At 62.8% G+C, this 113,686-nt stretch carries 103 protein-coding genes, 1 tRNA gene and 3 pseudogenes (2 of these 107 only partly in view); 51 read left to right on the top strand and 56 right to left on the bottom strand.

Annotated features, from left to right (window positions below; genetic code table 11):
* Positions 1-404, bottom strand: partial view of a murein biosynthesis integral membrane protein MurJ gene (gene murJ, locus BJ6T_RS03950; RefSeq protein ID WP_014490986.1) — the beginning only. It extends 1,147 nt beyond the left edge of the window; the window shows 404 of its 1,551 coding nt (coding positions 1-404); its start codon is at positions 402-404; its stop codon lies beyond the left edge, outside the window.
* A 125-nt stretch (positions 405-529) separates the two neighbouring features.
* Between murJ and BJ6T_RS03955 the strand changes: the two genes are divergently transcribed.
* Positions 530-1,531: an adenosine kinase gene (locus BJ6T_RS03955; RefSeq protein ID WP_014490987.1), complete on the top strand. Its 1,002-nt coding sequence runs from the start codon at positions 530-532 to the stop codon at positions 1,529-1,531.
* A 208-nt stretch (positions 1,532-1,739) separates the two neighbouring features.
* Here BJ6T_RS03955 and BJ6T_RS03960 read toward each other — a convergent pair whose 3' ends face one another.
* Positions 1,740-3,434: an AMP-binding protein gene (locus BJ6T_RS03960; RefSeq protein ID WP_014490988.1), complete on the bottom strand. Its 1,695-nt coding sequence runs from the start codon at positions 3,432-3,434 to the stop codon at positions 1,740-1,742.
* A 99-nt stretch (positions 3,435-3,533) separates the two neighbouring features.
* Entirely contained in the window at positions 3,534-4,727 is a 1,194-nt protein-coding gene (locus BJ6T_RS03965) for a serine hydrolase domain-containing protein (protein WP_014490989.1), read from the bottom strand.
* Positions 4,728-5,072: 345 nt separating this feature from the next.
* Here BJ6T_RS03965 and BJ6T_RS03970 point away from each other — a divergent pair, with 345 nt between their 5' ends.
* Both BJ6T_RS03970 and BJ6T_RS03975 read left to right on the top strand, forming a co-directional pair.
* Positions 5,073-5,393, top strand: coding sequence for a hypothetical protein (locus BJ6T_RS03970; RefSeq protein ID WP_014490990.1), 321 nt, complete (start codon positions 5,073-5,075; stop codon positions 5,391-5,393).
* A gap of 112 nt (positions 5,394-5,505) precedes the next feature.
* Entirely contained in the window at positions 5,506-6,999 is a 1,494-nt protein-coding gene (locus BJ6T_RS03975) for an NAD-dependent succinate-semialdehyde dehydrogenase (protein WP_014490991.1), read from the top strand.
* A gap of 126 nt (positions 7,000-7,125) precedes the next feature.
* Here BJ6T_RS03975 and BJ6T_RS03980 read toward each other — a convergent pair whose 3' ends face one another.
* The gene (locus tag BJ6T_RS03980) at positions 7,126-8,043 is read right to left on the bottom strand and encodes a LysR family transcriptional regulator (protein ID WP_014490992.1); all 918 of its coding nucleotides are present in this window, start codon (positions 8,041-8,043) and stop codon (positions 7,126-7,128) included.
* A 141-nt stretch (positions 8,044-8,184) separates the two neighbouring features.
* Between BJ6T_RS03980 and BJ6T_RS03985 the strand changes: the two genes are divergently transcribed.
* On the top strand, positions 8,185-9,174 hold the full coding sequence (locus BJ6T_RS03985) for a zinc-dependent alcohol dehydrogenase family protein (RefSeq protein ID WP_014490993.1): 990 nt from the start codon (positions 8,185-8,187) through the stop codon (positions 9,172-9,174).
* 29 nt (positions 9,175-9,203) lie between these two features.
* Complete coding sequence (locus BJ6T_RS03990) at positions 9,204-10,082, top strand: MBL fold metallo-hydrolase (RefSeq protein WP_014490994.1); 879 nt, start codon at positions 9,204-9,206, stop codon at positions 10,080-10,082.
* Between the two features lie 341 nt (positions 10,083-10,423).
* On the opposite strand, the gene BJ6T_RS03995 is transcribed toward BJ6T_RS03990, so the two are convergent.
* Together BJ6T_RS03995 and BJ6T_RS04000 are read right to left on the bottom strand one after the other, a co-directional pair.
* Complete coding sequence (locus tag BJ6T_RS03995; protein ID WP_014490995.1) at positions 10,424-11,338, bottom strand: phosphoribosylaminoimidazolesuccinocarboxamide synthase; 915 nt, start codon at positions 11,336-11,338, stop codon at positions 10,424-10,426.
* Positions 11,339-11,416: 78 nt separating this feature from the next.
* Positions 11,417-12,334, bottom strand: coding sequence for a pirin family protein (locus BJ6T_RS04000; protein ID WP_014490996.1), 918 nt, complete (start codon positions 12,332-12,334; stop codon positions 11,417-11,419).
* 64 nt (positions 12,335-12,398) lie between these two features.
* Here BJ6T_RS04000 and BJ6T_RS04005 point away from each other — a divergent pair, with 64 nt between their 5' ends.
* The 3 genes from BJ6T_RS04005 to BJ6T_RS04015 all read left to right on the top strand — a co-directional run bounded on the left by BJ6T_RS04005 (position 12,399) and on the right by BJ6T_RS04015 (position 15,670).
* Positions 12,399-12,971 carry a GNAT family N-acetyltransferase gene (locus tag BJ6T_RS04005; RefSeq protein ID WP_014490997.1) on the top strand — a complete coding sequence of 191 codons (573 nt, stop codon included), beginning with the start codon at positions 12,399-12,401 and terminating at the stop codon, positions 12,969-12,971.
* A 62-nt stretch (positions 12,972-13,033) separates the two neighbouring features.
* A complete protein-coding gene (locus BJ6T_RS04010) occupies positions 13,034-14,098 on the top strand; it encodes a helix-turn-helix domain-containing protein (RefSeq protein WP_014490998.1) in 1,065 nt (354 codons plus the stop codon).
* 144 nt (positions 14,099-14,242) lie between these two features.
* A complete protein-coding gene (locus tag BJ6T_RS04015) occupies positions 14,243-15,670 on the top strand; it encodes a serine hydrolase domain-containing protein (protein WP_014490999.1) in 1,428 nt (475 codons plus the stop codon).
* Positions 15,671-15,850: 180 nt separating this feature from the next.
* Here the strand turns inward: BJ6T_RS04015 and BJ6T_RS04020 are convergent, their stop codons facing one another.
* Positions 15,851-17,218: an MmgE/PrpD family protein gene (locus BJ6T_RS04020; protein ID WP_014491000.1), complete on the bottom strand. Its 1,368-nt coding sequence runs from the start codon at positions 17,216-17,218 to the stop codon at positions 15,851-15,853.
* A 119-nt stretch (positions 17,219-17,337) separates the two neighbouring features.
* Here BJ6T_RS04020 and BJ6T_RS04025 point away from each other — a divergent pair, with 119 nt between their 5' ends.
* Positions 17,338-18,453: an FUSC family protein gene (locus BJ6T_RS04025; RefSeq protein ID WP_028169726.1), complete on the top strand. Its 1,116-nt coding sequence runs from the start codon at positions 17,338-17,340 to the stop codon at positions 18,451-18,453.
* Positions 18,454-18,459: 6 nt separating this feature from the next.
* Here BJ6T_RS04025 and BJ6T_RS04030 read toward each other — a convergent pair whose 3' ends face one another.
* The 14 genes from BJ6T_RS04030 to rpsT form a co-directional block, all read right to left on the bottom strand.
* Positions 18,460-19,773: an SMI1/KNR4 family protein gene (locus BJ6T_RS04030; RefSeq protein WP_014491002.1), complete on the bottom strand. Its 1,314-nt coding sequence runs from the start codon at positions 19,771-19,773 to the stop codon at positions 18,460-18,462.
* Positions 19,774-19,839: 66 nt separating this feature from the next.
* On the bottom strand, positions 19,840-20,496 hold the full coding sequence (locus BJ6T_RS04035; RefSeq protein ID WP_014491003.1) for a 2-hydroxychromene-2-carboxylate isomerase: 657 nt from the start codon (positions 20,494-20,496) through the stop codon (positions 19,840-19,842).
* Positions 20,497-20,518: 22 nt separating this feature from the next.
* Entirely contained in the window at positions 20,519-21,913 is a 1,395-nt protein-coding gene (locus BJ6T_RS04040; RefSeq protein WP_028169727.1) for an MATE family efflux transporter, read from the bottom strand.
* 84 nt (positions 21,914-21,997) lie between these two features.
* Positions 21,998-23,293 (bottom strand): UDP-N-acetylglucosamine 1-carboxyvinyltransferase, encoded by a 1,296-nt coding sequence (gene murA / locus BJ6T_RS04045; RefSeq protein WP_014491005.1) that lies wholly within the window; start codon positions 23,291-23,293, stop codon positions 21,998-22,000.
* A 243-nt stretch (positions 23,294-23,536) separates the two neighbouring features.
* A complete protein-coding gene (gene yidI, locus BJ6T_RS04050) occupies positions 23,537-24,004 on the bottom strand; it encodes an inner membrane protein YidI (protein ID WP_014491006.1) in 468 nt (155 codons plus the stop codon).
* A 285-nt stretch (positions 24,005-24,289) separates the two neighbouring features.
* Positions 24,290-26,725: a DNA topoisomerase (ATP-hydrolyzing) subunit B gene (gene gyrB, locus BJ6T_RS04055; protein ID WP_014491007.1), complete on the bottom strand. Its 2,436-nt coding sequence runs from the start codon at positions 26,723-26,725 to the stop codon at positions 24,290-24,292.
* A 284-nt stretch (positions 26,726-27,009) separates the two neighbouring features.
* Positions 27,010-27,747 (bottom strand): hypothetical protein, encoded by a 738-nt coding sequence (locus BJ6T_RS04060; protein ID WP_028169728.1) that lies wholly within the window; start codon positions 27,745-27,747, stop codon positions 27,010-27,012.
* A 138-nt stretch (positions 27,748-27,885) separates the two neighbouring features.
* A complete protein-coding gene (locus BJ6T_RS04065) occupies positions 27,886-30,054 on the bottom strand; it encodes a hypothetical protein (RefSeq protein WP_014491009.1) in 2,169 nt (722 codons plus the stop codon).
* A 106-nt stretch (positions 30,055-30,160) separates the two neighbouring features.
* Positions 30,161-30,904, bottom strand: a complete 744-nt coding sequence (locus BJ6T_RS04070) for a hypothetical protein (protein WP_028169729.1) — start codon at positions 30,902-30,904, stop codon at positions 30,161-30,163.
* 118 nt (positions 30,905-31,022) lie between these two features.
* Positions 31,023-32,159, bottom strand: coding sequence for a DNA replication/repair protein RecF (gene recF / locus BJ6T_RS04075; protein WP_014491011.1), 1,137 nt, complete (start codon positions 32,157-32,159; stop codon positions 31,023-31,025).
* An 89-nt stretch (positions 32,160-32,248) separates the two neighbouring features.
* Positions 32,249-32,614 (bottom strand): endonuclease domain-containing protein, encoded by a 366-nt coding sequence (locus BJ6T_RS04080; RefSeq protein WP_014491012.1) that lies wholly within the window; start codon positions 32,612-32,614, stop codon positions 32,249-32,251.
* A gap of 251 nt (positions 32,615-32,865) precedes the next feature.
* Entirely contained in the window at positions 32,866-33,984 is a 1,119-nt protein-coding gene (gene dnaN / locus BJ6T_RS04085) for a DNA polymerase III subunit beta (RefSeq protein WP_014491013.1), read from the bottom strand.
* Between the two features lie 280 nt (positions 33,985-34,264).
* Positions 34,265-35,677 carry a chromosomal replication initiator protein DnaA gene (gene dnaA / locus BJ6T_RS04090; RefSeq protein WP_014491014.1) on the bottom strand — a complete coding sequence of 471 codons (1,413 nt, stop codon included), beginning with the start codon at positions 35,675-35,677 and terminating at the stop codon, positions 34,265-34,267.
* Between the two features lie 1,244 nt (positions 35,678-36,921).
* Positions 36,922-37,188 carry a 30S ribosomal protein S20 gene (gene rpsT / locus BJ6T_RS04095; RefSeq protein ID WP_014491015.1) on the bottom strand — a complete coding sequence of 89 codons (267 nt, stop codon included), beginning with the start codon at positions 37,186-37,188 and terminating at the stop codon, positions 36,922-36,924.
* 398 nt (positions 37,189-37,586) lie between these two features.
* Between rpsT and BJ6T_RS04100 the strand changes: the two genes are divergently transcribed.
* The 3 genes from BJ6T_RS04100 to BJ6T_RS04110 all read left to right on the top strand — a co-directional run bounded on the left by BJ6T_RS04100 (position 37,587) and on the right by BJ6T_RS04110 (position 39,613).
* A complete protein-coding gene (locus BJ6T_RS04100; protein ID WP_014491016.1) occupies positions 37,587-37,904 on the top strand; it encodes a hypothetical protein in 318 nt (105 codons plus the stop codon).
* A gap of 168 nt (positions 37,905-38,072) precedes the next feature.
* Positions 38,073-38,729 (top strand): peptide-methionine (S)-S-oxide reductase MsrA, encoded by a 657-nt coding sequence (msrA, locus tag BJ6T_RS04105; RefSeq protein WP_014491017.1) that lies wholly within the window; start codon positions 38,073-38,075, stop codon positions 38,727-38,729.
* A 140-nt stretch (positions 38,730-38,869) separates the two neighbouring features.
* Positions 38,870-39,613, top strand: a complete 744-nt coding sequence (locus BJ6T_RS04110; protein WP_028169730.1) for a polysaccharide biosynthesis/export family protein — start codon at positions 38,870-38,872, stop codon at positions 39,611-39,613.
* Position 39,614: 1 nt separating this feature from the next.
* Here the strand turns inward: BJ6T_RS04110 and BJ6T_RS04115 are convergent, their stop codons facing one another.
* The 4 genes from BJ6T_RS04115 to BJ6T_RS04130 form a co-directional block, all read right to left on the bottom strand.
* Positions 39,615-40,094 (bottom strand): hypothetical protein, encoded by a 480-nt coding sequence (locus BJ6T_RS04115; RefSeq protein WP_014491019.1) that lies wholly within the window; start codon positions 40,092-40,094, stop codon positions 39,615-39,617.
* Positions 40,095-40,330: 236 nt separating this feature from the next.
* Positions 40,331-41,002 (bottom strand): dienelactone hydrolase family protein, encoded by a 672-nt coding sequence (locus BJ6T_RS04120; protein ID WP_014491020.1) that lies wholly within the window; start codon positions 41,000-41,002, stop codon positions 40,331-40,333.
* Between the two features lie 127 nt (positions 41,003-41,129).
* Positions 41,130-41,465, bottom strand: coding sequence for a hypothetical protein (locus BJ6T_RS04125; RefSeq protein ID WP_014491021.1), 336 nt, complete (start codon positions 41,463-41,465; stop codon positions 41,130-41,132).
* 24 nt (positions 41,466-41,489) lie between these two features.
* Entirely contained in the window at positions 41,490-42,254 is a 765-nt protein-coding gene (locus BJ6T_RS04130) for an alpha/beta fold hydrolase (protein ID WP_014491022.1), read from the bottom strand.
* 528 nt (positions 42,255-42,782) lie between these two features.
* Here BJ6T_RS04130 and BJ6T_RS04135 point away from each other — a divergent pair.
* The 3 genes from BJ6T_RS04135 (at position 42,783) to BJ6T_RS04145 (ending at position 47,067) form a co-directional block, all read left to right on the top strand.
* A complete protein-coding gene (locus BJ6T_RS04135) occupies positions 42,783-43,274 on the top strand; it encodes a (2Fe-2S)-binding protein (RefSeq protein ID WP_014491023.1) in 492 nt (163 codons plus the stop codon).
* On the top strand, positions 43,271-45,553 hold the full coding sequence (locus BJ6T_RS04140; RefSeq protein WP_014491024.1) for a xanthine dehydrogenase family protein molybdopterin-binding subunit: 2,283 nt from the start codon (positions 43,271-43,273) through the stop codon (positions 45,551-45,553). The genes BJ6T_RS04135 and BJ6T_RS04140 overlap by 4 nt, the downstream gene beginning before the upstream one ends.
* A 419-nt stretch (positions 45,554-45,972) precedes the next feature.
* A complete protein-coding gene (locus tag BJ6T_RS04145) occupies positions 45,973-47,067 on the top strand; it encodes an HD-GYP domain-containing protein (RefSeq protein WP_014491025.1) in 1,095 nt (364 codons plus the stop codon).
* A 130-nt stretch (positions 47,068-47,197) separates the two neighbouring features.
* Here BJ6T_RS04145 and BJ6T_RS04150 read toward each other — a convergent pair whose 3' ends face one another.
* Positions 47,198-48,778, bottom strand: coding sequence for an AMP-binding protein (locus tag BJ6T_RS04150; protein WP_014491026.1), 1,581 nt, complete (start codon positions 48,776-48,778; stop codon positions 47,198-47,200).
* Between the two features lie 259 nt (positions 48,779-49,037).
* Positions 49,038-49,448, bottom strand: a complete 411-nt coding sequence (locus BJ6T_RS04155) for a VOC family protein (RefSeq protein ID WP_014491027.1) — start codon at positions 49,446-49,448, stop codon at positions 49,038-49,040.
* Positions 49,449-49,574: 126 nt separating this feature from the next.
* Here BJ6T_RS04155 and BJ6T_RS04160 point away from each other — a divergent pair, with 126 nt between their 5' ends.
* The 6 genes and pseudogenes from BJ6T_RS04160 to BJ6T_RS04180 all read left to right on the top strand — a co-directional run bounded on the left by BJ6T_RS04160 (position 49,575) and on the right by BJ6T_RS04180 (position 53,001).
* Positions 49,575-50,549: a Bug family tripartite tricarboxylate transporter substrate binding protein gene (locus BJ6T_RS04160; RefSeq protein WP_014491028.1), complete on the top strand. Its 975-nt coding sequence runs from the start codon at positions 49,575-49,577 to the stop codon at positions 50,547-50,549.
* Positions 50,550-50,699: 150 nt separating this feature from the next.
* Positions 50,700-50,978 (top strand): DUF3551 domain-containing protein, encoded by a 279-nt coding sequence (locus tag BJ6T_RS04165; RefSeq protein ID WP_014491029.1) that lies wholly within the window; start codon positions 50,700-50,702, stop codon positions 50,976-50,978.
* Between the two features lie 117 nt (positions 50,979-51,095).
* Positions 51,096-51,353: a DUF3551 domain-containing protein gene (locus BJ6T_RS43070; RefSeq protein ID WP_014491030.1), complete on the top strand. Its 258-nt coding sequence runs from the start codon at positions 51,096-51,098 to the stop codon at positions 51,351-51,353.
* A 100-nt stretch (positions 51,354-51,453) separates the two neighbouring features.
* Positions 51,454-51,906: an ArsR/SmtB family transcription factor gene (locus BJ6T_RS04170; protein WP_039227303.1), complete on the top strand. Its 453-nt coding sequence runs from the start codon at positions 51,454-51,456 to the stop codon at positions 51,904-51,906.
* Positions 51,907-51,917: 11 nt separating this feature from the next.
* A pseudogene (locus BJ6T_RS04175) lies at positions 51,918-52,250 on the top strand (SRPBCC family protein); the annotation flags it as partial.
* A gap of 16 nt (positions 52,251-52,266) precedes the next feature.
* On the top strand, positions 52,267-53,001 hold the full coding sequence (locus BJ6T_RS04180; protein ID WP_028169731.1) for a DUF899 domain-containing protein: 735 nt from the start codon (positions 52,267-52,269) through the stop codon (positions 52,999-53,001).
* A gap of 218 nt (positions 53,002-53,219) precedes the next feature.
* Here the strand turns inward: BJ6T_RS04180 and BJ6T_RS04185 are convergent.
* Positions 53,220-54,462, bottom strand: a pseudogene (locus BJ6T_RS04185) (S1C family serine protease).
* A gap of 203 nt (positions 54,463-54,665) precedes the next feature.
* On the opposite strand from BJ6T_RS04185, the gene BJ6T_RS04190 reads away from it, so the two are divergent.
* From BJ6T_RS04190 to BJ6T_RS49345, 5 genes and pseudogenes are all read left to right on the top strand, one after another.
* Complete coding sequence (locus BJ6T_RS04190) at positions 54,666-55,283, top strand: hypothetical protein (protein WP_014491035.1); 618 nt, start codon at positions 54,666-54,668, stop codon at positions 55,281-55,283.
* Complete coding sequence (locus BJ6T_RS04195; protein WP_014491036.1) at positions 55,270-55,644, top strand: winged helix-turn-helix domain-containing protein; 375 nt, start codon at positions 55,270-55,272, stop codon at positions 55,642-55,644. The genes BJ6T_RS04190 and BJ6T_RS04195 overlap by 14 nt, the downstream gene beginning before the upstream one ends.
* 28 nt (positions 55,645-55,672) lie before the next feature.
* Positions 55,673-56,413 (top strand): di-trans,poly-cis-decaprenylcistransferase, encoded by a 741-nt coding sequence (locus BJ6T_RS04200; RefSeq protein WP_014491037.1) that lies wholly within the window; start codon positions 55,673-55,675, stop codon positions 56,411-56,413.
* A 274-nt stretch (positions 56,414-56,687) separates the two neighbouring features.
* A pseudogene (locus tag BJ6T_RS49340) lies at positions 56,688-56,954 on the top strand (GNAT family N-acetyltransferase); the annotation flags it as partial.
* A gap of 192 nt (positions 56,955-57,146) precedes the next feature.
* The gene (locus BJ6T_RS49345) at positions 57,147-57,635 is read left to right on the top strand and encodes a Crp/Fnr family transcriptional regulator (protein ID WP_028169734.1); all 489 of its coding nucleotides are present in this window, start codon (positions 57,147-57,149) and stop codon (positions 57,633-57,635) included.
* On the opposite strand, the gene BJ6T_RS04215 is transcribed toward BJ6T_RS49345, so the two are convergent.
* Positions 57,574-58,401 (bottom strand): metallophosphoesterase family protein, encoded by an 828-nt coding sequence (locus BJ6T_RS04215; protein WP_014491039.1) that lies wholly within the window; start codon positions 58,399-58,401, stop codon positions 57,574-57,576. The two genes, BJ6T_RS49345 and BJ6T_RS04215, sit on opposite strands and share 62 nt — an antisense overlap.
* A gap of 9 nt (positions 58,402-58,410) precedes the next feature.
* On the opposite strand from BJ6T_RS04215, the gene BJ6T_RS46905 reads away from it, so the two are divergent.
* The 4 genes from BJ6T_RS46905 to BJ6T_RS04230 all read left to right on the top strand — a co-directional run bounded on the left by BJ6T_RS46905 (position 58,411) and on the right by BJ6T_RS04230 (position 60,121).
* Positions 58,411-58,581 carry a hypothetical protein gene (locus BJ6T_RS46905; protein WP_155255880.1) on the top strand — a complete coding sequence of 57 codons (171 nt, stop codon included), beginning with the start codon at positions 58,411-58,413 and terminating at the stop codon, positions 58,579-58,581.
* A gap of 33 nt (positions 58,582-58,614) precedes the next feature.
* Positions 58,615-59,304, top strand: a complete 690-nt coding sequence (locus tag BJ6T_RS04220; RefSeq protein WP_014491040.1) for a DNA-3-methyladenine glycosylase I — start codon at positions 58,615-58,617, stop codon at positions 59,302-59,304.
* Positions 59,305-59,328: 24 nt separating this feature from the next.
* Complete coding sequence (locus BJ6T_RS04225; RefSeq protein ID WP_014491041.1) at positions 59,329-59,622, top strand: DUF1330 domain-containing protein; 294 nt, start codon at positions 59,329-59,331, stop codon at positions 59,620-59,622.
* Positions 59,623-59,827: 205 nt separating this feature from the next.
* A complete protein-coding gene (locus BJ6T_RS04230) occupies positions 59,828-60,121 on the top strand; it encodes a hypothetical protein (protein ID WP_014491042.1) in 294 nt (97 codons plus the stop codon).
* 122 nt (positions 60,122-60,243) lie between these two features.
* Here BJ6T_RS04230 and dinB read toward each other — a convergent pair whose 3' ends face one another.
* Positions 60,244-61,344 (bottom strand): DNA polymerase IV, encoded by a 1,101-nt coding sequence (gene dinB / locus BJ6T_RS04235; protein ID WP_014491043.1) that lies wholly within the window; start codon positions 61,342-61,344, stop codon positions 60,244-60,246.
* A 43-nt stretch (positions 61,345-61,387) separates the two neighbouring features.
* Here dinB and BJ6T_RS04240 point away from each other — a divergent pair, with 43 nt between their 5' ends.
* Both BJ6T_RS04240 and BJ6T_RS04245 read left to right on the top strand, forming a co-directional pair.
* A complete protein-coding gene (locus BJ6T_RS04240) occupies positions 61,388-61,831 on the top strand; it encodes a TspO/MBR family protein (RefSeq protein WP_014491044.1) in 444 nt (147 codons plus the stop codon).
* A 94-nt stretch (positions 61,832-61,925) separates the two neighbouring features.
* Entirely contained in the window at positions 61,926-62,135 is a 210-nt protein-coding gene (locus tag BJ6T_RS04245; protein ID WP_014491045.1) for a hypothetical protein, read from the top strand.
* A 36-nt stretch (positions 62,136-62,171) separates the two neighbouring features.
* On the opposite strand, the gene BJ6T_RS04250 is transcribed toward BJ6T_RS04245, so the two are convergent.
* Complete coding sequence (locus BJ6T_RS04250) at positions 62,172-63,104, bottom strand: ferritin-like domain-containing protein (RefSeq protein ID WP_014491046.1); 933 nt, start codon at positions 63,102-63,104, stop codon at positions 62,172-62,174.
* 648 nt (positions 63,105-63,752) lie between these two features.
* On the opposite strand from BJ6T_RS04250, the gene BJ6T_RS04255 reads away from it, so the two are divergent.
* From BJ6T_RS04255 to BJ6T_RS04285, 8 genes are all read left to right on the top strand, one after another.
* Positions 63,753-65,021, top strand: coding sequence for a tyrosine-type recombinase/integrase (locus tag BJ6T_RS04255; protein WP_014491047.1), 1,269 nt, complete (start codon positions 63,753-63,755; stop codon positions 65,019-65,021).
* Positions 65,022-65,115: 94 nt separating this feature from the next.
* Positions 65,116-65,958: a hypothetical protein gene (locus BJ6T_RS45190; RefSeq protein ID WP_014491048.1), complete on the top strand. Its 843-nt coding sequence runs from the start codon at positions 65,116-65,118 to the stop codon at positions 65,956-65,958.
* 659 nt (positions 65,959-66,617) lie between these two features.
* The gene (locus BJ6T_RS04265) at positions 66,618-66,899 is read left to right on the top strand and encodes a winged helix domain-containing protein (RefSeq protein ID WP_014491051.1); all 282 of its coding nucleotides are present in this window, start codon (positions 66,618-66,620) and stop codon (positions 66,897-66,899) included.
* Positions 66,896-68,467: an AAA family ATPase gene (locus tag BJ6T_RS04270; protein WP_014491052.1), complete on the top strand. Its 1,572-nt coding sequence runs from the start codon at positions 66,896-66,898 to the stop codon at positions 68,465-68,467. Before BJ6T_RS04265 ends, BJ6T_RS04270 begins: the two co-directional genes overlap by 4 nt.
* A gap of 253 nt (positions 68,468-68,720) precedes the next feature.
* On the top strand, positions 68,721-69,113 hold the full coding sequence (locus BJ6T_RS04275) for a hypothetical protein (RefSeq protein ID WP_141379435.1): 393 nt from the start codon (positions 68,721-68,723) through the stop codon (positions 69,111-69,113).
* 487 nt (positions 69,114-69,600) lie between these two features.
* Complete coding sequence (locus BJ6T_RS45195; RefSeq protein ID WP_141379433.1) at positions 69,601-69,828, top strand: hypothetical protein; 228 nt, start codon at positions 69,601-69,603, stop codon at positions 69,826-69,828.
* Positions 69,829-70,402: 574 nt separating this feature from the next.
* A complete protein-coding gene (locus BJ6T_RS04280; RefSeq protein WP_014491055.1) occupies positions 70,403-71,554 on the top strand; it encodes a T6SS phospholipase effector Tle1-like catalytic domain-containing protein in 1,152 nt (383 codons plus the stop codon).
* Positions 71,555-71,781: 227 nt separating this feature from the next.
* The gene (locus tag BJ6T_RS04285) at positions 71,782-72,051 is read left to right on the top strand and encodes a hypothetical protein (RefSeq protein WP_014491056.1); all 270 of its coding nucleotides are present in this window, start codon (positions 71,782-71,784) and stop codon (positions 72,049-72,051) included.
* Here BJ6T_RS04285 and BJ6T_RS04290 read toward each other — a convergent pair.
* From BJ6T_RS04290 to BJ6T_RS04315, 8 genes are all read right to left on the bottom strand, one after another.
* Positions 72,038-73,102 (bottom strand): IS630-like element ISRj1 family transposase, encoded by a 1,065-nt coding sequence (locus tag BJ6T_RS04290; RefSeq protein ID WP_011084514.1) that lies wholly within the window; start codon positions 73,100-73,102, stop codon positions 72,038-72,040. The genes BJ6T_RS04285 and BJ6T_RS04290 overlap by 14 nt on opposite strands.
* Before the next feature lie 42 nt (positions 73,103-73,144).
* Entirely contained in the window at positions 73,145-73,300 is a 156-nt protein-coding gene (locus BJ6T_RS46915; RefSeq protein WP_014491058.1) for a hypothetical protein, read from the bottom strand.
* Positions 73,301-74,100: 800 nt separating this feature from the next.
* A complete protein-coding gene (locus BJ6T_RS45200) occupies positions 74,101-74,397 on the bottom strand; it encodes a hypothetical protein (RefSeq protein ID WP_014491059.1) in 297 nt (98 codons plus the stop codon).
* A gap of 192 nt (positions 74,398-74,589) precedes the next feature.
* Positions 74,590-75,168 (bottom strand): hypothetical protein, encoded by a 579-nt coding sequence (locus BJ6T_RS04300; RefSeq protein ID WP_014491060.1) that lies wholly within the window; start codon positions 75,166-75,168, stop codon positions 74,590-74,592.
* Between the two features lie 67 nt (positions 75,169-75,235).
* Positions 75,236-75,844: a hypothetical protein gene (locus tag BJ6T_RS04305; RefSeq protein ID WP_014491061.1), complete on the bottom strand. Its 609-nt coding sequence runs from the start codon at positions 75,842-75,844 to the stop codon at positions 75,236-75,238.
* Between the two features lie 17 nt (positions 75,845-75,861).
* Positions 75,862-76,008, bottom strand: a complete 147-nt coding sequence (locus BJ6T_RS46920) for a hypothetical protein (RefSeq protein ID WP_014491062.1) — start codon at positions 76,006-76,008, stop codon at positions 75,862-75,864.
* A 9-nt stretch (positions 76,009-76,017) separates the two neighbouring features.
* Positions 76,018-76,320 carry a hypothetical protein gene (locus BJ6T_RS04310; protein ID WP_014491063.1) on the bottom strand — a complete coding sequence of 101 codons (303 nt, stop codon included), beginning with the start codon at positions 76,318-76,320 and terminating at the stop codon, positions 76,018-76,020.
* Positions 76,321-76,559: 239 nt separating this feature from the next.
* Complete coding sequence (locus tag BJ6T_RS04315; RefSeq protein WP_039227310.1) at positions 76,560-77,666, bottom strand: helix-turn-helix transcriptional regulator; 1,107 nt, start codon at positions 77,664-77,666, stop codon at positions 76,560-76,562.
* Positions 77,667-79,314: 1,648 nt separating this feature from the next.
* Between BJ6T_RS04315 and BJ6T_RS04320 the strand changes: the two genes are divergently transcribed.
* Positions 79,315-79,569 carry a DNA polymerase gene (locus BJ6T_RS04320; RefSeq protein ID WP_141379217.1) on the top strand — a complete coding sequence of 85 codons (255 nt, stop codon included), beginning with the start codon at positions 79,315-79,317 and terminating at the stop codon, positions 79,567-79,569.
* Positions 79,570-79,678: 109 nt separating this feature from the next.
* On the opposite strand, the gene BJ6T_RS45205 is transcribed toward BJ6T_RS04320, so the two are convergent.
* Positions 79,679-80,857, bottom strand: a complete 1,179-nt coding sequence (locus tag BJ6T_RS45205) for a hypothetical protein (protein WP_141379219.1) — start codon at positions 80,855-80,857, stop codon at positions 79,679-79,681.
* Between the two features lie 740 nt (positions 80,858-81,597).
* Between BJ6T_RS45205 and BJ6T_RS04325 the strand changes: the two genes are divergently transcribed.
* The 6 genes from BJ6T_RS04325 to BJ6T_RS04345 all read left to right on the top strand — a co-directional run bounded on the left by BJ6T_RS04325 (position 81,598) and on the right by BJ6T_RS04345 (position 88,709).
* The gene (locus BJ6T_RS04325) at positions 81,598-82,935 is read left to right on the top strand and encodes a metallophosphoesterase (RefSeq protein WP_014491067.1); all 1,338 of its coding nucleotides are present in this window, start codon (positions 81,598-81,600) and stop codon (positions 82,933-82,935) included.
* Between the two features lie 12 nt (positions 82,936-82,947).
* The gene (locus BJ6T_RS45210; protein ID WP_144037981.1) at positions 82,948-83,193 is read left to right on the top strand and encodes a hypothetical protein; all 246 of its coding nucleotides are present in this window, start codon (positions 82,948-82,950) and stop codon (positions 83,191-83,193) included.
* Between the two features lie 41 nt (positions 83,194-83,234).
* Positions 83,235-84,035, top strand: a complete 801-nt coding sequence (locus BJ6T_RS04330) for a GTPase-associated system all-helical protein GASH (protein WP_144037982.1) — start codon at positions 83,235-83,237, stop codon at positions 84,033-84,035.
* Between the two features lie 3 nt (positions 84,036-84,038).
* The gene (locus BJ6T_RS04335; protein WP_014491069.1) at positions 84,039-84,884 is read left to right on the top strand and encodes a TRAFAC clade GTPase domain-containing protein; all 846 of its coding nucleotides are present in this window, start codon (positions 84,039-84,041) and stop codon (positions 84,882-84,884) included.
* Between the two features lie 166 nt (positions 84,885-85,050).
* The gene (locus tag BJ6T_RS04340) at positions 85,051-85,950 is read left to right on the top strand and encodes a TRAFAC clade GTPase domain-containing protein (RefSeq protein WP_039227313.1); all 900 of its coding nucleotides are present in this window, start codon (positions 85,051-85,053) and stop codon (positions 85,948-85,950) included.
* 5 nt (positions 85,951-85,955) lie between these two features.
* A complete protein-coding gene (locus BJ6T_RS04345; RefSeq protein WP_141379225.1) occupies positions 85,956-88,709 on the top strand; it encodes a GAP1-N1 domain-containing protein in 2,754 nt (917 codons plus the stop codon).
* A gap of 907 nt (positions 88,710-89,616) precedes the next feature.
* On the opposite strand, the gene BJ6T_RS04350 is transcribed toward BJ6T_RS04345, so the two are convergent.
* The 11 genes from BJ6T_RS04350 to BJ6T_RS04400 all read right to left on the bottom strand — a co-directional run bounded on the left by BJ6T_RS04350 (position 89,617) and on the right by BJ6T_RS04400 (position 103,921).
* Positions 89,617-89,693, bottom strand: a tRNA-Arg gene (locus BJ6T_RS04350).
* Between the two features lie 59 nt (positions 89,694-89,752).
* Positions 89,753-90,802 (bottom strand): sensor domain-containing diguanylate cyclase, encoded by a 1,050-nt coding sequence (locus tag BJ6T_RS04355; RefSeq protein ID WP_014491072.1) that lies wholly within the window; start codon positions 90,800-90,802, stop codon positions 89,753-89,755.
* A 1-nt stretch (position 90,803) separates the two neighbouring features.
* Complete coding sequence (locus BJ6T_RS04360; protein ID WP_014491073.1) at positions 90,804-93,914, bottom strand: bifunctional diguanylate cyclase/phosphodiesterase; 3,111 nt, start codon at positions 93,912-93,914, stop codon at positions 90,804-90,806.
* Between the two features lie 174 nt (positions 93,915-94,088).
* Positions 94,089-95,174: a branched-chain amino acid ABC transporter permease gene (locus BJ6T_RS04365; RefSeq protein ID WP_028170392.1), complete on the bottom strand. Its 1,086-nt coding sequence runs from the start codon at positions 95,172-95,174 to the stop codon at positions 94,089-94,091.
* Complete coding sequence (locus BJ6T_RS04370) at positions 95,171-96,181, bottom strand: branched-chain amino acid ABC transporter permease (protein ID WP_014491075.1); 1,011 nt, start codon at positions 96,179-96,181, stop codon at positions 95,171-95,173. The genes BJ6T_RS04365 and BJ6T_RS04370 overlap by 4 nt, the downstream gene beginning before the upstream one ends.
* Complete coding sequence (locus BJ6T_RS04375; protein ID WP_014491076.1) at positions 96,178-96,900, bottom strand: ABC transporter ATP-binding protein; 723 nt, start codon at positions 96,898-96,900, stop codon at positions 96,178-96,180. The genes BJ6T_RS04370 and BJ6T_RS04375 overlap by 4 nt, the downstream gene beginning before the upstream one ends.
* The gene (locus BJ6T_RS04380; protein WP_014491077.1) at positions 96,897-97,661 is read right to left on the bottom strand and encodes an ABC transporter ATP-binding protein; all 765 of its coding nucleotides are present in this window, start codon (positions 97,659-97,661) and stop codon (positions 96,897-96,899) included. Before BJ6T_RS04380 ends, BJ6T_RS04375 begins: the two co-directional genes overlap by 4 nt.
* 161 nt (positions 97,662-97,822) lie before the next feature.
* Positions 97,823-99,007, bottom strand: a complete 1,185-nt coding sequence (locus BJ6T_RS04385) for a substrate-binding domain-containing protein (protein ID WP_014491078.1) — start codon at positions 99,005-99,007, stop codon at positions 97,823-97,825.
* A gap of 345 nt (positions 99,008-99,352) precedes the next feature.
* Complete coding sequence (locus BJ6T_RS04390) at positions 99,353-100,795, bottom strand: sigma-54 interaction domain-containing protein (protein WP_014491079.1); 1,443 nt, start codon at positions 100,793-100,795, stop codon at positions 99,353-99,355.
* Between the two features lie 217 nt (positions 100,796-101,012).
* Positions 101,013-102,749 (bottom strand): putative bifunctional diguanylate cyclase/phosphodiesterase, encoded by a 1,737-nt coding sequence (locus BJ6T_RS04395; protein ID WP_014491080.1) that lies wholly within the window; start codon positions 102,747-102,749, stop codon positions 101,013-101,015.
* A gap of 206 nt (positions 102,750-102,955) precedes the next feature.
* Positions 102,956-103,921 carry a sensor histidine kinase gene (locus tag BJ6T_RS04400; RefSeq protein WP_014491081.1) on the bottom strand — a complete coding sequence of 322 codons (966 nt, stop codon included), beginning with the start codon at positions 103,919-103,921 and terminating at the stop codon, positions 102,956-102,958.
* 179 nt (positions 103,922-104,100) lie between these two features.
* Between BJ6T_RS04400 and BJ6T_RS04405 the strand changes: the two genes are divergently transcribed.
* Positions 104,101-104,940: an SDR family NAD(P)-dependent oxidoreductase gene (locus BJ6T_RS04405; RefSeq protein ID WP_014491082.1), complete on the top strand. Its 840-nt coding sequence runs from the start codon at positions 104,101-104,103 to the stop codon at positions 104,938-104,940.
* Between the two features lie 103 nt (positions 104,941-105,043).
* Here BJ6T_RS04405 and BJ6T_RS04410 read toward each other — a convergent pair whose 3' ends face one another.
* The 3 genes from BJ6T_RS04410 to sthA form a co-directional block, all read right to left on the bottom strand.
* A complete protein-coding gene (locus BJ6T_RS04410; protein WP_014491083.1) occupies positions 105,044-106,417 on the bottom strand; it encodes a cytochrome P450 in 1,374 nt (457 codons plus the stop codon).
* Positions 106,418-106,555: 138 nt separating this feature from the next.
* The gene (locus BJ6T_RS04415; protein ID WP_014491084.1) at positions 106,556-107,791 is read right to left on the bottom strand and encodes an LLM class flavin-dependent oxidoreductase; all 1,236 of its coding nucleotides are present in this window, start codon (positions 107,789-107,791) and stop codon (positions 106,556-106,558) included.
* 270 nt (positions 107,792-108,061) lie between these two features.
* On the bottom strand, positions 108,062-109,453 hold the full coding sequence (gene sthA, locus BJ6T_RS04420) for a Si-specific NAD(P)(+) transhydrogenase (RefSeq protein WP_014491085.1): 1,392 nt from the start codon (positions 109,451-109,453) through the stop codon (positions 108,062-108,064).
* 159 nt (positions 109,454-109,612) lie between these two features.
* Between sthA and BJ6T_RS04425 the strand changes: the two genes are divergently transcribed.
* Positions 109,613-111,025, top strand: a complete 1,413-nt coding sequence (locus tag BJ6T_RS04425) for an MFS transporter (protein ID WP_014491086.1) — start codon at positions 109,613-109,615, stop codon at positions 111,023-111,025.
* 149 nt (positions 111,026-111,174) lie between these two features.
* Positions 111,175-112,347 carry an extracellular catalytic domain type 1 short-chain-length polyhydroxyalkanoate depolymerase gene (locus tag BJ6T_RS04430; RefSeq protein WP_014491087.1) on the top strand — a complete coding sequence of 391 codons (1,173 nt, stop codon included), beginning with the start codon at positions 111,175-111,177 and terminating at the stop codon, positions 112,345-112,347.
* A 50-nt stretch (positions 112,348-112,397) separates the two neighbouring features.
* Here BJ6T_RS04430 and BJ6T_RS04435 read toward each other — a convergent pair whose 3' ends face one another.
* On the bottom strand, positions 112,398-112,700 hold the full coding sequence (locus BJ6T_RS04435) for a hypothetical protein (protein WP_014491088.1): 303 nt from the start codon (positions 112,698-112,700) through the stop codon (positions 112,398-112,400).
* A 200-nt stretch (positions 112,701-112,900) separates the two neighbouring features.
* Here BJ6T_RS04435 and BJ6T_RS04440 point away from each other — a divergent pair, with 200 nt between their 5' ends.
* Positions 112,901-113,269: a winged helix-turn-helix transcriptional regulator gene (locus tag BJ6T_RS04440; RefSeq protein WP_014491089.1), complete on the top strand. Its 369-nt coding sequence runs from the start codon at positions 112,901-112,903 to the stop codon at positions 113,267-113,269.
* A 3-nt stretch (positions 113,270-113,272) separates the two neighbouring features.
* On the opposite strand, the gene BJ6T_RS04445 is transcribed toward BJ6T_RS04440, so the two are convergent.
* Positions 113,273-113,686, bottom strand: partial view of an MBL fold metallo-hydrolase gene (locus BJ6T_RS04445; RefSeq protein WP_014491090.1) — the 3' portion only. The gene runs 255 nt beyond the window's last position; 414 of the gene's 669 nt are visible here — the last part of the coding sequence; its start codon lies off the right edge, out of view; the stop codon is at positions 113,273-113,275.

The following is a 113,686-nucleotide window of genomic DNA, read 5'->3' on the forward strand; positions in this document are numbered from 1 at the left end:
AGATAGGGCAGCATCAGCCGCGCGTTCGCGACGGCGAGATCGAGCGTGCCGCTACCCAGAAATCCGGGCGCGATCACCGTGATGATCAGTGGCATCACAAGCGCGATCACGATCGAGATCGCGATCAGCGCCGCGCTGACCGTGCCGAGCACGCGTCCGGCGAAGGCGGAGGCGGCCCCTTCGCCGTCGCGATCACGGACGCGCAGCCAGGCCGGGATCAGCGCGGCGTTCAGCGCCCCCTCGCTGAGCAGCCGCCGCACCACGTTGACGAGCTGGAACGCCGCCAGAAACGCATCCGCCACCGCGCCGGTGCCCAACAGAGCGGCAATCATGGAATCGCGCGCAAAGCCGAGCAGCCGCGAGGCCAGTGTTCCCGTCGAGACCGTCAGGAAGGAGCGGATCATTGCGCCGACATAATACCGTTGCTTGCCCGGGCGGGGCCGGTCGTGATAGGCCGCGAGCCAGATTTCAGACCGACAGGAAGCGGATTTCCGCGGGTATCGCAATCCGCCAAACAGGATCAAGGTGAATGGCTGACGTGAAATATGACGTTCTCGGCATCGGTAACGCGCTGTTCGACGTGCTGGTCAAGACCGACGAGGCTTTTCTGGCCAAGCACGGCATGACCAAGGGCAGCATGTCCCTGATCGACGAGGCGCGGGCCGCCGCCATCTACGAGGACATGGGCCCGGCGACCGAAGTCTCGGGGGGATCTGCCGCCAATACCATCGTCGGCATCGGCAGCCTCGGCGCACGCGCGGCCTATGTCGGCAAGGTCAAGGACGACCAGATCGGCAAGCTCTATGTCCACGACATCCGCGCCGCCGGCGTCGCTTTCAACACGCCCGCTGCGAAGTATGGCCCTGCGACCGGCTGTTCCTACATCCTGGTCACGGATGACGGCGAGCGCACCATGAACACCTATCTCGGCGCTGCGCAGGATTTGTCGCCCGCCGACATCGATCCGGCCGAGATCGCTTCTGCCGGCATCGTCTATCTCGAAGGCTATCTCTGGGACCCCAAGAACGCCAAGGATGCCTTCGTCAAGGCGGCCCAGATCGCGCATGATGCCAAGCGCAAGGTGGCGCTGACGCTGTCGGATTCGTTCTGCGTCGACCGCTATCGCGACGAATTCCTCGGGCTGATGCGCAACGGCACCGTCGATATCGTGTTCGCTAACGAGTCCGAGCTGCACTCGCTCTACACGACCTCGGACTTCGACACCGCGCTGAAGCAGCTGCGCAACGACGTCAGTCTCGGCGTGGTTACCCGCAGCGAGAAGGGCTGCGTGGTGGTGACGCCGGCCGACGCTGTCGCCGCGCCGGCCTCGCCGATCGCGAAGCTGGTGGACACCACCGGCGCCGGTGATCTCTTCGCCGCCGGCTTCCTGTACGGCCTCGCGCGTAACCTTGCGCACAAGCAGTGCGGCGAGCTTGGCGCGCTCGCGGCCGCCGAAGTGATCCAGCACATCGGCGCGCGCCCGCAGGTGTCGCTGAAGGAGCTGGCGCAGCAGCGCGGGTTGACGGTTTAAGGGAAGTCGCGCCCCAACCGCGCTGTCATCGCCCGGCTTGCCGTCTTCGCTGACGCTTCGCCGGCCCAATACCGAGGTGCCCGGCGAAGCCCTTGGCGAAGCCGGGACCGGGCGATCCAGTATTCCAGAGGCGGTTGTGATTGAATCGAGAAGTCGCGGCGTACTGGATTCCCCGCTTGCGCGGGGAATGACCGTTGTGGCTCGCGGCCTAAGCCGTCTTCGCCGCCTTCAATCCCAGTCGCTGCTCCACCGCATCGCGCATCACGAATTTCTGGATCTTGCCGGTCACGGTCATCGGAAACTCGTCGACGAACTCCACATAGCGCGGGATCTTGTTGTGCGCGATCTGGCCGTCGCAGAACGCGCGAACCTCTTCGGCCGTCAGCGTCTCGCCCGGCCTGACGCGGATCCAGGCGCAGAGCTCCTCGCCATAGCGGGTGTCTGCCACGCCAAAAATCTGCACGTCCTGAATCTTGGGGTGGCGATACAAAAACTCCTCGATCTCGCGCGGATAGAGGTTCTCGCCGCCGCGGATCACCAGATCCTTGATGCGGCCGACGATGTTGCAATAGCCCTCGTCGTCGATGGTGGCGAGATCGCCAGTGTGCATCCAGCCATTGGCATCAAGCACGTCCGCCGTCTTTTCCTTCTCCTCCCAATAGCCCAGCATGATGCTGTAGCCGCGGGTGCAGAGCTCGCCGCGTTCGCCGCGCTTGACGATCCTGCCCTCGAGATCGACGACCTTGACCTCGACATGCGGATGAATCCGCCCGACGGTCGAGACGCGCCGTTCGAGCGGGTCGTCCGTCGCGCTCTGGAAGCTGACCGGACTGGTCTCGGTCATGCCGTAGGCGATGGTGACCTCGCGCATGTTCATCTCGGTGTTGACGCGCTTCATCACCTCGATCGGGCAGGGCGCGCCCGCCATGATGCCGGTGCGCAGCGATGTCAGGTCGAACTTCGGGAATTCGGGGTGATCGAGCTCCGCGATGAACATCGTCGGCACGCCGTATAGCGCCGTGCACTTTTCCTGCTCGACCGCGCGCAGCGTCGCGAGCGGATCGAAACCCTCGCCGGGATAAACCATCGTCGTGCCGAGCGTGACGGAGGCGAGGTTGCCCATCACCATGCCGAAGCAATGATAGAGCGGCACCGGAATGCAGATGCGATCCTGCTCGGTCAGGTGCATCGCACGTCCGGTGAAATAGCCGTTGTTGAGGATATTGTGGTGCGTCAGCGTCACGCCCTTGGGCGATCCCGTGGTGCCGCTGGTGAACTGGATGTTGACGGGATCGTCGAATTGCAAGGCAGCGCCGAGTGCAATGAGCTGCTCGCGATGCTGTGCTCCGCCCATGCGCGCGACCTCTTCGAACGGGATCGTGCCTGGTGCCGCGGGGCCACCGATCTGGATCACCATCCGTAAGTCCGGCAGTCGCGCTGCGGTTAGTTTTCCGGGCTCGGCGCCGGCCAGTTCCGGCAGCAGCGTGTTGAGCATCTCAATGTAATGACTGGTCTTGAACGCGGTCGCCGTGACGATCGCCTTGCAGCCGACCTTGCGCAGCGCGAACTCCAGCTCGCTCAAGCGGTAGGCGGGATTGATCGTCACCAGGATCAGGCCGGCCTTGGCGGCGGCGAACTGGGTCAGCGTCCATTCCGGCCGGTTCAGCGACCAGATACCGACCCGCTGTCCCCGCTCGAGGCCGAGCGCGAGAAAGCCGGCGGCGAGCGCGTCGACCCGTTCGGCGAATTCCGTCCAGGTCCATCGCACGCCGTGGCTTGGCGAGACCAGCGCCTCGCGATGACCCCAGCGCCGCACGGCGCGGTCGAGGCTGCGACCGATGGTTTCGCCGAGCAACGGCGTGTCCGAGATGCCGCAAACATAGCTGTCGGCTTGATCTGACAATTCGCAATCCTCTCGTCAAAGATAGTCAGTGCGATCTTTTTCGGTCGTCATGGCCGGGACAAGCCCGGCCATGAATTGTGGGGAGAACTCGGCTCGCCCTCAGGCCGCCCTCTTCCCGCTGCCCGCATCGAGCCCGGTATAGACACCACGCTCGAAGCCCGCGAAAGCCTCCAGGCACTTTCCATCCGCGAACGGCAACAGCTGCATCAGGATCACGCCGGTGACGTCGCGCGCCGGATCGATCCAGTAATAGGTGTTGGCGAGGCCCGCCCAGGCGAGGCTGCCTGCGCTGCGGCCTTCCGCCGTCCTGGCGGTGTTGATCATGAAACTGAGGCCCCATTTCTTCGCCTGCTCCGGGTAGAGGTCGACGTCGTTGGTGTAGATCGGCGCCGCCGTCGCCAGCTTGGTCATGTTGAGATCGCCCATCTGGTTCTGCCCCATCATGGCGATTGTCTCGGCCTTCAGCACCTGGTTGCCGTTGCCGCGGCCCTTGTTCAAGACCATCTGGGTGAGCTTGATGTAGTCCGCCGCAGTCGAATAGAGGCCGCCGCCACCCATGTGGAATTCGGGGTTCTGCTCGAGCTCGAACGGAATCGCGGCAAGCTGACCGTCCTCGCCGCGCGCATGCATGCCGACCAGCCGCTTGCGCATGGCGTCGGTGATCTTGAAGCCGGTGTTGCTCATGCCGAGCGGGGCGAACAGATTGTCGCGCAGATAAGCATCGAGCCGCTTGCCGCTGACGGCCTCGACGGCCTTGCCGACGAAATCGATATTGGTGCCGTATTCCCAGCGCGTGCCGGGATCGGTCATGATCGGCGTCTTCAGTGCCGCGTTCTGGCAGGTGGTGATCGCGGGCGTGCCGGTCTTTTCCAGATAAACCCCGAGATCGCCGTTCCACATGTTGTAGGCGAAGCCGGCGGTGTGGGTCATGAGCTGGCGCAGCGTGATCGCGCCCTTCGCCGGCCGCAGCTTCGGTTCGCCCTTGGCATCAAAACCTTCGAGCACCTGCGGCTTGGCGAGGTCGGGCAGCACCGAACCGATCGGCGCATCCAGCGACAGCTTGCCCTGCTCGACGAGTTGCATCGCACCCGCTGAAGTCACCGCCTTCGTCATCGAGGCGATCCAGAACACGCTGTCGTCAGTCATCGCATCGGGCTTGGACAGGTCGCGCTTGCCGAACGCGCCTTGATAGATCACGTCGTTGCCGCTGGCGGCGATCGCGACGACGCCGGGAATCTCCTTGGCGTCGCTCTTCTGGCGCAGGATCTCGTCGATCTGGGCTCTGCTTTGCATACGCATTTCCTCCGGTTTGATTATTGTTGGAAGCGAATGATTGTCCTCCTGCATGGTCCGCGCGGCAAGCGCGTCCAGATGCCCGCGCCGGTCGCGATGTCGTGACTTGACGGTCCGCGGCGTGCGCCCGACGAGAGAGGGCTGAACTGTAACACTCCGTCACAATCTGCGGTGGATGGCCGCAACTCACCGTGACCGTGGATGGGCTCTGGCGATATGTTTCACGTGTTTGAAGCACTTGAAACATTTTGTGCGTTGCGGCGTTTCCGCACGCGGCCAATCGACGGCCAACGTTAAGACTTGATGCAAATATTGGCGGTCGTTCATGACCGCGGGGGACCTCAGATGATTTCGTCCTGGAGTGAATGGAAGCGCTATCCCCGTCCCGGACGGGGCGACAATCTCGAGGCGCCGATTTCGCCCGGCATCTATGAGGTCCGGATCGCCGGCACCGGCGCGCTCTATTCGTTCGGCGCCGTCGACAATCTGGCGCAGGCGCTGGCGCTGCTGCCGGTCGGCTCGAAATCCTGGTTCGGCCGCCGCGACACCTCCGACGTTCCCGATCTCGAATACCGGACGTGCGCGACGTCCTCGAAGGCCGACGCCAAGGCAGCCGCCGAGCGCATGATCGGCCGGCGCGAGACCTATATGAGTGGCGCGGCATAACCGCGCCGCTGCCACTTTAACTCCCAGCAGATGTGCGTTGCGGGACGGTGCATTGCGTGCCGTCTGTCCCTATATTCGGGGCCGATCCGATCGCGCCCCGAGGAGTAACGCCATGACCCCGACTGCCGCCGCACGCGCCCCGCAAGCCACGTCCAATCTGCGCGACCGGTTGAAGGATCCGTCGTTGCTGAAGGAGGCCTGCTACATCGACGGCGCCTGGGTCGGCTCGCCGGTCTTCGCGGTGAACAATCCCGCGACCGGCATCGAGCTCGCGAAGGTTCCGCAGCTCGGTGCAGACGATACAACCAAGGCGGTCGAAGCCGCCGAGCGCGCCTTTCCGGCCTGGGCCAAGCACACCGCCAAGCAGCGCTCCAACATCCTGCGCAAATGGTTCGAGCTGATCATCGCCAACCGCGAGGATCTCGCGCTGATCCTGACCTCCGAGCAGGGCAAGCCGCTCTCCGAGGCGCTCGGCGAGGTCGATATCGGGGCCGCCTATATCGAGTTCTTCGCCGAGGAAGCCCGTCGCGTCTATGGCGAGACCATCCCGACGCAGCGGCCCGATGCGCGCCTGCTCGCGATCAAGCAGCCGATCGGCGTCTGCGGCGCCATCACGCCGTGGAATTTCCCGAACTCGATGATCACCCGCAAGGTTTCGCCGGCGCTGGCGGCCGGCTGCACCGTGGTGCTGAAGCCCGCCAACGAGACGCCGCTCTCGGCGCTGGCGCTGGCCGTGCTCGCCGAGAAGGCCGGCGTGCCCAAGGGCGTGCTCAACATCATCACCGGTGACGCGCCGCCGATCGGCAAGGTGCTGTGCGAGCATCCGGCGGTGCGCTTCGTCGGCTTCACCGGCTCGACCGCGGTCGGCAAGATCCTCTACCAGCAGGCCTCCGTCGGCGTGAAGCGGCTCGGCCTCGAGCTCGGCGGCAATGCGCCGTTCGTGGTGTTCGACGATGCCGATATCGATGCGGCGGTCGAAGGCGCGATCGTCTCGAAATACCGCAACATGGGTCAGACCTGCGTCTGCGCCAACCGCATCTACGCCCAGGACAAGATCTACGACGAGTTCGTGCAGAAGCTCTCGAAGAAGGTCGCGGCGATGAAGATCGGCGATGGCACGGAGAGCGGCGTCACGCAGGGCCCGCTGATCAATTTGAAAGCGGTCGACAAGGTCGAGCGCCACATCGCGGACGCCGTCAAGCGCGGCGCCAAGGTCGTCACCGGCGGCAAGCGCAGCGAGCTCGGACGTTCGTTCTTCGAGCCGACCGTGCTCGCCGACGTCAAGCCGGACTCGCTGGTGGCGCAGGAAGAAACCTTTGGTCCGCTCGCGCCGGTGATCCGCTTCAAGGACGAGGCCGATGTGATCGCGATGTGCAACGCCTCGCCGTTTGGCCTGGCTTCGTACTTCTACTCCCGCGATCTCGGCCGCGTCTGGCGCGTCGCCGAAGCGCTGGAATCAGGCATGGTCGGCGTCAACACCGGCCTGATCACGACCGAAGTCGCGCCCTTCGGCGGCGTCAAGGAAAGCGGTTTGGGCCGCGAAGGCTCGCGTCACGGCATGGAAGAATATGTCGAGATCAAATACGTGATGATGGCGGGGGTGTAAGGGCCTAGCTGTCTCCACACCGTCATGGCCGGGCTTGACCCGGCCATCCACGACTCACGCCGCTGGACAAAGAACGTGGATGCCCGGGTCAAGCCCGGGCATGACGAGCGGCATCAGTAACGCAGTTCAAGGTGGGCTGAGCCAGGGACTGTCCACATCGGCGACGATACTCTTCGCCCAATCTATGAATACCCGCACTTGAGGCGCCAGATGCTCGCGTGCCGGAAACATGATCGACAGCGGGCGATGGACGGGGCGCAACTTCGGGAGGACCCGCACGAGCTCTCCGCTGTTCAAGTAGTCTTTGACGACGCAACCGGGCACCTGGATGAGCCCCATGCCGGCGAGCGCGCACGCAACGAAGGCCTCCGTGTCGTTCACGAGGACACCGGTTTCAAGGCGAAGTTCGCGCTCGTCAGTTCCCCGCGGCAGGCGCCAAGGTATGGCGATATGGCCCCTGCCTGAGAAATAGTTGACCGCGAGATGGCCACGCAGGTCCTCGACAGTTTCCGGAACGCCGAACCTGTCGAGGTAAACCGGTGATGCGCAGATCAACATGGCCATCTTGGCGAGAACGCGCCCGACGAGGCTGCTGACCGGCAGGTCGCCTATCCTCAGAACACAATCGACACCCTCCGCGATCAGATCGACCGGCTGATCGCTGACGCCAAGAATGAGATCGATGTCCGGGTATTTCGCCTGGAAGTCCGGAAGATTGGGAATGATCAGCGGCTTCGCAATCGCGACCGGGATGTCGACCCGCAGGCGTCCTTTCGGCGCGTCGCCCACGCCGCCAAACAGGTTACGTGCCTGGCCGACCTCGTTCAATATTGCGACCGAGCGATCATAGAACAACCGCCCTTCACTCGTCAGGGAGGTCTGGCGCGTCGTTCGATGTAGCAGCCTTGCACCGATCGACTCTTCCAGTTCGTTCACGGCGTTCGTAACCGTCGGTCGGGTCGCGCGAAGGGCCTCGGCCGCCCGGGTGAAACTCCTGTTCTCCGCCACGGCCACGAAGACCCTCAATTGCTGCAGGAAATCCACGCGTCTTCTCCGTCCGGGGCAATCGAGCCCGTCCTTAATTGTTACTCGATGGCATAACAATCAAGTTCGAATTTCACCACTTCTGACGAACAAAGGGGGAAGCTATTTCCGAAGCCGCCGAATAATCCGGAGCGGTAGTAGATGGTGCGCATCGTTCGCTTTCACGAGTATGGTGATGCCGACGTTCTCAAGATCGAGGACGTCGATGTCGCGGCTCCCGATGCTGACGAAGTCCAGATCGATGTGCGGGCGATCGGGCTCAATCGAGCCGAAGTGATGTTTCGCCGCAACGCCTATGTCCAACAGGCACGATTGCCCAGCCGATTGGGCTACGAAGCGGCTGGCGTCGTCAAAACTGTCGGCGCGTCGGTGCGCGATTTCCGTCCGGGCCAGTCGGTGAGTGTCATTCCGACCGAAGACATGGCGCGATGGGGCACGTACGGCGAGGTCATCAATATTCCGGCCCGCCACCTGGTGGTGCATCCCCAAAACCTCACCTTCGAGCAAGCCGCTGCGTCATGGATGAAATATGTCACCGCGTGGGGCGCGCTGATCGAGCAGGCGAAGTTGAAGGCGGACAACTATTTGGTCGTAACGGCGGCATCCAGCAGCGTCGGGACTGCGGCGTTTCAGATCGCGCGTGCGGTGGGGGCGACGGTCATCGCGACGACGCGGACCAGCGCGAAGAGCAAGGCGCTGTTGGATGCAGGTGCCCATCACGTCGTCGCAACCGCCGAAGAGGATCTCGTCTCGAGGGTGATGGAGATTACGAACGGCAAGGGAGCGCGCGTCATATTCGATCCGATCGGCGGCCCCGCCATCGAGCAGTTGACGCATGTGATGTCTCATCGGGGAATTTTGCTCGAGTACGGCGCCTTGAGCGCGGACATTGGCGCGTTCCCCCAATTCGCTGTGCTTGGGAAGAGCCTGACGATCAAGGGATATTTGTACAACGAAGTCGTGCATGACGACGCAGCGTTGGCGCGTGCGAAGGCGTTCATCTCGGAAGGCCTTTCATCCGGGAAGCTGAAGCCGCTGATCTCCCGGAGCTTCAAGTTCGAACAGATCCAGGAAGCGACGCGCTTCCTGGAGTCGAATGAGCAGATCGGAAAGATCGTAGTCACTGTCTGAAGTTCGCGACGCAGTTAGGGGTGATGGGAATGACGAATTCGAACGCCTGGCAGGCTCCCGGCCTGAATCGACGTAAAATCGGCGACTATGTCGTCACCGCTGTCGTCGACGGCATCGTCGCTGTGCCGTTCGACCTCCTGTCCGGAATAGGACCTGACGAGGCGATGAGCATGACGGTGGCGGCGGGACGTCCGTCGTCATCTGCGATGACCGTCAGCGCCTATCTGATCGAGGGACAAGGCCGGACCATACTGGTGGATGGCGGTGGCGGCGGCATCAACGGTTGGGGTGGTCGACTGCACGCGTCGCTGGCCGCTGCCAATGTGAACCCGCTCGCAATCGACCAGATCCTCCTGACCCATGCCCATCCGGATCACATCGGAGGTCTCGTCGGGGCCTTGCCGTCGGCGCCTCAGTTTCCGAACGCCGAGATCGTGATGCACGACGCCGAGTTCGCCTTCTGGACGGATGACGCGAACCTCAATCAGGCCCCGGATCCGGTCAAGCCGTTCTTTCACGCGGCCCGTGCTGTATTCGAGGCCTATGGCGCCCGGCGCCGGACGGTCAGCGCAGGGCAAGTCGCGCCCGGCATAGAGATCGAACATCTACCCGGCCACACCCCGGGGCATAGCGGCTATCGGATCGATGGCGGCGGTGCGTCCCTGCTCATCTGGGGTGACATCGTTCATTATCCGGATATCCAGGTGTCCCGGCCCGAAGTGACGATTGCGTTCGACGCGGATCCGCAGGCGGCCGCAGGAACTCGAAGGAAAATGCTGGAAAGAGTGTCCGCGACCGGAGAACTCGTCGCTGGCATGCACCTGAATTTCCCCGGGTTCGCGAGGCTTTCGAAGCAAGGACAGTCGTTCGAGATTCGTCATGAGCCCTGGTCTGCGGAGCTCATCTGAGGGGAGACGGCTTGGCTCGCCACCTGCCCAACCGATTTGGTCAGCCGTTGAGCCTTACCGCCTCAGCACCGCGATCGTCCGGTTCGCAAACGCCACCGCTGTCATTCCCCGCGAAAGCGGGGAATCCAGTACGCCGCAGCCTCTCCGTATCCCATCGCCGTCTCTGGAATACTGGATCGCCCGGTCAAGCCGGGCGATGACAGTTGAGGGTGTAGCGGACAGCTTTCCAATCCCTTCATTGCGAGGAGCGAAGCGACGAAGCAATCCAGACCGTTACCGCAGAGGGACTCTGGATTGCTTCGCTTCGCTCGCAATGACGGAGCGAGAGCAAACAGCTGGGCCTAGATCTTCAGCTCTTTCCCCGTCACGCGCCTGTAAGCTTCGAGATAGCGCTTGCTGGTTGCATCCACGACGCTGGCGGGCAGCGGGGGCGGCGGCGCGTCGCCATTCCAGCGGCCGGCGTGGCGCTCGACGTCGAGATAATCGCGCAAAGGCTGCTTGTCGAAGCTCGCCTGCGGCTGGCCGGGCTTGTAGGCATCGACCGCCCAGAAGCGCGAGCTATCCGGCGTCATGACTTCGTCGATCAGGATGATGCGGCCGTCCTTGTCGCGGCCGAACTCGAACTTGGTGTCGGCGATGATGATGCCCTGTTCGCGGGCGAGCTCTTCGCCGAGCGTATAGACCGCGCGCGTCATGCTCTCGAGCGTGTAGGCGACCTCGTCGCCGACGACCTCGCGCATCTTCGCGATGGTGATGTTCTCGTCATGGCCGGTCTCGGCCTTGGTCGCCGGGCTGAAGATCGACGGCGCGAGCTTCTCGCTCTCGACGAGGCCCGCCTTCAGCTTCTCGCCGGCCAGCGTGCCGCTGGCGGCATATTCCTTCCAGGCCGATCCCGAGAGATAGCCGCGGATCACGCATTCGATCGGGAAGACGGTGGTGCGGCGCGACAGCATGGCACGGCCGAGGATCTCGGCGCGATGCGGCTTCAAGGCCGGAACGGCGGCAATGATCTCGTCGGCGTCGGCGCTGATCATGTGATGCGGCACCACGCCTTCGAGCTCGTTGAACCAGAATGCGCTGATCTGGGTCAGCACCGCGCCCTTCATCGGGATGGTCTCGCCCATCACGACGTCGAAGGCGCTGATGCGGTCGGTGGTGACGAGCAGCAGGCGGTCGTCGTCGACGGCGTAGATATCGCGCACCTTGCCGCGTCCGATCTTGGGCAGGGGCAGGTCGCTGGAGAGCATGGCGGTCATCGGCAGGGCCTTCGCGGACAAGTTCTTCGGACAGGAGATTCAGGCCGCACTGGATGGTACGGCCTAAATCGGGATAGCCTATTCCGGCAGCGGAATGAACTCATGTTCCTGCGGAACTGCGGCGAAGCGGCCGGTTTTCCAGTCCTCCTTGGCCTGCTCGATCCGCTCCTTGCTGGAGGAGACGAAATTCCACCAGATGTGGCGCGGGCCTTCCAATGCATCGCCACCGAGAAACATCATGCGCGTTGCCTTCAGCGCCTTCACGGTGACGTGGTCGCCGGGCCGGAAGATCAGCAGCCGCGGCCCCTCATAACGCTCGTTCGCGATCTCGACCTCGCCGTCGACGACATAGATCGCGCGCTCCTCGTGGTCGGGGTCGAGCGGCACGCTGGCGCCTGCGACCGCCGTGACCTCGGTGTAGAACCAGGGCGAGACCATCGTCACCGGCGAGGTGATGCCGAAGGCGGAGCCCGCGATCACCCGCGCGGTAAAATCGCGCTCGGAGATCATCGGCAGATCGCCGGCGCCGTAATGCTGGAACGACGGCGCGATCTCTTCGGATCCGGCCGGAAGCGCAATCCAGCTTTGCAGGCCGAGCATCTGCTGGCCCGAGGCGCGTTGCGCGTCCGGGGTGCGCTCGGAATGGGCGATGCCGCGCCCGGCGGTCATCAGATTCATCGCGCCGGGCGCGATCTCCTGGACGTTGCCCTCGCTGTCGCGATGCATGATCGAGCCGTCGAACAGATAGGTGACGGTGGCAAGCCCGATATGCGGATGCGGCCGCACGTCCATGCCCTTGCCGGAGACGAACTGCACCGGGCCGAAATGATCGAAGAAGATGAAGGGCCCGACCATCTGCCGCTTGCCATGCGGCAGCGCGCGCCGCACCACGAATCCGTCGCCGAGGTCGCGGGTGCGCGGCACGATGACGAGATCGAGTGCGTCGCAGGACATGGGATCGCCGAGCACGGGATCGTTCGAGGGTTGCCAGCTCATCTTGGTCTCCTGTTTCTTGCTGGTATGATCGTAACAGAACAATGTCGGGAACGGGAGGAGACCGATGATCCCACCGCTCAAGCCAGGCGCCAGGCTGCTCGAGGTCTCAGGCCCCAGAATCGAGACGGAACATTTGATCCTGCGCCCATGGTGCGCGAGTGATATTGCACCGAACGCCGCGATGCTGTCCGATCCCGGCACCGCCCGCTTCATCGCCGCCGACGGCAAGCCGGTCACGACCGAGATTGCCGGCTGGCGTAACGCGGCTGTGATCTCCGGGCACTGGGCGCTCCACGGCTTCGGCATGTTTGCGGTCGAGGAGAAATCGAGCGGCAGCTACATCGGGCGGGTTGGTCCGTGGTGTCCGCCGGGCTGGCCCGGCTTCGAGGTCGGTTGGGGCATCGCCAGGGAATTCCGCGGCAAAGGTTATGCGGTGGAAGCGGCCAGCGCGTCGATCGACTGGGTGTTCGACAGTTTTGAGATCGACGAGATCATGCACTGTATCGAGAGCACGAATACGCCGTCGCAGGGCGTGGCGCGCAGCCTGGGAGCCCGGAAGGAGCGCGAGATCGATCTGTTCGGCAAGCCGGCCGACGCCTGGATCACGTCGCGCGCCGCGTGGACCCGGCGAAATTGAATCGGTCTTTGATCTGAACTAGGTTCGCGTCACGCGCGCGCGTGCGCGATCGGGTCGACCGGATGCTGCTTGCCCATCTCGAACTTGCCTTTCGCGCCGGCGCCGTGGCGCCGCTGTTGGTGTTGGCGGCATCGTTGTTCTCGGACTTCCGCAACGTGCTGGCGGCTCGCCTCGGCGCAGCCTTCGCGCTCGGCTCGGCCGCGCATGCGGTGAGCTATTCGGTCGGAGTGACGTCGCTGGTGCCGGCCTGGCATGCGCCGCTGATCGCACTGTCGACCGGAAATATCGTGGTGTTCTGGCTGTTCACGCGCGCGCTGTTCGACGACGATTTTCGCCTGCGCTGGTGGCACGGGTTGGTCTGGGGACTGGTGACGGCCTTCAGCTTCGCCGGGTGCGTCTGGATCGCGCCGGGCGGCCACGTGCGGTTCTCGGTCACCGTTGTGAATCTGATCGTGCTCGGCTTCATCGCGCTCGCGGTGGGGCAGACGATCACCTCGTGGCCGGCCGACCTGGTCGAGCGCCGGCGGCGCGCCCGCGTCTTCATCGTCTGCGCCGCTGCGCTCTATGGCGGACTGAACGCGCTGCTCCAGATTGCCGTCGCCGGCAGCGACGTCGGCGATGCCGCCAACACCATCAATGCAGGCGTGCTGGCCTGCGTCGTCGCGGCCATCGCCTACGCGATGATGCGCGTCGATGGTGCCGACCTGTTTCCGGCGAACGCGGGAATCACGCCAGCGGTCATTCTGAGCCATCCCGCAGCCACCGATGAAGCCGCCGACCAGAAGCTGATCGATGCCCTGATGCGGCTTATGGCGGACGAGCGGATCTATCGCCAGGACAACATCACCATCGGCGTGCTGGCGGGCCGGCTGAAAATTCCCGAATACAGGCTGCGCCGGCTGATCAACCAGCGGCTCGGCTACCGCAATTTCAATGTGTTCCTGAACAACCACCGGATCGAGGAAGCCAAGGCCGCGCTCGCCGATCCCGCGCAGGCCGAGGTCCCCGTCATCACCATCGCGATGGACGCCGGCTTCCAGTCGCTCGGTCCCTTCAACCGGGCCTTCAAGGCGGTGACGGGCGTGACGCCGACGGAATACCGGCGGCTGAAGGTGAGCGCGGCGTAAATTCTAAGCCTTTCTAATCACGCCGAAATTCCAGAATCGACCAGCCCGGTTCAGTTTCAGCCAGTCCATTTTCCAAATCCGGCGAGCACTCCTCCGACCGCTCCGGCTTCCTCCCGGCACGTTCCCCGAAGCCGGAGAAAGCCCGTGACCCGCCGCCGCAAGATCATCCTCCTCACCACCGCCGTCGCCTGTATCGGCCTCGCATTCGGCGCGGCTCGCGCGCGCAACGCGCCGCAGGTCGCCACCGGCTTCCTCGCCGACATCCTCTGCGCCGAGACATTTGTCTCCGGCCTCGATCCGCAGCGCACCTTCACCGAGACCACCGACGCGATGCCCGGGACTAGCCTGATCACCTGGGCGATGGACTACCGGGTCGACCGGGCGCGCAAGGACGTCACCGTGACGCTGTTCAGCCTCGGCCGCAGCCATGCCGTCTATCGCGAGGGGCTGGGCTGTACGCTCGAGCACGGCGCTGATATCGCCGACGTCGCGCCGCCGGCGGAGGACAAGCAACCCGCATTGCTCCCCGAGATCGCGGGACCTTCGATCGTGCCGCCGCAAAGCGAGGGGCTATCGGCCGCACTCGATCGCGCCTTCACCGAACCCGCGCAACCGCCTTATCGCCGCACCCGCGCCATCGTCGTCATGAAGTCGGGCCGCGTCATCGCCGAGCGTTATGCGGATGGTGTCGGGCCGGAGACGCCGCTGCTCGGCTTCTCCATGACGAAGTCGGTGATCTCGGCGCTAACAGGCATTCTCGTGCGCCAGGGCAAGCTCAAGCTCGACGGCCCTGCGCCGGTCGCCGCGTGGACAAATCCGGACGATCCCCGCCACGCCATCACCGTCGACCAGCTGCTGCGCCACACCGCGGGCCTCGCGCTCGGCAGCTCGCTGCAGGCTTCGCTCGGCTCCGCCTTCGAACCGGTCAATCGCATGAAATTCATCGAGGACGACATGGCCGCCTATGCCGCGAGCATTCCGCTTGCGATCGCGCCGGGCACGGTGTGGAATTATCACGACGGCAACACCATCATGCTCGCGCACCTGATCCGCAACGCCGCCGGCGGCAATCCTGCCGACGCACTGCGCTTCGCGCGCCGTGAGTTGTTTGCGCCGCTCGGCATGCGCCACGTCACGCTCCAGCTCGACGGCGCCGGCACGATCGAGGGATCGAGCGAGATGCTGGCCTCCGCGCGCGACTGGGCGCGTTTCGGTCAGCTCTATCTCAATGACGGCGTCGCCGGCGGCAAGCGTATCCTCCCCGAGGGCTGGGTGAATTACGCGGCGTCAGCCACGCCGAATGCCTGGGTCGGCATCGGCGCCGGCTTCTGGACCAACCGGGGCGACAGCTTTGGCGCGAATTTCCGCGTGGAGCACGGCTGGCCGCGCGATGCCTTCTTCGCCAAGGGCACGATCGGGCAGTACACGATCGTTATCCCGTCGGAGCGGCTTGTGATCGTGCGGCTGGGCCGCTCGCCGAACTGGCCGCCGGAAGCGGACGGCGTGTTCGATCTGGTGCGGGATGTGGTGGCGGTAACGCGCGAGAAGGGGACAATGGCGGGGGTGGATTGAGTTCTTTCTTACCCTCCCCTGGAGGGGGAGGGTCGATCGCGCGCAGCCCGAGCGGGGTGGGGTGATGGTCTCTCCGCGACGAACAGTGCCCGAGTGGAGAGATCACCCCACCCCGTCACGCAATCTCGCTTCGCTCGATCGCGTGCCGACCCTCCCCCTCCAGGGGAGGGTAAGCGACTCCTACCTCCCCAGCTCCGTGGCCTTTGCCACGCGGTCGAACCGCTCCAGCGTCATGATCGCGTCCGCAAACTTCTCCGCGCGCGCGTTCAGCACCGGGCGCGCCAGCGTCAGAAACTTCTGCTGCATCGCCTGCGCATCGGGGAAAGAATTCGGCTCGCCCGAGGGATCAGCATAGAGCCGCTCATGCACGCCATCGTCCGTGGTGATGCTGACGCGCGCGCCAAAGGGATGGGTGCGGCCGACTTCGAGGCGGTCGTCCTGCACCACGTCGAACTTTTCGGCGAGCGCGTCGATGGCGGCGTCCCCAAGGCGGTTGTAGTCGTCCCAGCCGAACGAGCCCTGGTCGAGCGCGAGCGCGCCGGTGAAGAACATCGAGAACTGGCCGCCGACGATCGAGGTCGGATGCCGCTTGGTCGCGGCATCGCCGGTCAGCGTGATGCCGTTCCGATGCAAACCGATCTCGACGCGCTTGACCTGATCCGGCGTCAGATTGTGCTCGCGCCGCATCGCGATCAGCGCGTCGATCGCCGCATGGGTGTAGCGGCAGCTCGGATACGGTTTGACGCCGATCTTCATCGTCTCGTAGGTCTTGCCGAGTTCGGCCACGGCCTTGTCGGGATGCGCATCGTCGGTGTAGCCGGCGAGCAGGCCGTGCTTGCCCTCGACCGATTCGGTCGCGCCGACGAAATCGTTGCGCGCCAGCGTCGCGGCGATCACGCCATTCATCGCGGCGGCGCCGACCTGGTAGCGCTTGTTCCAGGCGCCGTTGACCAGGAACTGCAGCGAGCCCGCGGCCTGGCTGCCGGAGACGCCGAAGGCGGCGATGATCTGCTGCTCGGACAGGCCGAACAATTTGCCGGCGGCGGCGGCCGCGCCATAGGTGCCGGCCGTCGCGGTCGGATGGAAGCCGCGCGCATAATGCGAGGTCGGGTCGAGCGCGTTGCCGAGCCGGCAGCAGACCTCATAGCCCGCGACGATCGCGGTCAGCACGTCGCGGCCCGACGCGCCGACCATTTCGCCGACGGCGAAGGCGGCCGGAACCACCGGCGCGCTCGGATGCAGCGAGGAATCCGCGTGGGTGTCGTCGAAGTCGAGGGAATGGCCGAGCGCGCCGTTGAGGAGGGCGGCGACCGCGGGCGTCCAGGTCTTGCTGTCGCCGAACACGGTGGACTCGCCCTTGGTGTCGAGCGCGAGCGCTTCCAGCATCTTCAGGATCGAGGGGGTGGATTCCGCCTCGCTGCGGGCCCGGATGGCGCTGCCGAGGAAGTCCAGCGTCAGCACCTTGGCGCGATCCAGCACCTCCGCCGGAATATCCTGGTATTTCAGATTGACGACATAGGCGGCGAGCGTTGCGGTTTCGTGAGCCATCGTGTTTCCTCGTTTTGGCGCGCAAGTTAGGCGGGCTGATTTGGCCTTTCAAGCGGCCTTGGGGCCGCGGGCATCAGCCATGCTTTTGCCTGGCTTCAAAAGGATCGGGACTTCTGACGATGGCATTTGCAAAACGGCTGTTCGACCGGATTCGGTCGCGGCGGACGCAACTCGGATTGGCGATCCGGGTCACGGTGGCCGCGGTGGCGGCCTATGCGATCGCCACCGCGCTGCATCTGCTCTTGCCGCTCTGGGCCGTCCTGACCTCGCTGATCGTGACGCAAATGAGCGTCGGCCGCTCGCTGAAGGCGACGCGCGACTACGTGCTCGGCACCATCGGCGGTGCCCTCTATGGCGGCGCCATCGCGATCCTGATCCCTTATTCCACCGAGGCGGGCCTGTTGGGGCTGCTGGTGCTTGCGGTCGCGCCGCTCGCCTTCGTGGCGGCGATCAATCCTAGCCTCAACGCCGCCACGGTGACCGCCATCATTGTGCTGCTGGTTCCGACCATGCATCATTCCGATCCCTTGGCGTCGGCGATCGACCGCGTCAGCGAGGTCGGGGTCGGCGCCATCACTGGCCTGCTGGTCTCATTCCTGGTGCTGCCGTCGCGCGCGGTGCGGCAGATCCGCGCCAGCGCGGCCACATTGCTCGAGCTGATCGCGGATGCCTTCACCGAACTGCTCGCGGGGCTCACGCGCGGCCGCGACAACGACGCGCTGCACCGGATCCAGGACGGCATCGGCACGGCAATGGTCGGTATGAATGCCATCGGCGCCGAAGCCGAGCGTGAGCGCTCCGCGCGACTGTCGAGCGGACCCGACACCGGCCCGCTGCTGCGCACTGTGCTGCGCTTGCGCCATGACGTCGTGATGATCGGCCGTGCCACGGTGGTGCCGCTGCCGGCCGAGGTGCAGATGCGGCTTGCAGCCCCGCTGACGGAAGTCTCGACCGTGATCGCGCGGTTCCTTCGCTCCGCCGCCGCTGCCTTGCGCGAGGGCGCCGGCGCGCCAGCGATCCATCCCGTCCACGTCGCGCTCCAGCATTATGCCGAGGCCGTTGCCGCCGTCCGTCATGACGGCCTGATTCGCGGCCAGCCCGGCGACACCGCCGAGCGCTTCTTCGCCATCGGCTTCTCGCTGGAGCAGATGCACCAGAACCTCTGCGATCTCGATCGCGTCGTCGGCGAATGGTCGGAAGCCTCGACCGACAAGTCCGCGCGCGTGGCGGAATAAATCTAGCTACAGATCGAAGAACGCGAGTTGCGTTGCGTCGCGCCGCTCGATGCCATCGGTCAGCGCCTTCAGCGCAACGTCAAGACTCGGCTGCGGCTGCTCCAGCTCCCACGCGCCGTCATGGTCCCACTGAAAGCACCGGCCATAGCGGTCGCCGGGCTCGACATGGAGCAGCAGGCAACGGCTGAGCTGCGACGGCTCGGCAACCGGCACCAGATGTTTCAGCGAGACGCCGTATTCTTTTCGAAAATAGGCGCAGGCCTCTTCGAGCTCGTCCTCGGAATGGGCAATGAAGTCCAGGACATTGCGAAGCTGCGTGGCGAGTTCATCAGGCGCATAGAAGCGAAGCTCGGACGATGATTCGGGCAGCCGCACCAGCAATTCGGTCTCGCCGCGCGTCAGCAGGAACTTGCGGTAGTCATCGGGGAGCCGGACGCCGAGCGCCTGCTCCGCTTTGCTCACGTCCGCTTCGCTCGCCGGCGTACCGGGTTTCCAGCGCCAGCCTTTGCTTGATGTTGCCGCCTTGCGCCGTGCTTCATATTCGGCATAGCCGGGAAACGCCATGATGTCCTCATAGCCGCCGAACCGCGACCATTGATAGGCGTCGTCGAAGGCTTCTTCGCGCCGCTCGGGAAAATAGCCGCAGAGCAGCTCGGCGCGCTTGAGGATGCGCGTGTGGTTCGGGGCGGCTTTGCAAAGATGCTCGATCGTCTTCAGTGATGCCTCGGGATTGTCGGCCTGAAGATAGACGTCGCTCAACAATTCCAGGATGCGCCCTTCGAGATCGCCCTCGTAGATGGACCACGCATAATGCGGCTGCCCGGCAGCGCGCCGCGCAACGAGCGTATCGCGCGCCTGTTCTGCAAAGCGCACCGCCTGTGCGAGATCTTCACCGGCGGCCTTGCCGCGGCGGGCGGCGTGCCAGAGATAAAGCGGCTCGTGTTCGGCCGGCGTGCCCGTGAGCGCGTCGAGCTGCGCGGCCTGCTCGGCCATCGGCGCGCTGAGCGCCAGGATCATCAGCTCATCGAGCCCCTTCTGCCAGTCCGGCTTGGCTTGCGGACTGGGCCCGAGGTCGCGCAGCGTGTAGTTGGTATGATCCGTCTCGACATAGCCGGCCGCGACAAGCTTGGCGACATGGCGGCGGAAGGCTGCGGCGGCGCCGGCGATGTCAGGAAATTCCTTGCGCAGAAATTCGTTCGCGTCGGGATCACCCTTCCAGTTCATATGAACGCCGATCACCATGGGATCGCTGCCCGGGACCAGCATCAATTCGCGATCGTCATCGCCGGGTGCGCGGTGGAAGAACTTTGCCAGATACATGCGACCTCCGAACGCGCCGCCGGCATCGGGGCGCCACGTCTCAGTCGCCGCCTTGGCGAAACCGGTTCATGTCTGGCGCTTCGTCAGGCCCTTGCTTTGCATGCGCCAGACCAGCAGATCGATGCGGTCCTGGCCGAAGAACGGCTCGCTCTCGAACACGAAGGTCGGCACGCCCCAATGACCGGAGGCGGCATGGTTCTTCTCGTTCTCGGCGATCACCCGCTCGTAGCGATCGGGGTCGGCGCTGATCGCTTCATCCATCGCGGCGAGATCGAAGCCGGCCGCCTTCGCGGCGCGCGCGAGGTGATCGCCTTCGTTCCATCCCGCCACCGAGCCGTCCCACAGCACGCGCGCGATCGCATCGGTGAATGCGAGCGAGCGGCCTTCGAGCTGGGCCATGGCGCCCAGCCGGGTCAGGCGGTGGATGTAGGGCTGCTCGGCCGCGACATCGAACGTCGTCTTGTCCTGCACGATCGGATCGGGTCTCGGAAAGCGGAACGGGATGCCCTCGTGCTGCGCCACGCGCGTGCTGTCGAGCACCACATAGCGAATGAAGTTCGGGCTGGCCTTCTTGAAGAAGCCGGGCACGCGGACGGCGAGCGGATAGACCGGCCGCAAATTCACCGCGAGATCGTACTCTTCGACGAGCTTGAGCGTCTTCGGCAGTGCCAGATAGCTGAAGGGACTGCGGTAGGAGTAGAAGAGGTCGACCGACAGGGTCATCGCACCGGCTCCATGATCCCGATCATCCCGCCAGTCTGCGCGTCAGCATGCGGAAGCGCAAGATCAGGAGCCCGGCATAGACGAACGTGCCGGTCGAGAACCCGATCCAGACGCCGACCGCGCCGAGCCCGGCATTGAAGGCCAGCACCCAGGCGATGGGAAAGGCGACGCACCAATAGCCGATCGCTGCGAACAGCAACGTCATCCTTGTATCGTTGATGCCGCGCAGCGCGCCGGCCATGATGGTCTGGAGGCCGTCGGCGATGAAGAACGTCGCGCCGACCAGCAGCAGGTTCGCCGTCAGCTCGACAGTGGCCGCGCTGGCCTCGCTGCTCCCGAAGAACAGCCGTCCGAGCTCGTAGCGGCCGAGGATGATGGCAACGGTCAGGGCCGAGACCAACGCTATTCCAAGCACGGCCGCGACGAGGCCCGCGCGCCTCACCGCGGCCGGGTCGTCGCGGCCGAAAGCATGGCCGACCCGGACCGTCGCCGCCATGCCGATACCAAGTGGGACCATGAACAGCACGGCCGTGATCTGGAGCGCGATCTGGTGCGCGGCAAGCGCCGTGGTCGAGATCAATCCCATCAGCAGCGCGGCGGACGAGAACAGGCCATATTCCAGCAGCAGGGAAAACGAGATCGGTGCGCCGACCGCGATGAGCTGTCGCATCAGGGGCCAGTCGATCCGCCACAGATGGGCGAGCGGGCGGTAGTCCGCGAATGGCTTTCGCCATGCGGCGATGGCGAGCACGGCGAGGAAGGTGCCGAGATTGACGAGCGTGGTCGCAAGCCCCGCGCCGAACAGGCCGAGCTCCGGCAGGCCGAACAGGCCGTGGATCAGGCAAAAGACCAGCGCCGCGTTGGCGGGGATCGCCGCAATGGTGATCCACAGCGGCGGCTGCGGCCGGTTCACCGCGCTCATCATGCTGCGCAAGGCGATGAAGCCGAGCGCCGGCGCGATGCCCCAGGCCAGCCCGTTCAGATAGCGCTGCGCGAGCGCGGCCGATTGCGGCGCCTGCCCGAGCGCCAGCAGGATGCGCTCGCCATAGAGCGGCGAGGCCATCATCGGCAGCGAGATCAGGAGTGCGACCCAGAGGCCGGCGCGCAGCGAGCGGCGGATGCGCTTGACGTCGCCGGCGCCGAACGCCTGCGCGGCCAGCGGCGACACCGCGGCCATCAATCCGAGCCCGAAGGTGAAGCTGACGAAATAAACCGTATGCGCCAGCGCGGCGGCTGCGACCGCATCCTCGCCGAGCCGCCCGATCAGCGCGAGATCGGTCGTGATCATCGCGATCTGCCCGAGCTGCGTCAGCATCATCGGCACGGCCAGCCGCAGCGTCTCGACGAACTCTTCGGCGAGATGGTCTTGCGGCACGCCGGCTTGCGGCTGCGGACGAGGCTGGACGGTGTCGAGCATGGCGGTTGCAATAGCACAGCCGCACGTCGAAAACATGGCTCGTGTCTCTTCCCCTCTCCCACAAGGGAAGAAGGAAGAAGCTTCTCAGCCCTTCCTTTCAGGCACGCGCCTGATCTTCGCGCCGAGCGCGTTCAGGCGTTCGTCGATGCGCTCGTAGCCGCGCTCGATCTGGTCGGCGTTGTTGATCGTGGAGGTGCCCTCGGCGCAGACCGCGGCGAGCAGCATCGCCATGCCGGCGCGGATGTCGGGCGAGATCATCGATGCGCCGCGCAGGCGGCTGGGGCCGGCGATGATGGCGCGATGCGGATCACAGAGAACAATTCGCGCCCCCATGGCGATCAGCTTGTCGACGAAGAACATCCGCGATTCGAACATCTTCTCGAACATCAGGATCACGCCGTCGCATTGCGTGGCGGTGACGATCGCGATCGACATCAGATCGGCCGGGAAGGCCGGCCAGGGCTGGTCTTCCAGCTTCGGCACGTGGCCGCCGAAATCGTCCTGGATCTTCAGCGTCTGGTTCGAGGGCACGATGAGATCGTCGCCCTCGATGCGGCAGACGATACCGAGCCGCTCGAATCCCATGCGGATCGAGCGCAGATGCTCGACGCCGGCGCGCACGATGCGAAGCGGGGAGCGCGTGACAGCCGCAAGCCCGATCAGCGAGCCGACCTCGATATGGTCGGGCTGGATCCGGTAGGTCGTGGCGCCCAGCGTCGCCGGCCCATGCACGATCATGGTGTTGGTGCCGATGCCCTCGATTCGCGCGCCGAGCGCGACCAGGAAATTGGCGAGGTCCTGCACATGCGGCTCGGAGGCCGCGTTGCGCAAATGGGTGACGCCGTCGGCTGCGACGGCTGCGACCAGCGCGTTTTCGGTTGCGGTGACGCTCGGCTCGTCCAGGAACACGTCAGCACCGGCGAGCTTTGCCGCGCGGAATTCGAGCCGGTCGGTGGCGGTGACCTTGGCGCCCAGTTGTTCGAGCGCGAGCACATGGGTGTCGAGGCGGCGGCGGCCGATGACGTCGCCGCCGGGCGGCGGCAGCATCACTTCGCCGCAGCGGGCGAGCAGGGGGCCCGCGAGCAGGATCGAGGCGCGGATGCGCACGCAGAGCTCGGGGTCGAGGTCGGCGGCGCGGATGCTCTTGGCGTGGATGTGCAGCGTGTTGCGGGCGGTCCATTCCGCCGCCGCGCCGACCGAGCGGATCAGCTCGACCAGCGTCTCGGTGTCGCGGATCCGCGGCACGTTCTCCAGCGTCACCGGATGCTCGGTGAGCAGGGCGGCTGCGATGATCGGCAGCGCCGAATTCTTGTTGCCGGACGGCTCGATCGAGCCCGAGAGCCGGTGACCGCCCTCGACAATGTACTGGATGGGCGCCACGGGGTTCTCGCTGTCCTGTTGGGTGGGGCTGTTTCGGGCGGAAACTACAGAGAATTGAGCGCGGGAGCAATTGCGGCGGCCGGGGTTGGTGGCCCCGAGGAGGCTGCCAACTCCTCATGGTGAGGAGCGCGGAACGCGCGTCTCGAACCATAGAGGCCCGGCTCTCGCCCGCCGCCATCCTTCGAGACGCCTGCTATCGCGGGCTCCCCAGGATGAGGATGGGAGCTCGTAGCGTGCGGCGGGTCAGAACAGACCGATGATGTTCGCCACCACATATAGGATGACGATCAGCATCAGCACGCCCATGGCCAGGAAGGAGATCTCGATGGCGATGGCGCCGCTCCCGAGTGCGGCCGCGACACCGGCGAGGAGCCTCTCCTCGCGAAACACGAGCGCGAGGACGGAGAACAGGATGGCGAGCAGGCCGAGCGAGATCGCGCCGATCGAGGATGCCTCCCGAAGCTGGCTTCCCGTCGATTTCTCGCGCGGCGGCGCCTGGTACTCGACGCCCTTGACCCGTGCGATCAGGCGATCCTTCAGGCGATGGCCGGTGTCGACAATCACCTTGTCCGCCGGCGGCGGCGGATAGATCACGGGTATGACCCAGTGCGGCAGAACGGCCGCAATCAGCGCCAGCACGCCAATGATGCTGCCGATCACGCCGAGACGGCGGGAGGGGAGAGCAGGGCTGGTGGTTGCAGAGCTGGTCATGGCCACGACATTTCCCGGCCGGAATTGGCCGCTGGGGTTCATGCCGTTTCGTCGCGATGGCGGGTGGTGAGGTTCAGGGGACGGTGTTGCGATGACGGTGGTGCGCTCCCTCCCCCGCTTGCGGGGGAGGGTTGGGGAGAGGGTCTCTCCACGGTGGGATTGTCGAGATCTGCAGAGACTGTCCCCCAGAGGAGAGAGCCCCCACCCGGCGCGACACGCCGACCTCCCCCGCAAGCGGGAGAGGTTGCAGCGAGTGCTTGGCTAGCAGATCAAAGCCAACTGCCCTCAGATATCGATCGTCGCGCTCAGCGAATGTTCCTGGATGAAGTCGCGGCGCGGCTCGACCACGTCGCCCATCAGCTTGGTGAAGATGTCGTCGGCCTCGTCGACCTCCTTGACCTTCACCTGCAAGAGCGAGCGCACGTCGGTGTCGAGCGTCGTCTCCCAGAGCTGCTCCGGGTTCATCTCGCCGAGACCTTTGTAGCGCTGCAGCGAGATGCCCTTGCGGCCGGAATCGGTGACTGCCTCGAACAGGTCCGAGGGGCCGTGGACCACATGCTCGCTGTCTTTCCGCCGCAGCCTGCCGGAGCGGGCATAGACGTCCTGGAGCTTTGGCGCGTACTCATCGAGCTTGCGGGCCTCGGCGGAGCCGAGCAGCGCGTCGTCGATGATGGCCGCTTCCTTGACGCCGCGCACGGTGCGCTCGAACACAAATCCCTGGCCCTCGACGAATTGCCCGACCCAGCCGCGCTCGACCTCCTCGGCCTGGTTGTCCAGCCGGGTCGCGATGTACTGCGCCGCGGCCGTGGCGTTCTCGGGATTGCCGTAGACCGACTTGTTCAGCACGCCGGTGATGGCGGCCTGCTCGATGACCTTGCGGTTATAGCGACTGTGCAGATTGCGCAGGATGCTGCGGACGACGCGGGCGTCCTCGACCAGCGCGCGCAGATCGCGGCCGGTGCGGTCGCCGCCGGTGCCGGGGATGAAGACGCAATCATCGAGGCCGGCGTCGATCAGATAGTCTTCCAGCGCCCGTTCGTCCTTCAGGTACTGCTCGGACTTGCCGCGTGAGACCTTATAGAGCGGCGGCTGGGCGATATAGAGATAGCCGCCGTCGATGATGTCGCGCATCTGCCGGTAGAAGAAGGTCAGCAGCAGCGTGCGGATGTGTGCGCCGTCGACGTCGGCGTCCGTCATCACGATGATCTTGTGATAGCGCAGCTTCTCGACCGAGAACTCGTCGCTGATGCCGGTGCCGAGCGCGGTGATCAGCGTGCCGATCTGCTCCGACGACAGCATCTTGTCGGGACGGACGCGCTCCACGTTGAGGATCTTGCCGCGCAGCGGCAGAACCGCCTGGAATTCGCGGTTGCGGCCCTGCTTGGCGCTGCCGCCTGCCGAGTCGCCCTCGACGATGAAGAGTTCGGATTTCGCCGGGTCCTTTTCCTGGCAGTCGGCGAGCTTGCCGGGCAGTGAGGAGACCGAGAGCGGGCTCTTGCGCGTGAGCTCGCGCGCTTTTCGCGCAGCTTCGCGGGCAGCTGCCGCCTGGATCACCTTGCCGACGATCATCTTGGCTTCCGAGGGGTGCTCCTCGAACCAGGCCTGGAGCGCCTCGTTGAGGACGTTCTCGACCACGGGACGCACTTCCGAGGACACCAGCTTGTCCTTGGTCTGCGACGAGAATTTCGGATCGGGCACCTTCACCGACAGCACGGCGGTGAGACCTTCGCGACAGTCGTCGCCGGTCAGCGCGATCTTTTCCTTCTTCGCATTGGCCTCGGCATAGCCGTTGACCTGGCGCGTCAGCGCGCCGCGGAAACCGGCGAGATGGGTGCCGCCGTCACGCTGCGGGATGTTGTTGGTGAAGCACAGCACGTTCTCGTGGTAGCTGTCGTTCCACCACAGTGCGGCCTCGACGCCGATGCCGTTGGCTTCCGCGCGCACCATGATCGGCGCCGGCACGATCGCCTTCTTGTTGCGGTCGAGATATTTGACGAATTCCTCGACACCGCCGGAATAGTGCATCTCCTCGCGCTTCTCGACCGCGTGGCGCATGTCGGAGAGGATGATGTTGACGCCGGAATTGAGGAAGGCGAGCTCGCGCAGGCGATGCTCGAGCGTGGCGAAATCATATTCAATGTTCTTGAAGGTCTCGGGCGAGGCCAGGAACGTCACCTCGGTGCCGCGCCGGCCCGGTGCGTCGCCGACCACCTTCAGCGGCGCGACCGCATCGCCATGGGCGAACTCGATGTAGTGCTCCTTGTCGTCGCGCCAGATGCGCAAGCCGAGCTTGCTCGACAGTGCGTTGACGACGGAGACGCCGACGCCGTGCAGGCCGCCGGAGACCTTGTAGGAATTCTGGTCGAACTTTCCGCCGGCATGGAGCTGGGTCATGATGACCTCGGCCGCCGAGATGCCTTCGCCCTTGTGGATGTCGACGGGAATGCCGCGGCCGTCGTCGCGCACCGTGACGGAATTGTCGGCATTGAGCACGACGTCGACGCGCGTGGCATGGCCCGCCAGCGCTTCGTCGATCGCGTTGTCGACGACCTCGTAGACCATGTGGTGCAGGCCCGAGCCGTCGTCGGTGTCGCCGATATACATGCCCGGGCGCTTGCGGACGGCGTCGAGACCCTTGAGCACGCGGATCGATTCCGCCCCGTAATCGCTCGGATTTGAGGGCTCGTTTTCGGCAGGTGTCTGCCGAGCAGGTTCTGTCATGAGAGGCCTTCGAGATGTCGCCCGAATCAGCCGCGCAAAAGGCGCTGATTTGCAGGCTATTTGTGCCATGAAAGACCGCTTGCGCCTAGCGCAAAGTATCCTCCGGCAACCCTTTGATCAGATAGGATTTTTGGGCCGGTTTTCAAGGCGTCGGAGGGCCGATTCCGGGGCTCGTGAAAAGGGCGATTCGAGGGGGTGTTTTTGGCCCTTGAAGGCGTGGATTTTGCGGGGCGCAGAGGAGCGCGTTCCCGGGCACTGTGGTGCTCCGGAACAGGCCACCGGGGTCAGTAGATCTGATCCGGCTTCTTATCGTCGTCAAAGCTGAGGGACCAGGCCTCGCCTGTGGCCACGGTGATGGTATCGGTGCGCAACGGATAGCCCGACACGACTAGCTTGTAGGAATATTTGCCGGGCGGCAGATCCAGCGTTTGCGGGTGATTGACGCCGCCCGCGATCTTGACGGTCTGATCGTTGATCATGAGCGAAGCCACGTCCGGCACGAGATAGCCGAATATCAACCGCGCCTGTCCGGGCATCGGCAGGAAGTTGGCCTTGGCCGCGGCCTCCGTATTCCGCTGCACCAGGCTGACAATGGTCTCGCCCTTCGCGCGGCCAAGCTTCAGTGTGGCCGGCCCCTTGGGGGAGGCAAAGGCGAGCTGCACATGATCGGCGGCAATCTCAGCGCCATCTGGCCCTTCCTCCCAGCCACGCTTCGCGAGCTCCCTGCGGTAGAAGGCGAGCACATCGCTGAGCTGGGCCTGCACATGGGCTTCCAGTCCGACCCGCAGCGGGATTGCGATGCCGGTCACATGGGTGGTGTTGGAGCTGGAGGAGCTGTGTTGCTTCGGCACCGGCATGTCGGCGTCGGGATCCGCCGGTGTGAGTGCGGCCGAAGTTTGCGGTGATCGGTGCATCCATCCACCGGCGCTTGCGGCGACCAGGCCGCCTGCGAGAAGAGCGAGGCCGCACACGAACAGCCGCCATCGTGCCGGGACCTTCGTCCCGCGCCTTACCGTCGTCATGCTCACTCTCCAGGGATGTCGCGCGTTGTGATCTTCGCGCCATGCAGCGGCTGCGACACAGTCGCCGCCTCCAGCGACTAGTCGCCCCATGAACCGGACAGGTTCACAACCTGGCCGTTACAGGCACAGGCGGCGGGATCAATACATCTGGAGCGGAAGCACCTCGCCGGTCGGCCCCACCAGGAGGCCCCAGGCGTCGCCGGCGGCTACGGTCAGGGTCTCGTTGCGAGTGGGCTGTCCGGGCAGGCGCAGCGCGTACTGATACTTGCCGGGCGGCAGATCGAGCATCGGGCCTTTCGGCGATTGCGGGCCGCCGGCGCCGGCTGCGATCTTGATGGTCTGCTTGTTGATCGTCAGCGAGGCCTCCTTCGGCCCGATATTGCCGAGCATCAGCCTGGCCTGGCCCGCCTTGGGCATGATGTCGGCCTTGGCCGCTGCCTGCGGATTCCGCTGCACTAGGCTGACCGTTGTCTCCTCCCTGGCGCGGCCGAGCTTCAGCATGGCCGGACCCTCCGGCGAGGTGAACGCCAGCTCCGCCCGCTCGGCGGTGACCGTCGTGCCGTCAGTCTTTTCCTGCCAGCCGCGCTTGGTGAGCTCTGCGCGATAGAAGGCGAGGACATCCGAGAGCTCAGCCGGAATGCTGGCTTCAAGCTCCTTGCGGAACGACTGGTCGCTGCCCGGGAATTTGGTGGAGCTGACCCCGCTTGAGCTACGCTGCGTCGGTACCGGCAGGGCCGCGTCGGGATCGGGCTTGAGCGGCTCGGTCGATTTGGCTTGGATCGGCTTTGCTTCTGCGGATTTGGTCTCAACCGGTTTCGCTGCGGCCACGACCAGGCCGGTGCCGTTGGCGCTGACATTCACCTTCGGGCCCATCTGCATCACGGTCATCGAGATCGACTTGCCGGCCTTGGAGAATTCCATCACTGCCATGTTGGGCTGGTTGATGACGGAAGGCTGCTCCTTCCAGCCCGCGTTCTTCAGCGATGCGCGGTAGAAGGTGCCGAGCGCCTTCACGCTCGAGGTGGAAGAGAATTCGAGCCGGCCGTCGCCGCCTTCGAACTTCACGCCTTCGGCGGTCTCGGGCAGCGGCACCGGCGTCTTGCTGTCGGCGAGCGCGTTGAGCGGCGTATCGGAGAGCGCGGCGGCCTGCACCTTGCGGCGGGCCTCGTCGGCGGCGATGACCTTCTGTGCGGCTGCCGCGGCATCGCTGAAGAACTTGTCGTCGGCCTCCTTCTTCGCCTTGGCGCGAGCGGCAAGCGCGGAGTCCTTCACCTGCGCGGTCAGGCTGACCATCGTGAAATCGTATTTGCGGCCGAGCCGCAGCACGCCGGTTTCATCAGTGTTGGAGATCTTGATCGCGATCTCGTCGCCGGGCGCGAGCGGTGCGCTGCCATCCTCCTGCCAGCCGCGCGCGGCGAGCTCGCGGTGATAGAAGGCGAGCACGGCGGGCAGCTCGGCCATCACGGCGGCCGACATCTCGCGCTTGTTGGAGCTTGCGCTGCCGAGGCTCCTGGCCGTCTTGGTCGGATTCGGCCGCGGTAGCCCGGCGAGATCGCCATCGGCCTTGAGCTCGCTCGGCAAGGCGAAGGGCGCGACGCGGATGTCCACATTGGTGCGGCCGTCGTCGCGGCGCGTCAGCGTCACCATGACCGGCTTCTGCTGGTAGAAGCCGCCTTCCTTGCTGTCAGGGTGTGCGTAGAAGGCGCGCAGTCCGTTGGGAACGGTTTCATCCAGGCTGCTCGTCCAGCGCGCTGCCGTTTCCGGCGTGAGCTTCTGCCAGCCGATCGCGGCCATCTGGCTGGCGTAGAAATCCGACGTTGCATCGAGCGCGCTGGGCGCGATGCAACCGAGATAGGGCCTTGTCCCATCGAACATGATGTCGCTCGCGCCGTCGGGAAACGGCACGTTCCCGTAGATCCGGTCGGTCGAGTAGTGGACCACGGACTGGTCGGGCCGGCCGAGGCCCTGCGTGAGATAGACCGATAGGCCCAGCCGTCCCTTCTTGAAGTTCAGTGTGGTGCTCTTCTCCTCCAGGGGCCTCACATAGGGCACCCAGCCGTCGGCGCTGAGGAGTTTCTTCACCGCCGGCGATGTTACGGCTTCCGGCGTCGGCATGCGGTATTCGACGCGGTAGGGATCGGGACGCGAGGTGTCTTCCACCGCGCCTTCGAGCTGCGGCAGCGCATGGACGTCGACGATGCCTCCGTCGGCGGCGGCCGCGATCGAGCAGCTCGCCATCAGGACAAGGCCGCAGGCAAGCAGCTGCCATCGTGCCGGGACTTGCGTCCCGCGCGGGATCATCGACATCGTCACGTCTCCAGGATATCGCGCCCGGCTCGGGCATGCGCATTTGCAGGCTGCGACACCGTCGACGCGGCCTCAGACGAGAAGTCGCGGCAGAAACCCGTGAGGTTCAATACAGCAGGAGCGGCGACCACGCCTCTCCGTCGCGCCCGACCGTAAGCTCCCAGGTATCGCCGACGGCGAAGTTGAGGATGTTCGTCGTGGCTGGATGGCCCGGCACGCTCACCTCGTAGGAATATTTGCCGGGCTGCAGATCCAGCGAAACCGCGTAGGCGCCGGCGGCGTGCTTGATGGTCTGGTCGTTGATCGTGAGCGTGGCTTCCGTTTCGCTGATATTGGAGAACACCAGCTTGGCCTGGCCGGGCTGGGGCATCACGTTGGCATTTGCCGCGACAGATGCGTTCTTCTGCACGAGATTGACGGCGGTGCTGGCGTCCTTGCGGTCGAGCGCCAGCATGCCAGGTCCGAGCGGGGAGGCGAAGGCGAGCTGGACGTGATCGGCGGAGACTACCGCGCCATCGCGCTGCTCCTGCCAGCCGAGCTTGCTGAGCTCGGTGCGGTAGAAGGCGAGGACGTCGCCGAGCTCGGCGGGCACGGTGGCCTCCAGCCTTGTGCGGAGCGGCGTTTCAACGCCCTTGACGACGGTGGTGTGCGTTCCTCGGTAGCTGTAACGGGTCGGCGCGGGCAGCTTGGCAGCGGGGTCCGGCGTGAGCGCCGACGCGAACAGCGGCGACAGATGCGGCACCCAGGCGCTGGCGCTTGCTGCGAGCATGCAGCTTGCGAGGAAGACGAGGCCGCACGCGAACGCCCGCCATCGTGCCGGGGCTTGCGCCCCGGGCCTTACCGTCCGCATCTCACTCTCCAGGAATGTCGCGCATCGTGTCATCGCGCGATGGGTAACGGCTGCGACACCGTCGGCGCGGCCTCTGGCAACTAGTCGTGGCGGAAAACGGTCGGGTTCAATGCGAGGTCTAATGCCGGGCCGAGACTCGTCCGCTCTCGACGTCAAAGACGTCGCCGCCTGCGCCAATGTCGGCAAAGGCGGCGGGGTCGGCGCCGGTCAGCCACACCTGCGCACCGAGCTTGCGCAGCTCCTCGAACAGCGCCGCGCGCCGGTTCGGATCGAGATGCGCGACGACCTCGTCGAGCAGCAGCAGCGGCACGATGCCGGTCATCTCGGCGACCAGGCTCGCATGCGCCAGCACGAGGCCAATCAGCAGCGCCTTCTGCTCGCCGGTCGAGGCATCGCGCGCCGGCATGCTCTTTGGCGCATAGATCACCTGGAGATCGGTGAGGTGCGGGCCGTCTGTGGTGCGGCCGGCGATGGCATCGCGCGGGCGGTTGTCGCGCAGGATCTGGCGGTAGCGGTCCTCGACCGACGTCGCGGTCTCGTTGAGCAGCGCATTCTCCATCCAGCCGTCGAGCGCGATTTGCGCGGACGGAAAGGCTGAAGCCTGCGCGCGCGCGTTGAGCATGCCCGTGAGCCGCGCCGCGGTCTGGCCGCGCGTTGCGGCGACCGCGACCGCAAGCTCGGCGGTCTCGCGCTCGATCGCATCACACCAATGGTCGTCGTAATTGCGCGTCTCGAGCAGGCGGTTGCGCGACCGCAGGGAGCGTTCGAGCGCGGAGATCCGGCTGGAATGCTCGCTGTCGATGGCCAGCACCAGGCGGTCGAAGAAGCGCCGCCGCTCGGAGGCCGCGCCCATGAACAGCCCGTCCATCGCCGGCGTCAGCCACACCATGCGGATGTGGTCGCCGAAGGCGGTGGCCGAACTGACCGGCTCGCGGTCGATGCGGCAGCGCCGGCTGACCGCGGCGTCCGCCCGTGGCGCGTCGATGCCGGTGCCGAGCGTGGCGAGCCCCAGCGCGCCCTCGACCTGCGCGGACACCGCCCAGGAGCCGTCGCCCTGGTTGTCGGCGACATCTTCCAGCGTCGCGCGCCGCAAGCCGCGGCCCGGCGACAGGAACGAGATCGCCTCGATGCAATTGGTCTTGCCGGCCCCGTTCGGCCCGACTAGCGCCACCATGTCAGCCGCCGTCTCGAGCCCCGCCGCCCGGTAATTGCGAAAATGCGTCAGCGTCAGGCGTTGAATGCGGGAGGGGGTCATCGGTTCTTCGTCATGGACGCGATTCTTCCCCTCTCCCCTTGTGGGAGAGGGTGGCGCCTCACGAAGTGAGGCGACGGGTGAGGGGTATCTTACCGCCCGGCAAGCTTTGCAAGGATGTCTTCCAACACAGAAGTGGGTTGCTGCAGCACGTCATTGTTCCAGTAGCGCGCTATGGCGAAACCCTCGGCGGAAAGTACGGTGTCACGAGCAGCATCACGTTGCGATTCTGCGTGCTGGCTTCCGTCAATCTCGATTACCAGCTGCTTATCGAAGCAGACGAAGTCAAGGATGTAGTTCTCGATCGGAACCTGTCGGCGAAATTTGTAGGCCGATAGCCGTCGATCCCTCAGCAAACGCCACATGGCCGCTTCCGCATCCGTCGGCTCGTGCCGCATGTTCTTCGCGAACTGGCGAAGATGCTTGGCAGTCGGCCGATGATGCGGGTCGCGCGGCATCGGCGTTCATTCTGAATGTCGGTGGGGCGCGGTGGCTTCACCCTCTCCCCTTGCGGGAGAGGGTGCCGTCGCGAAGCGGCGGCGGGTGAGGGGTTGTCTCGGCATAGGAAGTGCTGCGAGAGGCCCCCTCACCCGAGTGAGGTCTTGGTCGATAGCAGAGCTGCCCTCTCCCGCAAGGGGAGAGGGCGCAGCAACGTGCATCGCGCCTGGTTCATGAGGGATTGCTTGGGGTCCGTGAGGGAACACGTCCCTCACACCCGCATCGGCATCAGCACGTAGAGCGCGCTCTTGTCGTCCTTGTCCTGCACCAGCGTCGGCGAGCCGGGGTCGGCGAGCTTCAGCGTGGCGACGTCGCCTTCGATCTGGGCGGCGATGTCGAGGAGGTAGCGCGAGTTGAAGCCGATATCGAGCGCGTCGGAGGCGTATTCGACTTCGAGCTCTTCGGTCGCGCTGCCGGAATCCGGGTTGGTGACCGATAGCACCAGCTTGCCCGGCGACAGCGAGAGCTTCACGGCGCGGCCGCGCTCGCTGGAGATGGTGGAGACGCGGTCTACCGCGTTCTCGAAATCCTTCTTGTCGACGACGAGTTCCTTGTCGTTGCCCTGCGGGATCACGCGGCCATAGTCGGGGAAGGTGCCGTCGATCAGCTTCGAGGTCAGCACCACATTGCCGATGGTGAAGCGGATCTTTGCCTGCGACAGCTCGATCGTGACTTCGGCCTCGTTGTCCTCGATCAGGCGCTGCACCTCGCCGACGGTTTTTCGCGGCACGATCACGCCGGGCATGCCGTCGGCGCCCTTGGGCTGGACCAGGTCGAGCTGGGCGAGCCGGTGGCCGTCGGTGGCAACGCCGCGCAGGGTGGCGGCCGTGGCCGTGCCCGCGGCGTGCAGATAGATGCCGTTGAGATAATAGCGCGTCTCTTCGGTCGAGATCGCGAACTGGGTGCGGTCGATCAGCCGCTTGACGTCCTTGGCGGCGAGCGAGAACGAGTGCGACATGTCGCCGGCAGCGAGATCCGGGAAATCATTCTCCGGCAGGGTCTGCAGCGTGAAGCGCGAGCGGCCGGCGCGGATCGCCAGCACGGCGCGGTCGCCGTCGGCCTCCAGCACGATCTGCGAGCCGTCAGGCAGCTTGCGCACGATGTCGTAGAACATGTGCGCCGGCACGGTGGTGGAGCCCGCGGTCGCGGTTTCGGCCGGGAGCGTCTCCGTCACCTCGAGGTCGAGGTCGGTCGCCTTCAGCGACAATTTCGCGTTCTCGGCGCGGACCAGCACGTTGCCGAGGATCGGAATGGTGTTGCGGCGCTCGACCACGCGGTGGACATGACCCAGCGATTTCAGGAGTTGCGCGCGTTCGACCGTAACCTTCATTGCACTACTCGCCCGATCCCCAAGGAAACACAACATTGGAAGAGCCGGGCGGCGGGACGCGCGCCACGGCACCGAAGACCCCGAAAAGCCGGATCATCCAGCCGATATGACCAAAGCCGTCAGGGTCGCGCAAGGTGGCGCGGAAAGCCATCGGTTTCAAGGGATTGGGGGGTGGTTCCCCACGATTTACAGCCCAAAAGGAGGGCGGCCGTCCCGGCAAACGAACACCGCCGCCCAGGCATGGCCGGGGCGGCGGGAGAATGGCAGGAGCCTTAGGCGTTTATTCCTGAAGCTGGCGCTTCAGCGACTCGACTTCCTCGGACAGCGCCGTGTCCTTGTTGACCAGCGCCTCGATCTTGCGCACGGCGTGCAGCACGGTGGTGTGGTCGCGCCCGCCGAAGCGGCGGCCGATCTCGGGCAGCGAGCGCAGGGTCAGCGTCTTGGCGAGATACATCGCCACCTGGCGCGGACGGACCACGTTGGCGGTGCGGCGCGAGGACAGGAGGTCGGAGCGGCTGACGTTATACTGCCGCGCCACCACGCGCTGGATGTCCTCGATCTTGATCCGCTTCGGCTCCTGCGGCCGGACCAGATCGCGTACCTCGCGCTCGGCCATCTCCAGCGTCACCGGCTGGTTGTTCAGCTTCGAGTGCGCGAGCAACCGGTTGATCGCGCCTTCGAGGTCGCGGCCGTTATGGGTGATGGTGCGCGCCAGATAATGCAGCACCTCCTCAGGCACGTCGAAGGTGGCGTGATGGCTGCGGGCCGCCGCGACCCGCGACTTCAGGATGCCATGCCGCAGTTCTTCGCCGAGCGAACCCATCTCGACCACGAGACCGCCGGCGAGGCGCGAGCGCACGCGATCGTCGAGGCTTTCGAGGTCGGACGGCGGACGGTCGGCCGCGATCACGACCTGGCGGCCGGCATCGATCAGCGCGTTCAGCGTGTGACAGAACTCGGCCTGGGTCGACTTGCCCTGCAGGAACTGGAGGTCGTCGATCACGAGCACGTCGATGCCGCGCAGCGCTTCCTTGAAGGCGAGCGCCGTCTGCGTCTTCAGCGCGGCGACGAAGCCGTACATGAATTTTTCGGCGGTGAGATACAGCACCTTGCGCTCGTTGCCGGAATTGCCGGCCCAGGTCACGGCCTGGAGCAGGTGCGTCTTGCCGAGGCCAACGCCCGCATGGATGTAGAGCGGGTTGAACATGACGGGATCGCCGCGACGCCCTTCGGCGACCTGACGTGCCGCCGCATGCGCCAGCGTGTTGGAGCGGCCGACGACGAAGCTTGCAAAGGTCAGGCGCGGATCGAGCGGCGAGCCGCCGAGCGCGTCATGATTTGCGGAGACCGGCGCAGTCGCCGTCGAGCGCAGTTCCGGCGCGGGCGCGCGGCGTGTTTCGACCGGAGCAGGCGCTTCCTTCTGCTGCACGACCGGGCGCACCGCGGAGCGAACGGTGAGATCGATGCGATGCACCTCCGGCGCCTCGGCCTGCCAGCACGACAGCACGCGCTCGGCATAATGCGCCTGAATCCAGCTCTTCAGGAAGCGGGTCGGCACCGAGAGCCGCACGCTCTCCTCCTGCACGCCTTCCAGATCCATGCGGGCAAACCAGCTCGTATAGACGTCTTCGCCTACATTCGAGCGCAGCCGGCTCTTCACGCGTGACCAGCGATCCTGTTCCGATGTGTTCATCGTCAAAAAACTTCTATTGAGAGATAAAGTTGCGTTGTGAGTGCCATGAAGGTCCCGCCAGGATCCTTCGAAGGGCACGACCTCGAGCGATTCCATCGTTGGACACAGCTCCGCCGTTCGGCGCGAACGCCGCGGGTCGGACTTGCGATGTCAGAGATGGAGGGGTCGCGAGGTCAGCGCGTACTCGGCGCTCCGTCACACGCGGGAGGCTGGAGGTTGGGCTGATCTAAACCGGCATCGTTGGAGTAGGTGGCTTGTTTTAATACCGCGTTGAGTCCGTAAGACATGATACCCTCCCCGTCCTGCCGTGATTGCTCACGGCAAGGTCCTGCGTGTCCTGAAGACAACTGCGACTGACGTCGCCGATGTCCTGCCCGTCTGCACTGTTCGTCCGCTCGGCTACGCCATCAAGTGTGTCGCGGTAGTTTCATGACATCTCTCGTTTGCGTCTGGCGCGAACGGGATCGAAGATCCCGCTTGGAGACATTCAGACAAAGAGCTACCGTTCCCATATTGCTATGGGTCTTGAACCGACAATCGCTTGTTGAAGCGTCGCCAACGTGCACACCGCCGCCGATTTGCACGCTCGCCCCGTTTCTAAAACCGCGCTGGTCATTAGATCGTGGGCGCTGCGGACGACTTAAGGAATACACTATGCGGAAAGACTCGCAATGAAATTGATTCACACTTGAGGCGACTAAAAACTTGACCAGCGTTAACGCCGCGCGGGAGTTGTGCACAGGCTTGCGAGCAAGAGTTTGAATCCGTGCACAGATTCGAAGGCGCCGTGCGTCATGTGACAATTCTCCGCCACCGCCAAAAATTTTTTACAAAAGCGTCACGCGCACGCCTTGCGGGCAATTTTTCCAAATGCTTGTCGCCACTATGTCGATAAGTGATTATTGAGACACCGCTTTTTGAGTCTCGTTTCGCAGGGTAACTCCATCGCGAAACCTGTTCCGGGAAAACTACGGTGTGCAGAACTCTCGCACGCGCGGATTCAACTTAAGCCCGCCCCGCAGGGTTTTTTCGCAGCGCAGTGAAAGTTTCCGCTGTTGCAAAAACATCGGCTCGTAAAATCACGGGTGCTGCACAGCGAAGGCGTCGCTACTCTTCCAACGGAAGTGTGGTCGCCCAACGACCGCAAGTGCGAATTGTGACAGGCAACAAAAAGCCCGGCGGAAGCCGGGCTGATTGACGAGCGCGATGTCGCTCCGATCAGTCGATCGGATGACTCGACGAGCTTACTTCGCGAGCTTGGCGATCTGCGCGGTGAGCCGGGAGACTTTGCGGCTGGCGTTGTTCTTGTGAACGATGTTGCGCTGCGCGGCGCGCATCAGCGCGGGCTCGGCGTTCGCCATCGCCTTCAGCGCGGCGGCGCGATCGCCGGTCGCGATGGCTTCTTCGACGGTACGCACGGCACCGCGCATCTGGGTGCGGCGCGACTTGTTGACGGCGGTGCGGCGGGCGATCTTGCGCGTCGCTTTCTTGGCGGAAGTCGTGTTGGCCATGGTCTCAATATCCTTTGCGGTACCGGTCGCGTCTTGGTCGGGTAGCGCCGGCTGCTTGACCGCTTAATCGACGCTCGGATTTAGGGTGTTCGGTTGCTGGGCTGTTCCCGGAACACGAGCGACGGCCTTGCGGTCGTCTCTGAGGCTCCAAGCCTTTAAAGCTCATGGAGCCTGCAACTGCTCAAAGAACAGCGGCGGCAGGATTGCGCCCACCGCCAGTTGGCGCCCTTATAGAGGGGGTCTGCGGCACCGTCAACGCTTTCCGGGGCCGGAAAACAGGCCATGGGCGCTCCAGCGCGCGCCGTAACGCCCTGAAGAGGTTGAATTTCTGCCGTCGCCCGGCTATTGGCTGGCGGCATTGCAAAGGCCGTCCGGTCGGACGGCCATATAGGTGAGGCATGATCCGCGGCTTTTTCCGACTGATTGGGCTGTTGCTGCTGGCCGGCGGGTTCATCTTCATGGTCTATGACGGCGCCCGCTGGGTGGCCGACCAGACCCTGCGGTTCACCCGGTTCGGCCAGTTCTGGAACGACATCAACCAGGCCAGCCAGACGGCGTTCCGCTCCTGGGTCGAGGCCAAGGCGCCCTGGCTCTGGACCTCGGTGATCCGCCTCGTGCTGGATCAGCCGGTTTTCGCCGTGCTCGGCATTTTGGGCATCCTGCTGATGATCCTGTTCCGCCCGCGGAAACCCTTGATCGGATATTCCCGGGATTGATCTTTCAATTCCCGCGGAGACTGAACCTCGCGTTGACGGCAGCCGTAACAAGGCTGCCCCCTCCTGCGTAGATACCTATATTCCCACCTTGATCGCGAGCGCGCCGCCTGAGCCCTTGGCTTGTTGCATTGGCTCGAGCGACGGACAGCTCGTCTCGGAGAGCCAAACATGCTGTTTATGCGCAAGACCACCGCATTGCCGAGCGCCACGGAGGCGCTGCCGGGCCGTGCGCAAGCCATTCCCACCGCGACCACCCATTTCGTCAACGGCGCGAAGTTGCAGCCGCCTTATCCCGCGGGCCTCGAGCAGGCCGTGTTCGGGCTCGGCTGCTTCTGGGGTGCCGAGCGCAAATTCTGGGAGCTCGGCGACGGTGTCTACGCGACCGCTGTCGGCTATGCCGGCGGCCACACGCCGAACCCGACCTATGAGGAGACCTGTTCAGGGCGCACCGGCCACACCGAAGTGGTGCTGGTCGTGTTCGATCCGAACAAGATCTCTTACGAGAAGCTCCTGAAGACGTTCTGGGAGAGCCACAACCCGACGCAGGGCATGCGCCAGGGCAACGATGTCGGCACGCAGTACCGAAGCGCGATCTACACTTATTCAGATGCGCAGAAGAAAGCGGCCGATGAATCGAAGGCGCTCTATCAGAAGGCGCTTGCTGCAAAAGGTCTCGGTGCCATCACCACCGAGATCGCGCCCGCCGGCGCGTTCTATTTCGCCGAGGACTACCATCAGCAATATCTGGCGAAGAACCCCGCCGGCTATTGCGGCCTCGGTGGCACCGGCGTGTCCTGCCCGATCGGCGTGGGTGTGAGCGCGTAAGCGAAATCTTCGCCGCGGCGACATTGGTCGCGGCGTGCGCATCCGACCCTCCCCTGGAGGGGGAGGGTTGAAGCGCTCAACGCTTTGTTAACCATAACCGGTGCAAGACTGGAGCCGTCTCGTTTCGAGGGATAGGTCCTGTGCCGGTTGCACGCGCGTTTCGATGGTCGATCCTGACGGCTTCCTTGGCAGCGTCCGCCGCGCTTGCCCTCGGCGGCTGCATGCAGACCGCCGGTCCCGTCGCGGTCATGCAACCCCGTGCCGATCTCGACTCCATGGCCTATGGCCAGCCCTATGGCGCACCGCAGCCGGTCGTCGCCGACGGTGGCGGCGCCATCAGCGCGCTGCGCAATTCCTTTGCCGCCTCGCCTGCACCCATGCCGGTCGGCTACGCCGCGCCGATGGCGGCGCCGGTTCGCTACGACTCCTCCTATCATCTCGATGCCGGCGACAGGCTGCGCGTCGTGGTCTACGGCCAGGAAGGCCTCACCAACAGCTACGCCATCGATGCCGGCGGTTCGATCACCATGCCGCTGATCGGCGGGGTGCCGGCCCGCGGCCGCACCCCGGCGGGTCTCGCCGGTGAGATCGCCGCGCGCCTGCGCAACGGTTACATCCGCGAGCCCTCGGTCGCGGTCGAGATCGAAGCCTATCGCCCGTTCTTCATCCTCGGCGAAGTCACGGCACCCGGCCAGTATCCTTATGTGCCGAACATGACGGTCGAAAGCGCGGTCGCGATCGCCGGCGGATTCTCGCCCCGCGCCAAGCGCGACGTGGTCACCGTCACGCACACCGAAGCCGGCGGCGCGATGCGCGCCATCGTCCCGCTCGGCACTCCCTTGAGCCCCGGTGATACCGTGTTCGTCGGCGAGCGCTGGTTCTAGCTCACCGCCTGAAATCCAGCCGTCCGTTCGGAAAGCATCCGTCGATGCGCGCGCCATCGACCACGAGCCCGACCCATGGCCGCGTGATCACAGGCGTGGTCAGGTTGATGTACTTTCCGACCAGGCGCGTGCCCTCGCGCGCAGCATCGATCAGGCCGTGCCGGCGGCCATGGTCCCAGTCGAAACGCAGATAGACCCGGCTCCCCGTGACGCGGACTTCGGCGCGCCCCTCTTTCCATCTGTCCGGCGTATCGCCCGCAATGGTCGGATCGGCGCCGCCATTCCATCTGCTAGCCCAGATGCCTTCGAGCGGATCGGAGAGGGCGGCAATGGATGTCCATGCCGCCGCGTTGACGTCGGCCGCATCGCCGGCCGGCGTAGCGGTCGCCGCGTAGACCATGACTTCAGAATCGTCCGGGCCCGGGACGTCCATGGTTCCGAACGGATTGCGGATGACGAGGTGCGTGATGGCTTGCTGCATGGCGATCTCCCGGCGCGAGTTGGCTTGATCGGCCAGCTCTATCGCCGGGCGCCGTGATGCAGCCACCCGATTCCTGCTCTCTCCTCCTGTCATTCCGGGGCGCGCGTAGCGCGAGCTATGATGCGCAATCGCGCATCTGAGAATCCATAGCCGCAGTTCGTGGTTATGGATTCCGGGCCTGCACCGCTTCGCGGCGCATCCCGGAATGACGGAATGACGGAAGAAAGATGTGCGCCTTACGTCAGATGCTTCGCGAAAAACGCCAGGCTGCGCGGCCAGGCGATATCCGAGCTCGCCTTGTCGTAGCTCGGCCGCTCGTCGCAATGGAAGCCGTGCTGGGCGCCGGGGTAGATGAAGACCTCCACATCAGGCCGCTTCGCCTTGACGGTCTCGACGTCGGTCAGGGGAATGCCGGCATCCTTCTCGCCGAAATGCAGCTGTGTCGGCACCTTCGGTTTCTCGTCGGCGAAGCGCACCACCGCGCCGCCGTAATAGCCGATCGCGGCCTTCAGGCCTGACAGCCGCGTCGCCGCGACAAAGGCGACGCTGCCGCCCAGGCAAAAGCCGATGATGCCGACCGGCCCGACGCTCTTCACCGCGTCGATCGCGGCCTGGGTGTCGCGCAGCATCGCGTCCCAGTCGGGACTGGCGACGAACTTGCGCGCCTCGGCGATCTCGTCGGGCGTGTAGCCCGACTGGAAGTTCGGCGAGGTCCGGTCGAAGATCGACGGCGCGATGGCGACATAGCCTTCCCTGGCGATGCGGTCGCAGACCGAGCGGATGTGGTGATTGACCCCAAAGATCTCCTGGATCACCACCACCGCGCCCTTCGGGGCGCCTGAGGGATCGGCGCGATAGGCGCCGAGCTGGAAATTGTCGGAAGCCGTCAGCTTGATGTCTTGTCCCACGCGGGTTGTCCTTCTTGGTTGGTCGTCGATTGGGAATCTGCTTGCTCCAAGCCCGGCCATGACGATGCGGCAACTTCAACGCACGACCGCGCGGATGCCTTTCCTCTGTGTCATGAAGGGGCGGCCTTCACTCCCACATCCAGTTCTCGCCGTAGTCTTCCTTCCATCCCGCCAGCCGTCCGTGACGGAACTGCAGGAACAGGCGGTGGCGGTAGGGGATCAGTCCGCTGCCGCCGAGATTGCGAAGCGCGAGATAGATCTCGTTGCCGGGCCGCCCGCGCACATATTGCAGCGGCTGCCCCAGTGCCCGCGCGGTCTGCTCGGCATCCATGCCGAAGGCGAGCGGCGTGTTGTTCGACAAGGTCGCAACGAAGGGCCGGCGCGGCGGCATGCCGCCGAACGGCTCGGCCTGCGCAGACACCGATAGCAGCACCGCACTCGCAGCCAGTATCGCTTGCTTCATTGCCAGTGTCCCTGTCCGACCGTCCTATCCCGGCAAGTTCTTCAGGAAAGGCACCACCGCGTCAATAAAAGCCTTGGGCTGATCGATGTTGACGGCGTGACCGGCGGCGGGGATCACGACCTTTTGTGCGTCGGGGATCTTTGCGGCCATGTAGTCGGACGCGGCGAGGAACGGTGCGTCGTCGGCGCCGACCACGATGAGGCAGGGCACCTTGATGTCGGGGAGCAGCTCGATCACGCGGGCGTCGCGCTGGGTCAGCATGCCGCGTGCGGCGAGCGCCAATCCCTGGGCGTTGCGATGGCGCGCGGTGGCGCGCTCGCGTGTCGCCGACTTCAGCATGTCGAGACCTTCATGGTCGAGCTTGTCGGCGGTCGCAAGCGCCCGCGCGTTCCAGGCCTCGCGCGCGTCGTCCTTCTTGAAGCCGGGGCCGGTGTCGATGATCAGCAATGCGCGGGCGCGTTGCGGATAAGCGCGATAGAACGCGAGCGACATGTAGCCGCCGAGCGAGAGCCCGCCGATGATGGCGCGCTCGGCGCCGACCGCATCGAGGATCGCGGCCATGTCGCCGACGGTGAGCGCTTCGCTATAGGCATGAGGATCGTCGGGATAGTCGGACTGGCCGTGGCCGCGCATGTCCCACAAGATCAGCTTGTGATCCCTGGCGAGCGCGTCGACCTGGCCATGCCACATCGCCGAGGTCGAGGAATAGCCGTGGGTGAGCAACAGCGGCGGACCCTCGCCGTAAGCTTCGTAGTAGATCCCGACGCCGTCCCGATCGATCCTTGGCATTGTTTCCGCCCTTTCTTGTTTCTTGTTCACTCTAACGACGATGACGGTGCACCCTCTCCCCTTGCGGGAGAGGGTGGCTTCGCGAAGCGAAGCCGGGTGAGGGGTCTCTATCCTCACGAATGGTTTCGCGAGCGGAGAGAGACCCCTCATCCGACGCCATAGCCGAAGCGTCGCTTCGGCGTCCTCTTTAGAACGGCGACCGAAGGTCGCCTACGCCCCTTCTCCCGCAAGGGGAGAAGGGGACGTCCGCGTCGTCAGTTGCATATTGGCCGCTAAGTTACCTCGAAGAAACTGCCTGAACGTGATGGCACGCATGTGTCCTCTATTGCGTCCAGTCGCTGCATCAACGCCGTTGTCGCAATGCACAACACTGAGCTGCCGCGATAGTTTCGATCGATTCCAAATTGCATTTGCCTCTGGCTGCGAACCCGATCATTCTCGCGCTCAAGGTGGGCGCCAGCCCGGTGGGCGTCCACTGTTCAAGTTGCCGCCGTAAGCGGCTTCATGCACCGGCAGGGGAAGACGCCTATGCCAACTCTCACCATCAACGGGCGGAGTCTGTCCGTGGATGCGGCGAACGACACGCCGCTCCTCTGGGCGATCCGCGAGCAATTGCAGATGACCGGCACCAAGTTCGGCTGCGGGGCCGGGCTGTGCGGTGCCTGTACCGTGCACGTCAACGGCGAGGCCGTGCGCTCGTGCCAGACCATGGTCGGCGATGTCGCCGGCAAGAAGATCACCACCATCGAAGGCCTCTCCGCCAAGGGCGATCATCCGCTGCAGAAGGCGTGGATCGCCGAGCAGGTGCCGCAATGCGGCTACTGCCAGTCCGGGCAGATCATGCAGGCGGCCTCGCTGCTGGCAAAGAATGCCAATCCGACCAAGGAGGAGGTCGTGGCGCATATGGACGGCAATCTCTGCCGTTGCATGACCTATTCGCGGATCCAGAAGGCGATCATGCGCGCCGCCACCGAGATGCGCACCGCATCCGTCTCCGGCAACGAACGGAGGCCCACATGAATAAGCACGTGAACACCATCACAGCAGAGACGACCGATCTCAGCCGCCGCTCCTTCCTGGTCGGCACGGCAGCGACCGGCCTCGTGCTCGGCTATGCCGGCGTGCCCGGCATCGGTGAGGCGCTCGCTGCGCCTTCGAACTTCGAGCCGAGCGTCTGGTATGCGATCGCGCCCGATGGCCTGGTCACCGTGACCTGCGGCAAGGCCGACATGGGCCAGCACATTGCCTCCACCATGGCGCAGATCGTCTGCGAGGAATTGGGCGCGAAGTGGAGCGACATGCGCGTCGCGCTTGCCTCCAACGATCCGAAGTTCAACGACCCCGTGCTCGGCGCGCAGATCACCGGCGGCAGCTGGTCGACCATGATGAACTTCGACGCGATGAGCCGGGCCGGCGCAGCCGGACGGACGGCATTGACGGAAGGCGCGGCCGCCGCGATGGGCGTGCCGGCGTCGGAGCTCGTGGTGCGCGATTCCGTGATCTCGCATCCGAAGTCGAAGAAGCAGATGTCGTTCGCCGATGTCGTGAAGAGCGGCAAGGCGACCAAGACCTTCACGCCGGACGAGCTGAAGGCGATCAAGCTGAAGACGCCGGACCAGTACACCATGATCGGCGTGTCGGTGCCGCAGCTCGACATCCCCTCCAAGACCAACGGCACGGCCAAGTACGGCATCGACGTGATGCTGCCGGGCATGGCCTATGGCGCGGTGGTCACGCCGCCGGTGCGCTTCGGCGCTACCGTGAAGTCGGTCGACGACTCCGCTGCGAAGAAGGTGCCGGGCTTCATCAAGGCCGTCACCCTCGACGACAAGACCGGCACGACATCGGGCTGGGTCGTCGCGGTCGCCAGCACCTATGCCAACGCCAAGAAGGCGGCGCAGGCGCTGAAGATCGCCTATGACGGCGGTCCGAACGCGAAGGTCTCGAGCGAGTCGCTGCTCGACGAAGCCAAGCGGCTTCAGAAGCTCGACGATTCCGGCCAGTTCTTCGTCAAGGATGGCGATCCCAACGCGGCGTTCGGCTCGGCCGCAAAAGTGCTGGAGGCGGAGTACACCACCAGCATCAACATCCACGCGCCGATGGAGCCGATGAACGCCACGGCGGAGTTCAAGGGCGACATCCTGCACATCTATTCCGGCAACCAGTTCGCGACGCGCTCCGGCGCGATCGCGGCAGGCGCCGCCGGAATCGATCCGAAGTTCGTGGTGATGCACCAGATGTGGCTCGGCGGCGGTTTTGGCCGCAGGCTCGATGCCGACATGATGGTGCCGGCGGTGCAGGCGGCGAAGGCCATCGGCAAACCGGTGAAGGTGATCTACACGCGCGAGAACGACATGACGATGGATTTCTCGCGTCCGCTCACCTACCAGAAGGTCAAGGCCGGCGTGGACGGCGACGGCAAGCTCGTCGCGCTCAGCCACGACGTCGTCTCGGCCTGGCCGACCGCGCGCTGGGGCATCCCCGATTTCCTGACGCCCTCGGTCGACAAGAAGGGTCCGCTCGATTCCTTCACGGTGAACGGGGCCGACTTCTTCTACACCGTGCCCAACCACTATGTGCGCGCGATCAAGAACGAGCTCGCGCACAATGCGACGCCGTCCGGGCAGCTTCGCTCGGTGGCGCCCGGCTGGACGTTCTGGGCGGTCGAAAGCATGATCGACGAGATCGCGGCTGCGACCGGCAAGGACCCGGCGCAGTTCCGTATCGCGCTGCTCGACGGCAAGGGCAAGAACGACGGCGGCGCGCAGCGGCTGCGCAACACGTTGCTCGCCGCGATGGGGCTGTCCGGCTACGGCACCAAGCAATTGCCGAAAGGCGAGGGCATGGGCGTGGCCTGCGTCTCCTCGCAGGAACGCGCGACCGCGAGCTGGACGGCGTGTGTCGCCCATGTCGCGGTGGCGCCGTCGGGCGAGGTGACCGTGAAGAAGCTCACGGTCGCAACCGACGTCGGCACGCAGGTGCATCCCGACAACATCCGTGCCCAGGTCGAGGGCGCGGCGCTGTGGGGTCTGTCGCTGGCGATGTACGAGAAGGCGACGCTGAAGGACGGTGGCATCGAGCAGACAAACTTCGACAGCTACACGCCCTTGCGCATGAGCCAGATGCCCGAGGTCGCCGTCGCCGTGATCGCCAATGGCGAAAAAGCCACCGGCGTCGGCGAGCCCGCGGTGACGGTGGTCGCCCCGGCAATCGGCAACGCCATCTTCAACGCCTCAGGCGCCCGCATCCGGGCCCTGCCGATCACGGCCGAAGCCGTGAAGGGGGCGATGAAGGCGTGAGACGGAAGGCTGCTTGAGACAATCCGCCGGAGGCCAACTCCGGCGGATTTGTTTTGAGGCTGTCTCCACAATCTCGCTGTCATGCCCCGCCTTGTGCGCAATCGCGCACTGGAGCGGGGCATCCGGTACGCCGCGGCCTCTCGGCTCCGGCGCCTCGGAATACTGGGTCGCCCGGTCGAGCCGGGAGACGACGGCGGGGCAGGGGGAGGGTGAGCTCCCAAATTCCCCTTTGTCATCAATGCCTCTTCTACTGTGCATGGGGTTGTTTTCGCTGTTTTGACTGGAAGCAGGGCGGGACCCCAATTCCCTAAAATTGCAGCCAATTCCGGAGGGTTCCGTTGAGCACGCCTCTTAAGGGCCGGAGAACCTGATCCGTCTTAGGCTGACGCCAAATCCAGTCCCGTGCTCCTGGGGAAGCCATGAACGCGCCAGCCAAATCCGCCGCCAAACGCCGGCTCTTGCTCGCTTCCGACCGGAGCGACGAGAGCACCGAGCTTGCCAGCATCCTGAAGGCCGTGGGCGACGTTTCGACGGTGACGACGCAGGACATTCCCGAGCAGCCGTCGCGCGATCTGTCCGGTCTCGTGGTCGACATCAATCTGCGTTCGCCCGAGAGCGTGCAGCGGGTGCGCAACAAGCTGCGCGGCGACGGTTATCGATCGATGCCGCGCCTGTTCGTGCTCGCCGATGCCCTGCATCACGGCACCATGCAGGCCTGGGCGCTGGGCGCCACCGACACGATCTCGCGGCCGCTGCAGCCCGATGCGATCCTTCAGCGCATCCGCGCGGCGTTCCCCGACACCGCCACCTATGACGCGACCGATCGCGGCAAGACGCTCAACCGCGGCGTCGAGGCGGCGCATGCGGTGCTGGCGAAGATGTTCGAGAAGCTGCCGCTCGGCGTGCCCCTGACCTTCGACGACGTCATCGCCGCCGAGAGCAAGATCCTGAAGGCGATCAAGCACTCCTCGCTGCGCGAATGGCTCACCACCGTCGGCTGCCATCATGTCGGCAGCTACCGGCACTGCCTGTTCGTCACCGGCTTCGCCGTCGCCTTCGCGCAGCATCTCGGCATGCGCGAGGACGACCAGCGCCGCCTGACCCGCGCCGCGCTGCTGCACGACGTCGGCAAGGCCTTCGTTCCCTCCGCGCTGCTCGACAAGCCGGGCAAGCTCACCGACGAGGAGATGGCCGAGGTCCGTCAGCATCCGCGCCGCGGCTATGACGCGCTCGCGGAGCAGGGCGGCTTCCCGCCGGAGATGCTCGACGTCGTGCTGCATCACCACGAATTCCTCGACGGCTCTGGCTATCCGAATGGCCTGTCGTCGAACCAGATCAGCGACATCGTGCGGGTCACGACGATCGTCGACATCTACGCGGCACTGGTGGAGAAGCGCGCCTACCGCATGCCCTTCACCCACTCGCGCGCCTTCACGATGATGGAAGGCATGGGCGGCAAGCTGGATCAGCAACTGCTGCAGGCGTTCCGGCCGGTGGCGCTGGGATCGTTCTGAGCGAGATGCCGTAGGGTGGGCAAAGGCGCCTTTCGCGCGCCGTGCCCACCATGCTTCCTCATTCGCTGCATGAATGGTGGGCACGCTCCGCTTTGCCCACCCTACGAGAGCCGTCGTTGGGCGCGGCCGCTCACCCCACCATCTTCCGCAATTCCGCCTTCTCCACCTTCTCCAGCGTCGAGCGCGGCATGTCGTCGACGAGCCTGATCTCGCGCGGCACCTTGAAATCCGCGAGTCCCGCGCCGCAGGCCGCCATCACGCGATCATGCAGATCGGGCGCCGCGCCCGCGACGCCGCCGTGCGGGATGATGAAGACAACGGGCACCTCGTCCAGCATCGGGTGCCTCTTCGCCACCACCGCGGCTTCGCGCACGCCGGGCACCACCGCGATCACCTGCTCGATCTCGGAGGCCGCGACGTTCTCGCCGCCGACCTTCAGCATGTCCTTGGCGCGGTCGCCGAACCTGATGAAGCCGTTTTCCAGACGCTCGACGCGGTCGCCGGTGAGGAAGAAGCCGTGCTCGTCGAAGCTTTCGCGCGTCGCCTTTTCATTGTGCAGATATTCGGCGAACAGCGACAGCCCGACGATGCCCTTGATCGAGAGATTGCCGGTGTCGCCGACCTCGGTCGGCCGTCCGTCATCGTCGGTGATGCGGATCTGATATTCGGGCGCGGCGCGCCCGATCGACATCGGGATGTTGGGCTGGTCGACCTCGCCGACGATGCCGTGGGTGATGGTCTCGGTCATGCCCCACCAGCCGATCATCTTGACGCCGAAGGCAGCGAAGGCCGGCGGTTCGTTGATGGCGGTGCCCCACAGGCGGAATTTGTGATCCCGGGGGACCTCCTGCGCGAGCAGGGCCTTCATGCAGAACGGAATCGTCGAGGTCCAGGTCGAGCCGTGCTCGCGCGCGACGCCCCAGAAGCGGCTGGCGGAGAACCGCGGCTGGATCACGCAGGTGGCGCCGACCCACAGCGTTGCCAGCATCGAATAGGCCAGCGCATTGGTGTGGAACAGCGGCAGATAGGTCTGGTGCACGTCGCTCGCGTGCAGGTCCTCATGCGCGGCGTTGATCTTGGCGCCCCACAGCGCGTTGGCGTGGGTCCACAGCACCGCTTTCGGGCGCGAGGTCGTGCCCGACGTGTACTGCACGCTGCACGGCGCGAGCGGGTCGGCCGCGCGCCTGGGACGGTCGGCGCTGTCGGCGAACAGTGAATCGAAACTGTCGCCGCGCGAGACCGCTTGCGCGGGCGCCACGCCCGCATCGTGCGAGGTCACCGCCAGCCAGCGGATGTTGCGGCAGTTTTGCGCGACGAGCTCGGCATAGGCCGGTTGCGTGATCGCGGCGACCGCGCCGCAATGGTCCGCGAAATATTCCATCTCCGCCGGTGCCGAGCGGGTGTTGGTGGTCACCGCGATGGCGCCCAGCTCGACGCAGGCGAACCAGGCCAGCAGCGCCTCGATGCAATTGTCGAGATGAATGAGCAGGTATTCGCCCGGCTTGACGCCGCGCCTCGCCAGCCCCGCCGCGAGCGCGCCGACCCGCTCGTGAAACTCGCCGTAGCTCCAGCGCCGCGCCGGCGCGTCGAACGGCGCCCAGATCAGGAACGCATGATCGCGGCGCACCGCGGCGCGCATCTTCAGCAGCCAGGGTACGTCGAGCCCGTCGAACGGCCCTACGAGTCCGGATCCGGTGTGTTGAAGTGGCATGGCTCCTCCCGTGCAGCCTGCATCTTGATGGCGGCTGCCTTTTGATTATTGCGTCTTCCTGCCATCGGGTGGCGCGGGGCGCAAATTGGGGGAAGCGGAAGATAAGCGCGGCGTACCTCGTGGTGCGCGCACACTCTCTCCTCCGTCATGGCCGGGCTTGACCCGGCCATCCACGCCTTGCCGCGCGAAGAACCTGGATGGCCGGGGCAAGCCCCGGGCATGACGACGGAGTGTGTGGCCGGCAGCGCGACTTGGCGCGCTAGTCCTCGTACGAAGAAATCTCGATCAGGCTGCCATCCGGATCCCGGCAATAGACCGAGCGCAGCGTGCCGCGGGCGCCCTGCTTGGGAACCGGGCCTTCCTCGATCGCGACGCCTTGTGCCTTCAAATGCGCCACCACCTCGTCGGGCGCGGCAGAGGTAAGGAAGCACAGATCCTCGCTGCCGGCGGTCTGATGGTCCGCGGTGAACCATTCCACCTTGTCGGCATCGCGCGGCCGGACGTTGATCTTCTGGTTACCGAATTGCAACGAAGTCCGCGGCGCTTTGCCGCCGCCGGGGTCGAACACCTTGACTTCCATGCCGAGAATCCTGCGGTACCACTCGGAGGTCACTGCGACGTCGGTGACATTGATGACGAGATGATCGAGGGCTTCGACCTTGACCGGCATGCCTTATCCTTTCGTCGTGATGCGCCGGGCGCACTTTCCGCCTGCGGCAAGCTTTGTTACAACCGCGTCGACGCCACTTTGAAGCCATCTGGCTTTCAAGAACAACACGTTGGGAGAACCCTTGAGATGATCACTCGCCGTACCGCGCTGGGCCTGCTCGCCGCCAGTCCGCTTGCAGCCACCCCGCTGTCGAAGGCCCTTGCCGCCGACTATCCGGCCCGGCCCGTGAAATGGGTGGTCGGCTATCCGCCGGGCGGGGCCACCGACATCCTGGCGCGGCTGATCGGTCAGCGGCTGTCGGAACGGCTCGGCCAGCAATTCGTGATCGAGAACAAGCCGGGCGCCGGCAACAATATCGGCACCGAATCGGTCGTCAATGCCGAGCCCGACGGCTACACGCTGCAACTGGTCAATCCGGCCAACTTCATCAACGCGTCGCTCTACGCCAACCTCAAATTCAACTTCGTGCGCGACATCGCGCCGGTCGCCTCGTTCCAGCGGGTGCCGAACGTGATGACCGTCAACAAGGACGTTCCGGCCAAGAACGTCGCCGAGTTCATCGAATATGTGAAGGCCAATCCCGGCAAGGTGAACATGGCATCGTCCGGCAACGGCACCTCGGTGCATCTGTCCGGCGAGATGTTCATGGCGATGACCGGCTGCAAGATGCAGCACGTGCCCTACCGCGGCGCGGCGCCGGCGATCACCGACATGCTCGGCGGCCAGGTGCAGGTGATCTTCGACAACATGCCCTCGATCATCCAGCACATCCGCTCCGGCTCGCTTCGCGCGATCGGCGTCACCACCACGGAGCGCTCGTCGCAGCTGCCCGACGTACAGCCGATCGCCGACACCGTGAAGGGCTACGAGGCCAGCGCGCTGTTCGGCATGGGCGCGCCGAAGAACACGCCCAAGGAGATCATCGCCAAGCTCAACAATGAGATCAATACGCTCATGAAGGAGCCCGACATGACCAAGCGCCTGGTCGAACTCGGCGGCGAGCCGCGGGTGCAGACGCCGGAGGCGTTCGGCGAGGAGATCAAGGCCGAGACCGAGAAGTGGAAGAAGGTCGTCGAGTTCGCCGGCCTGAAGGTCGAGTAGCGATCTTGTGACCCCTGAGATTGGAGCCCTGCCGCCTGGCAGGGCTTTTTTCTTTGCGCACTTCGTTCCGTTGATCTGGAATAAAATGGCGCGGCGAAACCTGATGATGCATGGCGCGTATCTCGCGCCGTGCAGAGAGGACTCTGGATCATGCGCAAGACGCAATTGGCGCTGCTGACGCTGGGCGCGACGGTCCTTGCCGGCTTCGTCACCATCATGCCCGCGGCGGCCCGCGACTATCCCTGGTGCGCCCAGGGCAGCGAGTATGACTATCCCGGCGAATGTGCCTACAGCACTTATGAGCAATGCCAGGCCAGCGTGTCCGGCCGCTTACTGTTCTGCGGACCCAATCCGCTCTTCGCCTATGGCCAAGCGCCGCAGTCTCGGCCGCAACCACGTCGCCGCCCGCGGCCCATCGCAACGTACTAGTCGCGCGCGCATTGCGCAGCTGCGTATTTTTTGCGCGATCGTTCCGGAATAAACCGGCTCCGCGAGCCTTTCCCTCTATGAGGTCGCATGTCGCGCGGCGAACATGGGAGATCGGTCATGCGCAAGGCGCAATTTGTGCTGGGCAGCATAGTCCTTGTGTGGCTCGCTGGCGGGAGCCCGGCGCGCGCGGACTATGATTACGCGTGGTGCATTCAGAACTCGGAATACGGCTATCCCGGCGACTGCTCCTATCAGACCCGCGAGCAGTGTCTGATGAGTGCGTCGGGCCGCAAGGGCTATTGCGCGCAAAATCCTGGCTACACGGCCGTGCGGTCTCCGCCGTCACTACGCGGTCGGCGCGTTCCGCCATACTAGTCGCGCCTTACACTGACCTCTGCCTGATCACGCAGTCGTGCAGATCCGGACGCGCGGGTTCCTGCTTGACGCTTTCTCGCATACGTCTATACTAAACCATATGGTTAAGTATAGAGACGAGACGCTCGACCGGACCTTTGCAGCGCTGTCCGATCCGACGCGACGTGCCCTTCTCGCACGGCTCGGCGAGCGGGACGGCCTGTCGGTGAGCGAGCTGGCCGCGCCGTTTCCGGTCTCGCTGCCGGCGATCATGAAGCATCTCGACGTGCTCACGGATGCGGGCCTGATCGTGCGGGAGAAGACCGGACGCACGGTGTCCTGCCGGCTCACCGCGCAGCCGATGGAGCAGGCGATGAACTGGCTCAATCGCTACGCGCAGTTCTGGTCCGACAAGTTCGACCGCCTCGCCGCCTTCGTGGAGGAAGAGACATGGCCAACGCAGCCGTCAACGCCGATCCCGGCACAGCCGAACGTCCAAGCCTCACGCTCACGCGCCGGCTCCGCGCACGGCCGGAGAAAGTCTACGCCGCCTGGACGCAAGCCGCGCAGCTAGTCCAGTGGTTCGGGCCGCCGAACATGAAGCCGGCGACGCTGGACGCCGAGCTCGATGTCCGTACCGGTGGCCGCTACCGCATCAGCTTCATCGGCGGCGACGGCGAATATTTCGAGGCCGGCGGCACCTATCGCGAGGTCGTGCCGAACGAGCGGCTGGTATTCACCTGGGCCTGGCATTCGACGCCGGAGCGCGAATCGCTGGTGACGATCACGCTGAAGCCGGATAGCGCCGGCACGCTGATGACCTTCCATCACGCCCAGTTCTTCGACGAAACCGCACGCGACAATCATCAGCGCGGCTGGAGTTCGTCCCTCGACAGGCTCGACGCCTTCGTCGCCTGACACCATGGAGGATACCGTGCAGCAACATCAGATCGTCTCGCGCGAGCAATGGATCGCGGCCCGCAAGGCCCACCTGGCGCATGAGAAGGAGCTCAGCCAGGCCCGCGAGCGCCTCGCCGAGCAGCGCCGCGCACTGCCCTGGGTGAAGGTCGACAAGAACTATGTGTTCGACGGACCGAACGGCAAGTTGACGCTCGGCGATCTCTTCGGGGGCCGCCCGCAGCTCGTGGTGCAGCACGTGATGTTCGCACCCGACTGGGAGGCCGCGTGCAAGAGCTGCTCGTTCTGGGCCGACGGTCTCGATCGCATGGTGCCGCACCTCGCCGCCCGCGACACCTCCACGGTTGCGATCTCGCTGGCACCTAGCGCCAAGCTCGAGGCCTTCAAGAAGCGGATGGGCTGGACCTTCGACTGGGTCTCGTCAGGGAGCAACGACTTCAACTACGACTACGAGGTCTCGTTCACGCGCGAGCAGATCGACAAGGGTGTGCCCAAATACAATTTCGGCACCACGCCGTTCTACGGTCCGGAGCTGCCCGGTATCAGCGTGTTCTATCGCAACGAGGCCGGCGAGATCTTCCATACCTATTCATGCTTCGCGCGCGGTCTCGACATGATGAACGCGGCCTATCAGTATCTCGACCTCACCCCGCTCGGTCGTCACGAGGACGGCCTGCCCTATCCGATGGACTGGGTCCGCCTGCGCGACCAGTACGAGCCGCAGGCGAAGGGGGCGTGCTGCCACGGGTGAGGGGATAGGCGCGTTGTGTCCACATTGACGGTGTCATCGCCCGGCCTTGACCGGGCGATCCAGTATTCCGAGACAGCAGTGAGTGAAACGAGAAGCCGCGGCGTACTGGATTCCCCGCTTGCCGCCTACGCTAAAGCTTCGGCGCCCCTAGATTGAAGCCCCGGCGAAGCCTTGGCTAGCCGGGTCGCGGGGCATGACAGCGGAGGCTGAAGCGCGCCCTACCGCTTGGCGTCGGCCTGCTCCGTGCCATTGCACGAGATCAGCATCGTGTACGGCCGCGCGTTGCCGGCGATGTCGGTGGTCTTGAGCTCACCCTTGGGCTCGGCGGTCTGGTAGGGCACCACGGAATTGTCGAGGAAATCGCGCAGCATGCCGGTCTTGATGGCGAAGTTGATGTTCTCCGGAATGTTGCCGGTCGCAGCGACGATGCGCAGTGCGGGGATCTTTGCGGTGACCACGCCCACGATCTGACCGGTGGTGTCGAACAGCGGGCCGCCGCTATTGCCGGGCTGCACTGGCGCGCTGATTTGCAGGAAACGCGTGTCGTTGCGCATGCCGCTGAGCGAGCTCGCGATACCGGTCGTCACGGTGAAGTCCGACGTGAGCAAGCCATGGAAGGGAAAGCCGATTACGATGACGGAATCGCCGGAGCGGATCGAGCGATCGCGGATCCGCGCAAAGTCCCTGAATGTCGTCGTCGACGGCGCCTGCAACAAGGCGAGATCGTTGTTGACGTCGCTCGATACGACGCGCAGCACCATCGCGGCCTCGCCGGTGAGGTTGCCCTTGATGTCGCCGACGCAGCCGTCGATCACATGGTTGTTGGTGACGACGTGGCCGTTCGCACTGACCACGAAGCCGGTGCCGGTCTTGGCCCTGGCAACTTTACCGCCGGCCGGCGGCGCCTGCTTGTCCGGCGCAGGCTGCGGCTTGGCGGCGATCCTGGTGAAGTCGCCGGCCTTTTCGAGCCCGTCGGCTTTCACCTTGGTCACGCAATTGGCCAATGCGGCAATCACCGGCCCGGTCGAGGTCAGATCGAAATTCAGAACGGCGCGGCCGGCTGTCGCCACCATCAGGCTCGCCTTCTGAAACGTACGCACAACATTGACCGGCATGATGGCCGTGAGCATGTTGGGCTGGTACGCCGTGGCGAACAGCCTGGCTTGCTCCTGCCCGTCAAAGGTCACGTCGATCGCGGCGTTCTCGCCCTTGTTGAAGCGGTAGCTGGGACTCGCAAAGGCGAGCGACCATGTGCCGGCGGAATTTTGGCTCACGACGAGGATGACGCCGTTCGCATAAGGCGTCGTCGCGGCACAATGGGAGAAAGCGCCCGTCTCGTCATTGCTGAAGGCGCCGCCGATCCAGTTGCCGACATTGACGCTGCCGAATGGTCCTTTCGCATGCGATGCCGGCGACGCTCACCTGCAACAGAGACGCAGCGACAAATGACTTAAGCCACATACTTCCTTCCCCCGGAATGCTTTTGAAGCCATCTTATCCGGCCGAAGTCATGCGGCGCAACCGACAGTTGTTTACGTGGATCGGACCATCCGGCTGCGACTTCCGGGCTTGCCTTTACTTTGCGGTGCGATATACTTTGCGATACAAAGTAACGGGACGGGCGGTCCCGGTTGATTGGGCGGAGCGGGGTTTTGGCGTTGCCAATGCGCGATCTCGACAAGGCACTGGCCGACATCGTGGCGATCCGCAACCAGATTGCGGCGGGCACGGCGTTCCGCGGCTATGGTCCGGCGACGATCGCTGCGACGGGCGCCGTCGCGCTTCTTACCGCAATCCTCCAATTCTGGCTGCTCGGCGATCCCACCAGCGAGCCGGTCGGCTTCTTCTTCGGCTGGTTCGTGGCCGCGGTGCTCTCCGTTCTGATGATCGGCATCGAGATGCGCGCGCGGTCGCGCCGTCATCATTCCGGCCTGGCCGATGCCATGATCCACCAGGCGGTCGAGCAGTTCCTGCCCGCGGGCGTCGCCGGCGTGCTGCTCGCGGTGGTGATGTGGAAGTTCGCGAGCGAGACGCTGTGGCTGCTGCCCGGCCTGTGGCAGATCCTGGTGTCGCTCGGCATCTTCGCCTCGGTTCGTTCGCTGCCGCGCACCGTCGCGCTCGCCGGCGCCTGGTATTTCGTGTCGGGCTTCGCGGTGCTGGTCCTGGCGAGCCAAACCCACACGCTGTCGCCATGGACCATGGGGCTGCCCTTCGTGATCGGGCAGTCGGTGATGGCGGGCATTCTGTATTTCGCGTCCGGAGACCATGATGTCGAAGACTGACAGCGCACCCTTTTCCTATGAAGGGCTCGACCGCGTCATCCACGAGAAGGCGCGGCTCGGACTTCTGACCTCACTAATGGCGCATCCGAAGGGCCTGGCATTCGCCGACCTCAAGCAGCTCTGCGGCCTCACCGACGGCAATCTCAGCCGGCATCTCGCCGTGCTCCAGGAGGCCGGTCTCGTCGAGGTGACCAAAGGCTATGAGGGCAACCGCCCGCACACGACCTGCCGCCTGACCAAGGCCGGCCGCCGCCGCTTCCTCGACTATCTCGCCGTGCTCGAGCGGCTGGTGCGCGACGCCGCCAAGGCCGCCGGCCGCGACGCGCCGCCGCTTGGCCGTCTCGGTATCGTCTCGACCTGATCCCCCTTTTTTGACCGGAGACTTTGCAATGCAAAGCGACATGACCTCTCGCAACGAGAAGCTTCACGTCGGCATCATCATGGACGGCAACGGCCGGTGGGCGACGCGCCGCGGCCTGTCGCGCGTGCGCGGCCACGAGGCCGGCGTCGAGGCGATCCGTCGCATCGTCGAGGCCGCGCCCAAGCATGGCATCGGGACGCTGACGCTCTACGCCTTCTCCACCGACAATTGGCGCAGGCCGAAAACCGAGGTCGCGGCGCTGATGACGTTGCTGCGCTTCTATCTCGCCAACGAGGTGCAGAGCCTTGCGAGGAACGGCGTGCGCCTCACCGTGATCGGCCGCCGCGACCGTCTGCCCGACGGCATCGCCAATGCGATCGCGCGCGCGGAAGCCGCCACCGCGCACGGCAGCGCGCTTCACCTGCGCATCGCGGTCGACTATTCCGCGCGCGACGCCATCCTCAACGCCGCAGCGAAGGCGGCGGCACTGACGAGCCTCACCCGCGAAGCCTTCTCGCAGCTCGTCACCGGTGAGGTCGGCCTGCGCGACGTCGATCTCATCATCCGCACCTCCGGCGAGAAGCGGCTGTCGGACTTCCTGCTCTGGGAAGGTGCCTATGCCGAGCTGCACTTCACCGAGCGGATGTGGCCCGAATTCGACGCGAGCGATCTCTCCGCGGCGCTGGCGTCGTTCCACGGCCGCGAGCGCCGCTTCGGCGGCCTCCAGGCGATCATGCCCGACGAGGTGCCGTCACTCTCCCGGGTGTGACGCACGGCACGGGACAACGAGCTGTTCGTTTTCGGCCGCATGATTGGCAGCGGTGTCCAAGCCGCGGACGGGCGGTCTCGGTTAGGTGTGCGGTCCACGCAACCTGCCGAGAGCATCACGCATGTCACAGCTGTTTCCGGGAGCCGTCGCCGAGCCGGTCGAACTGGCCGAAGCGAACGGCATGGTCTGCATCAGGGCCGCCAGCGTATCCGACGTCGAGAACCTGTCGGTCTATTTCACCGGCCTGTCCACGATGTCGCGCAACAAGCGCTTCATGGGCGCGCGTACCGACTTCGCCCTGGTCGCGGCCGAATGCGTGGCGAGGACGGGCCGTCCCGGTTATTTCACCCTGCTCGCCGAAGTCAGGCAGCAAGGGCAGCACACCATCATCGGCGAAGCGAACTACACCTATGATGCGACTGCACGGCATGGCGAGTTTGCCATCTCGGTCGCCGATGCGTTCCAGCGCCTGGGCCTCGGCTTGCAGATGATGACGGCAATGGAGACGCGTGCGGCCGATCTTGGCCACGAGATGATCGCGGCCGAGACTGCGCGGACAAATGCCGAGATGCGTGGTCTGGCAAAGAAGGCAGGCTTCCGGGATACCGGTCTCGGGGACTGGCAGTCGGTTCACCTCGCAAAGCGCTGTCGCGATAGCCGTCCGCGCGTTGCCGCCTGGCACGGATCGTGCTCTAGTACCGCCTGGATTTCCCCAGCGATGGGAGCTTCGGCGATGCGCGCAGTTTTGGATCATTGCACCGGCGGAACGGAGCGGCAGGTTGCGGCCGGCACGCTCGTCGTCACCGAGGGCGGCACCAGCAGCGGCCACCTCTACGTGCTGGTCGAGGGCAAGCTCGACGTGCTCAAGAGCGACATGGTGGTCGCCACCATCGCCGAGCCCGGCGCCGTGTTCGGCGAGATGTCCGTGCTGCTCGGGCTGCCGCACACCGCGACGGTGCGGGCCAGCTCGGATTCGGTCATCTATGAGTTCGAGGACGCGGCGTCGTTCCTCATACAGAAGCCGGAGGTGGCGCTGCTGCTCGCGCGCACGCTGGCGCAGCGGCTCAACGCCGCCAACACCTATCTCGCCGATCTGAAGGGGCAATATGCCGGCCACGGCACGCATCTCGCCATGGTCGGCGAGGTGCTCCAGAGCATGATCAACCTGACGCCGCTCGAGGTCTCGCCAGGCTCGGATCGGCAATCCGATCCAAGGATGTGAGCCAGTCCGGCGGCTCCACGATGGTGTTTGCGGGTCGCTTCAGCGGTGCGCCGAGGTCGATCCATTGCGCTTGGCCCGCTGCCAGCCAGAACGCCTTGTTCGCAGCGAGATCGAGCACGATATGCGTCGGCGGCCGTCCCGGTTGCAGGCCGGCGTTGAAGACCCAGGTCTGGCCGAGCCGGTCGAACCACGAACCGTCGGCGATGAAGGGCGACTGGTGCACATGGCCCGAGATCACCATCGACGGCTGATACTGCATGATCCACTGCACCAGATCGAAATCGCCGAAGAAGCGCTTGCCGCCCCAGCTGGTCGGCGAATTCGCCGGCGGCGCATGATGCGCCCAGATCCAGCGCTGCGGGCGGCTATCGGCGGTGGCGCGCAGCTGCTCGACGATGCGCTGCTTGACCAGCGGGCCATCCCACCACGGGCACACCGTGAACAGGGTGTCGCCGATGGTGAGGCTGTCGCCGTCGCAAGTGATCCCAATCTCCCGCACCTCCGAGATCCAGCGCGAGATCTTTTCGCCCTCCGCATTGCGTTCGTCGAGGTCGTGATTGCCGGAGCACAGGATCACGCGGGTCTGTGCGGCGAGCAGCGCGAGGTACTTCTTCACCACCACGATCTGCGCGCGAAAATCCACCATCGAGCCGATGTCGAGGGCATCGCCGGCGAAGATCACGAGATCGAACTGCGGCGCCGCGCTGACCAGCCAGTCGAGCTGCGGCAGCGAGTAGTGCAAATCGGCCACGACCAGGCAACGCATTGAAAATCCATGGGCGGGTTTGAAAATGTCTGGGAATTCCAAAACGCTATTTATAAAGCAAGAAGCAGACCAGAATGGCTGCCTCTCGTCGTCAAGCCAATGGCCGGCCGCATGCTGCGCCGCATTGGCGTGCGCAGGTGGCCGGGCACCGCAGGGCTGGACCGTGCCATCGAATTCTGATGTCGTGGCGCATCCTCAAACGCCCGTAGCCGCATGACCTCCTTCAAGACCATTCGTGCCCGCGCCGAGAAACGCAAGGGCGGCCCCAGGGCGCTCGACAAGCTGATGCCCGAAAAGCCCGACCTGAAGGGGCTGGCCAAGCTCGGCGACGATCGCATCCTCGCCGAGATGACCAGGCGGGTGTTTTGCGCCGGCTTTGCCTGGAGCGTGATCGATTCGAAATGGGACGGTTTTGAAGCGGCGTTCCTGCATTTCCAGCCGGCCAAGCTCACCTTCCAGCCCGAGGACTATTGGGAGGGCCTCTTGCGCGACGCGCGCATCGTGCGCAACGGCGCCAAGATCATGTCGGTGCGCGACAACGCCAGCTTCGTCCAGGAGATCGCGAGAGAGCACGGCAGCTTCGGCAAGTTTCTGGCGAAATGGCCGCCATCCAACCAGGTCGGCCTGCTCGATCTCCTGACCAAGCGCGGCAGCCGGCTCGGCGGCAACACCGGGCAGATGCTGCTGCGCTTCGTCGGCTGGGATGGTTTTGTCACCTCCAAGGATGTCGTCGCCTGCCTGCGCGATGCCGGCCTCGACATCGCCGAAGAGGTCAAATCAAAGGGCGATCTCGCAAAAGTACAGGCGCAGTTCAACGCCTGGGCCGAGGAGACCGGTCTGCCCTACACATATCTGTCGCGCATCTGCGCGCTCTCGGTTGGCGATAACCGAAGCGAGCATTAGGTCACGAGAACAAGGAGAAACAAAATGGCAAAAGCCTATTGGGTTGCGACCTACCGCGCGATCAAGAGCCCCGACGCCATGGCGGCCTACGCCAAGCTGTCGCGTCCGGCCATCGAGGCTGCCGGTGGGCGCGTGCTCGCGCGCGGGATGCCGGTTGCGGCCTACGAGCACGGCCTGATGGAACGCGTCGTTCTCATCGAGTTCGACAGCGTCGAGCGCGCCAAGGCGGCGTATGAAAGTCCCGCCTACAAGGCTGCTCACGACTTGCTCGGCGACGGTGCCGACCGCGACATCCGGATCGTCGAAGCCGCCGAATAGCCGCATCGACAGGCGGATCGTGTGCATCGTGTGGCGATCCCGTGCCGTGAGCGCGGCGGATGAAACTCGCGATCACGAAATGCATTTTTCCGGAACATTCGTGCGCAACACCCGTTCGGGAATTTGAGCCAGGCGACACAGGCGCAGGGAACGCCCGTTTTGGCTCAATTCACTGAAACCCGGCACGACAGAAACGGAGCAGCTCATGAAGCTCACATCCGAACAGGTGAAGCAGACCGTCAACCAACTCGGCGCCCAGGTGCTGCCCGACGAACATCCCGCCATGCCGCAGCTCAACAGCATGTTCGGCGAGCACACCTTCTTCGTCGACGAAACAGGCCTGAAGGTGCTCGAGCCGACCCCCTCGGTCGGCGCCGAGCGCCAGACCGGCGAAGTCGTCAGCCTCGCCGACTGGAGCGATGTCAACCTCACGCGCCTGATGGCCCATGAGCCGGAGCCGACGGGCGTGATCGTCGTGTTCGAGCATGTGAGACATTGATCGGCCCGAGCGGATCGGCCTTCATCGGTGGCGGGTCTGAAAATCCCGCCACCTTCATGCCTGGTCTGGAGCCGCGCCGCGGGACAGAGTCTCGCCTTCGCGGCGGGCCTTTCCAGGCTGGTTCAAATACCGAAAGTCAGCTGCGGCTCCGCATCGTCCCCGTCCTGGAGGGCAGACAGCGATACCCCCAGGAGCCTGACGCGCTTGGGCAGCGGCATCTCGGCTTCGAGCAGGCCGCAGGCCAGCCGCTCCAGGTCGTCCCGGCCTGCAACCGGCGCTGTGACGGACCTGCTGCGCGTGATGATCTCGAAGTCGGCGAACTTGATCTTCAGGGTGACGGTGCGGCCGCGGTTGCCAGTCGTCTCGCAATGGCGCCAGACCTTGTCGACGAGCGGCTTGAGCTCGGCGGCCAGCGCGCCGTATTCGTCGAGGTCGGTGGAGAACGTCGTCTCCGCGCCGATCGACTTGCGAATCCGGTTGGCCCGGACCGGCCGCTCGTCGACGCCGCGTGAGATCCAGTAGTAATAGGCGCCCGACTTGCCGAAATTCGCATTCATGAACTCCAGCGTCTGGTTGCGGATGTCGAGGCCGGTGAACAGGCCGAGCGCATTCATCTTCGCGCTGGTCGCCGGGCCGATCCCGTGGAACTTGCCGACGGGCAGCGTCTCGACGAAAGCGGGCCCCATGTCCGGCGAGATCACGAACTGACCGTTGGGCTTGCGATGATCGGAGGCGAGCTTTGCAAGAAACTTGTTGTAGGAGATGCCCGCCGAGGCGTTGAGGCCGGTCTCGGCCTTGATCTTCTCGCGGATCAGCAAGGCGACGTCGCGCGCCAGCGGGATGCCTTGCAAATTCTCCGTCACGTCGAGATAGGCCTCGTCGAGCGACAATGGCTCGATGATGGGCGTGTGTTCGGCAAAGATGTCGCGGATCTGCCTGGAGATCGCCTTGTAGACCTCGAAGCGCGGCCTGACGAAGATCAGGTCGGGACATTGCCGCTTCGCCGTCACCGAAGGCATGGCGGAGCGAACGCCGAACTTGCGGGCCTCGTAGCTCGCGGCCGCGACGACGCCGCGTTCCGCGGAGCCGCCGACGGCAACCGGCTTGCCGCGCAGCTCCGGATTGTCGCGCTGCTCCACCGACGCATAGAAGGCATCCATGTCGATATGGATGATCTTGCGGACGGGCGAGGCCTCGCCAGTCACCGTGTCGGATTCGCTCATGGGACGATGATACAATTGCCCGAAGAGAAGCGCGAGGTGATGGATGCTTCAGCTATTGGTCTTCGTCGGCGCTGTGGTCGGCATCGGCTGGTTGATCGGTGCGACCAATCTTCCCGGCGCGTGGTATGCCGGCCTCGCCAAACCGGATTTCGTACCGCCGAACTGGGCGTTCCCGGTGGCGTGGACCATCCTTTACATCATGATCGCGGTTGCGGGATGGCGGACTTTTCGCCGTGAGCGATCGGGTCGAGCGATGCAGGTCTGGGCCGCGCAGCTGGCGCTCAATTTCGTCTGGTCTCCGGTGATGTTCACGATGCACCAGATCGGCGCCGCGCTCGTCATACTCATTTGCCTGTTCGTTGCGATCGTGACCTACATCAGTCTCGAGACATCACGGGACAGGCTGGCCGCCGCGTTGTTCGTGCCTTACGCAGCCTGGGTCGCCTTTGCCGGCGTGCTCAATGCGGCCATCTGGCGCTTGAATTGAGGCGATTTGTCCAAGGTTCATCAAAGAGCAATCTCAGGCTTGTGAGTGGCGAGCCTAGGCCCGCGTTCCTATATGGGAGCGCGGAGGACAGCCAATGCAATACAGCTCCGAGCTCATTCAGACCATGCGCCAGGCCCTCGAGACCGTGATGGCGAGCGTACCGGCCGATCAGTCGGTGTTCGGTCTGAAAGCCGCTGTCGCCGAATGCATTTTGAAGGCTGCCGCGCACGGTCATACGTCGTATGACGCCCTGGTGACGTCCGCCTCCGATCAGATCCAGTCGATCATCTCGATGCTGACCTGAGTGCCTGCTCTGGGAGGCAGGCGGCAGATCCGGAGTTCATGCCGACGGAGGCGCCCATAGGAACTCAGGACGAATGCCCTGCTGGATGAGGTCCGTGCCAAGCGACTGAAGTGTGAACATGGCGCCGATGCTGGGTCTTGCACCGCTTGTCCAGCACGTTTGAAGGCCGATCAAGAGCTGCGACAGGGCCTGATTGAACGCAAGTGACGGACTCGGTGTGACGGTCGATTGCTGAAAATCGAACCAGGTCGGAAACGGAATTGGTGCTCCCGTAAAGCTCCAATGGCCAGCCGCATCCTGCACCAGCGTTTTCTCGGTGTAGATTTCCTTGAAGACATAATAGTGGGCGAACGTTGCATTGTCGGTTGGGGGTTGGTTAGGAGAGCCTTCCGTACCTTCACCTTCGCCCTTGATCAGCAGGATCGCCGCCTGCGCATCGGCGATGCTCTTGATCGGCTTGGCTTCCCCCGAATTGACCGCGAAAGCGCTGGCATTGATCGCGGGATTGACCGTGGTGAAACCCTCGGCGATCGCATCGTAGAAATCGCCGATCGTCGCGGGTCCCGTTCTTGCGGCGAGCGCGACCGGTGGAAATTCCGGATACTCGATCTGCATGAAGACCTGAACTTGGTCTGGCGTAAGCGGCTTCAGATCAACGGGCAATTTTTGCAGAATTCCTCCGGGCAGGACATTGGTCGGGTAGCTCGGAATGAAGGCCGCATTGGCAATGGATGGCACGCCGCCGATCGCGGTCAGCATGTTGCCTGCCAGGGCAAAGTGATACATCTCCTGCACCACAATGTCCTCAATCATGCCGCCGACGCCGCCCGGGTCGCTGTTGATCGACCATTGCGCGCAAAGATAAGGCGGGATGGTAGAGAACTCCAATTGCATCGCGGTCTGGAGTGCGTCTTTCAGGTCGGAAAGCGTCGCAATGCGATCCTCGACGAACTGGGCGATGGTTTTCATCTGAAGCACCCCTCCCGACTCGGTTGGTTGCGAAGCCCTGTCCCTGGCGCCGCCACTGGACCGACGTCGTCAAGCAGGTTCCGTGGTGGCTCATTGCTTGCGGGACGAGCGCTCCTGGGTGATTCAGTCCGACAATAACCGGATATCGGTCTGCGACATCACGCCTGTAATCGGACCTGCCCCGATGATCGCGACCAGAAAAATGCTGCGATCAGGCTCATTTTCCGCAACGCATAAGCAGTAATACAATTTAAGGGTGCAATCAATTGCGCAGTTGATCAGAGATTTGTGACCGTTTTTCCACTCGACGTGCTTAGCAGCCGGACGCGCGCGACGTCGCGAAGGCCAGATTGCGAGCCGCAACATTTGATGGATAGTGCCGTCACCGCGTCAAAAGCCGGCACACAGTCTCGGTAAGGAATAACTCGGCAAAGAGTAAGGAGACTGGCGCACCCGACACGATTCGAACGTGTGACCTTTGCCTTCGGAGGGCAAAGGTGAGGATATTGCCTCTGCTTACCTGAAATCCCTTGGAATTGATGATCCCCGGATATAGGCTGAAATCGAACTGATTTGGGGTTATGGTCGCTACTCCGAATTTCCCCCGTATTCCAGGCGCTTGCTTACCCAGTGCTTACCCGAGGGAACTTGCCAAAGCTTACGAAACGCACTGTTGATGTCGCGGAAACAATCGGAGCCGACGTCTTCCTATGGGACGACGAGCTGCCGGGCTTCGGGCTGCGGGTGAAGAAGAGCGGCGTGAAGTCCTTCATCGTCCAATACCGGAATGCCAATGGTCGGAGCCGCCGGCTCACGCTAGGTCGGTATGGAGTCCTGACGCCAGAAGAGGCCCGCAAGGACGCTAAGCTGGCCCTGGCGGACGTCGTGAGGGGCTCGGATCCCGTTGAGAGCAAGAAGCTCGCCCGAGGCGCAATGACGGTTGAGGAACTGTGCAGGGGTTACCTGGACAAGGCTGAGCGCGGCCTAATTCTGACGCGGCGGGGCGAGACCAAGAGCAAGACGACCCTGTACAGCGACAAGGGGCGCATTGAGCGCCATATCATCAAGCTCGTTGGCAAGAAGACCGTGAAGGGCTTCACGTCCACCGATGCTAAGGGCCTTCAGCGCGACATCATCGCCGGCAAGTCCGCCGCTGACGTGAAGACCAAGAAGCGTGGCCGCGCGATTGTGACGGGCGGGAAGGGGACAGCTGCCCGGACGATGGGTCTTCTCGGCGGAATCTTCACGTACGCCGTCGATGAGGGTTATCGGCCCGACAACCCCGTAAGCGGCATCAGGCGACCAAAGGATCAAACGCTTGAGTGGCGCCTGGATGATGCAGGCTATCGTCGCTTAGGCAAATGCCTCGCCACAGCAGAGGCGAACGGCGAGCATTGGCAGCCGATCCTAGCGAGCAGAGCCGCTGCGATGACGGGCTGCCGTCTGGATGAGGTCGAAGGCCTGCTCAAGACTGAAGTCGACCTTGTCGGAATGGCGCTTCGGCTCGGCGACAGCAAGACCGGCAAAAGCGTCCGGCCTGTGGGGCCAGCCGTTATTGCCGTTCTGAAGACGGCAATGGCCAGGTCGAAATCCAAGTTCGTCTTCCCCGCCGTCACAACCGACTCGAAGCACCACACCGGTCTAACCCGCTGGCTGAAGAAGGTCTCTGCCAAAGATGTACCGGGGATTACCTGCCACGGGCTGCGACATTCGTTCAGCTCGACGGCCGAGGATATCGGCTATTCCATCCCGACCATCAAGGCGCTGATTGGACACTCCCGGGCGAGCGTCACCGAGGGTTATATTCACAAGATCGATTCGGCGCTCTTGGCTGCGGCCGATCGGATCGCGCGACACATCGACGATGCCATGACAGGACGGAAATCACAGAAGGTGGTCAACCTCAGGAAGGCCTAACCACTCGGCGCGGCTAGGGTAGCTCCCGAAAAGCTGGTCCGCACCAGCCTGCCGCGTCGTCATCATGCGGGCGCACTAGCGGAGGTGCGAAGTCGTGAAGAATACGAGGGTCTATTTTGGTGCGGCCGGACGACTACTGCCGACGGATGAGCAAAGGGATACGAAGCAGCGTGAGCTTGCGGATAAGCTGACATCCATCGCTCGCTTTAAGGAGCAACAGCTCTTGCGACGCGATTGGATTGCGGTTGACGACGTGATTGATTGGAGATCCCGCGATCGAGAAACCGGGGTCGAGCGCCAAGATTATCGGATCTCAGCTCTAAGAGATTTCGACTTGGCCATCCGGACAGGCGCTCATTTCTTTATAGGCGAACAATCTAGGATACTTCTAACTTTTCCATTTGTTGATGTGCCTGCAGCGCTAAGTAAGGATCCATTTTCTCTCCCCGCGTCCTACTGGCTGTCTCGGGCGGAATGGCAAGCGCAGCACGAACTGGCGCCTGCTCAACACGATGAATCCGACGAAGCCAAACTAAAGAGGTTGTTTAAAAGCCATCTTCAATGGGCATGGATTCCACGCGAGCTGTGTCTGCGTTGGTCAGAAAACGTACCATTCAAGCCGCGACCTGAGTGGTTCAAGAACGGAACACCGGTTGCGCAAGACGACGATTCTGGCGCTGAGAAAACTCTCGTCTCAAAGCGTCGCACCAATAACGCGAGGGGACGGCCGAAGGACTATCCGTGGGACACGATAATCAAAGAGTATGCGCTAAGCCTGGTGAAAAAGCACGGCGTCCCAGGCGAAGGCAACAACAAGCTTCCGCGGCGAGAAGATTTGGTGAAGGCCATTCAGAATGAATGGGCCCAGACGCGGGACATCCATCTAGCCACGTCCAGCGTCCGTCGTTACGTCCGAAAGTGGCTCTCTGAACTCTGATCGCTATTCTCATAATTGCGAGTCTGAATTATGAGCAATTTTGAACTGGTTATGGGCGGATCGTAGCTCCGGATAACTGTAATCGCTCTCTCATCGATGACGAGGATTTCCTTCGTTTGACGAGAGGCCCTCATGAGCGAAAGCACAGACCTAGTTCCCGAACGCATGCTGCGGCGCGCCGAAGCGGCCAAGTACGTTGTCGCGACATACAACGTCCCCTGCTCGCCCAAGACGCTCGCAAAGCTTGCCTGTGTAAGCTCAGAGGGGCCGCCCTTCCGGCTCGCGGGGCGCTTTCCGCTCTATCCCGTCTCCGGACTCGATGACTGGGCCAAGAAAAAGATCGGGCCGCTAGTCCGGTCGACGTCCGAAGTCCGGCGCGTTGCCTAACACCACACCCAAATGAAAACCCAGCGGTGCGATCCTCTCTTGCAGGATCAGATCGCGCGCGCCGGGCTTCGAAGGAGCCTTAGTTTGAAAGTCTCTATCAAACGACCACCCAAAACTCAACCGGTTTGCGATCTGCCCCTGTTCAAGTGGCGCATTCTGGCCGTGCACCCGACCACCCGAGCCGGCCGCTTCGTCGCACGGCGGTATCGTATCCACCCGGCAGTTGCAGATCTTATCGCAGGCCTCGCTGGTATAGGCGCGGGGGGTGAGCAATGAGCAAGCTGACCATCCACAAGTCCGACGGGGCACGCCAGACCTTCACCGGTCGCCAAGCTTGGATGTTGCGAAGATTGATCGACGCTGGTTCGAGGGGGATCACGCTGCTCGACCACCCGGCCCCGCGAGGCTCGCATTACATCTATATGCTTCGGAAGGCGGGCCTGAACATCTCGACGACTAACGAACCACACGAGGGGCCGTTCCCAGGGATGCACGGTCGCTATCGTCTCGAGACGTCAATCACGCTTGTGTTGGGGGAGAACGGCCAGCAATGACCTTTCAGTCCCGATCACCACTCACGCCGTTTGAACTCGCCAGGCGAGCCCAAGTGCTCACGGCAAACCGGGAACCAGACGTCGCCTTGGACGGGGTCGACGCTCGCCAGTATGGCGAGCATGCGGCTGGTATCATCCGCGACTGCAAACGAGACGTAGCTTCGGCGCCAGCCGATAGGAAGCTTGCGGCCTTCGAAGCGGCCGCTGCAACCCTCAGCGCCGCAGTCGCCGATCGATGGCTGCCGAAAGCCATCATCGCGGATCGTCTGCAGGAAATTGCAGACGCTCACAGCGCGTTCGGTAAGTCGCCGGAGGACGTCCAGCGCATCATCTCGAACGCCGTGGCGAAGATCGACGTCAAACCGATCGAGCTGCCAGCAAAGCCCTTGAAGCGTCGGCTGATCGCGCATCGAGCCAGCGACCTCGAGCCGGAGAAGCTTGTCTGGGTTTGGCCGGGCCGCATCCCGGAGGGTAAGCTGGTGCTCCTCGGCGGGCCGCCTGGACTCGGCAAGAGCCAGTTGACCGCGTTCATGTCGGCTACCGTCTCGAACGGCGGCCATTGGCCGTGCGGCGAGGGCTCAACACTCCCCGGAGGCGTCATCTTCATGAGTGCGGAGGATGGCGTGCAGGACACCATCATCCCGCGCCTCATGGCGGCGGGGGCAGACCGGAAGCGCGTTCACATTGTGTCGGCTGCGACCAAGCCCGACGGGACGGGCAGGAAGACGTTCAGCCTAAAGACTGACGTTGATCTCCTGGAGGAGATGGCCAAGAAGATTGGCACGGTTAGGCTGATCATCGTTGATCCCATATCGGCGTACATGGGTGGCAGCGACGGCAATGGAAATGTCGAGACCCGTGAAGTCCTGGAGCCGCTAGCCGACATGGCCAACCGTCTTCGGATCGCCGTTGTCGCCGTGACGCACCTCAACAAGGGTGGTGGCGGTGGCAACCAGAGCGCCTTGAACCGGTTCGCCGGCTCGATCGCGTTCGTGGCCGCGGCCCGGGCGGCCTTCGTCGTGATCGAGGATCATGAAGACGATGAGCGGAGGTTCCTGCTGCAAGCCAAGAATAACCTCGGCAAGAAGTGCAAGGGGCTCGCATTCCGGCTCGAGCAACGCCTGGTCGGGAACGACGTGATGTCATCCAACGTCATGTTTGAAGGCGACCACGTCAGTGAGTCGATCGATGAGGCTTTGTCAGCGTCCGAGAACCGCGGGTCCAAAAAGGGGCAATTGGGTGGTGGCAAAGAAGATGTCATGCGGTTCCTGCAGGACGTCTTGTCGGCTGGTCCCGTGGACGTCCTAGAGGTCGAACGCCAGGCGCGAGCTGCCGCTTTGCTGGAGGATGACAAGCGCTTGAGCAAGAGCAAGGTGTTCCGGGACGCCCGCGATGCTCTCGGCGTGACGTCCTCACGGGAGGGGTTTGGCCCCGGCTCGCGGTTCGTCTTGGCCCTGTCTCTGTCTGCGACGCCATTGGCGCCCATTGGCGCCATAGACATTCCCTCCCAAAACAGGGCGCCAATGGACGATTTGGGCGCCAATGGAGAGCTCGGAGGTCTGCAATGACGGCTCGAAGGGCCGCCGGGCCCCCTGGCTTTTCCGGTGCGAGTGCGATGGCCAATTCTATACCGCCGGCATCGGCCGGTTCGAGGACGGCCGGATCGCTGAAGTATTCATCAACGGAACGAAGGTTGGCACAACTGCTGAGGCCAACGCTCGAGATGCCCCGGTTTGTCGCTTCCCTAGCTCTCCGGCACAGCTGTCCCGCCGAAACTATCCGACGCGCGCCTTGGTTCGACCGGGTAGCCCAGGTGGTCCATTGGCAACGCTGCTCAATACGGTTGTTCGTGAGGACTATCTAGAACGACCGTACGTCAGGCCGGCGATCGGAATTGCAGTTGTTTTAGAAACAGAGAGGGCAATGAGCGGTAATCGGAAAAAGGGTTGGTCCCAACGGGACATCGAGTCGTCGTTCTGGATCTTCTTTGAGGACTTGGTCCGCGACGGCGATTTGGCGTCTTTCTTCAAACACGCCGGCATCACGATCGAGGCGGATTGTGAATGGGATAATTTCAAGCGCCGCTTCACCTCTCGGGGCCGGCTTGATTTGGACCTGTTCTTGGACACTGTCGTCAGCTGGCCGCCAATCGCAGCCCGGGTCGCCGAACTAAAAGCAGAGAAATTATGCCGCGATCAGCGTTCCGGTCCTTGACCTCGCAGCACTGGGAGATTGACCTGCGTGACTTGCGACGGCAGCAGGGGATTGTCTCGCGTGGCGGTATCAAAGCGTTCTGCGTGGGCAACCAAGTGCTAATCGAATGCGGCGGCCGGCAAGTAGCGTCAATCTCCTTAACGGCGATAAGGCCTCATTTCGGCGGCCGGCGGTTCTATCTGCGCTGCCCGGAGTGCCGCGGTCTGGTGCGGATTATCTATAGCCCTCAATTCGTCTGTCGGCGTTGTGCGGGATTGTTGCACCCCTCGACGAGGCAAAGGGGAGGAGATCGAGCAATAGAGCGCGCGGTACGGCTCAGGCGCCGACTAGGCGGCGACGGCTGCCTTTTGGAGCGGTTCCCGGCGCGACCGAAAGGCATGCATACGAAGACTTGGTTGCGCCTCTTCAACGAATGTCGCCATGATGAAATCCGTGGGATCGCTTATGCGACGGATCAACTCGGTTTTCGCGATTATCCCCCGACTGAGTGGATGATCGCATCTACTCTTTGAATTTGAGAGGGGCGCTATCCAATCGCAACTTTACGGCGATGGCCAACATTCACTTCGTCGACAACGATAGGCTTCTAGACCACTCCGTCGAACAGGCTGTCATCGAATTCGGAGAGAGCGGCAAGATCTTCACCGCTGCGGAAGTCACCTCGGCCAAGGATCGGCTTCGGCCGATGTGTATGCTGTTCTCGGGGAAGAAATGAGGTCCCCCTCTATCGAATGGCCGTATTCCTCGATGCGCCAGTCGGACGCTCGAAACCTAGCTCCCGAGTTCCGGCGCATGCCGACCAGCCGATTAAGCAAGCCAGTAATACAGCCTTGTTCTCGGCTGATTCGAGCGTGACCTTTTGTGCCCTCGCCGCGTACGAGCGTGCCGCGTGATTAGGATCGTCGCGCTTGGAGTAGCTTGGATTGGGGAGGCGAAGGAATTAAGGATGGCTCTGATTCCCAGAGGGGAAGCGCTGTTGCCATAATATCTCCGTTTCGTTGCGAATTGGGCTTGGGCCGGACGTGCCGGCTCGAACGGAGTTATTTAGAATCCAACGGCTGATAGGTTCGTGAGAAAGGTGAGTTTTTCTGACCCAGAAATTGCTACCCACGAATCTCCACGTCACGCAAAATATGCCCTTGTCGGGGCGACAAGAATGACACTACTCTAAGCTGTTTCGCACACAACTACACTAAAAAAATCACACTTTGCGACCACGAAGTACTGCGGAAACTTTGAGAGGAATTGGCATCGAAATAGTCAATACAGAAGCACAAGGAATTTTGAGAATGGCACGTACCGGTGGTTTTCGACACCTCATCTACTTCATTGACGGTACATGGCTCTGGGCTGGAAGCGATAGCAATTTTAATGTGTATTCGAACATCTACCGGCTCAATACACTGCTAAGCGCTGATGACGAAAACGGCCGCGCACAAATCATACACTATTCGAGAGGACTCGGTTCTGGGACCGGAAAGGCTAAGAAGTGGCTGGCCGGCGCCTTCTCCTTCGGGATCGATGAGCTCGTTGCAGATCTGTACGTCAATATCTGCTCGAATTTTGAGCGGGGAGACAAGATTTACATCTTCGGGTTTTCGCGAGGAGCCGTGGTTGCTCGCGCACTTACGGGACTTCTCTCTCACGGAATTCTCAAAGCCCACCATATCAATCGATTTTCCCAGGTGTGGGCGTCTTACGTGCGCAGCGGAGAAATCCTTCCAGCCGGACAATCGGAATCAACACTGGTCAAATTGAGGTCGGCGGCCGAAGGGAAACTCGACGACAAGAGCTTCTCAGATCGGACTCCGAGAATCGAGTTTGTCGGCTTATTCGACACCGTCTCCGGCGGTCACGGCCCTTCTGAAATAGCGCAACAGCTCAGGCTAAGCACCGGCCTCGTCCAGCCGAATGTGAAACATGCCGTTCATCTTTTGTCTATTGACGAGACGAGACTGTTCTTCAAACCGGTTTACTGGGCTGGACTTGGGTCCAGTCCAAACGGCCCCACTTTCCGCACCAAAAGGACACTCGAGCAAATTTGGATGCCTGGCGTTCATTCCGACGTCGGCGGCACATACGGCGAGAGGCACTTAGGCAATTTGGCGCTTCTTACGATGATTGATCGCGTGATTGCGCGGACTGAGCTTTTCTTCGATTTGAAGGAGGTAAGGAAGCTACAGATTCTCCCAGAGAGTGGCGATCCTATTCGAGTGCACGATGAGTTTAACGGCACATGGCGCCTGTGGTCGGACGCGAGCCCTCGCCTCGTAGATCGGGGTGTTATCCAAGCAATTCATCCGTTCGCGAAGAAAATGACCTCCCTTCCCGTCAACTACAAGGACAAAGCGAACCAGGACCTTTACAGATTGTCCCCAGAGTTTAGTTCGATGAACGAGGCCGAAGAATTTCTCTCCGGCCACTTCAAAGGCGCTTACTGAATTCCCCGCATTCAGCGCCATGCTGTGAGCGGGGCGGCCACGCAGGGCCTCGCTGAAGCGCACGGCGGACATAAAGAGCCTGCCTGCAGTCTTGCGAGAGAGCTTCTCGCAAACAATAAGATCCCGAGGAAACAAAGGAGTAGAAAGCGTCCTAAGATCGCTGGTCTGCCCGTTGCCCAAGTGTCAAATTCAGAGGACGGCGGCTCCACCAACAACAGGAGCCCATCATGGCGCGTGCATCTATCTCTCTCGTTTCCGTTCAGAAGCCGACCGCGAACACACCGGTCCTCCAGCGGCGCAACAAGTTTACGTCGAGCATCGAGCAACAGATCACCAAGATCGGCCTCTTCCGTGAAGGCAAGCGCATTTCGCACACGACCGACGAAATTGTCATCCAAGCTAAGAATGGCCTGCTGTCGGGCCTATTTTTATTGTTTGTCCCGCTATCGGGTTTGATCAGTTATCTCATCCTAGTACCCGGAATCAGAGCTGAGTGATACGGCGGCCTTTGAAACGGCGTTGACGGACCTTTTTCTTGGTCCAGACGAAGGGCTCGGCTCTGTCGTTGTATGCGTTGACGTAGGCATCGATGTGTTCCTGAAGCTGCTTGAGGCTCGTGAAGGAGGTGCCGCTGAGCGACTGCCCCTGCAAGATGGAAAACCATACTTCGACCTGATTGAGCCATGACGCACTTGTCGGCGTGAAATGAAATTGCACGTTGGGGTGGGCCTTGAGCCAGTCCTCGTTCTTTTTATGGGTGTTGAGGTTGTCGAGGATGACGTGAAGCTTGCGGTTCGGAAAAGTCGCGGTGACGCTGTTCATGAAATCGAGAAACTCGACGCGGCGCCGGCGTTTTGAATGGGTCGCGATGATCTTTCCGGTGGCGACTTCGAGCGCCGCAAACAATGTTGTGGTGCCATGCCGCTTGTAATCGTGGCTTTGGCCGGTTAAGGCGCGGCCATTGGGCAACTTCAGATAACCCTGCGCTCGCTCCAAAGCCTGGATCGAGGGCTTCTCGTCCACGCACAGCACAATGGCCTTCGCCGGCGGCGCGACATAGAGGCCGACAACATCGGCGGCTTTGGCCGTAAAGTTCGGGTCGTTGCTCTCGCACCAGGACTTGCGAGCCACCAGGTCAATCTTGTGGCTGCGCAGGAACCGCCAGACATATTGGACATCGACATCGCCCAGCGCCTCGGCCAGCAGGGGGCCGGTCCAGCGCGCAAACCCTTGCGGTGGCGGCTTATCCAGCAGCTTCAGAATCCGCTTGTCGGTCGTCTTCGTATAGATCGGCTGCTTGCCAGGCCGCGGCTTGTCTTGCAGCCCTTCAAGGCCATGGTCGGCATAGCGATGCCGCCAAAGGCTGACAATCCGCGGCTGGACCCCAACTTCCTTGGCGATCGACCGGGTGCTGCGCCCATCCGCCGCCAACAGAACTATCCGCGCCCGCTTCAAATCGCGCTGCAACGTCACCGGTGAGCGACAGCACGCCTCAAGCACCTTGCGATCTTTCCTCGAAAGGTGGACTTCTCTTGCTTCGGGTATCATCCCGACCTTGAATCACGACTCACGTTCCAAGAAAAGTGGGTACTAGGGAGCCAAAACTACGCTTGGATCAACGCCTGTGGTTTGCTGATCGTTCTCCATGTTTTGCTGGATTTTCACGACGATCAGAGCAGTCCACTTAGTTGGCGTGAGGTTTTGGTTCATTCCCTCTACGTACGCTGCTTCAGTCAGCGGCTTCATCGCTCTCCTGATGTGCTTGATGATGGGCCTCTTTGCTCATGAGGCTGCAAGGCAAGGACACCAAGTTAGAGACGTAACGCTCTATGTCGCAGCTGCGATCCTTTACGGTGGTTGCGTCGTTTGGTCGTATTTCCACAATTGGCGGAAGACTCGATCGTACATCTTGGCTGCTAGCTTGACTGTCCTTCAGACAATATCCGCCATATTCGTGATAGGGCTGTTGTATCTATGGATGGACGGTCGCAATACTAGGCGGTACGAGCGCGAAGACGGTACTAGCTAAGAAGACACTCCGCTCGGTGCTCGGAGATGAACGGGCCGATGTCTCATTATCTTTGATGGGTGCCGCCGATAGGCACGAGGTCACCAATGAAGCCATCGTGTGTGAGCGCGGAAGGATGCGACGGAAAAGGTCGCCAGGGGCGCCGGCCCGCGAGAGAGCTACACGTCCTACAAGATTTTCGACTTTACTGCGAGCACTGCGATGCAGAATGCGAATGACCAACGGTGGGACATGACATTTCCCCGAATGAGGAGATCATCTACAGCTCCGGGAAAAAATATCGCCGGCTGTGGTTGGTGGGCTGTTGACGCTGGAAGAAGCTGTTGCCGATACGATCGGTTACCGCAATCCGCGACGGGAAAGCGGCGCGCCGACAAGTTCGCCGAATTGGTCGCTGCGGCCTATGAGTTCGCCCATCGGCCAAATGGCGTAGACTTTCCCGAGAAATCCACCATTCTGAAAGTTTCTCACGTCGTAGCCGAGGTATGTCGCTTTTGGTCGAGCCAAAAACGTCATTTTACGTCCACCAGGTTTTTTGAAGCCCGCCGGGGCTTATCAGTTCAACCTTGGTGTAGTCGCCACATCTAACCTTCTTCTGGAACCAAACAGGTTCCCACGAGAAGCCAGTTTTTCCCACAAATCTCAAGTGGAGCGTCTTTGTCCGTTCACTTTGTGACGACGCATCCTCTTTCAATGCCACCTTTATCCCATCGTCAACCTGGGCAAGCCCAGTGACGATAAGGGTACAAACGACGCGGGCAGATGGATATGAGTGTTCCCAAGCATTCCAATCTTGTAGGGCAATGTCTCCCATAATGACCTCCTGCGGATCTGCTACTAGGACACAATCAATTCCACTCCAGCATAACACGAAGCCAAAACCTCGCTGGTCACAAGCCAATCGGGTCACGGTTGCAATGCTTGGGTCAAAATGTGTCGAGACGTAACGGGCACGATCGCCTGCAGACAAGGGCGATTGTTGTGGAGAGGCAGCGTTAGGCCTGACTCAGCCGAAGGGTTTTCTGACAAACTTCTCAAGTTCTTTTCCGAACGGGAAAACTCCATCCCTAATGAAATCCCTCGTGTGTATCCAGGGATCCTGGATGAATTTCCTTACATCTCCCCCTATGCCCAATGCATCCAACACGTCATCACGCGCCTTGGGAATTAGGGCGTTGTCTCCACCAAGCGGCCGCCCTTTGTAAATCTCACCCAGGTCGACATGGGCAGCAGCCATATTTCCTGTAAGCAAGACAAACGGGAGCATGGCGACGGTCAGCGCAATATCCGAAACCTTTTGCGCATCACCTATCCAGTCAGGAACGGCTTCTTTGTCACAGGCATTCTCGCGGACCTCCGCACTGGTCACCGCCTCGGCCTTCATCTCGTTGACCTTCCCACGTAGCTTCAATAAGTTGATAGTGGCGATGCCGCCTTGAATTTCCTTTGCTGCTGGGTCTCTGCCGGCAGCCCTCTCTTCGTCAATCATCTTCTCAACTTCACGTATTCGCGGCCCATAAAATTCTTCCACCTTCTCACGAATTTTATTTCCGTAGGCGCGACATTGGGCATTGGTTATGGTCATCTGCCGATCCCCTTCTTCAAGAAAGTCTCATCCAGGTTTACCCGCGCACCTAAAATGTCAGGGGCTCTCAACCAAACGGCTTCCGGATACGCTCCTCCACATGACGCTTCGCGCGATCCAGAATCTCTTGTGCCGCACTTGCAGCAGCTCTCGCAGCATCCTCCAGCTGCTTCCGCTCGGCGTTCATAGCCTCTTCCAGGCGCTTCTTCTCGGCATTCACGGCCTCCGCTGCGGCCCTCCCAGCGTCCTCTGCTAGTTTTGCTGCATCTTCCAGGGCCCTAGCAGTATCCTCCGCTAGTCTCGCAGCTTCCCTTGCAGATTGCTCTGCCCACTCAGTGGTCTCGTTCAGAGGGTCGCGCAAAAACTTCGCAGCATCCCCTCCAATGTGGAGAGCTTCGAGTACTTCCTCTCTTGCTTTCGGAATCAATGCGTTGTCGCCACCCAGCGGATATCCTTGATAAACCCTGCCCAAATCAATCTGGGCAGCAGCGTAATTCTTGGTCAACTCGACAAATGGAAGCATCATCAATGTTGCAGCGATGTCAGACGTTTTCTGAGCATCGCCGAGCCAATCCGGTACGGCTTCGGCATCGCATTTCTCTTCTTGCCTCCTAGCTTCTTCCAGAGCAGCCTCCCTGGCTTGGCGAACCTCCTGCGCATGCCGGTCGTAGTTCATAGTGGCCAATCCACCGATTACGGGCGTTTTTTGGGGATCGTGCCCTTCAGCCTTAGCTTTTGCGAGTAGCCCATCGGCGGCCGCAATACGGGGGCATAGAATTCTTCCGCCTTCCCTCGCAATGTATTGCCCCAGTCGACGCACTGCTTCTTATAGATCGTCATGGCGGGCCTCTAAAATTTGATCCCGATCTTTTCCAGAGCCTTGCGGATTTCATTATTTGGACCGGGTCCCTCCGTTATGTCGGACCATGCGTTGCGTAAGGCCTTCACGATTTCATTGTTATCACCCAGTCCATGTGTAAGGTCGTGCTGCGCAGTCTTAAGCGCTTTCACTATTTCATTATTGGGACCGAAGGGCTCCTTCTTGCCTAGTTCGGTAGCTAAGGATTCCAGAGCGATGATGACCAGTGCGGTAACTGGGTCGATGCCTGTGCACTCACCGCTACTGCAAATGACGCCAACCGTATCGGGCATATTACTTCCTCCTTGGTGACCTCACCTATGAGAGTGACATTATTCCTTGATGACCTCTGTCTTGGATTTGTTGCCGGCGGATCTATCCGCTGCACGCCATCTGTGATCGCGTCGATTGGCTTGCCTCTCGTGATTGCGGACGAAGCGCTGCAATTGCAGGCCATCAATACAATGCGCTGAAATCTCTATCGACGTTATCAAGATGCAGCGTCGCCTGCATGACCCAAATGGGCCAAGCGTCAGTGGACCTGATAGCCGTTCAACAACCCCGCAAACAAAGTGACGAGCTCTGCTTGCCGATGCGTACCAGTTTTGGCGAAAACAGCCTTCAACTGGTTACGTGCGGTCGAATAAGAGATGCCCAATTCGGCGCTGACCTCCTCCAGCATCCCGCCCCCAGCGATAGCCTTGGCGACCTTTGCCTCCGCTGAAGTAAGGCCAAAGCAAGAGCGCAACACGGTCTCGGGCGGGCGAGAGCGTGCGTCGGGATCCACGATCACGATGATCGCCTGACATGGTGAAAGTGCACCCGCCGATACGCGCGAGAGACGCATCGGATAGGCTAGTAGAGAGTGTCTTCCGGAGCGCGGCAGCAGAACTGGGGACATGGTCAGCGCAGATGAGGAGCACGACCACAGTAATTCGTGCAACGCGGCATTGAGAGCGGAGGTGGCTTTCCTGTCCACGGAGACTAGACGTCGGCAGGTGACTCGAAGATCGCGTCCCAACAATAACTCAGCCGCATGGTTCAGCTGCAACACCTCGCCGCATCGGTTCAGCAGCGCAACTGGTGAACCAGATACATTGAAGGCGTCGAGCGCTGCTTCCGCGCGCGCAAAACCCAAGGCCTGCGCGAGTGCCGCTCCAGATGTCAACTGCTTTGAAAGGCAAGCCAGTTGCTCAATTTCAGCCGGATTGAACGGGCCCTCTCTGATCGACCTCTGTATAGATAAGCACCATAGATCATCACCAGCCGCGACTCTAACCCCGGCAAACCATCGTAAGCCGAACGGAGCAAGAAACTCCTGGTAATACGGATGTCCAGAAATTTCAGCAGGCGACGCAAAGTCGAGATCAGTGGTGACGCCCCGCTGCACCATGGTCTGAACACCGCGATATCGCTCGTCACGGTGTATCCAGCCATCTCGTATGTAAGTATCGAGCGAAGCCCTCATCGAGCCGCTGCATGGTATGCTTGGCAGGCGACCTTTGATCGGCAATAGCAATGCTCCGGAGCCGCTAGTGGCCTCCGCCACCACATCCATCGTCTGATCCCAAAGAGACGAATCAATAGCAGCGTCGGCAAACGCGGCCCGTATTCTTTCTAAATTGAATGCTGTACCCATCCTAATTCTCCGGATGGTGGGGTCGCTTAGAGAAATGTCGAGGCGTGCTTTTAAACGTCAGCAATTCGGTGCAGAGAAGACTGTTTGTCGGCGTGATGCCGATGGATACACCGCTGGTTATTCACGTTCCGGACTGCATTCAGTAGTAGTCACCACCAATTTTAGTACGTCACGAAGTTCGGAAGAGCCCGGTCGGAATAGACACCGGGCCGCAGCTGAGGCCTCCCTTTTGGAGCGCATCGACTTGGAGCGCATCGACGGAAGACATCGGCATCTTCGCTTAACGAAAGCACGCTCGGTTACGTCATGCTCTTATCGCGCGACAGCCTGATTGACTCTCGACGGTCGCTTTAGGTCGAACCGACTGCTTGCGGCGACCGTTCGGGAAGTCGCGCGCTAATCCTAATCAGCCTAGTCCTTTTCCGATGGCTGGCCTGCATGCTCGAGGAATTTCGCACCGAATGCGACTGCAAGTTTAAATGGACGAGCGACGGCGATTGTGAAGCGGCTCAGAAAACACTTTTTGGATTTGTCGCTTGCCTGCTTCCAACTTTTTGAAACGACTTTGGCTGTATCGAGGTGGTCCAACTTTATTATGTGGCTAGCTTTTCGATATCGAGTCCCCCTCCACTCGCCGAGTGTCCATCCACTAGCAGGCGGACCTTTTCATATGTCCCCGATCGTATCTCCTTCTGGAACCATACCGGCTTCCAGGACGTGCCATAGTTGTATGCTGGGAAGTTCAGATAAAGAACTGTTGGCTCATCACTTCGCCCAGCAACTTCTTCTAGCGCGGGCGTTGTCGCGGCCTCCACCTCCACCTTTCCGGTAACTATCAGCGTCCGTTTTGATATGTCGAAATCATCCCCCGTCTTCGTTCAATCTCCGGGGATTCCCATGCCCTCCAGAATTTTAGATTTACGTGGCCCATGAGTGGCCTCATCAAAGGCTGAATACCCTCTGGTAGAACCAGATGGTATCGCAAGCGTTGATTGCCGTTAACTAAAAGTTGCCGTTGTGCGGCACCACGTCGCATTTGATGTGTCTGATGGGCTTACCTTCCGCGATTTGAGAGCTTGTTCGCCCCATCAATTCGGCCGAAGTGGCGGAGCGTATTGAGTAGGTGGAAGACACGGTACTCCGATCGAGGGAACTACACGCAGTTCAAGTGAATGTTTGGGAATCTGGAGTCTCTTGAAAGTCGAGTAGAAAAGATGGCTTCCGAAAACAAGAAAGCTCTCGCTGCTATTACCGATGCTCGCGCGAAAGCCCTCGAAGAAATTGGGAAGGGCGCGTGAATCGAAGTAGACAACGTAAACGTCGTCCCTGTGCGGAAATAGGCGCGCGAGCTCGTTATCACCTCCGCAACAAGCAATTGATCTGCGCTGCTCAACGGCTTTGGGTTGCCTCAAAGACAGGGCGAAACCAGCCGTCCGCGAAGCGCTTCGCGTTTGGCCTCGCAAGCTGGCAAGGGGGCGTTATCAGGCCCCCGAAGGTTGGGGGCTGGGCTATGTGGACTTAGCTTCGCAGCAAGTTGGCATTGCGGCTGGGCTTTCCGGTGACGAGCGTTTGATCGAGGCATACGAGACCGGCGACCCCTATCTCGGCTTCGGGAAGCAGGCAGGCGTGATCCCGCCAGATGCGACGCGTGAATCGCATTTCGGCCGCGCGCGCAATGTGCAAGGCGATCGTGCTGGGCCTCAACTACGGTCTGGGAGCGGACAGGATGGCCTATCAGGCCGGAATTTCCCCGGCCCTGGCTGTCGAGTTGATCACGCGCCACCGCAAGACGTACCCGCGCTATTGGCAGTGGAACAGCCAGGTAGTGACGTCCGCGCTGCTGAGCAACGAAACGTCGTCAATCTTCGGGTGGCGTCGACGCATTCATAAATTCGACCGGTAGCCTAGCGGCGTTTCTCGACGATCACTTGATCGCGTTAGCTGCCTGCCAAGCCCGCGACTGCAGCAGTGCCGAAGTTTGTCAATGTTTCAAACCGCTCGATCTTGCCTTCCTAGCTGTTTGAGAGACGCACCGTGAAGGCACTGTTTAGGTCACTTGGCTGGATGTTGAGGTTTCGCAAGTGGAGCAGCAGCGTAAGCAGCAGTGCAGTGTGCTTCGAACTCTCGGGCACGCAAAAACTCTCCCCCGCATAGGGAATGCTGGCGAAGCATCCCAGACCGTGACCACGAACGATGTTTAGAAATGGTTCGTCCTGGATCAAATCCCTAGCTTGATTTGTGAAGTAGAAGTTTCTCCAACTCAGGGGCTGATTATTCAGTAGCCTACCAAAGTAATTGAAGACGCCGATTGGCGATCGAAGGCTAAGAAGGAGCTCCACCTCACCGACATCCGCAAATCGATAGGTGAGTTGAACGGTTTTGCTTTGATCGCCACAAAGGGGCCGAAACGCGACGCCAAGTGAGCGTGTCGGATCGAAGCAAAATCTCCCATGAAATCCGGCTGAAGCCCCATCGCTCGAAGTCGCCGCGCCTTTTGCACCCTTTGCTGCGGCTGGCTTGTCTGCAGACGTCGACTTTTGCAGTTCTGCGGTGAGGCCGACGTTAGTCAGTCTCCCCATCAAATTGACAAAGAGAGAAAAGCTGCACCGCTTTGCTTCGGAAAGTAACTTCCCCTCGCCGTGCCCAATCAATTCAAGACACGTATTGTCCTGGTCACGTGATGGGTCGTTTACAAGTCTGACAAGCTCCCCTGTCGTTTTTCTTCGGACGTAGATACTTTCGACAATGGAGAAGAAGACGGGTTCGCGGGGATAGGCCCCAACCAGAAATGCGACTGTCTTTAGATCGATTGGCGATAACATGCCAGTCGAAAATTGAGTCGAGACGAGTGGGGCGGACTGATAGTTTCCCGAGACCCCGCTCTGAACCGAATTCGATATCTGATATTGATGTTGCGCCACCGTTTGCAGTGGGCCAAAGGTTACAGTTGGTAGACCCGTGTTCAGCGACTCAGTCTGGCCGCCCGATACCTGCGTAATTGCCACGAAATTGAGTGGCTGTAAGTGACTTGAGCGGACGATATTGACTAGCGTCTCTTGGTTTTGGGCGAGTTGAGAATTCCTGTTGCCGTCATAGATGCGCTCTCCAAATTGATCAACAGCGGCACAAGATGCGAGCAGCAGAAATGAGAGGGGTACAATTCTTGAAGCGAAATCTAACTTCTTGAACATGGATTCGCTCCTGAACGAATGAAGCGCCGGCGACTAGAGTGGCGTGCCTATTTTGTCTGCAATTGAAAGCGTTGGTTCTCAAGACGCTTTATTTCCAACTGATGTCCCTGAATCTCGCCTTGCAGGCTCTTCAGTTGGTCTCTGTGGAATTGAATCTGATCCCTGATGACGTCGTCTTGCGTGCAGCACACCGGACCCCCGGGCCTGTAGGGCCAGATGGAGCAGGACGGACTGGTGGAGTGGGTTTGCCTTTGGTCGGTTTACCGGCGGACAGATCAGGAAACCCCGAAAGCGAATTCTGCGCGCAACAGATATTGCCGAAAAATAGCCAAGCAAATACAGCGGCTGCAATGACTTTCATGGCGCCCCCGAAGACGTAAGAAGACCTAAATACAACTTCTATAAGAAAGCCACTTAAGGTTTGCAGAGTCAACGGGCAAACGCAGCTTGGCCGAAGCGCGGAGCGGTTCGGTTTTCAAGAGCCGTCGGCGAAGCCGGCACCCATCAGCACAAATTGCATATCTCGTGTCCTCGTGGTCGGCCAACATCCCAAAGCCTTGGCCAGGGGAGTGGCCTCCCTTGAACGGACACTTGGGGAAAGCCTGGGTCAGGTCAACAAAACCCTTGAGAGCTGGCCCCATACACCGTTTGGTCCTAGCGCCAAAGTAGCGGTTTTCAGTAGTCTGCAACTGACGCTATTAAGGCTCTCTCCCAGGAAGCAAGTCCGGAAAACAAGGCGCATGTCCAAAATCCGAATGGTTCATCTGTCCGACATTCATTTTGGCCAAGAGGACAAGGACGGCACATTCCACCATCAAGATGACGTGCGGGACGCTGTGACGCGTGATTGCAAGGTGCTGCGCGAAAGATTGGGGCCTGTCAATGGCATCCTTGTAACGGGCGACATCGCCTATGCGGGCAAGAAGGCCGAATATGATCGCGCTGGAATTTGGCTGGACAAAATCTGCGACATTGTGGGCTGCGAACGGCGGGCCGTTCACATTATTCCAGGAAACCATGACGTTGACCGATCGCGAATTGATTATGGTGTCGAACGTATGCACCAGGATTTTCGCGTCTGCTCCCCCGATGATGTTGACAAGATACTGACAAAGATTCTCGGGGCCGATCCAAAGGAGCTCAGCACGAGCGGCGTTGCTTTTTTCGAGAAGCTGGCGGCCTACCGTGAATTCTCAAACCGATACGAATCTGACTTTCAGAGCGAACGGCGCCCGGTTTGTATCAAGGAGGTCAAATTTCCGACTGGTCATGTGCTGAGATTTTTCGGGATGACTAGCGTTCAAGTCTGCGACGGGAACGACACAAAAGGCACAATGATCCTTGGCAGCAGCCAGTACATCTTCAAACCAGAAGATAATGTGGAGTATGTGGTGATGTGCCATCACCCGCTTCATTGGTTCAAGGACGAGGCTGATGCCTTGCCTCGGATCCGTACGCGAGGAAGAGTTCTACTCGCGGGGCACGAGCATCAAGCCCGTTTCCGGAAGATTATGGAAGGCAATGCGGAATATCTCATACTGGATGCTGGCGCGACGACTCCGCCCGGAAACGAGAAGCGTTCGCCCTTTTCTTACAATTGGCTAGAGTTCGGCCTATCCGAAGCGAACGGCAGCTTTTCACTGAATGTTTCGGTGTTCCCCCGCAAATGGATTCACGACAAGGCGGAATTTGACACGGATCGGGAGCGAACCGATGGAGCCGAGTTTGAAAGATTTTCCGTGTCGTGCCGAAACTACTCCAAAATTGCTGAGGCCCCGCCAGCGGAGACCGTTTCCGCAACGCCAGTCGGCGTAAGCGAAGAGGAGGCTGCAACCATGCCTGACGAAGAGCGGTTTGCAAGACTTCTCTATTTCTTCTGGCGGTACCTCGACTGGCGGCAAAGGTATGCAGTCCTCGCGAAGGTCGACGTGTTGCCGAAAGGGCTAGAACGACCGATGCCGCAGCTCGTGGAACGAAGTGCGCTTTCGACAGCGCGGGACAGAAATAAGCTTGCTGAAGTATGGGACGAGGTAATGACGCACGTCCCAGAGGCAGAGCGACAACAAAATCCATTTTGACGGAGGTGGAAAATGCTTTCGAAGGTTTTTGAGTGGAGCCGAATTATACATCCGGCGCCTGAAGATGATTTTGTGACGAAGCGAACGGCCGTTGTTGGCGCTCTAGTAGAGGCGTTCTCTTCGAACGTCGAACGGATGATCGATTGCGCTTGCATTGCCGCGGTGGGCGTCACAGCACGCTTCACGCAGGAAACGCCGATCATTTCTGAAATCATTGCGGCAATAAAAAGGAACAGCCTGCGACGCCAGAGGCGTTGAGCGAAAACCATCTGAACGTGTGGTCGTGCTGCGCGCTAGTGGTGGGCGAAATCGCCGAGAGACGGACGAAGAAATGGGGTCGCTCGGCGAGCTCTGATGCCGTGGTCGCAGTGGCGTTGGCCGCACTTTCGAACAAGCGGCCTCCGACCGAGAAATACCTTCGCGATATGCTAGCCGACCTGATGGAGGTATGCAAAGCTGCCGCAAAGAGCTCGGCGGGATATCGGCATAGCCGCTGGACCTTGCCGACCTACATTGAGAAAATCAAAGAGGCCGCGGATGTCCCGGCCTTCTGGACGGAGGCCAAGGAGCAATTCTCCGGCTTGGCAAATGCAATTGAGGTCAACGAGCAAGTTACGCGCGAGGAGCTTGATACGCTGTGGTGGGCCTTCAACGGCATATCGACAGGCACCGAAGCTCCGTTCGCTGATGTGACGGCAGGGTTAGTCGCCCTCGACAGCGCCACGGAGCTATCAGAGCTTGTCTTGATGCCCCCGCTGCCGAATACGCCGTTTTTGCTAAGTCGCATCTTGAAGGTAGGCCGTAAGCCGCAAGACCTTGAAGAGCAGAGCCTTAAGGACCTGCTGAGCCACTGGGATAAGGCGGCGGCGGAGCGCTATTTGGCGGATCGCGAGAACGCCTCGACACTCATCCTAGGCAACCCTGCGGTGTTCCCGATGTCGTGGGTTTGCCACCGGCTGGCCGAGGGTACCTCGTTTTTGTCCGATATGAGAAAGGTGACGGGTTGGGACCCCGCCGGTAAAATGCGGCCAGACCGCTTGGCGTTTCAAGTTTTCCAGGAGCGGGTCGCGCAGCGACTCTACGAAAACACGCTCGAGTGACCCATGCGGCTCACCTGTTCAAAGCAAGATTGCACTGTTTCGGCCACGGGTACGTGCTTGTTGTTAAACAAGCCCCCCGAGACATGTCCGAATGCCAACGTTCTGGATGATAAGGACGAGAAACTAGTTTCGGCCGACGGGACCGCGCCTGAGGTGGACGAGGAAGCCGAAGAGGTTGCCCGCACCTTTTTCTCTGGCTTCGAGCTTGGAACGTCTGACGCGGCAGAAATCATGCGTGCCAAATACGGTACGGTGATTGCTGTGTTGGGTCAGTACGACACTGGAAAGACGTGCTTTCTCGCATCGCTTTATCTGATGACGGCATGTCGAGGTATTGGCAATGAGCTTGGCTTCGCGGGAAGCTTAACCTTGAATGGGTTTGAAGCGCGCGCACGGCGGCTACGCGAGTGGAAGGACGGCGCGCTCCCAAAGCAGCTTGTGGATCACACGGTGCTGGCCGATCCGCGAAAACCAGCCATCGTGCATCTTGGCCTTCGTGAGCGGTCGAGCGATAGGCGCCGGCACGACTTGCTGATCACGGATCTCCCGGGTGAGTGGTCGACTGACCTCATTAAGGATTCTGGCGTCGCCGATCGCTTTGCGTTTTTGAAGCGAACTGATGGAATTGTCATCGCGCTCGACGGCCCTATGCTCAATGGTTCCGAGCGACATGCGGCTGCACACAATGCAAGGCTACTCATCAGCCGGTTGGCGGATACGCTGAATGTCGATCGTTCGCTTCCTTTTGTGCTAATGGTCACTAAAGCCGATGAGATTGGGATGGAGGTTCCAGCTATTGTTGCGTCTATCCAAGAACATGCCATTAGAGCTGGCTTTCCTCAAAAGTGATCCCCGTTGCTGCCATTTCACGGACGCCAGCTCAGATAAAATCCGGCACGGGCGTCATGGACGTTATTGAGTACATCTTGGGAAGGAACGGCATCCTGGACGCGCCCAAGCTTGCCCCCGCTGTAGTTGCAGACGGGCGCCACTTTTCGCGAATTCGAGGTTGAGCATGAATGCGAGCCCAATGCCAATTTCTTCAGTCGTCTTGGTTGGAGGCCCCGATAGCGGAAAGAGCAACTATATTTTCCGGCTGTGGCTTGCAATGAACCAGGGCGACGGAAAGATCGTTTGTGACGGGCTGCCTGATCACTTGGACTATCTTCAGGTAGGAAGTCAGTCTTTGCTAAAGGGCGAGTTTGCGCAGCACACCCCGCTTGACGTCGTCAGCGAGAACGTGATTCCGTTTAAGATCAATAGTGGAAGCGAAGCGTATTCCGGAAAGCTGATTGTTCCTGATTACTTCGGTGAGAGGTGGATGTACATCTTCCGCAAGCGAGAATGGAGCGAGGAGTGGGAAGATCGAATTTCCCAACCGTGCGGAATTCTGATGTTTGTGCGTGCCAGCTCGGATCAGATTGTCAGTCCGCTCGACTGGATTCAATGCGAGCGAATGTGGGGAGTCCCAATCGTTGATGGAACTCAGCAGGAATTGGAAGCGCCGACTCAAGTAGTGATGACGGATTGGTTGCAATTTTTCGCTGAGGCGTTTGCAGGCCGACGGGGCGGAGGCGAGCGCCCAAAGGTGGCTCTTATCATCGCGGCTTGGGATCGTGTACCCAAAGATCGGCAAGCCGAAGGTCCAGCCGCTTACTTATCGCAAGAATTTCCGCTGCTTTCGCAGTTTGTCGAATCCAATGACGACCAGTTTGATTTCGCGGCATTTGGCGTCACGGTAGCAGGTGGAGATTTTGATCATGAACCAGAATTCAAGAAGCAGAGCCTGGATCAGGACAATCCGCTGTCGGGTGGATATGTTATGCACGAATTGAGTGGGGCCCCCACTATCGCTAAAGATATGACGTTGCCGATTTCTTGGGTCATGGGTTTCGAGGCGGAAAGGCGGAGCTAGGAGCCGTGTCGCTTCCACAAATCCATCAATTGCTGCACGGATACCGCAACGGCCATGAGTTGCTGGCCGGTAGCGTCAAGCTTCCTCCTGGCGACGCTGAGTTGGTTGCCCGTCTAAGTGATTTGTCCGGCACTCTTCAGAGTGATGTTCGATTCCAGCCGTATGTGACGATTTACCCCCTGCCGTCCGGTACGTACTATGCGATAGCACGAACCTGGCTGGATAAGGATGCGCCTCGAAGTGGTTGCGTGCTGACGCGAACTGCACTCGTTGCCATGGTTGACTGGCAATTGGGTAGTGTCAGTCTTTCCGACGTATTGAACAGTCTTTCGCTACCCCGCCGCGATGACCCAAGTTCGATCCAGCGCCCATTAGCGACGGAGACGAGCTTCTTTTCATCTCCTCATATGCTGGGACTTCAGTTTGAGATAGAGGCTTTCGTAGGGAAGTATTTTGGCGAGGGAATCAAGCCGATCGTTTGGCTGCGCGATGATGATGCAGACGAGATCCTTGGGGCGATTTGCCGCGTCCTGTGGCCGCGGATTAGAAGACGGTTTGCGGCGTGCACCCTAAGTTTGCAGCCGCGCAATCTGGCAAATGCGCCGTTCGATCTCCTGTTCGCACCGACAGCGGTCTATTCACGGTTCTCAAAGATCGCTCGCGAAAATCTTATCGAAAGTTCTAGCGCCGGGAAGTCACGTCGAGCTTCCGAAGAGTGGATGACAGAGCTCGCTCGATCGATTGCGGGTTCAAAGTCGCTACCCGTTCCCGGCGATTGGCCGGACCTTGATAAGGCATTGAGCTCCGAGCCGACGGCCGTTCGGTGGCTTTATCTGCTAAACGATCTGCGCGCGCGGACGCAACAATCGCCTACGGCAGCACTTGGCGCAATGGACGTTGTTGAGAGGTTGTGTCCTGATCCCGTATCGGAAGTGCATCTCAAGGGCTCAGTTGCTGAATCCGCATTGTTGGCGGCGGATCAAATTGGGGAAGCGCGTGACGCCCTGTCTTTCTTGCAGCTTGTCTGCGAGAGACTGTCGCATCCTCCGTATTCGGCCATTGGCGATAAGGTTCTAGATGATCTGCGGTTGCGTGTCGGGAAATGGGGATGTTTGTCGCTGGATCAAGCGCTGGCGAGCTACGAGGAGTTGATGGGACGAACCAGTGCGGCGGACGCTGCGCGGCGTTCGTTTCGGATGGGTTTGATAGATGGCATTAAGTGGCATGAGCAGTCCGGGTCGTCTAACCTCATTGCTTTGCATAAGTTTGACAGCGCCGCTGCCGACGTTGTTCCGCTCCACTCTACTATCGGACGCAGCTATCTGCGCCTTCCGAAAGAGGGAGAGTTTCGGCCCTCCAAGGACCTTGTCCGCTGGCTTCAGAATCGCTCCAGAGATGTTGACTGGCCCGACTGGGCGGCGATGCTGAGTAGGGTAGAGGATACCTCGGCCGTCGACGACCAGCTTTTTGGCGAGTGTTTTTTGCGGTTGTCCGACAATGACGTCGGAACTTTACTGGATCAATTGCCAAATTCTCAGGTAGGAGTGTCGCTCGCGCAGGCGATAGAAAAGTATCTTGTTCCGGGGCATTCGTTGTTGGTCCGCCGCTGGGCCTTTGCCTTGGGAGCGGAGTCCTCGACCGGCAGTCGTCTCGCTGCTTCGACATTTGATCTGTCGTTGTCTGGAATTCTAGAGCTGCTGGATTATGAGCCCGCAAATGGGGCGATAAAGCTAGCGGTTCTCGTGCAGTTTTTGGCAAGTATTCCCTACACTGCGCATCTACCGAACTGGTTACGAGAGGCGCTTGACCGAAGACCAAGGATAGTTGTCGATCTTGCGCAGGCTGCATCGGCCAAGTTCGATGGCGCCGCGCAAGTGCTCTCTCGGATTTTACGTGAGCTGGATATTTTGCCGTTGGAAACAGTGGGCATATTCCTGCCAGCGATCCGGGATTGGACTACCAGCCCTATACTGGAAGACTTATGCCCGCTCCTCGTTCGCACGATCTTCGTAGGGGCATTGCGCGGCTCGTGCGACATTAAGGAACTGAAGCAGATCGATCAGGTGCCGAGCCTCGCCAACTGGATATTAGAGGCTGATAGTGCGCGTCTTACGAACCTATTTGGCGCGGAGCTTGCACGCAGCAGCGAAGTCTATGACCGCGCTTGGCTTGTCGTTGCGGAATCTCCTGATGCTCTCTACCGCTCCCGACGGTTCATATCGGTCGGAGTGATTGGCCAACTGCTTAGGCAACCTAACGTTAGTTGGTCCCATGAGGTTTCTGGTTCTTGGCGAACCATTCTCGAACGGGCGGAAGTCCTTTGTGAGCCGCGCTTCTACGTGCGCCATTGCGTCCAGGCATTGGTCTTTTCGTTTGCAAATGGCCGTTTGCCGGTCGGTTCGGTCGTGCGCAGCGCTTTTCCGAGCGTTTACAAAGCGGTTGCTGAACAGGCCCCTTATGGTGATGAAGCAAACAGTCTTTTGTCCTTTGATTGGGATCGCGCGAAGGGCCTGAGAAGAAATTTGGTGGACTCCTTTTATCAGTCTAGTTGGGCTGAGGGTGATTTAGCCTTGACGGCTGCTGAGTCTTTTGGGCTAAGAAAGTTATTCCGGCGCGTGTGGCGAAAATGGTCTGGGGAGGAATATGTAAGGCGCACGATTGCTGATTTGGGGCGACGAAACGAAGCTCTGGCCATCTCGTGTATGAACGAGCTGATCTCATATTGTGAAAGGCCGAATTTCTACGAGCCGTGGGATTGAATTGAAGATCCATTCGAGCTGCTGGGGAAAGTCTGTTTGCCTTACCAATCCTTCGATTGAAGCAGTTTCATTGCCGCGCGCACTGTTAAGTTTTTAGGGCGGACTGCAGTTGCGCGGTCGATCATCGATCGTCCTCGCGCAAGGTCGTTCCCAACGGAACGTCAAGCTATCCTACTGCTTTCTGGGGCTTGGGTGCGATAGGCGAGACCTACTAAGATCACCGCTGACTACTCGCCTGTGAGTAGCCCAAACCCGAAAACACTAAGGGAATCGCCGTGTTCGTGGTTGCAGTTCGTGGAGGCGCTTGTGGCAGGGGCTTGAACATCTGCAAAGCGATTGTATGCTCTAATTGCTTCGTTATGTCGGCTGACTTCCTACTGACACGCTGAATCGTACCCCACCAATCCACCCTCACCACAATTACCTCCATTCCGACTCTTATCGACACATATCGTCTTGCAACCGGCCTCTTTGAAGGTGGTCTCGGAGACCCTAGTTCCTTCATCCGGGCATGAGCGGCGCCTCACATCAGATGTTAGAGATTCGAGAGATCGAGTTTCTTGCGAACTGGCTTGGTTCGGCAGCGCGAGCACAATCGCAGTGTTGAGTGTCGCGTACGAGCGAAGGGAGAGTCGATCGAGCGCCACGGTAAGGGCTCCAACAATGGGCCACGCGGGATCTCGGAAAACCGGACACTATTATAAGAAAGGCACGCTTGTCGATAAGTACCGTCGGGCGCGTCGTGTAGGCCAAGATTCCGACGGAGGCTCCGCGCCTGATGTGGGGGCCGCCCTGTCGCAAGAAGCTTGAGCGTCGAGACGACGACAGAAGCTAACGGTCTGCTTACCCTGTGCTTACCCAAGCCAGGTCGGCAATAGCGCGAAACTGCCGAAGTGCTTCATTTTACTGGCGCACCCGACACGATTCGAACGTGTGACCTTTGCCTTCGGAGGGCAACGCTCTATCCAGCTGAGCTACGGGTGCTAGTCGAGGTTCATTTAGCCGATTGGCGGGGGTGGGCAACCGCTTCTCGCCGGCCGTTTTCAGGCCGATTTGCGCGGGGTGCGGCCAGGAACCGGCTCCCGGCCGTGACAGGCGAATTCGGCAAGCAGGCGTTCGGAGCAGATGATGCGGTTGCGGCCGAGCCGTTTTGCCGCATAGAGCGCTTCGTCGGCTGCACCCAGCAGCCGGTCGGGGCTGCCGTCGGCCTCGGTGGGAATATGGCTGGCGACGCCGACGCTGAGGGTGACGTGGTCGCCGGCGCCAACAGCTCCATGAGCGATCCGCAAGGCCATGACGGCACGGCGGATCTCCTCGGCGATGGCGCAGGCGGCATCGCAATCCATGTCGGGCAGGATCAGCGCGAACTCTTCCCCGCCATAGCGGCTGGCGAGGTCGAGCGGACGCACGGCATGGCGGCTGACGACATCAGCGACCGCGCGCAGGCATTCGTCGCCGCTCTGGTGGCCGTGCCGGTCGTTGAACAGCTTGAAATGATCGACGTCGACGAACAGCAGCGCCATCGGCTTCTGCGTCCGCTGGGCGCGGGCCCATTCGCTCATCAGCATCTGGTCGAAGGCGCGCCGGTTCGACAGGCCGGTCAGCCCGTCCTTGGTGGCGAGCTCCTTCAGCGCCATCTCGGCGCGCTTCTGATCGGTGAGGTCGCGCAGCGTCTCCACCACGGCGATCAGCTGGCCGGCCTCGTCGTGGATGGGGCCGGCGTCGATCGCGAGATAGAGCTGGCTGCCGAGCTTGGGCATCACGCACCAGTTCTCCGCGGAAAAGCCGAGCCCGTTGTGGCCGCGTGCGGCATATTCCGGATAAAACTCCGGCAGCTGCTCGGGACGGTCGAGCGCCACGAGGTCGGCGAGGCAGGGGCGCCGGGTCTCGTAGAAGGCCTGCCAGTGTTTCGTCGTGCCGATCACCTCCGCGGCGGGGACGCCGGTCAGCCGCTCGCAGGCTCTGTTCCAGATCACGACGCGGCGCTTGGGGTCGATCACGAAGGTCGGCACCACCAGATGCTGCATCAGCCGCACGGCATAGGAATCCGCGACGTCGACGGCTTTCGCTGATGTTTTCCGCGGCTTCGCCATCTCAGGCCACCGCCGCCACCGGCGCGGCATCGTGCGGACCGAACAGCTTTCGCACTTCAGTGGCCGGCTTCGGTTTGCTGAACAGATAACCCTGCATCTCCGTGCAGCCGAGCGCGCGCAGCATCTCGCGCTGCGCCTCGGTCTCGACGCCCTCGGCGACGGTGGTCATGTGGCTCGCCGCGGCGATGTTCACCACCGCCTGCACGATCACGGGCGCGCCGCTGGTCTCCGCGATGTCGGCGACGAAGCAGCGGTCGATCTTGATCTTGTCGAACGGGAAGCGCTTCAGATAGCTCAGCGAGGAATAGCCGGTGCCGAAATCGTCGAGCGCGATGCGTACGCCGATGGACCGGAGCTGGTGCAGGATCGAGAGCGCGGCCTCGTCGTCGCGGATCAGCACGGCCTCGGTGATTTCGAGCTCGAGCCGGGAGGGGGCGAGCCCGGAGGCGGCGAGTGCGCCGGCAATCCGCAGCGCCAGCGTGTCGCATTTGAGCTGCACCGGCGAGACGTTGACCGCAATCCGCACATGCGCCGGCCAGGTCGCGGCCTCGTTGCAGGCCATGCGCAGCACCCAGTCGCCGAGCTCGTTGATCAGGCCGGTATCCTCGGCGATCGGAATGAACTCCGCCGGCGACACCCAGCCGCGTTCGGGATGCCGCCAGCGCAGCAGCGCCTCGCAGCCCGACACGTCGTTGGTGCGCAGGTCGACCAGCGGCTGGTAGTGGATCTCGAAGCCGCCATTCACCAGCGCCTGGCGCAAATCCTGCTCCATGGTCAGGCGCGCCTTGGCGCTCGCATCCATCGCCGGCTCGAAGAAACGATGGGTGCGGCGTCCTTCGGCCTTGGCGCCATACATCGCAAGATCGGCGTGCTTGATCAGCTGGTCGAGATCGGTCCCGTCCTGCGGCGCCAGCGCGATGCCGATGCTGGCGTCGGTGGAGAGCTGATGGCCGAGGCAGTGATAGGGCTGGCGGATCGCCTCGTAGATCCGCGTCACGAATGACAGCACATCCGCAGAAGACTGGATTCCGCTCTGGATCACGGCGAATTCGTCGCCACCGAGCCGCGCGATCAGGTCGCTCTTCTTGAGGCAGCCGCGCAGCCGGGTCGCGATCGCCTTCAGCAGCTCGTCGCCGACGTGATGGCCGAGCGAATCGTTGATGCCCTTGAATTCGTCGACGTCGATATAGAGCAGCGCGAACTGCTCGCCGCCGGCGACCTTCGCCAGCTCGCGCTCGATCTGGTCGCGGAACAGCGTGCGGTTCGGCAGGTCGGTGAGCGCATCGTAATGCGCCATATGCGCGATCTTCTCATGGGCGCGCCGCCGCTCGGTGACATCCTCGACGACGCTGATGAGGTAACGCGGCTCGCCGGACTTGTCGCGAATGCCGATCCGGGTCGAGGTGATGTAGCGCGGTCCCTTGGTCTGGCTCTGCCAGGCGTGCTCGTCCTTGAACAATACCCCGGGCGCCTGCAGCGCCTTGCTGTCGTCGTCGGTGACGATCCTGGCGGCGGCCTCCGGATACATGTCGAAGGGAGTCTTGCCGACGATGACGTCACCCGACTGGCCGAACTGTTCCTCGGCGGTCCGGTTGACCAGCAGATATTGCCGCGTCAGGGCATCCTTCACCGTGATCTGCGAGGGGATGTGATCGATGATCTCGCGCAGGAACATGTAGTTGCGGTCGCGTTCCTGCTCCAGATTGCGCCGCTCGGTGATTTCCTCGATGGTGGCGACCCATCCGCCCTGCGCCAGCGGGGTGTTGATGACCTGGAAGGCGCGGCCGTTGGGCAGTTCGTGGATCCTGCTGGAAACCTTGCCTTCGGCGACGACCCGCATCACATCGGCGCAAAACGTCTCGACGTCGCCGCCGAACGCGCCACGCTCCTTGCGATGCTGCATCGCCTCGCGGATGTGACAGCCGGGCTTGATGACGTCGTGGGACAGGCCGAACATCTCGGAGTAGCGGCGGTTGCAGGTGACGATAAATCCGGCAGCGTCGTACAGGATCAGCCCTTGCGACATGTTGTTCAGGGCGGTGTCGAGCCGCAGCCGTTCCGCTTCGATCCGCTCCTGGGCTTCCCGGTTCTGCCGGCTGATCTGGCGGATGATCAGGAAGAGGATCAACGCGATCACGATCGCCGAAAGCGTTGCCGTGGTGACCATGAAGCCGGTCTGCTGACGCCAGTCGGCCAGCGCGGCGCTCGTGGTGTTGGTCGCGACGATGACCAGCGGGAAATGCGACAGCGAGGCCCCCGAGCCGAGGCGGTCCTCGCCGTCGATCGGACCCTTGACGCGCAGCGTGTGCCGTCCGCCCTCGGCCAGCATCTTGCGCATCAGCGGCGCGTCCTTGAAATTCCTGCCGATCAGCTCTTCGACATGCGGATAGCGCGCCAGCATCTTGCCTTCGCGATCGAACAGCGAGATCGCCGTACCCTCCGCAAGCGCGACAGATGCGAAATACTGTTGGTAGCTGTCCGGATCGATCCGCCGGACCATGGCGCCGAGGAAGGTGCCGTCCGCGCCGCTCAGCCGCCGCGCGACGATCGTGGTCCATTTTCCGATGATGAAGCTGCGGACCGATTCCAGGATGACCGGTTCGGCCATCGGGTCGGATTTGAACGTCTGGAAATAGGCGCGCGAGGAGACGTTGATCTTGGGCAGCGGCTGGGCCCGCGACCAGTTGATCAGCTCGCCGTCGGCATCGTAGATCGCGATGTCGCCGAGATAAGAGACGGAGCTGATCTTGCTCCGGAGCATCTGGTTCGTCGCGAGCCCGGACATGCGCTCGCGGAACATCGCCGGCGAGGTGATCTCCGGCAGGTTCATCTGCCCGATCAGGTCGGCGGCGACGACGTCGGAATCCTGGAATTGCTGATCGAAGTGTCGCGCGATCAGCTGCACCGTGTTTTCAAGCTCGCGCTCGCGGTTGGCCAGGGTGCGCTCGCGGAATTCGCCGACGGCCATGGCGGTCACGGCGAAGATCCCGGCGACCAGCAACACGCCGCACAGGGTCAGCCAGAGGACAGGACCACGCCGCGCCAAGGCCGCCCAGCCGTTGGTCGCGGCTGATGACATTCCGGCTGTCGCCGTGGAAAAGACCTGGCGCATTCCCCCTCCCTGGAAGGACAGGAATACACCGCACAAATGGCGCAAACCTTAGGAAAGCCAGTTACCTAAGCATTAATCCGGTTGTGTAGTCGCGCCCGTATGTCGTGAGGCGGGAATCACGTCGCGGTTGTACCGTGCCCATCACAACCGCTGCGCTGCATCATTAATGCCGGCTTAATGCGACGCGCTCGCGCTCTTGTCGCGGCCGGCATTGCGAAGACGTCCGACGACGCCGGTCGGGAAGAAGTAGACGCTGGCGATGAACAGCAGCCCAAGCCACAGCAGCCAGCGGTCGGGATGCAACAGCCCCGGCAGCAACGGCAGGCCGGCTTCGCTCGCCGCCTTGGAGGCGACGCCCATCAGCGATTGCAGATAGTTCTGGGCGAGGATGAAGATGGTGGCGCCGATGATCGCGCCGTAGATCGTGCCCATGCCGCCGATCACCACCATCAACAGAATGTCCAGCATGATCGAGAAGCTGAGCGAGGTGTCGGGGCCGGCATAGCGCAGCCACAGCGCGTTCAAAATGCCGGCGCTGGCGGCGACCAGCGCGGCGAGGCAGTTGGCGTAGGTCAGGTGGAAGACGGTGCGAAAGCCGAGCGCCTCGGCGCGAAAGCGGTTCTCGCGGATCGCCTGGAGCACGCGTCCGAACGGCGAGTTCACGACGCGCAACAGAGCGAGGATCATCAGGGCCGAGACGGCGAACACCAGGTAGAAGGTGAGGATGCGGCCGTTGATCTCGAATCCGAACAGGTTTTTGGAGATCAGCACCGTGCCGGGCCGCAGCAACTCCGGCAGCTGAAAGCTGCGTCCGTCCTCGCCGCCGGTCAGCCAGGAGAGCTGCGAGGCCAGCACCTGGAAGGCGGATGCGACCGCGAGCGTGATCATGGCAAAGAAGATCGCGGCGACCCGCAGCGAGAACAGGCCGATCGCGAGCGCGAGCAGCGCCGCGAGCGGCAGGCCGACGACGATGCCGGTCGCGACCGCGGCCCAGTTCGGACCCATCCCGTATAGCGCGATCGCGATGGCGTAGCTGCCGATGCCGTAGAACATGGTGTGGGCGAACGACACCGAGCCGGTATAGCCGAGCAGGAGGTCGTAGGAGGCGACCAGCGCAGCGAAGACGCAGATCTTGGCCGCGACGTTCAGCGCCTTGGCGCCCGGAAACAGGAACGGCGTCGCCGCCAGCGCCAGGATGATGAGGACGAGAACGAGCGTGAGCACGCGGCTCTTCGGCGGATCGCCCGACAGGAGCATCATCGGCTGGTCACCGCATAGAGGCCGCGCGGGCGCCACATCAGAATGGCGACCATCAGCAGGATGTTGGAGACGAGGGCGAGTTTTGGCACCAGGAAGCCGCCGTAATTGGCCACCATCGCGACCAGGATGGCGCCGATGAAGCAGCCGCCGATCGAGCCGAGGCCGCCGATGATGACGACGATGAAAATCAAGACGGTGAGGTCATCGCTCATGGAGGCGTGGACCTGCTCGCGATAGAGCGCCCACATCACGCCGCCGAGGCCGGCGAGCGCCGATCCCGTCATGAACACGCCGAGGAACAGGCGGCGGATGCGATAGCCGAGCGCCTCGACCATCTCGCGGTTCTCGACGCCGGCGCGGATCAGCAAGCCGAGCTTGGTGCGGTTGAGCACGAGCTGGATCGCGATGAAGACGGCAAGCCCGATCAGCATCGCTAGCACGCGGTATTTGGCGATCGCGACGTCGCCGAGGATGAAGGAGCCCCGCAGCGATGTCGGCAGCGGCATCGGGATGATCTGCGGCCCCCACAGCGCATAGAGCGTCTGCTCGGCGACGATCAGGCCGCCCGTCGTCATCAGGATCTGCTTCAGATGCTGGCCGTAGACGGGCAGGATCAGCACGCGCTCGACGACCAGGCCGAGCGCGCCGGACACTGCCATCGACAGCAACGCTGCCGGCGCCAGCACTGCGAGGTTCATCCACAGCGAATCCGCCTGCATCGAGGCCGCGAACGGCGCCAGCACGAGGGTTGCCACATAGGCGCCGACGGCGATGAAGGCGCCGTGGCCGAAATTGAGCACGTCCATCAGGCCGAACACCAGCGTCAGCCCCGAAGCCATGATGAAGATCATCATGCCCATGGCGAGACTCGCGGCGGTCAGCGTCAGCCAGGTGCTGGGTGACCCCACCAGGGGGATCATCGCAAGCGCCAGTGCGATCGGCAGCAGGATCGGCGCGAGATCGCGCTTCGGCTTCGGCAGCGGATCATTTGCGGCGAGTTCAGTCACTGATGCGCCTCCAGGCTCAGGCCGAGCAGCCGCTCCTGCAGCGGCACGTCGGCGGCGAGCGCCGCCATCTCGCCGCGATGGACGATGGTGCCGTTGTCCATGACCAGCACGTTGTCGCCGAGCTCGCGCGCGGCAAAGAAATTCTGTTCGACCAGCAGGATCGTCGCGCCCTTGCGCTTGATCTCCTTCAGGCACTCGATCAGTGCCATGACGATCGCGGGCGCCAGCCCCTTGGTCGGCTCGTCGATCAGCAGCAGCTTGCGCGGCTCGACGATGGCGCGCGCGATCGACAACATCTGCTTCTGCCCGCCCGAGAGGCTTCCCGCGCGCGACAGCCAGAACCGGCGCAGCGCGGGGAAGAAGCCGAAGATCCAGTCGAGCTGGGTATCGTCGAGCGGCCCGTCGCGCGCCGCCAGCACCAGGTTTTCCTTCACCGTGAGGTCGGAGAACACCGCCATGCTCTCCGGCACGTAGCCGACGCCGAGCCGCGCGATGTCGGGCGTGGCGCGGCTCTCGATGCGCTCGCCTGCGAGCGTGATTTCGCCGCTGGACGCCTGCCACAGGCCCATGATGGTGCGCAGCGTCGTGGTCTTGCCGGCGCCGTTGCGGCCGAGCAGCATGGTGGTCTGGCCCTGCGGGACCGCGAGGTCGATGCCCTGGAGGATATGGTAGCGGCCGATATGCGTGTGCACGCCAGAGAGTTTGAGCAGATCGGTCATGCGGCACTCTTTGGAGCAACGCCGAGATAGGCTTCCTGCACGATCGGCGAGGCGATCACCTCGGCCGGCGGCCCGTCGGCGACAAGTTGTCCGTTGTGCAGCACGATGATGCGGTCGGCGAGCGAGCGCACCACGTCCATCTTGTGCTCGACCAGGAGGATGATCTTGCTCTTGTCCTGCTTGAGCTGCGCGATCAGGTTCAGCACGACCGGCACCTCGTCGATGCTCATGCCCGCGGTCGGCTCGTCGAACATGAACACTTTGGGTTCGAGCGCGATCATCAGCGCCACCTCGAGCTTGCGCTGGTCGCCATGCGACAGCGCAGTCGCGGCGACGCCGCGGCGATTGCCGAGTGCGACCTGGTCGAGGATGGCATCGGCGCGTGCGATCAGGTCGCGGCGAACCATCCAGGGCCGCAGCATGTCGTAATGGGTGCCGCTGGCCGCCTGCACCGCGAGGCGGACGTTCTCTTCCACGGTGAGGTTCGGAAACAGGTTGGTGAGCTGGAAGGCGCGGCCGAGGCCAGCGCGGGTGCGCAGTGGTGCGGAATGCTGGGTGATGTCGGTGCCGTCGAACAGGATGCTGCCGTGTGAAGCGCGCAGCTGGCCCGAGATCAGGTTGAAATAGGTGGTCTTGCCGGCACCGTTCGGCCCGACGATGGCGGTGAGCTCGCCGGGGCGGAACGTGCAGGTGACGTTGTTGACCGCGACATGGCCGCCGAAGCGGATGGTGAGGTCGCGGGTTTCGAGGGAGAGCGTCATTGTCTTGCAAATGATGAGAGAGAAAATGTTTCCGCGATCTCGCTGCGCTCCCTCCCCGCTTGCGGGGAGGGGTGGGGAGAGGGTATCTCCACAGGCGAGGACCCCCAAGAGGTGAGAGCCCTCTCCCGGCCTCTCCCGCAAGCGGGAGAGGTGAAGATGCACTACCGCTTGTTGCGGACCGGAACGTCCATGTCCTCGATCTTCAGCTCGCGCACCGGCTCGAGCACGGCCCAGGCGACGTTCGGATCGACCTTAACCTTGAAGTGATACATGCTCTGCAGCGCCTGATGGTCCTCCTTGCGGAACACCATCTTGCCCTTCGGCGTGTCGAACTCCAGGCCTTCCATCGCCGTGATCAGCTTCTCGGTGTCGGTCGACTTCGCCTTGGTGACGGCGGCGACGACGGACATCGCGGCGGCGAAACCGCCCGCGGTGAAGAAGTCCGGCGGCGCGTTGAAGCGCTTCTGGTGCTCGGCGACCAGCCAGTCGTTCACCGGGTTCTTCGGGATCTCGTAGTAGTAATAGGTGGCGCCTTCCATGCCGGGCAGGCCCTTATACGCCGCGAGCGCCGGCAGGATGTTGCCGCCGGTGGAGAGCTCGATGCCGTAGCGCTTCGGGTCCATGTCCTGGAGTTTCGCCAGCGGATTGCCGGCGCCGGCCCAGATCACCCAGATCACCTTGCGGCCGGGCTTGTCCTTCAGCGCGTCGAACAGGCGCTGGCCGACCGCGGTGAAGTCGGTGGTGTTGGTCGGGGCGTATTCTTCCGCGGCGAGCGTCGCGCCGGTCTTGGCGAGCGCCTCCTTGAAGGCGGCGACGCCGTCGCGGCCGAAGGCGTAGTCCTGCGCCAGCGTCGCCACGGTGACGCCCTGCTTGCCGATCGCGACCGCGTTCGAGATCGCGTCCTGCGAGGAGTTGCGCGCGGTGCGGAAGATGTAGCGATTCCACTTCTCGCCGGTAATCTGGTCCGCGACCGCGGGCTCGACGATCAGGATCTTCTTGTTCTCCTCGGCGACGGGCAGGATGGCGAGCGCCGCGGCCGACGAGGTCGTGCCGATCGCGATGTCGGCCTTGTCGTCCTGATAGGCTTCCGCGAGCGCGGCCTTCGACAGGTCGGGCTTGCCCTGGTCGTCCTTGGTGATGACGACGATCTTGCGGCCGTCGAGCGTCATGGTGCCCTTGGTGGCGTATTCAAAACCCATCTGCAGGCCGGTTTCGGTCTGCTTGGCATAGGCTTCGAGCGGGCCGGTCTTGCCGTAGATCAGCGCGACCTTGAGGTCGTCGGCCTGCGCGGAGGTGTTCGCGGCCAGGCCGAGGATGGCTGCCGTGAGAATGAGCGATCGACGCACGATGATTTCCTCCTTGAATGAACTGCCTTGATCACAGCGATTTGCACAAGTGTGCATACATTGCAATTCCACCTTCCGGCGGAGCTTGCACGAGGCGCATGTGACAGTCTCTTGACGTGCGCGTGCCGGATCGTCGCAGGCTCGCGACGCGTTCGCGTTAACGATCCCCCGGCTTCACATCAGCCCTTGCGTTTCCTCGGGCCGCCTCAGAGCAAGCCCTGCGCCAGATCCGGAGCTTTGCGCGGAATGGCTGAAAATGCGGCCGATCATGCGCGAATGCCACAGGCGAGTGCCGATATGATGGTGTCAGGAGTCCGAGACTCCGGACACGTGCCGTCTCGAAAGTCAGACAGGCGGCGATCCAGACGCCAGCCCGAACTTGGCGAGCTTCTTGTAGAATGTCGCGCGCGAGATGCGCAGCATCCGCGCGGCTTCCGAGATCTGGCCGTTGCTGGCGGCGAGCGCATGCTCGAGCGTCTGCTTCTCGAACTCCGCCTCGGCTTCGGCATAGGGGACGACTGAGCCGGTCATCTGCGGTGCCGGTCCGGGGCCGGCCTCCGCGCTGACCGGCAGGATGTGAACGAAATCGTCGCCGGTCAGGCGCCCGGAATCGCTCAGGATCAGCGCACGTTCCAGAATGTTGCGGAGCTCGCGGACGTTGCCGGGCCAGTCGTAGCGCGCGAGCGCCGACAATCCGCTCGGCGTGATCCTGGCATTGAGGAAGTCGCCGGAGGCGCTGATGTCCTCGATCAGCCGCGCGCAGATGTCCGGCAAGTCGTCGAGGCATTTTCTCAGAGGCGGCAGGTCGATCGAGAGCACGTTGAGGCGGTAGTAGAGATCGGCGCGGAAGGCGCCGTCGCTGACGCGCTTGCGCAAATCCACATTGGTCGCGGCAATGACGCGCACGTCGACCCTGCTGATCTTGTCCGAGCCGAGCGGCTCGATCTCGCGCTCCTGCAGCACGCGCAACAGCTTGGCCTGCAGTTGCAGCGGCATCTCGCCGATCTCGTCGAGGAACAGCGTGCCGCCATCGGCGATCCGGAACTTGCCCTCGCGCCCCCTGCGGTCGGCGCCGGTATAGGCGCCAGGCGCAGTGCCGAAGAACTCGGACTCGATCAGCGTTTCCGGGATCGCCGCGACGTTGACGCTGACGAACGGTCTTTCCGCGCGCGAGGACGCATTGTGGATCGCCTGCGCCAGCAGCTCCTTGCCGGTGCCGGTCTCGCCGGTGAGCAGCACGGTCACGCTCTGCCGTGCCGCGCGCTTGGCGAACTCCTTGGCCTGCGCGATCGCCGGTGTCGTGCCGACGAAATCGGCAAGGGTGAAGCGCGCCGCGCGGGCGTTGGACAATTGCCGCCGCGCCAGCCGCAGATCGCTCTCGAGCTGGGTGACGCGGGCGAGCAGCGGCTTCAGGCTCTCGAGATGATCGTAGAGCACGAAGCCGATTGCGCCGATGACGTTGCGGTCCTCGTCCTCGATCGGCATGCGCGTCACCACGAGCTGCTCGCCGCCGAGCTCCATGATGTCGAGCAGGATCGGCTCGCCGCTCTCGGCGACGTTCCGCATCAGGCTGTTCGGGATGATCTCTTCGATCGGCCGGCCGATCGCTTCGGTGGTGTGCTTGAGGCCCAGCGAGGCCAGATATTTCTCGTTGACGTAGATCACCCGCCCGCCGCGGTCGATCGCGATCGCGCCCTCGCACAGATGCTCCAGCCGCTCGAACAGCGTCACCATGGCCCGCGCGCGGACATAGGTGGGATCGGTGACGTCGGGAGAGGGTGGTGACATGGCGCGCCTCGGGGAGGTCCGCCTGTTTCTTACCAAAAGTGCAGCAATTTCAAAGGGGGAATTGGGGGCGAGCCCGCCCTCACCACGGTCATGCCCCGGCTCGACCGGGGCATCCAGTACGCCGCGGCCTCTCGATTCAACAATAACTGTCTCTGGAATACTGGGTCGCCCGGTCAAGCCGGGCGACGACATCGAGATTGGAGCGGCGCTTGTGTCCCTACCGCCGGTACCCGCTCGCCCGCGAATAGCCCTGGCGGTTCTGCTGCGTCGGGCGGGCGGAGACGCTGGCGCGGGATTCGCTGGAGGCGGGGGTGGCGAGCTTGAGCTCCTCCAGGAAGATCGGCCGGGCGAAATAATAGCCTTGCGCGTAGCGGATCTTGGTCGCGGCCTGGAGATAGGCCAGCTCCTCGTAGGATTCGAGGCCTTCGGCGATCACGGTCATGCCGAGCGCTTCGCTCAGGGATTCGATCGCGCGCAGGATGCCCTGGCTGCGCGGACGCTTATGGATGTCGGTGATGAACGAGCGGTCGATCTTGATCTCGTCGGCGGTGATGTCGGCGAGCGCCGAGAGCGAGGAATAGCCGGTGCCGAAATCGTCGATGGAGATGCCGACGCCGAGCTTGCGGAACATCGGCAGGATCTCGGCCTGGAAATGATTCTTGGCGACGAAGGCCTCTTCCGTCAGCTCGATCATGAAGCGCCGCGGAAAGCCGGTCTCGTCCAGCGCCCGCGCGAAACTGCGCATGAATTCGGGGTTGCCGGCCTGCTTGGCGGCGACGTTGATGCTGATGGTCGCTTCCGCGCCGAAGCTGTCGTTGATCAGGTCGATCGACTTGACGATCTCGGCGAGCACGAGATGGGTGAGCTCGTCGATCAGTCCCAATTCGCCGGCAAGGTTGATGAACGAGCCCGGCGCCTGGATCACGCCCTCGTCGTCGCGCAGGCGCACCAATGCCTCGATGCCGGTCACGGCCTGGGTGCGGATGTCGACCTTGGACTGGAACGCGCAGCAGAAGCGCTTTTCGAGGATGGCGAGCCGCAGCGACTGCTCGATCTTCATCCGCGCCAGCGCCTCGCGCTCCATGCTGGCGTCGAAGAAGGCCGCCGAGCCCTTGCCGCTGTTCTTGATGCGGTACATCGCGATGTCGGCGTTCTGGCGCAGCGTCTCGAAGCTGCGGCCGTGGTCGGGATAGAGGCTGACGCCGACGGAGGTGGAGGCGAAGACCTCGGAATTGTCGATGAAGAACGGTGCGGTCAGCCGCTCCAGCGTCGCTTGCATGAATTCGGCGACTTCCTCCTGGCTCTGGATCGGGGAGAGCAGCAGCAGGAATTCGTCGCCGGAGATGCGCGACAGCATGTCGGAATCGCGCAGGTCGCGCCCCAGCCGCTTCGACAGCTCGACCAGCAGCGCGTCGCCGACGGCGTGGCCGTAATAGTCGTTGATGTGCTTGAAATTGTCGACGTCGAGAAAGGCGAGCGCGAACCGCTCGCCTTTGCCGTCGCGCGCGAGCAGACCGCCGGCGCGATGCTCGATCACGCGTCGCGAGGGCAGGCCGGTCAGCTCGTCGAAATAGGCCGAGCGGAACAGCTGGTCCTCGAAATTCTTCTGTTCGGTGATGTCGGAGGACGCCGAGATCAGCAGCTCGCGTCCGGCGACGCGGACGGGGCGATGGGTGGTCAGCAGCACCTGGCGTGCAGCTCCGTCGTGGAGCGCTTCCTCGGAGATGACCGCCTGGCCGGACCTCAGTGCCCGCTGGCAGGCTTCCCGGCGCGGCGTCAGATCGGGCGACGGACGGCTGCCGTCCATGCCGAGCTGGGCGGCCGCGACATCGTTAACCAGGAGAAGCTCGCCCTGCGCATCCTGCACGGTCAGACCGGCCGGCAGCATTCTAACGATTTCCTTGAGAAATCCGAGTTCGGCTTCACTCGCGCCGGAATATCTGTTGTCGTTCATAGAAGTCATGAATCTTGTTGTTTCAGCGCGCCTTTGCAATGGACGCGATCTTGCGCAGTTCCCGCTTAGGTTTGGTTAAGGGGTACGGAGAAATACGGGGGTGTTTTGCGGCGATGCGACGCGCCCGACCCATCGTCATTAACGGGGCGTCAACGCGCGCAGCGAAACTGCGAGCGGGGCGCGCGTCGCCTGCGCTCGTGTCGCGTCTAACCGTTCTGCGGGATGCGGCATTGCATGATGCAATGCAGGCCGGTCTTGAGATACGAGACCTCGGACTTGCCGTCGAAAGCCGACAGCGCCGACTTCAGCAGCTTGGTGCCGAAGCCGGGCTCGGAGACCTTGTCGATGCTCGGGCCCTCGGTTTCGTCCCAGGTGACGGTCAGACGGTCGCCGCTGACGGTCCACGACACCTGCAATAATCCGCGCGGCGCGGAGAACGCGCCATATTTACCCGCGTTGGTGGCGAGTTCGTGAAACATCAGCGACAGCGTGACGGCGAGCTTCGGCGGCAGGAACAGCCGGTCGCCGTTGAGCGTGAAGCGGACATGGCCGTAAGGTCCGAGCTCCGCGATCAGGAGATCGCGGATATCGCAGCCGCCCTTGTCGATCCGCGAGATCAGATCGTCGGTTGCGGCCAGCGACCTTAGCCGCGGATCGATCCGGGCCCAGACCTGCGGCTGGTCGTGCAGCACCTGGTGCAGCACCGCGTGCGCGGTCGACAGCTTGTTCTTCAGCCGGTGCTGGAGCTCGTCGACCAGCAGCTTGCGATAGTCTTCTTCCTCGATCAGGCGTTTGGAAATCCGGCGCTGCTCCGCCAGCATCGCGCGATAATGCTCGACGCCCCAGATGGTGAGTGCGGAGACGCCCCAATAAAGGGTCAGCAAGGTGAACCTGGAGCGATCGGCAAGAGCGTCGCTGAAATTGACGACAACGCCGAGCACGCCGCCGACCAGCGCGGTGATGATGCCGATCCGCAAGCCGCCGAATGCGGCGGCAAAGAACACGGCCGGAAAGTACGGGGTGAAGTAGACGTCGGGCCGCACATGCGCGAGACCCCAGCGCGCGACCGTCGCAACCAGCAGGCAGGCGACCGCGAAGCCGAGGCTCAGAGCGAGCGATGGCGGCGCCACGCCCTGCCAGCCCTTGCGGAATTCGTCGATCAGCTTCTCCATGCCCGGCCCGGTTGCGCTATGCGCGCGTAAATCGAGAAAGGAGCGGGAATGTTACGCATGTCGCATGCACAAGCAAAGCTTGCCTTGTCGCGGACCGGCAGGAATAGTGACTGTCGCGGCGCCGAGATCGATCGGCGTCCGTCATTTGGCGTCAGATCATTCGAAAACAGGAACATTCCATGGGCAGGCTGGATGGCAAGGTTGCGGTGATTACGGGCGCGACGAGCGGGATCGGCTTGCGTACCGCGGAAGTCTTCGTTGCCGAAGGTGCCAAAATTGTGATCGCGGGGCGGCGCATAGCGGAAGGCGAGGCGCTGGCGAAGCAGCTCGGGGCCGCCTGCATCTTTCGCCAGACCGACGTTACGGTCGAAGCGCAGATGCAGGCGCTGATCGCGCTCTCGGTGGAGAAGTTCGGCCGGATCGACTGCCTGTTCAACAATGCCGGCGGCCCGGCGCAGACCGGGGGCATCGAAGGCCTCGATGTCGAGCGGTTCGACGCGGCGATGGCGACCCTGGTGCGCAGCGTCATGCTCGGCATGAAGCATGCCGCGCCCGTCATGAAGAAGCAGGGTTCTGGCAGCATCATCAACAATGGCAGCATCGCAGGCCGTCTCGCCGGCTTTTCCTCCTCGGTCGTCTACGGTGCGGCCAAGGCGGCGGTGATCCATCTCACCAAATGCGTGGCGATGGAGCTCGGCGAATCCAACGTGCGCGTCAACTCGATCTCGCCCGGCGCGATCGCGACCGGCATTTTCGGCAAGGCGCTGGGGCTCACGACCGATGCGGCGGAGGCGACGCCGGCCGTGATGCGCGAGGTCTTCAAGACCGCACAGCCGATCCCGCGCGCGGGCCTCCCCGATGACATCGCGCAGGCCGCGGTGTTTCTGGCGAGCGACGAATCCAGCTTCGTCAACGGCCACGATCTCGTCGTCGACGGCGCCGTCACCGGCGGCCGCAACTGGAGCCAGCAGCAGCAGGGCTACGTCGCCATGCGCAAGGCGTTCGATCAGGGGGCGTAGAAGGCCAATTATTTGCTGTCATTCCGGGGCGCACGAAGTGCGAGCCCGGAATCTCGAGATTCCGGGTTCGATGCATTGCATCGCCCCGGAATGACGGCGGTGCCTAAACCGCCTTAACCCGCACCCTCAACCCATCCCGCGGCTTCGGGATCGGCCACATCTGCCATTCCGGCTTGTAGCCCGGCTCCAGCGACACCTCGATGTTCTGCAGGAAGTGCCGCGCGAAGCATTTTGCCTGCATGTAGGCGAAGTGCAGGCCGAGGCACATATGCGCGCCGCCGCCGAACGGCACCCAGGCGAAGCGATGCCGGTTGCGCTGGGCTTCCTCGGTGAAGCGCAAGGGATCGAAGCGATCCGGCTCCGGCCAGATGTCCTTCATGTGGTGGGTGTAGAGCGGATTGACGCCGACGGCGGTGCCGGCCGGAATCGTAAAACCCTTGAAGGTGAAATCGCGCATCGCGCGGCGCGGCATCGACGGCACCGGCGGCTTGATCCGCAAGGCCTCCTTGAACGCCATCTCCGACAGCGGCATTTTCTCGAGGTCGTCGAAGCTGCTCGGCGAACCCGGTGCGAGCCCGAGCGCAAGAACTTCTGCGCGCAGCCTGTCCTGCCAGTCCGGATTGGCGGCGAGCTCGCCGATGAAGGAGGTCAGCGACGAGGTCAGCGTGTCGTGCGCCGCCATCATCAGGAAGCTCATATGGTCGATGATGTCCTGCTCGGAGAGCAGGGCGCCATCCTCGTGGGTGGCGCGGCAGAGCTGCGAGAACAGATCGTCGCCGCCGTGATTGCCGCGTCGCAGCGGGATCTGCTCGCGGAAATAGGCGACGATGCGCTTGCGGCCCTTCACGCCGGCCGCCATCTGCGTGCCCGGCAGCGGCCGGCGGATCGGGGCGACGGCGGCCGCGACCATGTCGACGAAGGCGCGGTTGATCTCGTCGACCTCCGGCCCGATATCGGCGCCGAGGAACGACGCCGCCGCGAGGTCGAGCGTGAGCTGCTTCATCGCCGGATAGAGCTTCATCTCGCCAGGCTTCGCCTTCCACTGCGCGACGCGCGCGGCAATGCCGCGATCGAGATCGCTCAGGTACGACTTCATCGGCCCCGACTTGAACGCGACCGACAGCGCCTTGCGATGCAGACGGTGCTCGTCGAAATCGAGCAGCATCAGGCCGCGCGGAAACAACAGGCCGAGCACCTTGTTCCAGCCATGGGTCGAGGAGAACAGCTTCTGCTGGTCGAACAGCACGAGCTCGTTGGCCTCGGGGCCGAGCAGCACGACATTGGTCTCGCCGAAAATATGGGTGCGGTAGACCGGGCCGTATTTGGCGCCGTTCGCCTCGACATGTCCCTTGGGGTCGGCGAGCACCTGAAAGGTCTTGCCGATGATCGGCCAGCCTTCGTCGCCGGGGATGTGCGTCAGCTCGTTGCGCTTGGGGGCGATGAACGGAAGCGCAGGGGCGACATTCTGCATCGACATGACGATTGCTCCGGTTGACCGACCGAAAAGCCGCGCGAACACAGATAACTACGGCCCGCGCCAGCTGACCAGGGTCAGCATAGCACAGGCCGGTATGTCTTTCTTGTGAACGTCGTTACAAGCGTAATTCCGACGGGCCTACCGCTTCGCCGCTTCCTTCTGCAAATCCGGGGCGTTGACGGCGGGAATGGCGACGCGGCCGGCGCCGGTCACCTTCAGGGCCTCTGCGGCCTTCTCGTTCTCCATGATCTTCGCCATCACGGCCTGCCCGGCGCGTTCGAAGATCGCGCGATTCTCGATCACGAACTTTTGCGACTTGCGCAGTCCGTCGATATAGCCGTTGATCTCCGGCACGACGTAGCGCGCCACCAGGTCCCAGCTCCGGCGGGTATTTTCGGGATTGGCCCAATCGTGGACGAAGCCGATCACGGCGCCGACGCCGCCCGACACCTGCATCACGTTCTTGATCATCTTGACGAGGTCGTCGGGCGTGCCGATGACGGAGGCCGCGCCGTCGACGAAAGCGGTCTTGTCCACGGCCTCGTCGGGCGAGGCGAATGCGGTCAGGCCCGGCCGCTGCAGCGTGCCGACATTATATTCGTTGTGCCAGCGCATCAGGCCGGCGCCGGCTTCGCGGCGGGCCTGCTCGCGGGTCTCGGCGAGGTGCCAGGTCAGCAGCACGCGCCAGTTCGCCCGATCCACCTTGGTGCCGTGCTTCTTGGCGGCGTCCTCGGCGAACTGCCATTGCTGCTGCAGGGACATCAACCCCTGCGTCGTCATCGAGCCCAGCGAGATGATGCCGATGCCGTATTTGCCGGCGAGCGTCATGCCCGAGGGCGAGATCTGCGAGGCCACCACGAACGGCATCTCCTCCTGCAAGGGCAGGATCTGGAGCGCGGCGTCGTTCATGGTGAACCAGTCGCTCTTCGCGGTGACGCGCTCGCCGTTGAACAGGCGGCGGATCACGCCGATGGCCTCGTCCTGGCGGTCGCGCTGCGTCATCGGGTCGATGCCGAGCGTGTGCGCGTCCGACGCCAGCGCGCCGGGGCCGGAGCCGAAAATGGCGCGGCCGCCGGTCATGTGGTCGAGCTGCACCATGCGCTGGGCGACGTTGAAGGGATGATGATAGGGCAGCGACACCACGCCGGTGCCGAGCTTGATCCGCTTGGTGCGCTCGCCGGCCGCGGCCAGAAACATCTCGGGCGAGGCGATCATCTCCCAGCCGGAGGAATGATGCTCACCGCACCAGAACTCGTCATAACCGAGCGCGTCGAGTTGCTCGACCAGGTCGAGATCGCGCCGGAACTGGAGCATCGGATGCTCCCCGATCGGGTGATGCGGGGCAAGGAAGGCTCCGAACTTCAGGCGCGCCATGGCGTTCTCTCCGGCTGAATTTTCTGTTTGTTGAGGCGATGAGGCTACGTGCTGGCGATAGCGAACGCAATCGCGCGGTGTCCCGCGCGGCGGAATGCAGGCATGCGCAGCGAAGACCGCTCTCTTCTCCTTCTCCCGATTCTTGCGTGCAGACGCTTCCACACCGTCATGGCCGGGCTTCTCCCGGCCATCCACGACCTTTGCGGCGCTACGAAGAACGTGGATGCCCGGGACAAGCCCAGGCATGACGAGAAGACGGCGAGGAGAACATCACCGCGTCATCCTGTTCCACGCATCCAGCCCGGCGATCTTGTACGCCTCCGCCAGCGTCGGATAGTTGAACGTGTTCTGGATGAAATAGTCGATGGTGCCTTTGAGGTTCAGCACGGCCTGGCCGATATGGATCAGCTCGGTGGCGCCTTCGCCGAGGATGTGCACGCCGAGCAGCCGGCGCGTCTTGGTCGAGAAGATCATCTTCATCATGCCGCTGTTCAGCCCCATGATGTGGCCGCGGGAGGTCTCGCGGAAGCGTGCGATGCCGACCTCGTAGGGAATGCCGCGCGTGCGCACCTCTTCCTCGGTGAGCCCTGCGGTCGATATCTCCGGCACCGAATAGATGCCGTAGGGGAAGAACTCCGGCGGCGCAAGCGGCTCCATCCCGAGCGCGTGGCAGGCGGCGACGCGTCCCTGCTCCATCGAGGTGGAAGCAAGGCTCGGAAAGCCGATCACGTCACCGGCGGCGTAGATGTGCGGCACGCTGGTCTGCAAGGTCACGGGATCGACGGAGATGCGGCCGCGATGATCGACGACGATGCCGGCGGCCTCCAAGTTGAGGCGGTCGGTCGCGCCGACGCGGCCGGCCGCGAACAGCAGCATTTCCGTGGTGACGTGCCGCCCGTCCGACAAATGCGTAACGATGCCGCCCTGCGCAGTCTTCTCGATCGAGTTGACCTTGGCGCCGAGCCGCAGCGCGACGTTGCGGTCGCGCAGCTCGTGCACGAACTCGTCGATCAATTCCTTGTCGATGAAATCGAGGAAGGTCGGCCGCGGTTCGATCAGGGTCACCGGCACGTCGAGCGCGCTGAAGATGGTGGCGTATTCGACGCCGATTACGCCGGCGCCGATCACAGCCAGGCTGCGCGGCAGCTTTGGCAGCTCGATGATTTCGTCGCTGTCGAGCACGGTGGTGCCGTCGAACGGCACGTAGTCGGGGCGGAACGGGCGCGTGCCGCAGGCGATCAGGATGAAGGCGGCCGACACCAGCTTCACTTCGCCGATGGCGCTGGTGATCTCCACTTCGTGCGGTGAGACCAGCCGCGCCTCGCCATTGGCGGTGCGCACCAGATTGCGACTGAACTGATGCTCCAGCACCTCGACCTCATGGTCGAGCGTCTTCTGCAGACGGATCATCAGGTCGCTCGCCGCGATGTCCTGCTTCACCTTGTAGGAGCGACCGTAAAAGCCGCGCTCGCGCCAGCCGGAGAGATTGAGCACGGTCTCGCGCAGGGTCTTTGAAGGAATCGTCCCGGTATGGACCGAGACGCCGCCGACCCGCCGGCCCTTCTCCACCACCAGCACGGCCTTGCCGAGCTTGGCACATTGCACCGCGGCTCGGCGCCCCGACGGGCCCGAGCCGATCACCACCATGTCGTAGTCGTACATCCGGAAGACTTCCGAGCCCGCAAAATCAGCGGGAATTGCCATGCAGCAATCGGGCCAAAGCGGCAAGGGGAAAGCAAGTCCTACCTCGGAGGTAATCGCGCCAATGACGCTGATCTGCGAGTCTTACGCGCAAATAAATCGCTGAAAGCTCGCGCGAAAATGCATCAAACCGTCACAAAACAAGTCGATTCGTCGCGCCGCTGGGCCGTGCTGGCGATCGTCGTCGCTGCTCAATTCATGTTCGGCGTCGACGCCTTCATCGTGAACGTCGCCATCCCGACCATCGCGGTCGATCTGCATGCGACGCCGGCGCAGATCGAATCCGTCATCGCGATCTATCTGATCGCCTACGCCACGCTGGTCGTCACCGGCGGCCGCCTCGGTGACATCCACGGCACGAAGAATGTCTTCCTTGCCGGCGTGCTCGGTTTCACGGTGACCTCGCTGTGGTGCGGGTTGGCGCAATCGGGTGCGGAGCTGATCATCGCACGGCTGGCCCAGGGCGCGACTGCAGCGCTGATGGTGCCGCAGGTGCTGGCGACGCTGCATCTGCTGTTCACCGACGAACAGCGCAGCCGCGCTTTCGCCATCTACGGCATCGTGCTCGGGCTTGCGGGCGCCGCGGGCTTCCTGCTCGGTGGTCTCCTGGTCACGATCGACCTCGCCGGTACCGGCTGGCGCTCGGTGTTCTTCGTCAACGTGCCCTGCGGGCTCGTCATTGCGGCCGCCGCCTGGCGCATCATGCCGTCAGTGCCGCGCCGGGCCGGCACGCGGCTCGATATCAACGGGAGCATGGTGCTGTTCGCGGGGCTGTTGTGCCTGATCGGACCGCTGCTGTTCGGTCACGATGTCGGCTGGGCGCCGTGGCTATGGGTCGTGATGGCGAGCGGCGGCGCGATCCTCGTCGCCTTCTTGAAGCTCGAGCATGCGGTGGCGCGTGCCGGCGGCATGCCGCTGATCGATCTGACGCTGCTGTCCGACGCAGCCTTCCTGCGCGGGCTCGGCGCGGCGTTCTTTTTCTTCGTCGCCAATCTCTCGTTCTATCTCGTCATGACGCTGTTCATGCAGCGCGGGCTGAAGATACCGCCGCTCGCAGCCGGCATGGCCTTCATTCCGCTCGCGCTGGCTTTCGTGGTCGCATCGCGTCACAGCGGCGCGCGGGCGCGCCATCGCGGGACCAAGGTGTTGATCGAAGGCTGCATGTTGCAGATCGCGGGCCTCGCGGCACTCGCGCTGGTCACGGGCTATATCGATGCGCCGGCACCGATCCTGCTCGCACTCGTCATGATCATCTTCGGCTACGGGCAGGGGCTGGTGATGGCGCCGCTATCCGGTGTGGTGCTCTCGACGGTGAAGCCTGTCGCGGCAGGCTCGGCGTCCGGCATGTACGGCACGACGGCGCAGATCGGAAATGCGGCCGGAGTGGCCGCAATCGGCGCGGCATTCTTCGCGGTTGAAGCGTTGCAATCGGCGCGCGCAGGCTTCTTCGTTTCGCTCGCCGCGTTTGCGGCGTTAATCACGATCTGCGCCGCATTTCTGGCGTGGATGCGCCGCGTCTCTGCACGAAGTTGAGGCATTGCGGTTAATTCATGCGGATTCATGCGGATTCCTGCGGATTTTTGCGTGATTTCGGGTGATAGACAGCACACGGGCTTTTTATTTTGCGCCGCAGCAACTATTTGGTTTGGGTGAACGTTGAACGTCGCCTGCCAGGAGTTGCCGTGTCGCTTGCCAAAAATCTCGCTCTCTTGAGACATCTCCCAAAGGTGGATGGTCTGCGCCTTGCCGAATTCGGCCGGAGCGCGGACGTGTCCAGCCCGTTGGAAGAAGTCACGGGCTTCGGCGACAATCCCGGAAACCTGCGCATGTTCGCGTTCGTGCCGGTGCAGCTCCAGAAGCCGCGCGCGCTCGTCGTCGTGCTGCATGGCTGCGGCCAGACCGCCGCTGCGTACGATCTCGGCGCGGGATGGTCGACGCTCGCGAGGCATTACGGCTTCGCGCTGGTGATGCCCGAGCAGCAGCGCGTCAACAACGGCAACACCTGCTTCAACTGGTTCAATCCGGAAGACACTGCGCGGGACGGCGGCGAGGCGCGGTCGATCCGCGAGATGATCGCGCATATGGCCGAAGCGCACCGCATCGATCCCAGGCGCGTCTTCATCACCGGTCTCTCCGCCGGCGGCGGCATGACGTCGGTGATGCTCGCGACCTATCCGGAAGTTTTTGCGGCCGGTGCGATCATCGCTGGACTTCCCTACGGCATCGCGTCGAATTTGCGCGAGGCGCTCGACGGCATGTTTCATTCGCCGGAGCGGCCGGAGCGCGAACTCGGCGACTTCGTGCGGCGGGCCTCGAACCATCGCGGGCCGTGGCCGAAGATCTCGGTGTGGCACGGCAGCGCCGACCGCACCGTCAATCCGGGCAACGCCAGCGAGATCGTCAAGCAGTGGCTCGATTTGCACGACCTGCCGGCCGTGCCGATGGCGGAGACCATTGTCGATGGCTATCCGCGCCAGGCCTGGTGGAACAAGGACGGCGAAACGCTGGTCGAGTCCTACGCCATCACCGACATGGCCCACGGCACGCCGCTCGGCCTCGCCGACAATGATCAGCGTTACGGCATCGAAGGCGCGTTCCTGATCGAGGCCGGTATTTCCTCGTCGTACCACATCGCAAAATTCTTCGGCCTCACCGGCTGGATTCCGGGCGCGGCCGGGAAGCAGGCCGGGCCCGGGGCGTCGAAGCCGGCGCCTTCACCCGCACCGCATCTCGCCCGCTCGATCCGTGCCGCCGTCGCCGAAGAGCCGGCCGAGCCGAAGCGCGAGGCGGCTCGCGGCTTCGATCTCGGCCAGATCATCACGCGCGCACTCACCGCGGCGGGATTGATGAAGTAGCCCCCACTGTCGTCCCGGGGCGCGACGTAGTCGCGGGCCGGGAATGACGGCTACGCCGTCTGATCGATCCATTCGATCGGCGCCACCGTCACCTCGCCGCCCGCGACCTTCCGCGTCATCTCCTGATAGGCCTTGAAGAAGTCGCGCGATTGCAGCGCTTTTTGCGCGGCCTCGTCGGTGACGCTGGCGAGGTGGAAGTAGTTGCCGTCGTCGCGGTTCTTCAGGACCCGATAGCCGATCCGCCCCTTCAACTCCGGATCGCCGTCGATCGCCTTGATGAAGCGGCCGATCTCCTGGTGCCAGGCTTCCGTCGTGCCGCTTTTGAATTCGTACCTGATCATGAAGTGCTTCATGTGACGCTCCCTGTTCGTCATGTGCGCCATCATCTGCGCCTTGCGGGCGATCCTGCAAGTATGGACAAATTTGATAGTATGGACTTTTTCGGCGTCGCTCCTATCCTTATCGCATAGCGTTTTCGAGCGAAGTGGATGCCGGTTCGCGTAAAGAAAACGCGTCAAGACAAGAATGGCTGGCTGCGCATGGAGGAGACGACATGGCAAGGGCAAACCCGGCGCGCACCTGTCCGGTTGCGGCCTTTCAGAAGATGATCAGCGGCAAGTACAAGCTCCGCATCGTCTGGGACCTCAGGGACGGCCCGCGCCGCTATGGCGAGATCAGGAGCGGCCTGTTGCGCGGCGCGGCCGGCAGCGCCGAGATCACCCCGCGCGTGCTCAGCCGCGAATTGAAGGCGCTGACCCAAAGCGGCCTGATCGACCGCAAGGATTTTGGCGAGGTGCCGCCGAAGGTCGAGTATCGCCTGACGCGCAAGGGCAAGAGCTTCGTGCCGGTCGTCGCCGCGATCCGGCAATGGGGCGAGCGCAACCTCAGTGAGACGGCGGCGTTGGCGGAGGCCGCCGAGTAACGCTCACATCTCGCCGGTGATGAACGGATTGGTCATCCGTTCCTGGCCGATGCTCGAGCCGGCGCCGTGGCCGCAGATGAAGCCGACGTCGTCGCCGAGCGGCAGGAGCTTGGTCTTGATCGAATTGATCAGCGTGGCGTGACTGCCGCCGGGCAGGTCGGTGCGCCCGACCGAGCCGGCGAACAGCACGTCGCCGACATGGGCAAAGCGCAGGTCCTTGTTGAAGAACACCACGCTGCCGGGCGAGTGGCCCGGGCAGTGCAGAATGTCGAACTGCAGGCCGCCGATCGACACGCTGTCGCCCTCGTCGAGCCAGCGGTCGGGCTCGAAATTGCGCACCTCCGTCATGCCGAAGCGCGCGCCGCTCTCGACCACGTTGTCGAGCAGGAATTTATCCGCGACATGCGGCCCCTCGAT

Source organism: Bradyrhizobium japonicum USDA 6 (genome assembly GCF_000284375.1).
GTDB lineage: Bacteria > Pseudomonadota > Alphaproteobacteria > Rhizobiales > Xanthobacteraceae > Bradyrhizobium > Bradyrhizobium japonicum.

What these genes read in the sequence shown, in the direction of transcription:
- BJ6T_RS03955 (WP_014490987.1), top strand. Translation starts at nt 530, where the DNA reads ATGGCTGACGTGAAATATGACGTTCTCGGCATCGGTAACGCGCTGTTC.
- BJ6T_RS03965 (WP_014490989.1), bottom strand. Translation starts at nt 4,727, where the DNA reads ATGCAAAGCAGAGCCCAGATCGACGAGATCCTGCGCCAGAAGAGCGAC.
- BJ6T_RS03970 (WP_014490990.1), top strand. Translation starts at nt 5,073, where the DNA reads ATGATTTCGTCCTGGAGTGAATGGAAGCGCTATCCCCGTCCCGGACGG.
- BJ6T_RS03975 (WP_014490991.1), top strand. Translation starts at nt 5,506, where the DNA reads ATGACCCCGACTGCCGCCGCACGCGCCCCGCAAGCCACGTCCAATCTG.
- BJ6T_RS03985 (WP_014490993.1), top strand. Translation starts at nt 8,185, where the DNA reads ATGGTGCGCATCGTTCGCTTTCACGAGTATGGTGATGCCGACGTTCTC.
- BJ6T_RS03990 (WP_014490994.1), top strand. Translation starts at nt 9,204, where the DNA reads ATGACGAATTCGAACGCCTGGCAGGCTCCCGGCCTGAATCGACGTAAA.
- BJ6T_RS03995 (WP_014490995.1), bottom strand. Translation starts at nt 11,338, where the DNA reads ATGACCGCCATGCTCTCCAGCGACCTGCCCCTGCCCAAGATCGGACGC.
- BJ6T_RS04000 (WP_014490996.1), bottom strand. Translation starts at nt 12,334, where the DNA reads ATGAGCTGGCAACCCTCGAACGATCCCGTGCTCGGCGATCCCATGTCC.
- BJ6T_RS04005 (WP_014490997.1), top strand. Translation starts at nt 12,399, where the DNA reads ATGATCCCACCGCTCAAGCCAGGCGCCAGGCTGCTCGAGGTCTCAGGC.
- BJ6T_RS04010 (WP_014490998.1), top strand. Translation starts at nt 13,034, where the DNA reads ATGCTGCTTGCCCATCTCGAACTTGCCTTTCGCGCCGGCGCCGTGGCG.
- BJ6T_RS04020 (WP_014491000.1), bottom strand. Translation starts at nt 17,218, where the DNA reads ATGGCTCACGAAACCGCAACGCTCGCCGCCTATGTCGTCAATCTGAAA.
- BJ6T_RS04025 (WP_028169726.1), top strand. Translation starts at nt 17,338, where the DNA reads ATGGCATTTGCAAAACGGCTGTTCGACCGGATTCGGTCGCGGCGGACG.
- BJ6T_RS04030 (WP_014491002.1), bottom strand. Translation starts at nt 19,773, where the DNA reads ATGTATCTGGCAAAGTTCTTCCACCGCGCACCCGGCGATGACGATCGC.
- BJ6T_RS04035 (WP_014491003.1), bottom strand. Translation starts at nt 20,496, where the DNA reads ATGACCCTGTCGGTCGACCTCTTCTACTCCTACCGCAGTCCCTTCAGC.
- BJ6T_RS04040 (WP_028169727.1), bottom strand. Translation starts at nt 21,913, where the DNA reads ATGCTCGACACCGTCCAGCCTCGTCCGCAGCCGCAAGCCGGCGTGCCG.
- yidI (WP_014491006.1), bottom strand. Translation starts at nt 24,004, where the DNA reads ATGACCAGCTCTGCAACCACCAGCCCTGCTCTCCCCTCCCGCCGTCTC.
- gyrB (WP_014491007.1), bottom strand. Translation starts at nt 26,725, where the DNA reads ATGACAGAACCTGCTCGGCAGACACCTGCCGAAAACGAGCCCTCAAAT.
- BJ6T_RS04060 (WP_028169728.1), bottom strand. Translation starts at nt 27,747, where the DNA reads ATGACGACGGTAAGGCGCGGGACGAAGGTCCCGGCACGATGGCGGCTG.
- BJ6T_RS04065 (WP_014491009.1), bottom strand. Translation starts at nt 30,054, where the DNA reads ATGTCGATGATCCCGCGCGGGACGCAAGTCCCGGCACGATGGCAGCTG.
- BJ6T_RS04070 (WP_028169729.1), bottom strand. Translation starts at nt 30,904, where the DNA reads ATGCGGACGGTAAGGCCCGGGGCGCAAGCCCCGGCACGATGGCGGGCG.
- recF (WP_014491011.1), bottom strand. Translation starts at nt 32,159, where the DNA reads ATGACCCCCTCCCGCATTCAACGCCTGACGCTGACGCATTTTCGCAAT.
- BJ6T_RS04080 (WP_014491012.1), bottom strand. Translation starts at nt 32,614, where the DNA reads ATGCCGCGCGACCCGCATCATCGGCCGACTGCCAAGCATCTTCGCCAG.
- dnaN (WP_014491013.1), bottom strand. Translation starts at nt 33,984, where the DNA reads ATGAAGGTTACGGTCGAACGCGCGCAACTCCTGAAATCGCTGGGTCAT.
- dnaA (WP_014491014.1), bottom strand. Translation starts at nt 35,677, where the DNA reads ATGAACACATCGGAACAGGATCGCTGGTCACGCGTGAAGAGCCGGCTG.
- rpsT (WP_014491015.1), bottom strand. Translation starts at nt 37,188, where the DNA reads ATGGCCAACACGACTTCCGCCAAGAAAGCGACGCGCAAGATCGCCCGC.
- BJ6T_RS04100 (WP_014491016.1), top strand. Translation starts at nt 37,587, where the DNA reads ATGATCCGCGGCTTTTTCCGACTGATTGGGCTGTTGCTGCTGGCCGGC.
- msrA (WP_014491017.1), top strand. Translation starts at nt 38,073, where the DNA reads ATGCTGTTTATGCGCAAGACCACCGCATTGCCGAGCGCCACGGAGGCG.
- BJ6T_RS04115 (WP_014491019.1), bottom strand. Translation starts at nt 40,094, where the DNA reads ATGCAGCAAGCCATCACGCACCTCGTCATCCGCAATCCGTTCGGAACC.
- BJ6T_RS04125 (WP_014491021.1), bottom strand. Translation starts at nt 41,465, where the DNA reads ATGAAGCAAGCGATACTGGCTGCGAGTGCGGTGCTGCTATCGGTGTCT.
- BJ6T_RS04130 (WP_014491022.1), bottom strand. Translation starts at nt 42,254, where the DNA reads ATGCCAAGGATCGATCGGGACGGCGTCGGGATCTACTACGAAGCTTAC.
- BJ6T_RS04135 (WP_014491023.1), top strand. Translation starts at nt 42,783, where the DNA reads ATGCCAACTCTCACCATCAACGGGCGGAGTCTGTCCGTGGATGCGGCG.
- BJ6T_RS04140 (WP_014491024.1), top strand. Translation starts at nt 43,271, where the DNA reads ATGAATAAGCACGTGAACACCATCACAGCAGAGACGACCGATCTCAGC.
- BJ6T_RS04145 (WP_014491025.1), top strand. Translation starts at nt 45,973, where the DNA reads ATGAACGCGCCAGCCAAATCCGCCGCCAAACGCCGGCTCTTGCTCGCT.
- BJ6T_RS04150 (WP_014491026.1), bottom strand. Translation starts at nt 48,778, where the DNA reads ATGCCACTTCAACACACCGGATCCGGACTCGTAGGGCCGTTCGACGGG.
- BJ6T_RS04155 (WP_014491027.1), bottom strand. Translation starts at nt 49,448, where the DNA reads ATGCCGGTCAAGGTCGAAGCCCTCGATCATCTCGTCATCAATGTCACC.
- BJ6T_RS04160 (WP_014491028.1), top strand. Translation starts at nt 49,575, where the DNA reads ATGATCACTCGCCGTACCGCGCTGGGCCTGCTCGCCGCCAGTCCGCTT.
- BJ6T_RS04165 (WP_014491029.1), top strand. Translation starts at nt 50,700, where the DNA reads ATGCGCAAGACGCAATTGGCGCTGCTGACGCTGGGCGCGACGGTCCTT.
- BJ6T_RS43070 (WP_014491030.1), top strand. Translation starts at nt 51,096, where the DNA reads ATGCGCAAGGCGCAATTTGTGCTGGGCAGCATAGTCCTTGTGTGGCTC.
- BJ6T_RS04170 (WP_039227303.1), top strand. Translation starts at nt 51,454, where the DNA reads ATGGTTAAGTATAGAGACGAGACGCTCGACCGGACCTTTGCAGCGCTG.
- BJ6T_RS04190 (WP_014491035.1), top strand. Translation starts at nt 54,666, where the DNA reads ATGCGCGATCTCGACAAGGCACTGGCCGACATCGTGGCGATCCGCAAC.
- BJ6T_RS04195 (WP_014491036.1), top strand. Translation starts at nt 55,270, where the DNA reads ATGTCGAAGACTGACAGCGCACCCTTTTCCTATGAAGGGCTCGACCGC.
- BJ6T_RS04200 (WP_014491037.1), top strand. Translation starts at nt 55,673, where the DNA reads ATGCAAAGCGACATGACCTCTCGCAACGAGAAGCTTCACGTCGGCATC.
- BJ6T_RS49345 (WP_028169734.1), top strand. Translation starts at nt 57,147, where the DNA reads ATGCGCGCAGTTTTGGATCATTGCACCGGCGGAACGGAGCGGCAGGTT.
- BJ6T_RS04215 (WP_014491039.1), bottom strand. Translation starts at nt 58,401, where the DNA reads ATGCGTTGCCTGGTCGTGGCCGATTTGCACTACTCGCTGCCGCAGCTC.
- BJ6T_RS46905 (WP_155255880.1), top strand. Translation starts at nt 58,411, where the DNA reads ATGGGCGGGTTTGAAAATGTCTGGGAATTCCAAAACGCTATTTATAAA.
- BJ6T_RS04220 (WP_014491040.1), top strand. Translation starts at nt 58,615, where the DNA reads ATGACCTCCTTCAAGACCATTCGTGCCCGCGCCGAGAAACGCAAGGGC.
- BJ6T_RS04225 (WP_014491041.1), top strand. Translation starts at nt 59,329, where the DNA reads ATGGCAAAAGCCTATTGGGTTGCGACCTACCGCGCGATCAAGAGCCCC.
- BJ6T_RS04230 (WP_014491042.1), top strand. Translation starts at nt 59,828, where the DNA reads ATGAAGCTCACATCCGAACAGGTGAAGCAGACCGTCAACCAACTCGGC.
- dinB (WP_014491043.1), bottom strand. Translation starts at nt 61,344, where the DNA reads ATGAGCGAATCCGACACGGTGACTGGCGAGGCCTCGCCCGTCCGCAAG.
- BJ6T_RS04240 (WP_014491044.1), top strand. Translation starts at nt 61,388, where the DNA reads ATGCTTCAGCTATTGGTCTTCGTCGGCGCTGTGGTCGGCATCGGCTGG.
- BJ6T_RS04245 (WP_014491045.1), top strand. Translation starts at nt 61,926, where the DNA reads ATGCAATACAGCTCCGAGCTCATTCAGACCATGCGCCAGGCCCTCGAG.
- BJ6T_RS04250 (WP_014491046.1), bottom strand. Translation starts at nt 63,104, where the DNA reads ATGAAAACCATCGCCCAGTTCGTCGAGGATCGCATTGCGACGCTTTCC.
- BJ6T_RS04265 (WP_014491051.1), top strand. Translation starts at nt 66,618, where the DNA reads ATGAGCAAGCTGACCATCCACAAGTCCGACGGGGCACGCCAGACCTTC.
- BJ6T_RS04270 (WP_014491052.1), top strand. Translation starts at nt 66,896, where the DNA reads ATGACCTTTCAGTCCCGATCACCACTCACGCCGTTTGAACTCGCCAGG.
- BJ6T_RS04280 (WP_014491055.1), top strand. Translation starts at nt 70,403, where the DNA reads ATGGCACGTACCGGTGGTTTTCGACACCTCATCTACTTCATTGACGGT.
- BJ6T_RS04285 (WP_014491056.1), top strand. Translation starts at nt 71,782, where the DNA reads ATGGCGCGTGCATCTATCTCTCTCGTTTCCGTTCAGAAGCCGACCGCG.
- BJ6T_RS04290 (WP_011084514.1), bottom strand. Translation starts at nt 73,102, where the DNA reads ATGATACCCGAAGCAAGAGAAGTCCACCTTTCGAGGAAAGATCGCAAG.
- BJ6T_RS46915 (WP_014491058.1), bottom strand. Translation starts at nt 73,300, where the DNA reads ATGAAGCCGCTGACTGAAGCAGCGTACGTAGAGGGAATGAACCAAAAC.
- BJ6T_RS45200 (WP_014491059.1), bottom strand. Translation starts at nt 74,397, where the DNA reads ATGGGAGACATTGCCCTACAAGATTGGAATGCTTGGGAACACTCATAT.
- BJ6T_RS04300 (WP_014491060.1), bottom strand. Translation starts at nt 75,168, where the DNA reads ATGACCATAACCAATGCCCAATGTCGCGCCTACGGAAATAAAATTCGT.
- BJ6T_RS04305 (WP_014491061.1), bottom strand. Translation starts at nt 75,844, where the DNA reads ATGAACTACGACCGGCATGCGCAGGAGGTTCGCCAAGCCAGGGAGGCT.
- BJ6T_RS46920 (WP_014491062.1), bottom strand. Translation starts at nt 76,008, where the DNA reads ATGACGATCTATAAGAAGCAGTGCGTCGACTGGGGCAATACATTGCGA.
- BJ6T_RS04310 (WP_014491063.1), bottom strand. Translation starts at nt 76,320, where the DNA reads ATGCCCGATACGGTTGGCGTCATTTGCAGTAGCGGTGAGTGCACAGGC.
- BJ6T_RS04315 (WP_039227310.1), bottom strand. Translation starts at nt 77,666, where the DNA reads ATGGGTACAGCATTCAATTTAGAAAGAATACGGGCCGCGTTTGCCGAC.
- BJ6T_RS45205 (WP_141379219.1), bottom strand. Translation starts at nt 80,857, where the DNA reads ATGTTCAAGAAGTTAGATTTCGCTTCAAGAATTGTACCCCTCTCATTT.
- BJ6T_RS04325 (WP_014491067.1), top strand. Translation starts at nt 81,598, where the DNA reads ATGTCCAAAATCCGAATGGTTCATCTGTCCGACATTCATTTTGGCCAA.
- BJ6T_RS45210 (WP_144037981.1), top strand. Translation starts at nt 82,948, where the DNA reads ATGCTTTCGAAGGTTTTTGAGTGGAGCCGAATTATACATCCGGCGCCT.
- BJ6T_RS04335 (WP_014491069.1), top strand. Translation starts at nt 84,039, where the DNA reads ATGCGGCTCACCTGTTCAAAGCAAGATTGCACTGTTTCGGCCACGGGT.
- BJ6T_RS04340 (WP_039227313.1), top strand. Translation starts at nt 85,051, where the DNA reads ATGAATGCGAGCCCAATGCCAATTTCTTCAGTCGTCTTGGTTGGAGGC.
- BJ6T_RS04355 (WP_014491072.1), bottom strand. Translation starts at nt 90,802, where the DNA reads ATGGCGAAGCCGCGGAAAACATCAGCGAAAGCCGTCGACGTCGCGGAT.
- BJ6T_RS04360 (WP_014491073.1), bottom strand. Translation starts at nt 93,914, where the DNA reads ATGCGCCAGGTCTTTTCCACGGCGACAGCCGGAATGTCATCAGCCGCG.
- BJ6T_RS04365 (WP_028170392.1), bottom strand. Translation starts at nt 95,174, where the DNA reads ATGATGCTCCTGTCGGGCGATCCGCCGAAGAGCCGCGTGCTCACGCTC.
- BJ6T_RS04375 (WP_014491076.1), bottom strand. Translation starts at nt 96,900, where the DNA reads ATGACCGATCTGCTCAAACTCTCTGGCGTGCACACGCATATCGGCCGC.
- BJ6T_RS04380 (WP_014491077.1), bottom strand. Translation starts at nt 97,661, where the DNA reads ATGACGCTCTCCCTCGAAACCCGCGACCTCACCATCCGCTTCGGCGGC.
- BJ6T_RS04390 (WP_014491079.1), bottom strand. Translation starts at nt 100,795, where the DNA reads ATGTCACCACCCTCTCCCGACGTCACCGATCCCACCTATGTCCGCGCG.
- BJ6T_RS04395 (WP_014491080.1), bottom strand. Translation starts at nt 102,749, where the DNA reads ATGAACGACAACAGATATTCCGGCGCGAGTGAAGCCGAACTCGGATTT.
- BJ6T_RS04400 (WP_014491081.1), bottom strand. Translation starts at nt 103,921, where the DNA reads ATGGAGAAGCTGATCGACGAATTCCGCAAGGGCTGGCAGGGCGTGGCG.
- BJ6T_RS04405 (WP_014491082.1), top strand. Translation starts at nt 104,101, where the DNA reads ATGGGCAGGCTGGATGGCAAGGTTGCGGTGATTACGGGCGCGACGAGC.
- BJ6T_RS04410 (WP_014491083.1), bottom strand. Translation starts at nt 106,417, where the DNA reads ATGTCGATGCAGAATGTCGCCCCTGCGCTTCCGTTCATCGCCCCCAAG.
- BJ6T_RS04415 (WP_014491084.1), bottom strand. Translation starts at nt 107,791, where the DNA reads ATGGCGCGCCTGAAGTTCGGAGCCTTCCTTGCCCCGCATCACCCGATC.
- sthA (WP_014491085.1), bottom strand. Translation starts at nt 109,453, where the DNA reads ATGTACGACTACGACATGGTGGTGATCGGCTCGGGCCCGTCGGGGCGC.
- BJ6T_RS04425 (WP_014491086.1), top strand. Translation starts at nt 109,613, where the DNA reads ATGCATCAAACCGTCACAAAACAAGTCGATTCGTCGCGCCGCTGGGCC.
- BJ6T_RS04435 (WP_014491088.1), bottom strand. Translation starts at nt 112,700, where the DNA reads ATGAAGCACTTCATGATCAGGTACGAATTCAAAAGCGGCACGACGGAA.
- BJ6T_RS04440 (WP_014491089.1), top strand. Translation starts at nt 112,901, where the DNA reads ATGGCAAGGGCAAACCCGGCGCGCACCTGTCCGGTTGCGGCCTTTCAG.